Raw genomic sequence first — 110,699 nt, 5'->3', positions numbered from 1 at the left:
TTGCTGCCGCTCATGAAGGGCGAGAGCCGCGCCCGGGCCTCGGGCGTCGTCAGGAAGATGAAGCGCGCAGGGGTCGAGTTCACCGCCGTCGGGCCGAACTTGGTCAGATCATAGAGTTTGCGCAGCAGGGCCTCGGGCACCGGCCGATCGGAAAAATCGTTGCGGGTGCGGGCCTCGGTGAACAACTGGGCCAGGGCGGTCTCGTCGAGGGCGACGTCGCGAGTGGAGGGATCATAGGCCATGGGGAGTTCCGGTGAATTGGAAACAGATGCGGTTGCTAAATAGTCCTGTGACGCGCCGGCGCAAGACCAATCCCGGCAATGCAGCGTTTCCGGTCGGGGGATCAAGTCCGCCGACGTCGCCCCCTGTTGCAGCGCACCACTTCGGCCTATCTAAAGGCCATGAAAGACCTCAACTCCCTCATGCAACAGGCCCAGGCGATGCAGCAGAAGCTGCAGGACGCCCAGGCCAGGATGGCCGAATCTTCCGCGTCCGGCACCTCGGGCGGCGGGCTGGTGACCGTGGCGCTGAAAGGCCCCGGCGAGATGACCGGCGTGACCATCGACGACAGTCTGCTGGTGCCCGGCGAGGGCGAGATCCTGGCCGACCTGATCGTCGCCGCCCATGCCGACGCCAAGCGAAAGCTGGACGAGATCAACAACGGCCTGATGCGCGACGCCGCCGGGCCGCTGGCCGGGATGAACATCCCCGGCATGCCGAAACTGTTCTGACGTCTTGGCCGCCTCCGCCGGACCCGAGATCGAGCGGTTGATTTCGCTTCTGGCCAAACTGCCGGGGCTTGGGCCCCGGTCGGCCCGGCGGGCGGCGCTGCAACTGCTGAAGAAGCGCGAGCAACTGCTGGTCCCGCTCGCCGCCGCCATGGCCGAGACGGCGGAGAAGGTCTCGTCCTGTTCGGTCTGCGGCGCGCCCGACACCCGCAACCCCTGCTCGATCTGTTCGGACCCCAACCGCGACAACGGCCTGATCTGCGTGGTCGAGGAGGCCGGCGCCCTGTGGGCTATGGAGCGGTCGGGCGCGTTTCGCGGCAAGTATCATGTCATGGGCGGGCTCCTGTCCGCGCTGGACGGCGTGGGGCCCGACGACCTGCGGGTCGCCGAACTGGTCGGCCGGGCGCGGAGCGGCGTAGGAACCGACGGCGCCGTTCGTGAGGTGGTCCTGGCCCTGCCGGCCACCGTCGATGGCCAGACCACGGCCCATTATCTGGCCGAACGGCTGGCGGGCTCGGGGGTCGAGGTGACCTCCCTGGCGCGCGGCGTTCCGGTCGGCGGCGACCTCGACTGGCTCGATGACGGCACTATCGTCCAGGCCCTTCGAGCCCGGCGTCCGGCGTGATACAGTCGGACTATGGCCGACGATCTGCACAAGCTTGAAGCCGCCTCACAGACCGACCTGTACGAGCGCGACTATCTCGCCTGGACCGAGGTTCAGGCGCGTGCGTTGCGTGCCCGAACGGGCGGCGAGAATGCTCTCGACTACGACAATCTCGCCGAGGAGATCGAGGATTTGGGCAAGTCGGAATACCGCGCCTGCGAAAGCCAGATCGAGAACATCCTCGAGCACCTTCTGAAGATTGAATTCGTCGGGCCGATGCAGACGATCCCGCACTGGCGCAAGGAACTTCGCCAGTTTCGCCGTGATCTGAACAGGCGATTGACGCTCACGATCGAAAATCGCTTGCGGCCAGATACTGCGGAGGCGTTCGAAGACGTCCTCAAGGGTCTCGTGACCGGCGGGATGATCAAATCCGTCGATGACGTAACAGGCATCCGCGCAGGATATGATTGGGCCGAGATCATCGACCGTGACTGGTATCCCGAACCTCGGTATGGCGAAGCCTGAACCGATGCGCCTTTCCCGGAGGGCCGACTCCGTCTAGGAACGGAGCATGAACACGCTGGTCCCTGTCCTTGCCGCCATCGCCGCCGCCCTCGGCGCGGCGTTTCTGTGGGCCTTCATGGGGTGGCAGAAGGCGAAGGCGGGCCTTGAGGCGGCCGGTCATCGCATCCAGCTGATCGAGGAAAGCCGCGTGACCATGGGCGATCTGCTCAGGGCCCAGGCGGCGCAGTCGGCACAGGCCATCGCCGACCAGATGGTGACCCGCGCCACCGAGACCTTCCAGGCGCAGGACCGCGTCGCGCAGCAGCGGATGGAGGCCCAGCTCAAGCCCGTCGCCGACACGCTGAAGGCGTTCCAGGAACATGTTTCGGCTTTGGAAAAGGTCCGCGTCGAGGAGACCGGTGGCCTCAAGGAGCAGTTGAGCCTGCTGATGACGGCGTCGTCGGCGACCCGCGACGAGGCCCGCAGACTGACCGAGGCCCTGCGCGGCAATACCGGGCGACGCGGACGCTGGGGCGAGCAGACCTGTCGCAATGTGCTTGAGGCGGCGGGCATGGCCGGGCGTTTCGACTTCACCGAACAGACGTCGGAGCTCAATGACGAAGGCCGACAATCGCGGCCCGACTTCATCGTCAAGCTTCCCGGGGGCGGCATGTTCGTGATCGACGCCAAGGTGTCGCTGGCCTTCGCCGACGCGACCGATGGCGACGAGGACGCCCAGGCCCGCGCCGCCTCCCTGCGCACCGCCGCCAGCATGAAGACCCACGTGCGCCAGCTGTCGTCCAAGGCCTATCAGGACCAGTTCAAGCCCAGTCCCGACTTCGTGGTGATGTTCGTGCCCGGTGACGCCTTCCTGTCGGCCGCTCTGGACCATGAGCCCGACCTGATGACCCAGGCGATGGATTCGCGTGTCGTCATCGTCACCCCCACCACCCTGTTCGCCCTGTGCAAGGCCGTCGCCTATGGCTGGCGGGCCGAGGAACAGTCGAGAAACGCCGACGAGGTCGCCCGGCTCGGCCAGGAGCTCTACAAGCGTCTGGCCGCCATGGGGGGACACGCCGCCGCCGTGGGCCGGTCGCTGGACGGTGCGGTCGCCCACTACAACAAGCTGGTGGGGTCGCTGGAGAGCCAGGTCATGGTTCAGGCCCGTCGGTTCGAGGATCTTCAGGTCAACCATGAGGGCCGTTCCCTGCCGGAACTGACCGCGATCGATCAGTCCCCTCGCGTCCTGACCCGGCCCGAGCTTGTGGCGTCGGATGAAATCCGCAAACTCGTCTGACAAGGCTGCTTGACAGTCCGATGGCGTGATGTAAAACACCCTTGTCCAAACGACAGGGGAGTTTGTCATGGCCAAGGGGCTTTGGGGTGTGATCGGCAAGAGCGTGCTGGGGCTGCTCGGCCTGCTGGTTCTGCTGTTCGTGACCGGTGTCGCTTTCGGCTACATGTCCGCTCACGGCGTGATGACCTCGGACGACGCCGTGGTATGGATCATGACCATTTTCGCCGTGCTGGTGATGATCGGGTCGCTGTGGGTCGGTGTGGCCTGGATGCGTTCGATCGACGAGGCGGCGCGCGAGGCGCACAAGTCGGCCTGGTACTGGGGTGGCACGGCTGGAATGGCGGTCGGCGGGGTCGGCGTCATCCTGTCGGGCCTGGACCAGGCCGAGGCGCTGCGTTTCGTCGTCTCGGGCCGAACGGACCCCGCCGCCTATATGGCCGCCGGAGCCATGCTGATGCTGCTGCTCATGCTGGCCGGCTACACCATCGTCTGGGCGTGGTGGTGGCTGGCGCGGCGGTGATGTCATGAACAACCGCCTCAAGGTCCTTCGCGCCGAACGCGACTGGAGCCAGGCCATGCTGGCCGAACAGCTCGGCGTGTCGCGCCAGACCGTCAACGCTCTGGAGACGGGCCGTTACGACCCCTCATTGCCCCTGGCCTTCAGGATCGCCCGCGTCTTCGGCCAGCCCATCGAAGCCATTTTCTCGGAATAGGGAGGAACCGTTCATGCACACCGAAACAACCGCCCGTCGGCCCGTCTGGCAAAGAGTGCTGGGCATCGTCGCCCTCGCCGGAATGGGCGCGCTCAGTGGATACGCCCTGGCCGGGCTTGGCCGCGACGTCATTGGCGGCTGGGAGGACGAGGTGGCCATGTTGATGGCCGTCAGCCTGACCGCCATGGCGGTGGTCAGTGCCGGCGTGATGGCGACCCGACCCCGGGACGTGCCCAGGGGATGCGGCCTGCTCCAGATCGTCGTCCTGCTGCTGGCGGGCGTGATGTTCGCCCTGCCGGTTTTCGGGACCAGAATGCTCGACCCGAACCTTGTGTTCGCGATCATCCTCGGTCTGCTGGCCGTCCAGACCGTCGCCAATCTGATGCTGTGGCGTGCCGCCGACGAGATGCTGCGCCGGGTCATGTCCGAGACCAGCGCCATGGCCTTCTGGGCGCTTCAGACGGCCCTGTTCGTCTATGCCGCCGCCGAACGGCTTGGCCTGATCGACGGCCTGACCGCCTGGGGCATGACCGGCATCCTGATGGGGGTCTATCTGGCCGCCTCGATCGTCGCCTCGGTCCGGCGGGGCATGACCTGAACGGCCGTCCGGCCCGCCCCTTTCTTTTTCGCCTCTTCCATCCTTCACGCTGACCACAAGGATTTCAGCCATGACCACGCTTGCTCGCCTCAAGACTTCCGTCGCCGATCTGGGCCGCTTCGCCGGAGGGTCGATCCTCGGCCTGGCTCTGGCCGCCGCCCTCGTGGCCGCCCCCGCAAAGGCTTTGGCCCAGGCCGCGCCGGCGACCGCCGCTGCCGCCCCGGCCGCCGTCCTGCCCGCCACGGGATCGGGCCCGGCCCTGTGGGTGATCAAGGACGCGGATTCGACCCTCTATCTGTTCGGCACGGTCCATGTGCTGCGCCCCACCACGGCCTGGGGCTCGGCCAAGGTCGACGCCGCCTTCGCCGCGGCCTCGGATGTCTATTTCGAGATCTCCAACCCCGACGATCAGGCCGCGATCCTGCCCCTGATCCAGCAGTACGGCATCTCGCCCCAGACGCCCCTGTCCAGCCTGCTGACCCCCGCCGAGATCGCCGACCTGGACGCCGCCGCAAAGACCATGGGCGCTTCGGCGGCCCAGCTCGATCCCCTGCGTCCCTGGATGGCCGGACTGACCCTGTCAGTCGCCCCCCTGATCAAGGCCGGCTACGATCCAGCCTCGGGCGTCGAGGCGATCCTCAAGGCTCGCGCCCAGGCCGGCGGCAAGCCCGTCCACGGATTCGAGACCCTCGATGAACAGGTCCGCGTTCTGGCCACCCTGTCCGAAGACGCCCAGCTGCAGTTCCTGCGCAGCACGCTGGAGTCCTTCGACGAAGCGACGACCGAACTGGACGGCCTCGTCACGGCCTGGGCCACCGGCGACGTCGCCCAGATCCAGGCCCTGGGCGTGGACGAGATGAAGACCACCGCGCCGGCCATCTATGACGCCCTGCTGACGCGCCGCAACGCCGGCTTCGCCGACGATATCCAGGGCCTTCTGGCCGGATCGGGCACCGCCTTCATCGCGGTCGGCGCCGCCCACCTCGCCGGACCCGACAGCGTCCAGGCCATGCTGGAAACGCGCGGCGTCACCGTCGAGCAGCAGTAGGCCGCGCGAAAACAGAAGGGGAACATCTGGCGCTGCCGGATGGTCCCCTCTATCGTGGCGGGGATGAACCTTCCGCCCCTGTTCGCCGACTGGTTCGCCACGCGCGGCTGGTCTCTGCGACGCCACCAGGCCGAGATGATCGCGGCGGGACAGGCGGGACGTCACGCCCTGCTGGTCGCCCCGACCGGCGGTGGCAAGACCTTGGCCGGTTTCCTGCCGTCGCTGATCGAACTGGCCGAGCGGGGGCCGCGTCCGACCTTCGGGCCGGGCTCGGGTGTGCATACCCTGTACGTCTCCCCGCTGAAGGCCCTGACCACCGACGTCGAGCGCAACCTGATGACCCCGATCCGCGAGATCGGTCTGAACATCCACGTCGAGAGCCGCACCGGCGACACCAAGCAATCCAAGAAGCAGCGCCAGCGCGAGTTCCCGCCCGACATCCTGCTGACCACCCCCGAACAACTGGCGCTGTTCTGCGCCTGGGACGGGGCGCGGGCCTACTTTTCCGACCTGAAATGCATCGTCCTGGACGAGGTCCACGCCATCTGGAGCGGCAAGCGCGGCGACTTGCTGAACCTGGCGCTGGGGCGATTGCAGAGTTTTTCGCCGACGATGCGACGGGTCGCGCTGAGTGCGACGATCGACGATCCGCAACTGATCGCCGACTGGCTGAGTCCTTCTCCCCTTGCGGGTGGAGGAGGAGCGCACTGCGATCCGACGACGGGTGGCTCGCGGAGCGAGACGGATGAGGGGTCACGCGATGTTGAAGATCATCTTGCTGATGGGCCCCGTGTGTCAGACTCTGCACGACCCCTCATCCGGCCCTCCGGGCCCCCTTCTCCCGCAAGGGGAGAAGGGGTTCTGATCGTCCGGGGTGACCCCGGCGCGCCACCGGTCGTCGACGTTCTGGTCAGCGAAGGCCATGTCCCCTGGGCTGGGCATACCGGCCAGCACGCCATTCCCGAGGTCTATGACGCCATCAAGCGGTCCGGCATGACCCTGATCTTCGTCAACACCCGCTGGCAGTCCGAGTTCGTGTTTCAGCGCCTGTGGGAGATCAATGACGAGAACCTGCCCATCGGCCTGCATCATGGCTCTCTGGCCGCCGAACAGCGGCGCAAGGTCGAGGCGGCGATGGCGCGGGGCGATCTGCGGGCCGTGGTCTGCACCTCGACGCTGGATCTCGGCATCGACTGGGGCGACGTTGACCTGGTGATCCAGCTGGCCGCGCCCAAGGGGGCCAGCCGTCTGGTCCAGCGCATCGGCCGCGCCAACCACCGGCTGGACGAGCCGTCGCGGGCCTTGATGGTCCCCGCCAGCCGGTTCGAGATGCTGGAGTGCCAGGCCGCCCGCGAGGCCGTCGCCGAGAACGCCTTCGACTGGGAGCCGCATCACATCGGCACCCTCGACACCCTGGCGCAGCACGTCATGGGCGTGGCCTGTTCCGAGCCGTTCCGCATGGACGATCTGTATACGGAGATCGTCGGCTGCGGACCCTACGCCGCCATGACCTACGAGCAGTTCGAGGAGGTGGTCGATTTCGTCGCGACCGGCGGATACGCGCTGCGCACCTACGACCGGTTCGCCCGGATCGTCAGGGACCGCGAGGGCCGCTGGAAGGTCCGCAACGCCCAGACCGCCCAGCGCCACCGCATGAACGTCGGGGCCATCGTCGCGGCGGGCACGCTGAACGTCCGTGTCGCCTCCCGGCGCGGCGGGGCGACCAAACAGCTGATCGGCGGGCGCAAGGTCGGCGAGGCGGAGGAGTGGTATTTCGAGCAGCTGACGCCGGGCGACACCTTCATCTTCGCCGGCCAGACCTGGGCCTTTCAGGGCATCAACGGCACCGACGCCCTGGTCACCCACGCCCAAGACAAGGACCCCAAGATCCCGTCCTGGGGCGGGTCGAAATTCCCGATGTCGACGTCTCTGGCCGTCCGGGTCCGCGACATCATCCAGGACCGTGACCGCTGGCGCGTCCTGCCGCCCGACGTGCAGGAGTGGCTGGAGTTGCAGGAGGCGCGGTCGACGATTCCGCGCGCGGATTCCATGCTGATCGAGACCTTCGCCCGGGGCAGCCGCCACTATATGGTGGCCTATCCGTTCGAGGGCGGGCTGGCGCACAATACGCTGTGCATGCTGCTGACGCGGCGGCTGGACCGGCTGGGCGTCGGGCCTCTGGGCTTCGTCTGCACCGACTATTCGCTGGCCATCTGGTCGATCAAGCCGATGGACGACCTGGATTTCGACGCCCTGTTCCAGCCCGACATGCTGGGCGACGACCTCGAATCGTGGCTGGAGGAGTCGTTCATGATGAAGCGCACCTTCCGCAACTGCGCCCTGATCTCGGGGCTGATCGAGCGTCGCCAGCCGGGGGCGGAGAAGACGGGGCGTCAGGTGACGTTTTCGACCGACCTGATCTACGACGTGCTGCGCCGGCATCAGCCGGATCACCTGCTGCTCAAGACGGCGCGGGCCGATGCAGCGTCGGGGCTGCTGGACGTGGCGCGGCTTGGGGCCCTGCTCAGCCGGATCGCGGGCCATATCGAGCTGCGCGCCCTGACCCGCGCCTCGCCGTTCAGCGTGCCGGTGCTGGTCCAGATCGGGCGCGAGCGGGTCGGGGGCGACGCCTCGGACATGATCCTGGAGGGCGCGGCCGAGGACCTGATCGCCGAGGTCATGGCCGATGCCGAACCGGAACCGCAAGCCGCATGACCGCCCTCAGACGCACGGAGACCTGGCGCATGACCCTGTCGCCGAGCCGCAGCCGCTGCGGCGGACTGCACGTCACGATCGCGGGCGAGCGGTGCGTGATGCGCTGTTCGGGCGCCCTGCACGTGCTGGACCACGACGTCCTGATCGCCGCCGACCTGCACCTGGAAAAGGGCTCGGCCTATGCGGCGCGGGGCCAGATGCTGCCCCCCTATGACAGCGCCGCCACCCTGTCCCGGCTCGAGGACGAGATCGCCGAGCTCAACCCCGCCCGCGTCGTCCTGCTGGGCGACAGCTTCCACGACCGGCGGTCCATCCCCCGCATGGCCGAGGCCGATCTGCGCAGCCTGGAGCGGATGGCCTTCGGCCGCGACTGGCTGTGGCTGGAGGGCAACCACGACCGCGACGCGCTGGGCGCCGACCTCGACCGCCTGCCCGGATCGGTGGTCGAGACCCTGAGCCTCGGTGCCCTCCGCCTCGTCCACGAGCCGCAAGCGGGCGACCAGCCGGGCGAGGTCGCGGGCCATCTGCACCCCTCGGCCACCGTCGTCGCCCATGCGCGACGCGTCCGCCGCCCCTGTTTCATCACCGACGGCCGGCGCGTGATCCTGCCCGCCTTCGGGGCCTTCACCGGCGGCCTGAACGTCCGCGACCCCGCCATCGCCGCCCTGTTCGCCAGCCCCCCGCTGGCGGCCGCGCTCGGCCGGGACCGGGTGCATCCGATCGCGTGGGGGGCGCTGGTCTAGGGGCGTCCGGCAGTGCGGGTGCTAGTGCCAGTGCTAGTGAGCAAGGAATGAGCGTCACCCCAAGCACGGTGGCAACAGTCCGAAGCACGGCCGCGGCCAACCCCTCACGCCTGGCTCACTAGCACTGGCACTAGCACTCAACCGCGCACACCTCTTCGCCCTCACGCGCCTCCCCGGATCGGCCTCGGCTTGCGCCTCGTTGTCCGGGGATGACGTGATTCAACGGGCTCCCGCCGCGAAGCGTCGGGAGGTGGGAAGGGCCGGCGGAGCGTCCGGGCCTTCGCCCGGAATAGGGATAGTGATTACCGTTTCGGCGAAAGACGAACGCTCCGCGTATGTGGTTTTCCGGGAGCTGTACGGCTCGGTCTCCCGAACCAGCGGGGGTGTTAACCCCTTGCCGCTACCGCGCCCCCGGCGGGAAGGTGGCCCCCTTGCAGAGCCATCCCCTGAACGATCCGACTCTCTGCGCCAGATCCTTTGCACGACCGGCGACACCGCCCCCGATCCCCCGGGCGCCGCGCCCGGTCGAAACCGGACCTCGGAGCTCGCCAAGGCTGACCAGGGACGAGGCCTCGACCGCCCCGCTCCACACACCCCCGCCGCAACAAGATCGCAAGGCCTTGCGCCCTTCCCCGCGACGGGACGGAAAGCATCATAGAGGGCTTTTGACCCTGGGCGCGTCGGAGGGGGTGTTTCTCGGGGCAATCCCTTGCAGGGCAAGGGATTGGAGGCGCGAAGTTCGCAAGTTCGAGGCGCTGGACAAGCCGGGATTCCTTCTCCCCTTGCGGGAGAAGGTGGCTGAGCGAAGCGAAGTCGGATGAGGGGTCACGCCGATCTTTGAACTCGCAGTCTCGGTCGCCACCGTCGAGGCCGTGCGACCCCTCATCCGTCAGCCTTCGGCTGCCACCTTCTCCCGCAAGGGGAGAAGGGAAGGGGGAGGTCGGCCTCACGTCCGCCGATACGTCCCCCGCCCGTTGAACGCCAGCCACCCCATGTCCCGCAGCACCTGCAACTGCTGCCTGATCTTGGGCCGCACATTGTTGTTGCCCGGATAGATCGCCGCCAGCCGCGCCTCGAACCCATAGACCTCGGCCAGGGTGAACTCCGGCCTGTCCTGCTCCCCTCTCCCGGCGGGAGAGGGCTTGAGCGCACGAGCGCGAAGCGGTCGTTCTTGCGCGAAAGGGTGAGGGGCTACCGTCGAAATCGGCGTCAGCCGTATCCCCGCCCGTGCAACGGCTTACGCCGACTGAGAAACCCGACCCTCACCCTTTCGGCTGGCGGCTCGCTACGCTCTCCGAGCCTCAAGCCCTCCACCCAACGGGAGATGGGCCAGGTCAGTCCGTGCGGCCCATGGTGGCCTTGAGCTCGTATTCCTCGGCGCAGACGCCGCAGTGGAAGTCGGCCACGGGCGAGTTGGCCGCGAAGGCGGTCAGGGGCGTCGAGCCGCAGCTGGGACAGAAGGCGTTGGCGGCGACCCAGCCCTCGCTCAGGACGCGCGCGTTCTGGGTCGGCCCCCTGAAGACCGCCGCCTCTTCGGCGAAGCCGAGCGTGCTCCAGGGGGCGTCATCTTCGGCCATCCACCCACCTTATTGAGTGACGAGCTATTGAGTCCCTTTGAAAACTATAGAGCGGATACTCTAGGCGCAGCGGTCTCTGCAGCCAATTCCGCGACAAACGGAGCGAAACTGTGTGGGCATTTTTTCACTACGGTCGTGATCGTCACCGCTGCGGCTAGCCGATTTCGAGTGTCAACTGAGTCATCTAGTCCTGCTTCGATTGCGGCCCGATGGAAGCAGTTTTTGGGATGGTCTCCGGCGGGGTCATTGCGACAACCCCAAATCAGTTCCGGGTTTTTGGGTAGGCTGGGTGTAACACCAGCAACTTCAAGCCAACTATTCGCGTCTGCTAAGAGCCAGCTTTCCGACGTTGACATAGTCACACAGGCTATTCCCTTAATGGCAATCCCCGCTTCATTTGCCGCGTCGAACCCAGCCTGAATCTCGTCTCGTATCTGCCTGGTTCGGGCAGGATCGCTACTGTCGGCATCGGCCATAAAAACAGATATGCTGGCACCGACCGACTGCGCGAGTAGGGCAGAGGCTAGAGCTTTCGCACCATGCCCCGCTGGAAGTGGCTTAAATCGGCGTTCCTCTCGGGGAAGTATGGCCAGATCGCGGCGAAGCTTTCCGTCGAGCTCAAGAGGCTGCTCGGAGATAAGGTCAACGACCTCTTGCATCCAGCCACGCGAGGCTACCCATTCGTAGGTCTTGGGAGCCCATTGACGCTGGCCAATCTCGTGGGGCCCTTCACCGCACAAAAGCGCCTTCATTGAGCGAGCGCGCCCTGCCTGAGAAACTGACGCGCACCGATCGCGGTATCGAGCTCTGAAATCGACGCATCTTCGGCATCGCGAGGGCTGAGCGCTTCCCGCTTGATAGTGTCGGCGTCCATCATGGCCCAAATCTCGCCCCCGCCAAAATATTCACTTCCGGCTTTTATAGTTGGTAAGTCTTCCAGCACGGTGGTCACGGTTGACCCTTCAGTGTTCCTAGCGACAAGCGTGACTTCATCCGTATTGAAAAAGTTCACCAGTAATGGTGAGTGTGAAGTCATGATGAGTTGCATACCGGAATCGCGCGAAACCGATTTTATGATGTCTGGCAGGATGTGAGGTTCAATTCCGTCTTCTACTTCGTCCAGAAGCACCACTCCAGTCTTGTCTTGGAACTCTGGGATCGCCGCCAAGGCTAAGAGCCTTAAGAAGCCATCACTGATGTGCGCGGTTGAAACTTCGCCCATGTCGTACCGCTCGGCGATACGCATGTCGACCCAACCCGCGCGCTTGCGGGTAGTGTTGATATCTCGGAGCGGATAGAATGGAGAAAGGCGCTCTACAATCCGCGCCTTCTGATTCGCATCAAGGCTGGCCAAGAAACCAGACAGTCTCTCGCCTTTGTTGCCAATGTTAACAGGCGAACCACGGTCACCTTGACGCATGGCGGATGGATTAAGCAGCTCCAATGAATTGATGCCCTCAGACCACTCTTTGAGTGGAACAAGAGCCTCATTTCCTCTATCCAAGCGCTTAAGTTCAAGAATCGACAATATAGACCCGGGTAGTTTCAGTCCCGTGAAGTTTACTTCATCCGATTCAGGCGAAGAAAGGCTATGGTCTCGATAAGTAAGAACAAGCTCAGGTCCAATCTTTTTTCGGTCCCAATACCAAATCGATTCTTTCTGGAGCGTTCCATTTCCCAAACTCCAAGTGAACTGCCACAAAATCTCCCCGGAACCCGTTTCAAATGCCAAGTCGAATCTGAGCGACGCAGATCGGCCGAACTGGGACCGGACCTGTCGCGGCGACCAATGACGATCATTGAAGAACTGGGCTGGTGTTCCCGCTGCAAAATACCTCACGAACGATAGAGCTTGGAGGATCGAACTCTTGCCGGCTCCGTTCACTCCAATCAAAATCAAGAGGTCTCGAGGGATGTCGATGGTGACATCGGCCAATGCTTTGTAGCCTGAAATTCGGATCCGGCGCAGTTTCATGAGCGGAGTCTTAGCGCCAGAGAACCTTGGACCGCAACGCTAACGCCACAGGATAGGCGAACTCCACGCCTTCCTGATCTGACTAACTGCCTACACCCCTACTCCCTACAACCTCCCCTTCCTGAACGCCTCCTGCTTCTCCGCCTGCGCCTCCTTCCGCCACCGCTTCGGTGCGGATGAATCCACCTCTTCCCCCGCCCCGGTCAGCACCTCGTTGGCGAACTCCAGGTCGAGGAGTTTCAGCTTCTTGATCTCGTCGCGGATGCGGCCGGCCTCCTCGAACTCGAGGTTGGAGGCTGCCTCGCGCATCTTGGATTCCATGTCGCGCAGGGTGGCCTGGAAATTGTTGCCGATGAAGGGTTTGGCGTCCTCGCGCACCCCGGTCGTGGGGATCAGGACGCGGTCCTTCTCGTAGGGGCTGTTCAGGATTTCCTTGATGTCGCGCTTGACGCTCTCGGGCGTGATGCCGTGTTCTGCGTTGTAGGCCTCCTGGCGCTCGCGGCGGCGGTTCGTCTCGGCTATGGCGCGCTCCATCGAGCCGGTGACGCGGTCGGCATAGAGGATGACGCGGCCGTCGACGTTGCGGGCCGCGCGGCCGATCGTCTGGATCAGGGAGGTCTCGGAGCGCAGGAAGCCCTCCTTGTCCGCGTCGAGGATGGCGACCAGGCCGCACTCGGGGATGTCGAGCCCCTCGCGCAGCAGGTTGATGCCGATCAGGACGTCGAAGGTGCCCAGGCGCAGGTCGCGGATGATCTCGATCCGCTCCATCGTGTCGACGTCACTGTGCATGTAGCGGACGCGGACGCCCTGTTCGTGCATGTATTCGGTCAGGTCCTCGGCCATCTTCTTGGTCAGGACCGTGACCAGGGAGCGGTAGCCGGCGCGGGCGACCGCCTTGACCTCGTCGATGACGTCGTCGACCTGGTTGCGGGTGGTGCCCGAGACCGGGCGGATCTCCACCGGGGGGTCGATCAGGCCGGTGGGGCGGATGACCTGTTCGACGAAGACGCCGCCGGTCTGTTCCATCTCCCACGGGCCGGGGGTGGCGCTGACGTGCACCGTCTGGGGCCGCATCGCCTCCCATTCGTCGAACTTGAGCGGGCGGTTGTCGATGCAGGAGGGCAGGCGGAAGCCGTATTCGGCCAGCGTCGACTTGCGGCGGTAGTCGCCCCGGAACATGCCGTTGATCTGGCCCACGGTGACGTGGCTCTCGTCCACGAACAGGAGGGCGTTGTCGGGGATGTATTCGAAGAAGGTCGGCGGCGGCTCGCCCGGCGCGCGGCCGGTCAGCCAGCGGGAATAGTTCTCGATGCCGGCGCAGGAGCCGGTGGCCTCCATCATCTCCAGGTCGAAGCGGACGCGTTGCTCCAGCCGCTGGGCCTCCAGCAGCTTGCCGTTCTCGATCATCCAGTCGAGCGTCTCCTTCAGCTCGGCCTTGATGCCGCCGAGCGCCTGGTTCAGCGTCGGGCGCGGGGTGACGTAGTGAGAGGCGGCGTAGACGGTGACTTCCTCCAACTCGGCGGTCTTCTTGCCGGTCAGGGGGTCGAACTCGGCGATGGATTCGATCTCGTCGCCGAACAGGGAGACGCGCCAGGCGCGATCCTCCTGGTGGACCGGGAAGATCTCGATCGTGTCGCCGCGTTTCCTGAACATGCCCCGCTCGAAGGCGACGTCGTTCCTCTTGTACTGAAGCGCGATCAGATCGGCCCGCAGCTTGGCCTCGTCGATCTGGTCCCCGACCTTCAGCCCGAAGGTCATGGCCGTATAGGTCTCCACCGATCCGATGCCGTAGATGCAGGACACCGACGCCACCACGATGACGTCGTCTCTTTCGAGTATAGACCGGGTTGCGGAATGCCGCATTCGGTCTATCTGTTCATTGATGCTTGAGTCTTTCTCGATATATGTATCAGTTCGAGGTACATATGCTTCGGGCTGGTAATAGTCGTAGTAGCTTACAAAGTATTCAACTGCATTGTCCGGAAAGAAAGACTTGAACTCCGAGTATAGCTGTGCCGCGAGGGTTTTGTTGGGGGCGAGGATCAGGGCCGGCCGCTGGGTCTGTTCGATGACCTTGGCCATGGTGAAGGTCTTGCCCGAGCCGGTGACGCCGAGCAGGACCTGATCCCGGTCGCCGGCCTCTGCCTGGGCGACCAGTTCGGCGATGGCGGAGGGCTGGTCGCCGGCGGGGGTGTAGGAGGTCTCAAGCCGGAAGCGGTTGTTCTTGCGGCCGACGGCGGACTTGGCGGGCCGGTCGGGACGATGGGGCACCCAGTCGCCGGGGCCGGTCGGAGCCTCCTCCGGCGTCAGGCGCGGGCCGGTGACGGGCGCGAACATCGGCATGTTCGCCATCGCCTTGGGCAGGGGCCCCTTGAGGGCGTCGCCATCGCGGATGAAGGCGGCGGGGGCCTCCGACACGCCCCGGTTCGGGATGTGCACCGGCTTCTGGGTCACGGGGGCGGACCCCTTGGGCGTCGAGGAACGGTTCATGAACAGAACTTAGGGGCCGGGGTCCGTCTCGGCTAGGGGGTCAGGCCCCGCGCAGCAGGACACCGAGCGTCAGGATGCCGAAGGCCATGGCCAGGGTGTCGAAGGCGTGGGCGCTGATGAAGGGAATGGAGACGCCCCCGTACTGGGCGAGGGCGGCGAGGACCGCGAGGATCACCGCGATGGCGAACAGGGGCACGGACGGGGCCGTGAGGGGCAGGCCGGCGCGGCGAGAGGCCATGGTGTGGTGTCCTGGATGCCGGTCGGCGAGAACGCCGCGGACCTAGCTTGGCCGTAACGCGGCCCCGGTCCGCCTGTTCCGTTCCCGGGCGACGGCCGAATCCGTGTAGCGAGTCGCATGCTCTCTGGACGACCGAGATTTCCCGCCCTGATGTTTGCCGTAGTCCTCGCCGTGGCGGGGTGCGGGCGGTTGATCCCTGATGCGCCGGGGCAGGCGACGGGGCCGCGACCCTATCTGCCCGGGCGGACGCCGGCGCCGTCGGGCAAGGGGCTGATCGACCGGCCGATCGATGCGGGGACGTTCGGGCGGCTGACGCGGGCGACGGCGACCCTGGCGACCTGCAAGGCCGAGCTGGATCAGGCGCGGGTGACCTTTTCGCCCACACCGGACAGGGTGAACTCGGCGACCTGCGGGCTGACGGACGCAGGCGTGCTGGGCCCGGACTACGGGACGGTCGCGCGGATGGCACCCAGCGACGTGACCATGACCTGCGCCCTCGCGGCGGCGGTCAGTGTCTGGCGCAGGCAGTCGGTGGAGCCGGCGGCGCGGGAGATCCTGGGGTCCGACGTGGTCCAGATCGAGCATATGGGGGTCTATGCCTGTCGGGGGGTGCGGACCGACGCGGGCTACACGGCACGGCCCAGCGCCCACTCGCGGGCGGCGGCGCTGGACTTCAGCGGCGTGCGGCTGAGGGACGGGCGACGGATCACCGTGGCGGGCGACTGGGCCGACAACAGCCCGGAGGCGCGGTTCCTGCGCCGCATCCGGGACGACGGGTGCCAGGTGTTCGGGACCGTCCTGAGCCCCGACTACAACGCGGCCCATCGCGACCACCTCCACCTCGAGGCGGAGAGTGGCCGCCTGTGCCGCTAGGGGTCAGCGCCGAACGTTGACCCGGGCGCGGACCTCCAGCTCGCCGAGGCGGCGGGCCAGGTAGTCGGTGTCGTCGCGGCTCGGCGAGGTGCGGGCGTAGGCGGCTTCCAGACGGGTCAGGTCGCCGAGCTCGACACGGATATCGGCGGCCTCGGTGCGGTTGATCTGGCCCGAGCGTTCGCCGGTGCTCAGGGCGGCGTCGATGTTGGACAGGCGGGTGCGGGGGTCGGCAACGGGCTGATAGCCGCCGTTGCCGTAGCCACCGCCCGGAGCGACGTCGCCGATGCGGGCGTCGAGGGCATCCAGCTGGGCATCGAGGTCATCCTGTTCGCGGGCGCTGATCGAGCCGTCGCGGCGATAGGAGGCCTCGGTCTGGACCAGGGTCTGGTAGTCGGCCCGCAGGCGGGTGGCGGCGGTGCGGGTCAGGCGGCGCGAGGCCACGCCGGCATCGACGCGGGCATTGAAGTCGGCCTGGCCCTCGGCGACCGAGGGGCCGCTCGATCCGCCATAGTCGCCCCCGGCATCGACCCGGGCGGTCAGGTCGTTGTAGCGCTGGTTCAGGTCGGCGCGTTCCTGGGTCGAGAAGCCGCCGGGGGCATAGGCCGACTCCTGCTGGACCAGGGCGTCATAGTCGGCACGCAGACGGGCGGCCGAAGAGGTGTTCAGCGCGCCGGAGCGGACGTCGGCCGACAGCCGGGTCTCGAACTGGGCGCGACCCGTGTTCAGCGGACGCTGGCCACGCAGCCATTGCCCGTCCAGCGAGGATCCATTGCCGAACAGGGCCCCGAGGATGGCGCCGAAGGCCTCCTGCTGGCTGCCGGGCTGGGTCTGGGTCTGGCCATAGGGCGTCGAGCCATAGGGGGTCTGCGCGGCGGCCATGCCGGCGGTCGAGAACGCGATGACGCCTGCGGCGAGCGCAGTGAGGGTCTTTGTCGATGTCATGGGGAGATGTCTTTCCGGCTATGGGCCTTGAGCCGGTAGAACGGGGGGCGGCGGGGAAGGTTGCGGCCAGGCTCGGTCGCGGCTTTTGTCGCCGTCCGAAAGCCGCGAGACGTGAGCCCGCCGGGCTGGCAGTCTGGGCGGCGAAGAGGAGACCCCGATGAGCGTTTTTCGCGACCTGCACCGCACCGGCCTGCTGATCCTGCCCAATGCCTGGGATGCGGCCTCGGCCGTGGTCAGCGTACGGGCAGGGGCGAAGGCCGTGGCGACCACCAGCGCGGGGATCGCCTGGGCCCTGGGCTGGCCGGACGGGGCGGACGGCGACGCCGCACCGCCGCAGCGCGAACTGCTGGGGGCCGTGGCGCGGATCGTCCGGGCGGCGGGGTCGGTCCCGGTCAGCGCCGACGTCGAGGGCGGCTTTTCCGAGGATGCGGGCACTGCGGCGGCCTTCGTGCGTCGGGCGGTCGAGACCGGGATCGCCGGCATCAACATCGAGGACGGGGCCGGGTCGGCCGAGGTCCTGGCCGACAAGATCGCCGCGATCCGGGCCCAGGTCGGGGGCGAGCTGTTCATCAATGCCCGATGCGACCTGTGGCTGAGGGGGATCGGGCCGGTCGAGGGGCGGCTGGAGGCGGCGGCGCGCCGGGCGGCCCTGTACCGGGCGGCCGGGGCCGACGGGCTGTTCATGCCGGGGGTGACGGAGGCGGCGACGATCACGGCCCTGGTCGCCATGGGCCTGCCGCTGAACCTGCTGGCGCGGCCGGGGCTGGCCGACGCGGCGGGGCTGGAGGCCCTGGGGGTACGCAGGCTCAGCGCCGGGTCGAACCTTGCGGCGGCGGCCTATCGGACGGCCGAGACCCTGACGCGCGGCTTCCTGGCCGATGGGCGGTCGGAGGCCCAGATCGCGGCGGCCATGGACTATGGCCTGCTCAACGGGCTGATGGCCGGGGCGCGCGGCTGAATGAGCGCGCCCGACCGGCTGATCCTGTCGTCGGTCGACAGCCCGATCGGGCCGCTGGCCTTCGCCTGTGACGCGGCCGGGGCGGTCCGGGGGGTGTCGTTCGGGGAGGGGCTGACCCGGATCATGGCGCGGGAGTATCCGGGCGCGGCGACCGTACGGGGCGAGGCTCCGGTGGCGGTGACCGAGGCCCTGTCGGCCTATTTCGGGGGCGACCGAGAGGCCATGACGCGGATCGCCTGGTCGCTGGACGGGGCGGCCGGAGAGGCGGAGTTCCAGGCCCGGGTCTGGCGCGCCCTGGCCCGGGTGCCGGTCGGGACGACGATCTCCTATGGCGAGATGGCGCGGCGGGCCGGAGAACCCGGCGCCGCCCAGGCGGCGGGCGTGGCCCTGAACCGCAACCCGATCCCCCTGGTCCTGGCCTGCCACCGGGTGGTCGGGGCCGACGGGGCGATGGTCGGCTTCGGCGGCGGGCTGGAGCGCAAGACCTGGCTGCTGCGGCACGAGGGGGCCCTGCTGATCTGACCGCCTTGTGGATTTCAGACCTTGCCGGGTGTCAAAAACAGGGTCTGAATGGTCTGAATGGTCTGAATGGTCTGAAATCCGTCGCGGCGGGTGTCAGCGGCTCCGTTTTCTTCGATGTCAAAGACCGCCGGGAAAAATGGGGAAGCGCGGGCGTCCTGGCAAGGCGCAAGAAGGAATGAAATCCTATATATGCTGATGTGAAACTGAGGAGGCGTCCAAGGGTCCTGTCAGTGTGACCATGGGCCAGGTGTACGAAGGTTTGCGGGGAAGGAGAGACGGGATGCCTGTTCGACCACACGACCTCAGCCTCGGGCGGGAGGAACTCCTTCACCTGGTTGCCGACCGCTATCCTGTGATCGCTCGGGGCCTTCTTCGACCATTGCTTCACCTACTCGGCATTTCACGCGAAGCTTGTGGCGGGGATGTCGACAAATTTCTGATCATGCTTGTGATCGCGATCCGGACGACCGAGCATGAGGGCTTCGCAACCTACAGTCAGGCGCAACTTCTCAGCGGCGAGGTACCCATTTTTCCGACACTCGGCACCAACGTGCGGTCTGTCGCGGAATCGACTGGGACACCCAAGGAAACTGTTCGCCGGAAGGTCAGCGAACTCGTCGAGGCAGGTTGGATATCCCGCCAGGGCAATGAGCTTCGTTTCACAGCGTTGGCCTATCAAGACCTGGCCGGCGTCCGTGTCGCGATCGAGGAACTTGCGGTGACCAACTTTCAGATTGTTGCCAATCTGGTCCGCCGCCGCGATTGAACTCCGACGAAAGGACAGGCCTCTACGGGGCAGCCGTGCCGAGCAGACGCTTGATTGTAGCGATGAGCGTCTCGACCTGAACAGGCTTGTTCAGAACGGCGTTGGCACCGAGCTTGCTGGCGAGATTAAGCAAATCGAGATCACCGAGAAAGCGGCGGTTCGAAACCGCGATGATGCGCATTTCCGGGTAGTTTGTTCGAGCCGCCGAGATCAACTCAATCCCGTCTCCATCCGGCATGAGGATTTCGGTGATCAGTAGGTTCGGTGGGTCGGCCATGATTCGCTGAAGTGCCCGTCGGCCGTTCGGTGCCTCCCGAACTGCGTAATCTTCGCCGCTCAACACTGCCCGGACGGACGCCAGGGCATCGATATCGCCGTCCACCACCAAAACCGCCAAAGCCATAGGCACCTCCAAACGGAGGACTGCTAGGCGGCGAGAGGCGGCCAGGGTACTCGATGGAGGCCCAAAATGGGTTCCCTGATCGCCACGACACGGGCGATCCATGACCATACCCGTCCCACCAGCGGCGACCGCGGCTGCATTTGGTGGCGAGACATGTCGCAAGTAGATCTGGATACCAACTCACACGATAGCGCGAGGATGACCTCGGTGGACCTGTCCACCGCCGTCGGTCCGTTCAGCGAGCCCTGCCTGTTGATAGAAGGCAAGGTCAATCTTATCGCATTGGACGCCATCGTCGAACGTCTGGGTACCCGATGGGGCCCTCGGCGAGATCAGATTCACGACCACGTAGATCGCAGGATTCAGCGCCGCCTCGGCTCTCAAGGGTATCACCTTCGGGTTTCCGATACGGACATCCTCATCTGCCAGCCGGACCTTGGGCGATATGCGGGTCAGGCGGCATGTCTGCAAATCCTGCGCGAGATTCTCACCCATTTCATCGGCGAGGCCACTCAGGCCGACGATTGCGTACATCAGGTCACGAAGGTCACCACCTCCGAGATTCAGGCGCGCAGGGTGGAATCTAGCGAAGTGGAACGGGGAGCGCTGTTGGAGCATGAGGCGAGCAAGCGTGCGCATCCGTCCCCGACCCTGAATCGTTGGACGCCATTCGTCTCTTCTGACGGCCGCCAACTGGAAGTGATCGGCAAACTGGAACCCGTCTTCGAGCTAAAATCATTCGGCCGGATCGGCCATCGCCTGACGCGGCAGGTGGTCGTCACGGGCGCTGATGACACCCTGACCACCGCGATGGTGCGTAGATTATCCAGCTCGGACATCCTGCGGATTGATCTGGCGACGGCGGCGATCGGAATGAGCAGCCTGCGGGCCCTGCCAGACGGCGAACGCCAGCCTAGTCTTATCATGCCCGTCTCATACACCAGTCTCTCAAGTCAGCGTGGACGGGCCGAGATCGCCCGGCTCCTGGTGGAGGCCAAGGGATTGGTTAGTAGAGGCGTGATTTGTCAGATCGGCGACATCGAAGGGGTGCCGCAGGGCGCGCTCCTTCAGGCCGTTTCGCTGATCCAGCCCTACTGTCTTTTCGTCGTGGCGAAACTCGAGCACAACCCCCCGACCTCCGACACCTTGAGCCAACTCAAACGCTCCGGCGTGCAGGCTCTGTCCATCGAGTGCCCGGCCAGGGTGGGCGACACCGCGTGCCCTATCTGGATGAAAAGGACGATCGAAGCCGCGCGTCGGCTCGTCAGATCAACCCTGCTGTACGGCCTTCCCTCACCTGTTCATGCTGCGGTCGCGGCCGACCTTGGTGCGACCCACGCAAGCCTCAGAGAATAGAGTGCGCAAGGCACGCTCGGTCTGCGTCGCCTGTATAGTGAGAGATACCGGAATCGCCTCGACCGACTAAGTGAGGCGTTGACGCCGATCAGTCACGAACCCCTCACCACGCCGATGAACTGTGCGCCGGTCCCCGGAACACTGCGTTGGCGAAGATGGCCTCCAGGCCGTCCCTGTAGCCCCGGCAGGCGGGGTGCCGGGGAAGGCGGTGGTGACGCGGGCGGTGTGAGGTGACCCGCCTCTAGGCGGCTTCGCCGACCGTTTCGAGCGGGAGCAGGGATCCGACGACCAGCCGCGACAGCATGCGGCCTTCCAGCGGGATGATGGCGTCGACGAACTGTTCGCTGGCGTCCGAGCCCATGGCGGGCGGGGTCTGGAGCAGAGAGGCCGCCAGCTGGAAGGTTTCCTGCACCCCGTCGACCAGGATCCCGGCCAGGCGACTGCCGTGCTGGATGACCACGATGACATGGCGGCTGGAGGGCTCGGTCCGGCCCAGGCCCAGGCGGCAGCGCAGGTCCAGGACCGGCATCACCGCCCCGCGCAGGTTGATCACGCCCAGGATATAGTCCGGGGTCTGGGGCATGGGGGTCGCCGGGGTCCAGCCCCGGATCTCGCGCACCGAACGGACGTCGATACAGTATTCCTGACCCCCGATCTCGAAGGAGATCAGCTCCAGCATGACGCCGGTTGCGGACGCGGCCTCGGTTTCAAACGGCGTCATGGTCAGAACTCCTCCCACTCGGCGGCCTTGAGCGCCGTGTTGCCGACCGAGCGGGGCGCCGGGCGGGATGGCCGGGGCCGCGCGAGGGTCTCGATCCGGGATTGGGCCGCATGCACCGGGTTCGGCCTTCTGGCGGTCAGGGCGGCGCCGACCTTGAACCGGGACACCAGCCCGTCCAGTTCCTCTGCCTCGCTCTTCAGCGACATGGAGGCGGCGGTGGATTCCTCGACCATGGCGGCGTTCTGCTGGGTCATCTGGTCCATCTGGTTGACGGCGATATTGACCTCGCTGAGGCTGGCCGCCTGTTCCTGGGCCGAGGCGCTGATCTCGGACACCAGACCGTCGATGGTGGCGACCTGTTCCACGATCCGGGTCAGGCTCTCGCCCGTCTCGCCGACCAGGGCCACGCCCCGGCTGACCTGCTGGCCCGAGGTGGAGATCAGGCCCTTGATCTCCCTGGCGGCCTCGGCCGACCGCTGTGCCAGGGCCCGGACTTCCTGGGCCACCACCGCAAAGCCGCGACCGGCATCGCCCGCCCGCGCCGCCTCGACCCCGGCGTTCAGGGCCAGCAGATTGGTCTGGAAGGCGATCTCGTCGATGACCCCGATGATCTGGTTGATCTCGGACGCCGATTTCTCGATCTGGCCCATGGCGGCGATGGCGCGATCGACGACCTCGCCCGAGGCCTGGGCGTCGCCCTTGGCCGTCGCCACGACCTGGGCCGCCTGCTGCGAGCCGGAAGCCGTGCGCTTCACCGTCACCGTGATCTGTTCCAGGGCCGCAGCGGTCTGTTCCAGCGAGGCGGCCTGCTGCTCCGTGCGCTTGGACAACTCCTCGGAGGCCGAGGCGATCTCTTCGGAACCATTGAGGACGGCGGTGGCGGATCCGGAGATGGACTGCATCGTCGCCGCCAGGGTTTCCACGGTCTTGTTGAAGTCGTCCTTGAGGCCCTGGAACCGGGGCTCGACCTCGATATCCATGCGGGTGGTCAGATCACCGGCCGCCATGTCCTTGAGGCCCTCGGCGAGCGCGGCGACGACCCGGTTCTGCTGGTCCTCGGCCTCCTGACGCTCCGTCTCGGCGATTTTCCGGCGGGTCTCCAGGGCCTCCAGATAGACCGACACCGCCAGGTCCATATCCAGCAGCGTCGCCTTGACCAGGGCTCCCAGCTCGGCCGCCGTCGATCCTGCCGTCACGCCACGGACGTTCAGGGCATGTCTGGGCCAGCGCGCCTCGACGACCTTGGCCACCATGGCCTCCAGCACCAGGGCATAGCCGCCGATGTACCAGCGAGGTTCCAGGCCGATGCGGGCATGGACCTCGCCCACCTTGTTGACGCCCTCGGCATAGCGTTCGTCGTAGAGCCCGCTCGAGATGATGTCCCAGTGCGCCAGCTGCTTCTTGTGCGCGGCGTCGATATGGCCATCGTCCTTGAAGAAGACCCTGGTCTCGGGCGTGGCCCGGACCTGTTCGTAGAACCCGTCCAGAGCCGCCGGCATCTCCTTCATGATCAGCGGCTTGATGGACTTGATGCGCGAACGCGCCGCCTCATCAAGCTTCATGAACTTGATGCGGCTCTCGACGGCTTGATTGGACACGGCTTTGCTCTCTTTCCCGAGAAGGGCGGCCCTCGGTCGTCCTTGTCCTAAAACCTTTCGAACAATGTGGATAAGGGGGACTTAAGGTTGCACTACGTAATTGCCCTTAGGGAAGCTGACCTGCCAGCGCGGGCCGGGGGTCACCACGCCGGTGAACTGTGGGCCGGCCCCCTGAACACCGCGTTGGCGAAGATGACTTCCAGGCCGTCCATATAGCCCCGGAAGGTCGGGTCGCTGGGGAAGGCGATGAGCCAGCCTTCGCCCTGGGGGGCGGCCATGACGGCGGGCTTGAAGGCGAGCTGGCGACGGTTCTCGGCCCAGAGCTGGCCTGAGGCCAGCAGGGTGTCGGCGGAGGTGAAACGAGCGACGTTGGTGCCCTCGCCGCGCTTCAGTGGGGTATAGATGTCGGCGCCCCTGACGAGGAAGTTCAGGGTCGGGGCGACGCCGGCCGAGAGCCAGTGTTCGGGATCGACCTCGGCGGTGGCCAGGACGCCGGCGACGCTGTCGGGGCCGCGCTCTCCGCCGTGGATCAGGCTGTCATACGCGGCGCTGGAGGCGATGGCCGTGCCGGGGACGCGGGGCTTGTCGGAGGGGGCGTCGGACTTGGCGTCATCGGAGGCGACGGCGGTCTCGCGCCGGGCGGCCAGCATCTTCGACTCCGGCGCGGTCAGCAGGCGGGTCGCGTTGCCGAGGCCGATCAATGTGCCGCCCTGTTCGACCCATTCGCGCAGATGGGCGACGCCGCCCTCGCCGAGCATTCCGGCATAGTCGCGGCCGTCGGGCAGGATCACGACCTGGAAGCCGTCGAGGTCGGCGGAGGCCAGGTTGGAGGTCCGCACCACGGTGACGGGATAGCCCAGCGACCGCTCCAGCACATAGCGGGTGGCGCCGACGGCCGAGGGGTCGGTCGGGTCGTCCCAGGCCAGGGCGATGCGCGGGGCCCGGATCGCGACCGCATCGGCCGAGCCGAAGCCGGGGCCGTCGGAGACCCAGGAGTCGTCGATGCCGACGACCTCGGCCCCCTTCGACGTGGCCAGTTCGCCCATGAGTTGGGGCAGGTCGGCCGAATTGCCGGCGAGGGGTATGACCAGGGTGCCGGCGGGCCAGCGGCGGCCGGCGTGGGTGAAGGGCTTGTCCAGACTGCGCAACTGCACGCCGTCCTTGAGTGCCTCGACCATCAGGCCGGTGCCGGCCAGACCGGGGGCGACGAGGAAGCCGTAGGCGGCGTCGGGGTTGTCCACGCCGCGCGGGATGACCTGATCCTCGGTGGCGGCCGTGACGGCGACGGCGGGAGCCGAGGCGCATTTGTCCGACGGGACGTTGAACATCAGGGGCAGGGACCAGGCGGTGACGTCATAGATCTCGTCGCCCAGGCCGCGCGCGCGACGGCGCTCCTGTTCGGCCAGGAAGTCGGCGGGGACGGGGACGTCGCGGGTCAGCAGGACCTCGGCCATGCGGCTGTTGGGCTGGCTGAGGTTCACGACATAGGACCCGGCGGGATAGGATTTGCCGCAGGCCGTGAAGCCGGCGTCGGCGCGCCCGACCTCGATGCCCGACGAGACCAGCAGCCCGGCCAGACGGTCTGCGGCCATGGGGTCGTAGGCGGGCGGGGTCAGGACATAGGCCCCGCGTCCGCGCATCCCCTCGACATGGAAGGCGTAGAAGGCGTTCAGCAGCCGGTCGTGGTTGGCCGAGGAGGCCTCGATCGTGGACAGGCTGGCCACCAGATGGTTCCGCACCGTCTCGCGATAGGTCAGGATCTCGCCCGACGAGCGCCGCGCCGCCAGACCCCGCGCCGACCCCTGTTCATAGGTCATCGACACCGCGCCCAGATAGCCGGGCCAGCCGTCGCCATAGCCCGGATAGAAGGCGTCGAAGACCTGGCGGTTGAAATAGGGGATGCCCTGCTGGTCGAAGCGGCGGGCGGTGTTGCGGCCGATGATCTCGCGGCTTTCCAGGGTCGAGGGGGCGATCAGCGGGTTCAGCGGCTGGGCCTCGGGCGGGAAGAAGAAGGTATCGTCGGTGCCCATCTCGTGGGCGTCGACCAGAACCTGGGGCCGCCAGTCGCGGACCTGGGCGGCGTGGCCGCGCGTCTCGGGCTGGGTCTGGATGAACCAGTCGCGGTTCAGGTCGAACATGTCGTGGTTGAAGCGGCCCGACGGCCAGGGCTCGTCGCGCTCGGCCGACAGGGGATCGGGGTTGGCGACCGTGCCGAACCCGGCGGCATTGCCGTTCAGGAAACGCTCGCGACCGTCCGGGTTCTGGGTCGGGACGAAGACGACCAGGGTGTTGGCGAGCCACCCCTGCACCGCCGGATCGCGCGAGGCCAGCAGGTGGCGGGCGGCGGACATGGCGGCGTCGGCGGGGCTGATCTCATTGCCATGCACCGAATAGGCCAGCCAGACGATCACCGGCTGATCGGCGATGATGCGGGCGGCGTCGGCGGGGCTGGTAAGGCGGGGGTCGGCCAGGGCCCGGGAGTTGGCCTTGATCCGGTCCAGGCGGGCGATGTTGGCGGGAGAGCCCACGGCGGCCCAGAACACCGGCCGGCCCTCATGGGTGCGGGCCTGCTCGCCGATGACGACGCGGTCGGGCGCGGCGGCACGCAGGGCCTCGAAATAGCGCAGCACGTCTGCGGAGCGGGTGATCTTCTCACCGCTGTCGTAGCCGAGGACGGATGTCACCGTCGGGACGGACGTGTCGTAGGCCGCCCCGGGGATCAGGGACTGGGCGGCGGCGGCTCCACACAGGGACATCCCCGACAGAGCGAGCGCGGCGGCGAAGGGCAGCAGACGGCGAAGCGACATGGAAATCCCCGAAGGTGGTTCGTCCGGTTTAGCGGCTGGCGGCCAAATGGAAACCGGGTGGAGGCCTGCGAATGTGACGAATCGTCTTTTCACTTGAAGCGGCCACCTTCCCGTAACACTGTGAGTTGTGGGGAATTCTGGTATGTCGGCTAGTGGACCTTCCATCGCGGATGACTTCTCGGCGCTCCTGGCCGAGACGGATGCCAACGGGCGTTGGGACGTGATGACGCGCGGCCTGGCCCGGATTGGTCTGGACCAGATCAACTACGCGTTTCTCGACATCGAGACCCACGACCGGATGCAGGCGCGGGGATCGCCCGCCATGTCGACCATGCGCAGCGACTGGATCGATCACTATGTGGAGCACCAGTACGACCTGGATGACCCGCTGGTCGATCACGTTCGGGCCTCGGGACCGGGGCCGGTGCTGTTCGAGACGGCGTCGCATTTCGGACCCTCCAAGGTGCTGGGCGAGGCCAGTGAGGCGGGGCTGAACGCCGGGGTGCTGATCTCCCTGCCGGGTGCCATCGGCATGAGCAGGCCGGGCGCGGGGATCGTGTTCGGATCCTCAATGGCCGCCAACGACACCTTCCGTCTCATCCGCGAGAACGGCCCCAGCCTGGTGGCCCTGGCCAATCTGTTCCACGCCGGGGCCGTCGGGGAACTGATGCGGCGACGCTATGGCGCGGCCGAGCTGTCGGCGCGCGAACGGGACTGTCTGCAACATGTCGCGCGGGGCAGCCGCATCAGCGCCATCGCCCACGACCTGATGCTCGCCGAGGTGACGGTCGGGATGCACTTGAAGAATGCCCGCAAGAAGCTGGGTGCCCGAAGCCTGCCCGAGGCGGTGGCGCGGGGCCTGCTGTTCCAGCAAATCGAGCCGATCTGACCCTACCTATGGAAATCCGCAGGTTTCGCGGGGCGTGGGAAATCGGCAGTGTGGATCTGCCCGGCCGGGCGATCGCGAAAGCGCCCCGGCTGCGGTCCGCATCACCCTCCGCCTGACCGTAGGGGGTTGTCGGCCCCGGCGTCCCGACCTCGCCCCACGAGGTCGGGACGCCCACTTTTCCTCGTTCTCCGAGAGGACGCTGAGGCGCAGCCCTCGGGCGGGTCAGCACTTACTCAGGGCCTTCCAAAGTTCGAACGGTGTTTGACGCAATGTAACCTATAGGTGATTTGTAACCCCAAGGTGACATGATGTTGGGGGGGGAATGGCGATGAACGGAGCGCGAATGGCTGATTGGCGCACGACGTCTCGAAGGATTGGTGGGCTACTGACCTTCGCCGGAACGGGTTTGACCATCGTGGGCGTGGTCGCCCGAGACGAAGGGCTAGAGCCGGGGCTGAAGGCGGGTATTGATGGTCAGTGGACCAATGGGGCCATTCTCGTCGGCCTGGCGCTTGTGACGTTGGCCGTCCTGCTTCTTGCCGCCACCTACCAGACCCGGGCTTCGCGGCTGAGATCCCCAACGGACCCGCACCAAGAGGCGAGGGCCCAAAGGCGGAGAGCCGGAATGCTGGTGCTCTATTCGATCGTCCTGATGGCGGCCTCGTTCGGGGCCTCGCTGGAAATCCATCGATCCATGGCCGGGGTGGAGCGGGATGGAGATGGGCGGTTGCTGGGTGTTGTGATCGCCTATGCCTGGCTGGTGCCGATCATCCTGATGGGGTGGGACTGGCAATTGATACGGGATCGCCGATGGCTGAACGACGAACTGTCGCGCCAGATGCGGACGCGCGCGGTGATGGTTTCGTTCTTCGTGCTACTCTTGGGCGTGACGACGGCGCTTGTCCTGACGATACTCCAGCCCGTGTGGGGTCTGATGGCGCTGCCGCCGACCCTGGGCCTGGCCGTTTCGGCCGCCGGGCTGTCGTTCGTCTGGCTCGACTGGAAGGCCGGTCGGGGTGGGTGATCCCCGGCTGGGCTCACGGCTGAAGAAAATCCGCACCGCCGCCGGTCTGACCCAAGCCGAACTGGCCGAACGCGCCAGCGTATCGCGAAAAACGATCAACACGGTCGAAAACGGTGTGTTCGTGCCATCGACCCTGCTGGCGCTCAGCCTGGCCCAGGCTTTGGACACGACGGTGGAGCGACTGTTTTATCTGACGAAGTAGACCTCGGCACCTCGGCCATCGGGTCGCGATGGCCGGGTAATACCCGAAGCGGTTGACTCGGTCGCACAGTATGCGGCATACACTGTATGTCACACACTATGTGACGAGCGGGATCAGCCATGACGATCGATGCCGAACTTTTTGAATCCATGCGGCTGGAGCTGCGGCGCGGGTCGCTGGTGCTGGCGGTGCTCGCCTGCCTGAGGACCGAACGCTACGGCTACACGCTGCGCCAGGCCCTGGCCGCCGATGGGCTGGAGATGGAGGAATCGACCCTCTATCCGCTGCTGCGCCGGCTGGAGAGCCAGGGGCTGCTGGCCAGCGAATGGCGCGAGGAAGAGAAGCGGAAAAAGCGCTTCTACGTCCTGTCGCCGATGGGCGAGGCGATGCTGGCGGCCCTGACCGACGAATGGCGGGGCATCAACGCCTCGCTCGACCGAATTCTCTGAACAATCCCGACCTTGGAGCAACCAGGATGACCCTGACAGACCGATATCTGAAGGCCGTGGCGGCGCAACTGCCCCGGGCCACGCGCGACGACATCATCGCCGAGCTGCGCGACGCCATCCAGACCCGGATGGAGGACCGCGAGGAGAGCCTCGGCCGACCCCTGACCGAGGCGGAAAAGGAGGCTGTGCTGCGCGAGGTGGGCCACCCCCTGACCGTCGCCGCCCGCTACGGCTCCGGTCCCCAGCATGTGGTCGGGCCGGAGCTCTATCCCTGGTGGATGTTCGGGGTGAAGGTGGCGCTGGTCGCCATGGCCGCGATCACGGTCATCGGCCTGGTGGTGCGTGTGTTCGCGGGGGACATGATGGCGGGCCAGGCGATCGGCCATGCCTTTGCCAACGTCTTCAACGGCGCGATCACCATCGTGGGTCTGGCCACCCTGGCCGCCTTCATCATCGAGCGCCAGAAGGAGAAGCCGGCCTTCATCCGCGACTGGCGGGTCAAGGACCTGGGCCTTTTCGAAATCGCGGCCTTTGACGCCGACAGCGTATCACGGGCCCTGTCCGAGAACGGTCCGACCCAAAGCGGCGCGGCCGATCGGGCCAGGGGGCGGGTGCGGGGCGTGAGCGGCCAGATGTCGCCGGCCGCGCGCGGCGTGGCCAGCGCCATCGCCTGGGCCGTCTTCCTGCTGTGGTGGACGGGGCTGCTGACGACGCGCGACCTGCGGCCCATCGACCTGGCCGTGACCATCGACGGGGTCAGCTATTCGCAACTGGTGATCCAGACCCTGGGCCTGATCTACTGGCCCGTCATCGCCTATGCCGTGGCGCGGATCGTGTTCGGGCTGGCGCGGGCGGCCATGCCGGGATCGGTGCGGCTGACCGGGCTCGGCGACCTGGCTCTCAGCGTGACGCGGGCCTGCTTCTACGGCTGGCTGTGGATGGCCTCGCCCCTGTCGCCGCTGATCCGCGCCGACAGTCTCCAGACCCTTATCGAGCGGGTGGCGACCATGGTGCAGACCCACGACTGGGCCCTGGCGACGATCATCATGCTGGTGGTGGCCATCGGCTTCGTGACCAGCGTGTTCGAGGCCTCCGGTGCCCTGTGGCGGCTGGTGACAGGCAAGCCGTCGCCCGGTGCGGATCGGCTCAAGCCCAGCCTCGTCTGACTCGTCATGTCCGAAAACCGCGAGACATGGGGGCGATCAGCCCCCATGTTGGCGTCATGGAAACGGCGCGCGACACATTGGATCAGGAGGCCTGCTACCGGGCCGTGCTGACCCGCGATGCGCGGTTCGACGGACGGTTCTTCGGCGGGGTGACCTCGACCGGCATCTATTGTCGGCCGGTCTGTCCGGCGCGGACGCCCAAACGCGAGAACATGATCTTCTACCCGACCGCTGCGGCGGCGGAGGAGGCGGGGTTCCGGGCCTGTCTGCGCTGCCGGCCCGAGACGGCGCCCGATATGGGGGCCTGGCGGGGCACGTCCAACACCGTCAGCCGGGCGCTGGCCCTGATCGAGGCGGGGGCGCTGGATGAGGCCGACGTCGATGCCCTCGCCGGCCGGCTGGGGGTAGGGGAGCGACAACTTCGCAGACTTTTTCGGCAGCATCTGGGGGCCGCCCCGGTCAGCGTAGCCCAGACCCGGCGCGTGCTGCTGGCCAAACAGCTGATCCACGAGACCGATCTGTCGATGGCCGAGGTGGCGCTGGCGTCCGGCTTCGGCAGTGTGCGGCGGTTCAACGAGACCTTTCAATCCTTGTACGGACGACCGCCCTCGGCGCTGCGGCGGCGCAAGGAGCGGGCGGCCGAGGTGGGGGTCCGGTTGGGGCTGACCTACCGCGAGCCGTACGACCGTCAGGCCATGCTGGCGGCGCTGGCGTCGCGCGGTGACGCGGTGGACGACGGCCGCTGGTTGCGGGCCCTGACCGTCGCGATCGACGGTACGGACGGCCGGATCGTGGTGGCCTTCGGGCGACCCGGGCGGGTCGAGGTCACGGTCGAGGCCTCGGACCTCAGGGCCCTGCCGGGGGTGCTGGCGCGGGTACGGCGCGTGTTTGACCTGTCGGCCGATCCCGACGCGATCGCGCGGGATCTGTCGGCCGACCCGGGACTGAAGGCTTTGATCGAGGCGCGGCCGGGGCTGCGTCTGCCCGGCGCCTGGATCGATGTCGGACAGACGGCGCCGAGCGATCGGTTGCCCGAGGATTTCGAGGTGCGGGCCATGGCGCGCGCCGAGCGATGGCGGCCCTGGCGGGCTTACGGTGCCCTGCACCTGCGGACGGCAGGAGTGTCGGCGCGAGACCTGGAGAACGACGATGAAAAGCGCGCAGCCTGAGACCTTCATCCTGGACCGGATCGCGACCCCGGTCGGGGAAGTGCTGCTGGTCGTCGATGCCGACGGCGCCGTCGTGGCGCTGGATTTCGAGGACTATGAGGCGCGGATGATGCGGCTTCTGACGCGGCATCACGGGGCGTTCGTGCTCGAGCCGGGCGCGGCGCCGGAGACGACGCGGGCGGCGGTGACGGCCTATTTCGCGGGCGATCGGCGGGCGTTGGACGGGCTGGTCGTGCGCACCAACGGGACGCCATTCCAGCATGAGGTCTGGGCCGCCCTGCGCGCCATTCCGGCGGGCGAGACGCGGACCTATGGCCAGTTGGCGGCGGCGATCGGGCGGCCGAAGGCGGTGCGGGCCGCGGGGCTCGCCAACGGCCAGAACCCCGTCGCCCTGATCGTGCCCTGCCACCGGGTGATCGGGGCCAACGGCACCCTGACCGGCTATGCCGGCGGGCTGGAACGCAAGCGGTGGCTGCTGGCGCACGAGGCCCGGTGACGAGGCGGTGTGAGCCGGGGCTCGACCCCATTCGGTGACGGGTTTAGACTGATCTGACGGCCGGGGTACGCCCGGCCGACGAGGATGCCGCCATGCTGATCGCCGCGCTCGCCGCCCTGGCCTTGTCCGCACAGCCTGTCCCGGCCGCTGCGCCGCCGCAGGTCGATCCGGACACCCCGTTCCAGCTCAATGACCTCGAGGTCACCGGACGCCGGCTCGAAAACCTGGTGCATGATTTCGTGGTCGATGTCGGGGCCCCGGTGCGCAACCGCGACCTGGCCCGCTGGAGCCGCAGCGTCTGTCCGGGCACGGTCAATCTGAGGACCGCAGAGGCGCAATACTTCATCGACCGGATCGCGCAGACCGCGATGAGCGTGGGCCTGAATCCCGCAGGGCCAGGCTGCGACCCCAATGTCATCATCATCTTCGCGGTGGACGCCGACCCCGTGACCCAGGCCTTCGTCGCCCAGGCGCCGCGCCGGTTCGTCAGCGGCGGATCGGGCACCGATCGCGGCCGCACCCAGCTTGCGAAGTTCCAGACCACTGACGCCCCCGTCCGCTGGTGGCATTCCAGCATGCCGGTCTTTTCCGACACCGGCGAGCGCGCCACCCGCCTGCCCGGCGATATCATCGGCAATGGTGCGGGCGTCGGCGGCCAGGACACGACCTTTGCCTATGCCCCCTCGGTGCGGACCACGGTGTCGTCGCGGCTCCGCAGCGAGATCGTCGACAACCTGTCCAAGGTCTACATCGTCGTCGATGCGGGCAAGCTTGAGGGCACCACGCCGGATCAGCTGGCGGATTATCTGAGCTTCCTGGCCTTGGCCCAGGTCGATCCTGAGGCGGAGACGCGGGGCTATGCCACCATCCTGAACCTGTTCGACGATCCGCAGGGCACGCCGGGCCTGACTGACCTGGACAGGGCCTATCTGAACGGGCTCTACAAGTCCGAGCGGAACCTGGGCAATGCGGGCAGCCAGACCCAGGAAGTCGCGAACTCCATCGTTCGCGCCCACCACGCGATCAGGGCGGCCCAGGGCGAATAGGCTCCTTCAGCCGAAGACGATCTTCCACATCAGCCGGCCGGGCGCGAAGGTGAACAGGCCGGCGATCAGCAGGCCGCCGACGAACAGGCCGGTCATGCCGCGCCGGTGCGACTTGATGTCGTGACGTCTGGCGGCGAACACGGCCATGGGCAGGGCGATCACGGTCCAGCCGCTGAGCAGGTGGATCCAGGAAAAGGTCCCGCTGGTCCGGATGAAGAAGGAGCTGATCGCCACGGTCGCCATGGCGATCACCCAGGACCAGCCGAGCGTCCGGTGCAGGGTGTTGCCCTTGACGCCGAGCAACAGGACGGTGCCGATCAGAAGGGCCGACAGGGCGGCGCCGACATGCAACTGGATCACCACCGGCTGGGCGGCCAGCAGGGCCAGGTCCGGGGCATGGGGATGCGACCACAGAGGCAGCAACCCGGCCTGTGCCAGCGCGACCCAGGCCGCCACGACGAGGATCAGACCGATGCCGGCGAGCGGCCAGGGACGGAGCAGGGGACGGGTGATCGAGGACATGGCGAGCTCCGGATGAGGGGATGCCCCGGTGTAGGGCCGCGGGGCGCGTCGTCATCCGCGATTGCGCGATCGGTCGGCCCGGATGCGCCGATGGCAGGGCGGTGCTGCTGGCGATGCGTGAACGAACAGGTGCGGCTCGCAATGGCGGGCGTCTCGCATTAGCGTGCGGGAAGGACAGGGTCGTGGGGAGGTCTCCGATGGGTGGTTTCGGATCTGGACGCGGCGGGGTCGCGATGTTGGTGGCGGCGGCGATCTGCGCGCCGACGCTGGCCTTCGCCCAGGACGATGACTGGGAGTTCGGCGAGGATGCGGCCCGGCAACTGACTGTCGCGACGGTCCGGTACGATGGCGGCAAGGCGGTGGTGGCGCAGTGTCAGGCGGGAGCTCTGAAAGTCGTCCTCGTCGGCCTGCCGGCCTCGACCGAGGTGATCCGTACGCTGTCGGCATCGCGTGCCGACGGAAGGACCGACGTTCAGACCTGGGCGGCCCAGCCCGGCGCGACCGTGTTCACCAGTCTGGTTTCCGGACGTGACGCGCGGTTTCTCAGAGGCGGCGGCCTGTTCGAGGTTCGCACCGCACCGGGAGCGCCGGCACCGATGCGGGCCAGATTTGACCTCCCGACCGAGAATGCCAATCTCGACCGCGTCCTTGTGGCCTGTGGCTATGGGGTCAGCGATGAGCGGGACCAACTCGTGCGCGCCGGCCCCGATCTGAAGACGGAGTGGGAGGCGGAGCACGCCGATGACCGTCCCAATCAGCGCCAGCGGAGCCGCAGCATCAGCGGTACAGCCCGACGCCAGGAGCGGCCCGAGACCCCGCCTGCCCCGCGCGTACCGACGCCCGTGGACATCAGCTGTATCGTGCGTGACGCCGCCTATGCCGATTGTCGGGCCGAACACGCCCCGACAGCTGTCTCGGCGCGAATGGATGAGCGGATTCGCATGATCACCGGGGTCAAGCTGGAACGGACGAGCGCAGCGGCCAACGAAGGTCGGGTTGTCTATCCCGGGTCCGATGGCGTCGCCCCGCTCATTCAGGTCATTCGAGAAGAGCTCATCGGCTAGACCCCGTCCAGGAACAGCCGGCTGGCCGGGTTGTCGGTTTCGTCGACGTACGGGTAGCCGAGGTCGTTCAGGGCTTCGGTGAGGGCGTTCAGTTCCGAAGGCGGGACCTGGATTCCGGCCAGGACGCGGCCGACATCGTCGCCATGGTTGCGATAGTGGAACAGGGTCAGGGCCCAGGCGGGCTGGAGCGCATTCAGGAAGCGCAGGAAGGCGCCGGGGCGTTCGGGGAACTGGAAGCGCAGGATGCGTTCGCCCTCCAGTCCCGCCGCACGGCCGCCGACCATGTAGCGGACGTGCAGTTTGGCGGTCTCGTTGTCGCTCATGTCCTCGACGCGGTAGCCCGAGGTCTGGAGGGTGGCGATCAGGTCTTCCTTCTCGTGCGGGCCGCTGCGCAGGGCGACGCCGACGAAGAAATGGGCCGCGCCGTCCGGGGCCCAGCGATAGTTGAACTCGGTCACCGACCGGCCGTCCAGCAGGCGCAGGAACCGGGCATAGGCACCGCGTTCGTCGGGCAGGGCGACGGCCAGCAGGGCCTCGGCCCCCTCGCCGATCTCGGCCCGCTCGGCGATGTGGCGCAACCGGTCGAAATTGACGTTGGCCCCCGAGTTGATGGCGATCAGGGCGGCGTCATTGTCCGTGCACGGATTCAGCGCGGCCCAGGCCTTGAGCCCAGCCAGGGCCAGGGCCCCGGAGGGCTCGGCGACGGCGCGGCTGTCGTCGAAGATGTCCTTGATCGCGGCGCAGATCGCGTCGGTGTCGACCAGGATGATATCGTCCAGCAGGTCCTTGCACAGGCGGAAGGTCTCGTCGCCCGCGCGCAGCACCGCCACCCCGTCGGCGAAGACGCCGACGCTGTTGAGGGTGACCACCCGGCCGGCGTCGATGGCGGTCTTCATGGTGGCGGCATCGACCGGCTCGACCCCGATGACCCTGGTCTCGGGCCTCAGGAATTTGACGATGGCGGCGACGCCCGACGCCAGGCCCCCGCCGCCGATCGGCACGAAGACGGCCTCGATCGGACCGGAGTGCTGGCGCATGATCTCCAGCCCCACCGTGCCCTGGCCGGCGATGACCTCCGGGTCGTCGAAGGGGTGGACGAAGACGGCGCCGGTTTCAGCCTCGATCGCGCGGGCGTGGGCATAGGCCTCGTCGAAGGTTTCGCCATGCAGGACGACATTGCCGCCGCGCGCCCTGACCGCCGCCACCTTGATGGCCGGGGTGGTCACAGGCATGACGATGGTCGAGACCGCGCCGCGCCGGGTCGCCGCCAGGGCCAGGCCCTGCGCGTGATTGCCGGCCGAGGCGCAGATCACGCCGCGCGCCAGGGAAGCCGCGTCCAGCCCGGCGACCTTGTTGTAGGCCCCCCGGATCTTGAACGAGAACACCGGCTGCAGGTCCTCGCGCTTCTGCAACACCGGCCGACCCAGGCGTGCGCTCAGGCGCGGCAGGGGATCGAGCGGGCTCTCGATCGCCACGTCATAGACGCGGGCGGTCAGGATGCGGCGGACGGTGTCTTGCATGGGTCGTGTTCTGGAAGGCGGTGCGGCGGCGTGTGCGCGTGATTTCTGACCGGTCTTCTAGCGGTTCGCGCAAGAAATGCTGCATCAAAGTGGTGCGTAGAGATCAGAGAGGGAGGGTGAATCGAGAATCTTCTTCTCCCGCGCAGCGGGGGAAGTGTCGCGTCGATCGCGAAGCGATCCAGCGACGATGGGGGCAGTGTCATGCAGGGCGAAGAAGTAAGACTTCCCCCATCGGTCCTGGTCTCGCTTCGCTCGACGACGGACCGCTTTCCCCCGCATGCGGGGGAAGAACATCGCCATCTGAATACCGCTACTGGAGCCAGCGTCCCGGATCGATGGGGCGGTCCTCGCGGCGGAGTTCGAAATAGACCTCGCCGTCGGTGGCGGCCTTGCCCAGGCCCTGGCCGTCGGAGACGCGGGCACCGGTCTCGACCGAGACGCTGTCCAATCCCGCCAGGACGACGCGCCAGCCGGGGCCGAGATCCAGGATCACCACCTGGCCCCAGCCGTTGAGGGGGCCGGCGTAGTCGACGACGGCGGAGGCGGGGGCGGAGACGGTGCGGCCGTCGCCCTTCCAGCGCAGGCCGGTCGATCCGTCGCCGAAACCGCCGCTGGGCAGGCCGGGCAGGGGCGAGGTCAGGCGGGCGCGACCGCCGGGCAGGCGGGTTGCGACGGGCTCCGCGTCCATGTCGGGCGCTGATCCGACGGTGCCGCCCAGAGCCCGGATGCGGGCTTCCAGCACGGCGGCGGCGCGCTCGCTGCGCTGGGCGTCGGCGCGCAGCACGGCCAGCAGGGCGGTCTTGCGTGTGCTCAGGGCCTCGATCTCGCCGCGCCGGTCGCCCTGGGCGCTCTCGACGGTCAGCAACCGTTCGCTGGACAGGACGGCGAGGCGGCGGATGCGGGTAATCTCGGCCTGACGATCCGCCAGAACCCGGGCGCGGCGGGCGAGCTCCGGCGTCATGGCGCGCATCAATATGGCGGCGCGGACCGTGTCCACGGCCTTGTCGGACGGGATCAGCAGGGGTGGCGGCGGGCGCCGGCTCATCATCTGCAGGGCCGACAGCAGCCGGCCCTGCACGGCGCGCTCCCCCGACAGGTCCGCGACAAGCGCCGTCTCCTGGCGCGCCAGTTCGGACAGGCGGGCGCGCTGGGCGTTCAACTGGGCGTCGTCGGTATCTCGGGCCTGGCGCAGGGCGGACAGCTGGCGCTCCAGTGCCGCCAGTTCTGTCTGTGCGTCCACGGCGTCGGCGCGCAGCCGGCGGGCGCGAACCTGTTCGTCACGATACTCGGCCTGGAGCGAGCGCAGGTCGGTGGGTTGGGTGTCTCCGGTCTCGAGGGCCTGATCCTGGGCACGCAGGCTCGCGGCCGGACCGACGGCGAGCAGGATCAACAGGGTGGTGGCGACCAGCTTTCTCATCGTTGTCTGGCCCATGACCTGTTCCGAAAACCGCAGACACTTTTCGGGGTCATGGGCTAATCGCGATGATAGGGTGATCCGGCCAGGATCGTCACGGCCCGATAGATCTGTTCGGCCAGCATGGCGCGGGCCAGGGCGTGGGGCCATGTCTGGGGCCCGAAGGCCAGTGTCGATCCGGCCGCCGCCAGCACACTGGCGTCCAGCCCGTCGGCACCGCCGATGGCGAAGACCAGCCGCCGCTCGCCGCGATCTCTGAGCAGGGCGATGTGGTCGGCGAAGGCGCGGCTGGAATACGCCTTGCCCCGCTCGTCGCAGGCGATCAGGTGTGCGCCCTCGGCGGCGGCGAGGATCAGTTCGGCCTCGGGGGCCTTGCCGGGCTTGCGGGGGTCAAGGTCGATCAGGTCCAGCGGGCCGAGGCCGAGTGCGCGGCCCGACAGGCCGGCGCGCTGGGCGTAGTCGGCGGCGAGGGTGGCCTCGGGGCCCCGACCCGGCTTGCCGATGGCGAGGATGGAGATTTTCATCGGTTATCCTTCTCCCCTTGCGGGAGAAGGTGGCCGAGCGGAGCGAGGTCGGATGAGGGGTCGCACTGTCGCGACAGCTCAGGCGCCGGCTCTCGACCCCAATGTTCAGTGTGACCCCTCATCCGTCAGCCTTCGGCTGCCACCTTCTCCCGCAAGGGGAGAAGGAAACCTAGACCGCCGTGGGTGTGCGGTGGGCGCTGTCGACGGCCCAGATCTTTTCGATGTTGTAGAACATCCGCACCTCGGGCCGGAACAGGTGGATGATGACATCCTCGGCGTCGATCAGAACCCAGTCGCAGTGCGGCAGGCCCTCGACCTTGGCCTTGCCCAGGCCGTGTTCCTTGAGGGTGCGCAGCAGGTGGTCGGCCAGGGCGCCGACGTGGCGGTGCGACCGACCCGAGGCCACGATCATGGTGTCGGCCATGGGCGACTTGCCCTTGAGGTCGATCAGGACGATGTCCTGGGCCTTGTCGTCGTCGAGCTTGGCGAGGATGGCGGTTTCCAGGGCATTGCTGCCCGTCGGAAGCACGCCGCGGTGCTCACCGGATTGGGGACCGTCGAAACCCGAAGCCTCTTCCCCGTCTTCGGCGTGGATGGGCTCGAAATCGTCCATCTCGTGGGCCGTGTTGGAAACGGCGTCGTCTTGCGTATCGTACGCGGGCGAGGGGGTCAGCGGAGGGCTCCGGGGTGGTGACTAAAGCGGGTGTCTAGCACAGATGGGGCCCGGGGTCACGTGACTCAAGCGGAGCCGGTCCGGGCGGCCCTGCGGATGGCGGTCGAGGAGCTGAGATTCAGCGGCGCCGTCAGATAGGTCCAGGCCGGGGCGGACATGTCGGCCAGCACCCTGGCCTCGTCCGAGGAGACCCGAAAACCGGCGAACCGGCGCGCCGCCGGGGCCGCGCGGCTCTCCAGCATAGAGCCCGGCCGGGCGACCACCGCGACGGGCATCATCCGCATGATGTCGGTCCAGCCGCGCCAGCGATGGAAGCTTTCGAGATTGTCCGAGCCCATCAGCCAGACGAAATGCACATTGGGATACCGGGCCTTGAGCGTGCGCAGGGTGTCGATGGTCCAGGTGGTGCCGGCGCGGGTCTCGAAGTCCGAGACGACCATCGCCGGGCCGTGGGCGTGGGCCCGGGCCGAGGCCATGCGATCGGTCAGGGGCGCGGTCTCATGCCGGCCCTTCAGCGGGTTCTGGGGCGAGACCAGCCAGACGACGCGATCGAGTTGCAGCCGGCTCATGGCCGTTTCGGCGACATGGGCGTGGCCGTCGTGGGCGGGGTTGAACGACCCGCCGAACAGGCCGACCCGCATTCCGGGCGCGAGGTTCAGCCCGTCGCGCAGGGCACCGGCGCGGGGGCCGGACGTCTGTGGCGCGGGACCGGCGTGGAAGAAGGACAAGGCGGTCGGCGCTCGGCGTTACGAGAAGGGCGGCTTATGCTCAGTCTTGCGCTAACACGCCGGGAACGGACTGTCGCGTCAGATTCCTTGACGCGGTGCAGCAGAGACGGACGCGTTCAGGGGGCCCAGCCCGCGGCGGTCGAAGGGATCACGTCGCCCTCTTCGTCGATCTCGCCACGGTTCTTGCGCACCTCGGCCCAGGCGGCACGCAGCAGTTCGGACACGCCTTCGCCCGAGACGCCCGAGACCAGCATCGGCCGCTTGCCGGATGCGGCCTCGAGCTCGGCGGCCTTGGCCTCGCGTTCGTCGGGGGACAGGGCGTCGATCTTGTTCAGCGCCAGGATCTCGGTCTTGTCGGCCAGGCCCTCGCCATAGGCGTCGAGCTCGCCGCGAATGATGCGATAGGCGCCCGCGACATCGTCCTGGGTCCCGTCCACCAGATGGATCAGGGAGGCCGAGCGTTCGACGTGGCCCAGGAACCGGACGCCCAGCCCGGCACCCTCGGACGCGCCCTCGATCAGGCCGGGGATGTCGGCGATGACGAACCGTTCGCCCGGCGACAGATCGACCATGCCGAGGTTGGGTGCCAGGGTGGTGAACGGATAGTCGGCGATCTTGGGCCGGGCCGCCGAGGACGCCGCCAGGAAGGTCGACTTGCCCGCGTTGGGCAGGCCCGCCAGACCGATGTCGGCGATCAGCTTCAACCGCAGCCAGATCCACATCTCCTGGCCTTCCTGGCCCGGATTGGCGTGGCGGGGCGCCTGGTTGCCCGGCCCCTTGAAGCGGACATTGCCCCAGCCGCCGTTGCCGCCGCGCAGCAGACATTCGCTCTGGCCGATCTCGACCATGTCCAGCACGACCGTCTCCTTGTCCTCGCCCAGCACCTGGGTGCCGACCGGGACCTTGAGCACCACGTCCTCGCCCTTGGCGCCGTGCATCTGGCGGCCCTGGCCGTGGTGGCCGGTGTCGGCCTTGAAATGCTGGCGATAGCGATAGTCGATCAGGGTGTTCAGCCCCTCGACCGCCTCGATCCAGACCGAGCCGCCGTTGCCGCCGTCGCCGCCATCCGGGCCGCCGTTGGGGATGAATTTCTCGCGCCGGAACGAGACGGAGCCTGCCCCGCCGTTACCGGAACGGATGTAGATCTTGGCCTGGTCGAGGAATTTCATCGGGGAGACTTTTCAGGGCGCTAACGCTCGCGACGCGGTCGCTCGCTGCTTGAGCGCAGGCCCTATAGCCGAAGAGAGCGGCGATTTACAGGCGGACGGGTTTCCTTCTCCCCTTGCGGGAGAAGGTGGCAGCCGAAGGCTGACGGATGAGGGGTAGTTCGGTGTCGACCGTGAGTGCTTTCGACGCCCACATCAAAGATCGGCGCGACCCCTCATCCGACCTCGCTTCGCTCGGCCACCTTCTCCCGCAAGGGGAGAAGGAACTATGCTTTCCGGACGAACTCGGTCCGGAGGACAAGGCCGCGCACCTTGTCGACATTGGCCTCGATCTCGGCTTCGTCGTCGGTCAGGCGGATGTTCTTGACCAGGGTGCCGCGCTTCAGCGTCACCCCGCCCGATCCCTTGACCTTGAGGTCCTTGATCAGGGTCACGCTGTCGCCGTCGGCGAGAAGGTTGCCGTTGGAATCCTTGGTCGGGGTGTCGGTCATCCGCGCCCCTTACGCCTCCGGAACATTCGCGTCGAGTTCATCCAGCCAGACCCGCGCATTGCCGTCCGACGGCGCGCGCCAGTCGCCGCGGGGGCTTAAAGATCCGCCGGTGACGACCTTGGGGCCGTTGGGCAGGGCCGAGCGTTTGAACTGGCTGGTCTGGAAGAAGCGGATCAGGAATTTGCGCAGCCAGGACTTGATGGTGGCCAGGTCGTACTCGACCTTCTCCGCATCCGGCGTGTTGATCGGCCAGGCCCCGCGCGCGGCGTCGCCCCAGGCCTGATGGGCCAGATACGCGACCTTCGACGGCTTCAGCCCAAACCGGGTGATGTAGAACAGGAAGAAGTCGTTCAGGGCATAGGGGCCGACGGTGGCCTCGGTGGACTGGATCTTCCCGTCCGCGCCGGCGGGGACCAGTTCGGGCGAGATTTCGGTGTCGAGGATGGCGTTCAGGGTGTCGGCGGCGCTGGCCATGTCGTCGCGGCCCGCGACCCAGCGGATCAGGTGCCGGATCAACGTCTTCGCCACCCCGCCGTTGACGTTGTAGTGGCTCATGTGGTCGCCGACGCCATAGGTGGCCCAGCCCAAAGCCAGTTCCGACAGGTCGCCGGTGCCGAGCACGAAGCCCTGGTTCTGGTTCGCCAGCCGGAACAGATAGTCGGTCCTCAGACCCGCCTGCACGTTCTCGAAGGTGATGTCGTGAACGGGCTGGCCGTCCGCGAACGGATGGCCGATGTCCTTCAGCATCTGTTCGGCGGCGGGACGGATGTCGAGTTCGGCCCCGGTGACGCCCAGCGCCGTCATCAGGCTCCAGGCATTGGATTTCGTGCCGTCCGAGGTCGCGAAGCCCGGCATTGTGTAGGCCAGGATGTCCGTCCTCGGCATCTGGAGCCGGTCGAAGGCGCGACAGGCGACCAGCAGGGCCTGGGTCGAATCCAGCCCGCCCGAGACGCCGATGACGATCTTTTTCGAGCCCGTCGATTTCAGGCGCCGCATCAACCCCTGCACCTGGATGTTGAACGCCTCGTAGCAGTCCTGATCCAGCCGCGCGGGATCGTCGGGGACGAAGGGGAAGCGGTCGAGGGGGCGGAGGAGAGGGAAATCCGCGGCTTCAGAAGAGCCGTCGAAGCCCAGCGGCATGAAAACATCCTGTTCCAACTCCATGCGGGAGCAGTCGGCAAACGTGCCCGTGCGAAGACGCTCAAGGCCGATGCGGTCCACATCGACGTCGGCGATCGTCAGGTGGGATTCCATCGAGAAGCGCGGACCCTCTGCGAGTTTCGCACCCAACTCATGAATGGTGGCTTGACCGTCCCACGCCAAATCGGTGGTGCTTTCACCCCAGCCCGAGGCCGTGAAGACATAGGCGGCCATCGCCCTCGCCGACTGGCTGGAGCAGAGCAGGGCCCGGTCATCTGACTTGCCGATGACGATGTTGGACGCCGACAGGTTCAGCAGTATTCGGGCCCCTGACAGCGCCTGGCGCGTCGACGGCGGAAGGGGGGCCCAAAAGTCCTCACAAATTTCGACGCCGAAGATGAATCCGGGTCGGTTCTCCGCCGCGAAAATTGTGTCGAGCCCAAAGCCGGCCCAACCATCGCCAATGGAAACCGTTGAAACGAGCGGGTCGCGTCGGGTCGCCGGGCTGAACCACCGCTTCTCGTAGTACTCCCGGTAGTTCGGAAGATAGGTTTTCGGAACGACTGACAGAACCTTGCCGTTCGCCAACACGACGGCGCAGTTGTAGAGCCGATCCCCGTTCTTGATCGGCGCTCCAATCACGGCGACCACGCCGGTTTCTGCCGTGACCTTCGCCAGTTCAAGGATCTGCCGCTCCACCTCCTCCAGCAGGGCCCCCTGCATGTGAAGGTCGTCGATGGCGTAGGCGCTGAGGCTCAGTTCGGGGAAGACGATCAGATCGACGCCCTGCTCGCCCGCCTGACGGATCAGGGCCTCGTGTTCGGCGGCGTTGGCTTTCGGGTCGGCGATGTGGACCACCGGGGTCGCGGCGGCGACGCGGACGAAGCCGTGGGTACGGGCGGAGTAAAAAGGATGGGTCTCGGGCATAATCAGTTCCGCTCATCCCGGCGAAAGCCGGGAGCCAGTGCTTTTGTAGGGCACGGCGTGTGGGATCGCCACTGCGTGCAACTTGATCGTCTCATCGCCCAAAGACCTGGGTCCCGGCTTCCGCCGGGATGAGCGGATATTTCACGGATGGTCTGATTGTCACTCCGAACGTGACCTTTGATCCGGTGATGTCTAAAGCCCTGCCTATGAACGATACCCCCAAGAAGGGCTGGTTCCAGCGTCTGTCGGACGGTCTGGCCCGGTCCTCCAAACAGATCACCGAGACGGTCGTCGGCGGCATGACGAAGGAGCCGCTCGACGAGGCGGCGCTGGAGCGGCTGGAGGAGCATCTGCTCGAGAGCGATCTGGGCCCCGCCGCCACCGACCGGATCGTCGAACGCTTCCGTGCCCTGCGCTTCGGCAAGGTGTCGGACGAGCGCGAGGTCAAGGAGGCGCTGGCGGAAGCCGTCGCGGCCGAACTGTTGCCGCGTCAGGCGACGTTCGATCCCCTGGGACCCGACGGCGTGGCGGGCGGCATCAAGCCCTATGTGGTGCTTTTCGTCGGCGTCAACGGCTCGGGCAAGACCACGACTCTGGGCAAGATCGCCGCCGACCTGACGGGCAAGGGCGCCAAGGTGATGATCGTCGCCGGCGACACCTTCCGCGCCGCCGCCCGCGAACAGCTGAAGGTCTGGGCCGAACGTGCCGGCGCCGATTTCGAGAGCCGCCGCGACGGCGCCGACCCCGCCGGCCTGGCTTTCGACGCCTATACCAAGGCGCGGGCCGAGAACTATGACGTGGTCCTGATCGACACCGCCGGGCGGCTGCAGAACAAGTCGGCCCTGATGGACGAACTGCTCAAGATCGTGCGGGTGCTGAAGAAGATCGAGCCGGAGGCGCCTCACGAGACCCTGCTGGTGCTCGACGCCACGGTGGGGCGCAACGCCCTGGCCCAGGAGCAGATCTTCGGGCGCACCGCCTTCGTCTCGGGCATCGTGATGACCAAGCTGGACGGTACGGCACGGGGCGGGGTCCTGGTGCCCGTCGCCCAGGCGTCGGATGCGCCGCTGAAGCTGATCGGGGTCGGCGAGGGGATCGAGGATCTGCAACCCTTCGACGCTCGTGCGTTCTCTCGTTCACTGGTCGGGCTGGAGGACTGAATGAGCGAGACCCATGCAACGGCCAAACATCCCACCTGGGTGCGCCAGGTGGTGGATTTCGGGGCGCTGGCGGCGTTCGCGGCGGTGTTCCTGTTCTTCCGGCTGAGGGGGATGCCGGGCTCCGAGGCCCTGGTCCAGGCGACCTGGGGGCTGGTGGCGGGATCAGCGGTGGCCATCGCGGTCGGGCTGCTGGTCGAAAAGCGCCTGGCCCTGATGCCGCTGCTTGTCGGCGGATTCGCCCTGGTGTTCGGGGTGCTGACCCTGGTGTTCCAGGACGACCTGTTCGTGAAGCTGAAGGTGACGGTTCTGAATGCGTCCCTGGCCGTGGCCCTGCTGGGCGGGGTCTGGCTGAAAAAGGAGCCGTTGAAGGCGCTTCTGGGGTCGGTCATTCCGGTCAACGACCGGGCATGGCGCATCCTGACGATCCGGTACGGATTCTTTTTCGCGGCGGTCGCCATTGTGAACGAACTTGTCCGATCCGAGGCCCTGGTGGGCTGGGCGACCGGGCGGCTGGGCATGACCGATGTCGATCCCGCCGATGTCTGGGTCAGCTTCCGCGGCGTGCTGTGGATCGCCTCGTCCGCCTTCGGACTGGCCAATGTGCCGCTGATCATGAAGAACTTGGTGTCGGACGCCCCGGTCGACGCGACCGCGCCGATCGAGCCAGAGGTGATGCCCTAGAGGGCGGCAGCGCGCTCAAGCAGCGAGGCTCCGTGAGCCGAGCGTAGCGCGGCGCGAAGCGCCACAGGCAAAGCTGTCGCGAAACCGTAAAGCCTCGCTGATAACCCTCCGTCCACGGTAGAGGCATAGTTTGTCTCAGGGGAAATCGACCATGGTGAAGTCCGGCAAGTCGAAGCGCAGCGGGGCCTTGGCCGAATCGCCCAGCCACCTGATGCATCGGGTGCTGCAACTGGCGCTCGACATCTATTCCGAGGAAGCCGGCCCCGACGGCCCGACCCAGCGCCAGTTCGCGGTGATGGAGGCGGTGTCGGCGAAGTCGGGCCTGACCCAGACCGATCTGGTGCGCGCCACCGGCATCGACCGCTCGACCCTGGCCGACCTGGTGGCCCGGATGACCACCAAGGGGCTGCTGGAGCGTGAGAAGTCGACGATCGACGCACGCGCCAAGGCCGTGAAACTGTCAGACGCCGGAACGGCCCTGCTGGAGGCCGCGCGGCCCCGGGTCGAGGCGGCCGACCGGCGCATCCTGGCCCTGCTGCCCAAGGGCAAGCGCGATGGGTTCATCGAACTTCTGTCGGATCTGGCCAATGCAGCCGACGCCGCCCCTGATCTGGCCAAGGCCGAGGCCAAGGCAGCCAAGAAGGCCCGCAAGGCTGAGAAGCTGGCGCGCAAGGCGGACGGCATCGACAAGGCTGCGGCCGGTGCCACTGAGGTCCGGCCCGTCAAGAAGGACAAGAAGCCCAAGAAGGCGAAGGCGCCGGTCGTCGCCGTCGAGCCCGTTTCCTGACGTCAGGCCCCGAACGGCTCAGGCTTTACAGTCGGGCGCGATGGGTACAGATTTCCTTTCAGGCCGCCGAAGAGCGGTCGGGAGGTTACGATGGCTGTGCTCGACTGGATCGTCGATTTCGTGTCGCCTGGAGTCTGTCGGTCGCGACCGGGTGAGCCCCGGATCCTGGCGGTCGATATGTGCCCGGTGACCTATGGCTACTGGTTCGTCGAGGAAGACGCCGAGCCGGCGGTGACCGAGGCCGAGGCCGCGCCCGTCAACTGACGCCGGCCTTGTCGGCGCGGACGTTCAGACCCTGATATCGAGAAGACTGCCGGGCCGGGCGGGGCGATCGCCCTGCGCGGCTTTTGGCGTTTCGGCGGCCGGGACGGGAGCGGCCGGCGTCTGTGCATAGCCGCCGACCTGGGCCATGGCGGCGCGGAAGAAGTCGGCCTGGGCCGCGCGGACGGCCGGGGCGGCACCCTGTGACGGGGCCGGAATCGCGGGCAGGTCGGGACGGATCGTGCTCATGCGCTATGGTTAACGTGCGCCGGGCGGAAAAGGGTTAACGGAAAGGCCGGCCTATTCCGCCGGCCGCGACCGCTCGGTCGCCGTGGGCGGCAGGCGGGGCGGGGCCACGAGAGCCGCGACAAGGCGGTCGACGTCGGCGTCGGTCAGCAGCGGTCCCGACGACTTCGCCACGACCCGCCCCATGGCGTCCACCGCGAAGCTTTCCGGCACGCCGGAGACGCCGAGATCGAGACCGGCCCGGCCCTCGCGATCGACCAGGACCATCGAATAGGGATCGCCCAGTTCGTCGAGGAAGGCCTGGGTCGCTTCGGGCTCGTCCTTGTAGGCGACGCCGACGACGGCGATGCCGCGCGCCTTCAGCGCCAGCAGCCGGGGATGCTCGATCCGGCACGGCGCGCACCAGGACGCGAACAGGTTGACGATCATCGGCCGTCCGACCCCGGCGGTGCGGATGTCCACGTTCTGAGGCCCCGCCACGCCGTCGGCGAGAATCGGCAGGACGGTCTCGGGCACCGTCTGGCCGACGGCGGCGTCGGGCTTGTAGGCGGGATCGCGCTTCAGCGACCAGCCGATGAACAGGGCGGTCAGGGCGACCAGCACGACCAGCGGAACGATGGCAAGCCAGCGGTTCACGACTCACTGTCCTCTTTGTCGAGCGTGCGAAGTTCGGCCTTCCAGCGCCGCGCGGCGACGGCGACGCGGGCGACCAGGCCGGCGAGAACCAGGGCGCTGATGCCCCAGGCGGGCCAGACAAAGGCGGCGTAGGGGGTCATGTCGAGATCGGGCATGGCTTCAGGCTCCTGCGGCAGCGCGGGCGCGCAGGGTCAGGACACGGCGGCGGGTCACCTCGGTACGAATCGCCGTCAGCCAGATGGCCAGGAACAGGGCACCGTAAGCGGCCATCATGGTCAGGAGCGGAGTTAGGAAGACCGGATCGAGGCTGGAGCCTCCCGCGCGCAGCAGCGACGCCGGCTGATGCAATGTGTTCCACCAATCGACCGAGAACTTCACGATCGGCAGGTTGATCAGCCCGACCAGACCCAGCACGGCGGCCGCGCGCCCGGCCTTGGTCTCGTCGTCGATCGACGAACGCAGCGCCATATAGCCGAGGTAGAACAGGAACAGCACAAGCACGCTCGTCAGCCGCGCATCCCAGACCCACCACGTCCCCCACATCGGCTGGCCCCAGAGCGAACCGGTAATCAGGGCCAGGGCCGTGAAGGCGGCACCCGGCAGGGCGGCGGCGCGCGCGGCGGCGTCGGCCAGCGGATGGCGAAACACCAGGGCGAAGAAGCTGGACACGCCCAACGCCGCATAGACCATCGTGCCCAGAGACGCCGCCGGAACGTGGACGAACATGATCCGCACGGTGTCGCCCTGCTGATAGTCCCCCGGCGCGGTGAAGCTGAGCCAGGTTCCGACGGCCAGCAGCACGGCGGCGACCGCCCACAGCCACGGGACCAGCGGGCCGGTGAAGCGCATAAAGCGGGCGGGGTTGGCGAGGCCGAACATGGCGGTTCGCTTACGCGCCACGCCCCTCAGCGGCAAGCGCGCCGGTGGTCGCGGCGGTCGCCCCCGAAGTGCCGAGCACAGACTCGATGATCCTTCGATAAGTGCCGGTCAGGGCCACGATCTCTTCCACCGGAACCCGTTCGTCGAACTGGTGCATGGTCTGGCCGACCAGGCCCAGCTCCAGAACCGGGCACATGGCGCGGATGAAGCGGGCGTCGGAGGTGCCGCCGGTGGTCGAGGCCTCGGGCCGGCGACCCAGCTCGGTCTCGACCGCGTCCTGGACCGCCGTGACGAAGGGTCCGTGCGGGGTCAGGAAGGCCTCGCCGGAACACATGTGCTCGAGCGTGATCTCCAGCCCGCTCTCGGCCGCGACCCTGGCCGCCTCGGCATCCAGATGCGCGATCAGGCCGTCGCCGGTCTGGGCCGGGTTGAAGCGGATGTTCAGCCGGGCCTTCGCCTGGGCCGGGATTACATTGGTCGCGCCGTTGCCGATGTCGATGGTGGTGATCTCCAGATTCGACGGCTGGAAGGCCTCATAGCCCTCGTCGACGACCCAGGCGTCCAGCCGGGCCAGCAGCCGGACCAGCACGGGTGCCGGATTGGCCGCCCGGTGGGGATAGGCGACGTGCCCCTGCCTGCCATGGACGGTGATCCAGGTGTTCAGCGAGCCCCGCCGGCCGATCTTGATCATGTCGCCCAGCAGGTTCTGGGACGACGGCTCGCCGACCACGCAGGCGTCGATGACCTCACCCTCGGCGATCAGGGTCTCGACCACCCGCTTGGTGCCGTGCAGGGCCGGGCCCTCCTCGTCGCCGGTGATGAGGAAGGACAGCGACCCCCCCGGTTCACCGTCGGCCAGCACGGCGGAGACCGCCGCGACCCAGGCCGCGATGCCGCCCTTCATGTCCGCTGCGCCCCGCCCGTACAGGATCCCGTCGCGGATCTCGGCCTCGAACGGATCGGCGGACCAGCCGGCCTCGGCACCCGTGGGCACCACATCGGTATGGCCGGCGAAACACAGGTTGGGCGAGGCTGTCCCGCGCCGGGCATAAAGGTTCTCGATCCGGGCGTGGACGCCTTCGCCCCCCGGGCCCTCGAACGGCATCCGGCGGCAGGTGAAGCCCAGCCCTTCCAGCACTCGCTGCAAGACGTCCATGGCCCCGGCGTCGGCGGGGGTCACCGACGGGCGGCGGATCAGGACCTGCGTCAGTTCGACAGGATCAATGACAGGAGTTGATGCGGCGCTCATGGACCTATGCTTTAGGGACCTTACGCGACTGCGAGAAGGCCCTGACGGCCGGGAAGGGGACGCCGATGCCGAAGATCGATCTGGATGCGGCCCCGACCGGGCACGGAACCTCCTATCCCGACGCCTTCGCCGGGCCATGTCTGCCGCGCCGTCGCTGGCGGCTGGGCGATGCGGCGGGGCTGGACCAGTTCGGGGTCAATCTGTTGCGCCTGCCGGCCGGGGCCTGGTCGAGCCAGCGGCACTGGCATCTGACCGAGGACGAGTTCGTCTGGGTGGTGTCAGGCGAGGTGGTGCTGGTCGAGGGCCTGGAGGACGAGCCCATGACCGAGACGGTGCTGGTCGCCGGCGACTGCGCCGGGTTCAAGGCGGGCGTGCCGAACGGCCACCGGATCGAGAACCGATCGTGTGCCGAGGCGGTTCTGCTGGAGGTCGGGACGCGCAACCCGACCGGCGACGGGGCCGACTACCCCGGTATCGACATGGTCCTGCCGCTCGGCGCGGACCGCTATTTCCACCGGGACGGGACGCCGTACCCCAAGCATGATCGGCGCACGTGAGTACCGAGACACTCGAGACCGGCTCTGCCGTCCCACCCCTTCCGCCTGCACCGCCCGAGGGCCCCGCAAGCCCGTGGGGCATTCGCGATTTCCGTCTGTTGTGGTTCGGGCGGGTGGTCGCCGTGCTGGCGATCCAGATCCAGTCCTCGGCCCTGTTGTGGCAGGTCTATGAGATCGCGCGCCGGGATCATCCGGTCGAGCAGGCCAGCCTGTATCTGGGCCTGGTCGGCCTTTGCCAGTTCCTGCCTCTGCTGGCCTTCACCCTGCCCGCCGGGGCCATGGCCGATCGGCGCGATCGCAAGATGACGGTGTGGATCTCGGTCCTGGTCGAGGCCAGTTGCGCCCTGAGTTTCCTTCTGATGGCGCTGCACGGCGATCCTCCGCTGTGGGGCCTGCTTGCCGTTGCGGCCCTGTTCGGGGCGGCACGGGCCTTTCTTGCCCCGGCCAGCCAGGCCTTCCTGTCCATGGTGGTCGGACGTCGCGCCCTGCCGCCGGCCATCGCGGCCCAGGCCATCGCCTTTCAGGTCGGGGCCATCGCCGGTCCGGCCCTGGGCGGGGTGATCGTCGGGGTCAATGTGCCCCTGGCCTATGCGGTGTCGCTGAGCCTGTTCCTGATGGGGGTGGCGGCCTTCATCATGATCCGCACCGGCGGCAAGCCCGCCCCCCAGACCAACCCCCTGTCACCGCTCGAATCGGTCAAGGAGGGGCTGGCCTATGTGTGGCAGACCAAGGTGGTGTTCGGGGCGATCTCGCTGGACCTGATCGTGGTGCTGATGGCCGGTGTAGCCCTGCTGACCCCGATCTTCGCGCGAGACATCCTGCATGTGGGCCCCGAAGGGTTCGGCCTGCTGCGGGCCTCGTTCGGCGTCGGGGCCATGGTCGTGGCCATCTATCTTAGCCGCTTCCCGATCGTCAGGCATGGCGGGATCTGGATGTTCGCGGCCGTGGCCGTATTCGGCCTGGCCACCCTGACGTTCGGCCTGTCGCGGATCGTCTGGCTGTCGGCGGCGGCCCTGTTCGTCGGCGGGGCGGCCGACATGATCAGCGTCAACATCCGCCAGACCCTGATCCAGCTGGCCACGCCCGATCATATGCGCGGCCGGGTGTCGTCGGTCTCGATGCTGTTCATCGGGGCGTCCAACGAACTGGGCGAGGCCTATTCGGGGGTCATGGTCCGCATCCTGGGCGCCGTCGGGGCGGCGGTGGTCGGAGGGATCGGCGCCCTGGCCGCCACGGGAATCTGGTCCGCGATGTTCCCGGGTTTGCGGAAGGCGGACAGGCTGGAGTGATTCTCTCCCTCCCCGTTGTGGGGAGGGAGCGCGAGCATCAGCGAGCGCGGGTGGGGAAGTGCAGGGATCGCACTCCGCACGTTCGGACCCCACCCTGGCTACGCTTCGCTACGCCGTCCCTCCCCATGAAGGGGAGGGAGAATGCGCTCGAGCAGCGAGGCTCCGCGAGCCGAGCGACAGCGTCTCACGATGAGTCCAAACAAGCGTCCAGGCGCGAAAAAGCCCGCTGCGGGGGATACATCGCAGCGGGCTTTCACGCTCTCTGTGGAGCGGACGTTTCCTCCCCGAAACGCCTCCATTCAGCGTTTGTGCGCTTCCGCGCCTCGCCGTCCGGTGTGAGGGGAAATGACCCCAACGGCCGTGTGGGGTCAATCTAGGCCCAAGCGAAATCAGGCGCTTTTGTGAGTAATCGTCGATAACTCATCCGTGAGACGAGGTATTTATCGAAGGTTCGTCGATAATCGTGCGAATGGTTCTCACGAGGTCGGTGCGGGCCACTGTCGACTGTCCGGGACGCGCCGCTTTCCACGCCTCGTTGTCGGCCACACCCGCCGCCAGGATGCGTCCGGCATCCAGATCCTTGATGGTCACCTGACCGGCCGCGATCTCGTCGCCGCCCAGCATGACGGCCGCTGGCGCGTTCCTGCGATCGGCATATTTCATCTGGGCCTTCATGCCCGCGCGACCGAGATAGAGCTCGGCGGCGATGCCGGCGTTGCGCAGTTCCGCCACCGCATCGAGGTAGTGGGCCATGTCGTCCTGCGAGAAGACGATGACCACCACGGGCCCGCGCCGCGCCGCATCCGTGCGCCCCGCTGCGCGCAGGGCCGAGGCCAGGCGCGAGACCCCGAACGAGAACCCGGTCGCCGGGACCGACTGGCCGGTAAAGCGCGCGACCAGGTCGTCATAGCGCCCGCCGCCGCCGATCGAGCCGAACCGCACGGGACGGCCCTTGTCATCCGTGGTGTCGAGCAGCAGTTCGGCCTCGAAGACGGCCCCCGTATAGTATTCCAGACCCCGCACGATGGTCGGGTCGAAGCGGACCTGATCCTGGGCCACGCCCATGGACGTCAGGGCGGTGTCGATGCCGGACAGTTCGGCCAGCGCCGCCTCTCCGGCCTCACCAAGGCCTCCGGTCGCCGCCACGGCGCCCAGCGTCTGGGCCCGCGTCAGGGTCGGGTCGCCGGCGCAGGCCAGAAAAGCCTGAATGGTCGAGGCGACCGAGGCCGGCAGCCGGGCCCCCTTGGTATAGTCGCCGCTCTCGTCCAGTCGCCCTTCGCCGAGCAGGGCCGAGACCCCCTCCCAGCCCAGCCGGTCGAACTTGTCCACGGCGCGCAGGGCCGTCAGCCGCTGGACCGGATCGGTGACGCCGCCCGCGTCGAACAGGCCGTCGAACAGTTTGCGGTTCGAGACGCGGACCACGGCCTGACCATCCTCGAGACCCGCTGCCTTCAGGCCCGCACAGGCCATGGCGATGATCTCGGCGTCAGCCTCGGGGCGGTCGGAGCCGACGGTGTCGGCGTCGCACTGCCAGAACTCGCGGAACCGGCCGGGGCCGGGCTTTTCGTTGCGCCAGACGGGACCGAAGGCATAGCGGCGGAACGGCTTGGGCAGGGTCTCCCACTGCTCGGCGGCGAACCGGGCGAGCGGCGCGGTCAGGTCGTAGCGGAGGGCCATCCACTGATCGTCATCGTCCTGAAGCGCGAAGACGCCCTCATTCGGACGGTCGGCGTCGGGCAGGAATTTGCCGAGCGCATCGGCGTATTCGAACGCGCCGGTCTCCAGTGGTTCGAAGCCCCAACGCTCGTAGACCTCCGACACTCGGGCCACGATCCGGCGCTGGGCGACCAGGTCGGTGCCGCGGCGGTCTGCGAACCCTCTGGGGGCGCGGGCTTCGGGGCGTGGGGCGGCGGGGGTGGGGGCGTCGGTCATGGCCGCGCTTTTAGAGTGGCGAGTGACGAGTGGCGAGTGGCGAGTAAGGCTCTGTGTGATTGGTGGTTAGTGGTTCGTGATTTGTGGCTCGGTGCGGCGCTGCCGTCGACGCAACTGCTCGCCACTAGCCACTAGCCACTAGCCACTAGCCACTAATCACAAACCACCGACCGCCTTACCGCTTCAGCAGCGGCACCATCCGCCCATAGGTCAGGCAGCGCCAGATCCACTCCAGCGGGCCCATCTCGAACCGCGACAGCCAGAGCGGCGACCAGATCAGCTGCAGGATCCAGATGCCGCCGACGGCGCTCCAGATCATGGCCGGGCCCCACTGGCCGTAGAGCAGCGGGCCCCAGGGCATGTAGAACAGGCTGGCCATCAGGATCGACTGGGTCAGGTAGTTGGTGAAGGCCATCCGCCCGACCGGTGCCAGCCGGCCGGTGATGATCCGAAGGCCGCCCTTGGTCAGCAGGATCAGCAGGGCCGCATAGCCCAAGGTGATGACGAAGCCGAACTGGGCCATGGCCGCCGACAGGCCGCCGGTCGGATCGTCCTCGACGCCCAGGGTCTGCCAGCGGTACCAGCCGAGCCCCGCCAGGATCGCGGCCCCCGCAGCGATGGCCAGCAGATAGGTCCAGATCGCCCCCTTGCCGGCCAGCCAGCCGCTCTTGAACAGGCCCAGACCCAGCATCATCAGGGGCAGGGTGACGGGGATCAGGGCCAGGCTGAAGCCCTGGACGAAGGCCCAGGCCCTGAGGTTCTCGGTCATGGCGGCGATCCAGCCGCCGGTGCGCACCGCCTCGATGGTGGCGGCGATCTTCTCGGGGCTGATCTCGGGCCCACCCATCCCGTCACGAACCTCGGGCGGCAGATTCGCCATCAGGATCGCCATCCCGGCCCCGACCACGCCCCAGAACAGGCTGACCCCGCCGCCGATCCACAACAGCTTGCCCGCCGACATCGACCGCATCAGCAGCATCAGCAGGCCGGTGTAGGCGTAGTGCATCAGGATATCGCCGTACCAGATGCCCAGGCCGTGGATCAGGCCGATCACGAACAGCCAGAACAGTCGGCTGCGCAGCAGCTTGCCGCGCACCTTGTCCGACCGCTCGCCCCCGACCAGGAAGATCGAGACCCCGAACAGCATGGAGAACAGGCTGCGGAACTTGTCGTGGAAGAAGACGTCGGTGACCCAGGTGCCGATCTTGTTGGCCCCGGCCATGGCGAAGGGCGCGGACTCGGGATCGCCATAGACCTCGAACGGCCAGGCGAAGGACAGGGCGTTGACCGCCAGAATCCCCAGCACGGCCAGGCCGCGCAGCATGTCCAGGTTGAAGATCCGGTCGCCACCCGTGACGGGATGCGGGCGCGCAGGCCCAGTCGGCGCAGGTGCCGTGTCGGTCGTGGTCATCGCGAGCCCCCTCGTGCGAAGGGACAGGATGCGGCACCCACCGGCCGGCGCAAGCTTAATTCGGCGTAATGTTCTCGTTCAGCAGGCCCAGCCGGTCCTTGACCTCGGGCTGGGGCTCGAAGGCCAGGAAGGCGACGCAAAGTCCGGCCCAGAGCGCATAGCTGACGCCCAGCAGGATCGCGACCGGCAGGCCGCCGACGCCGTAGATCAGCAGGATGGTCTCGGTATAGCCCAGCGCCTCCAGGAAGCTGCCCGACTGGACCCAGCCCCAGGCCATGCTGATCAGGGCGAACAGCACCATCAGCCCCGCCGCCAGCAGGCCGCCGTACAGCATGTAGCGCCACACGATGCCGAGTCGCGATCCGGGGCGACCGGTCCGCTCACGCTCGCGTTCGAGCAGCCACAGGCTGACCGGCACGACGATGGCTCCAAGGATCAGCACGATCAGCCGCCAGTCCATCTCGCGACCCGGCAGCCAGTTCGACGGCGGCAACAGCGGCAGGGTCAGGATCAGGGGCGGCCAGGCCGCGGCAGCGATCCCGGCGATGATTTTCGCACCCGGCGTCCGGCGCCAGACGACGCGTGTCTGGCCGGGGATGTCCTCGGGCTTGTCGAAGGAGAGGTTCATCGGGCCCCTTACCGCGTCGGCACCGGGGTGGGACCGGAATAGTCATAGAAGCCGCGGCCGCTCTTCTTGCCCAGCCAGCCGGCCTCGACATATTTCACCAGCAGGGGGCAGGGCCGGTATTTGCTGTCGGCCAGGCCGTCGTACAGCACGTTCATGATGGCCAGGACGACGTCCAGCCCCATGAAGTCGGCCAGCTCCAGCGGCCCCATCGGATGGTTGGCCCCCAGCTTCAGCGCCTTGTCGATCGAGGCCACGTCGCCGACGCCTTCGTACAGGGTGAAGATCGCCTCGTTCATCATCGGCACCAGGATGCGGTTGACGATGAAGGCGGGGAAGTCCTCGGCATTGGTGGTGGTCTTTCCGAGGCTCTCGGCGAAGGCGACGGCGGCTTCATAGGTGGCGGCCGAGGTGGCGATGCCGCGCACGATCTCGACCAGACCCATGACGGGGGCCGGTTTCATGAAATGCAGGCCGATGAACCGCTCGGGCCGATCGGTGGCCGAGGCCAGCCGGGTGATGGAGATCGACGAGGTGTTGGACGCCACCAGGGTGTCGGGGCCCAAGTGGGGCACCAGTTGGGCGTACAGGGCCTTCTTGACCGCCTCGTCCTCGACCGCGACCTCGATGACCAAATCGGCCTTGCCGGCCTCGGCCAGGGTTTCGACGGTGGTGATGCGGGCCAGGGCGGCGTCGGCCTGATCCTGCGTCGTGCGGCCCTTGCCGACCTGATGCGCCAGATTGGTCGCGATCTCGCCCAAGGCCAGCGGCAGGCGGGCGGGGTCGATGTCGTACAGGCTGACCGAATATCCGCCCAGCGCGACCGCATGGGCGATGCCGACGCCCATCTGTCCGGCGCCGATGATGGCGACTGTTGCGATCGTGGTCATGCGGCGCAGGTCATCAAGTCAGGGTCGGCAGCGGCGTTTTCGCCAGAGGCCGGCACCTTAAGAGGGTCGGCGAACGGCGCAAGGCTGGAATCGTGCGGCGCAGCATCCTTGCACCATCCCGCGCGGCCCGAAGGCCACACCCTGTCTCAGCCCAGCAGGGTGATCAGCGAGGGCGCGGCCATGCCGTTGAACAGCCGGCGCGCGAACTCCAGCAGCAGCAGCACGACGATCGGCGAGATGTCGATGCCGCCCAGATTGGGGATGATCCGGCGGAAGGGCTCCAGCAGCGGGCGGGTGACGGCGTCCAGAAACTGGGACAGCTGGTTCACGAACCGGTTGCGGTGGTTGATGACGTCGAAGGCGAACAGCCAGCTCAGGATGGCGGTTCCGATGATGGCCCAGACCATCAGGCTGATGACCGCGTTGACCAGCCAGACGATGGCACCGCCCATGCGAAGACTCCGAAAGAAATGCGAGGAGACGAGGAGGCGTCCCTGAGCGCCGCTTCTAGCCGACCTGTGCCGTTCCGCCAAACGCCCAGTCGCCGCAGATTCGCCGGGGCCGGTTGGCCGTTGACACCCCCCGGTCCCCCCGCCTATGTCCCGCGCTCGCCTGTACCCTCTGAGAGGGGCCGTAGCTCAGTTGGTAGAGCGCGTCGTTCGCAATGACGAGGTCAGGGGTTCGACTCCCCTCGGCTCCACCAGGCGTCAAATAGCAATAACTTCGACTCACCGGCGGCGCTACGACACGCGACGGCTACCCGAGTGAATGTCTCTGGCCTTCAGCGTCTTCCGGCGCGGTGGTTCCGATGACGTCCGGGCGAGTTCCGAAGCGGCTTAGGATCCTGAGAGGCCCTATCCTTACGGCATGGGCCAGGAGCCATCGGCGGCCGTTTCGGCACCGTGATTTCTCAAACACCGTACCCGGATCAAGCGTAGCCGTTACGCCACGCTGCGTGTCAAACACCCGCAGATGCCGTCCCGTCATGGAACTGAAGCCTTGCCGTTGCGGGGGCGTCTCGGACCCTCCCTAAGCCGCCGCTGCGTTTCATGACGCAGAACGAATTTCGGGGCAAACATGACCAATCATCGTCTTCTGACGGGCGTTTCCAAGCTCGCACTCGTACTGACCAGTGCGATCCTCGCCGCCTGTCCGGCCGTCGCACAGTCGATCGTGTCCGAGCCCGGAGCGGATTCACAGCTGGAAGAGATCGTCGTCTTCGGCCGTGGCCAGACCCGCCAGCAGGCTTCGATCACCGCCGCCGCCATCGCCGTCGAAGCCCCCGGCACCAGCCCGCTGAAGGCGATCGAACGCCTGCCCGGCGTCAGCTTCCAGTCGGCCGACGCCTTCGGCAACTATGAATGGTCGGCACGCATCGTGCTGCGCAGCTTCAACCAGAACCAGCTCGGCTTCACCCTGGACGGCGTGCCGCTGGGCGACATGAGCTACGGCAACCACAACGGCCTGCACATCTCGCGCGCCATCATCTCCGAGAACGTCGGCCGCGTGGACGTGGCCCAGGGCTCGGGCGCGCTGGGCACCGCCTCGACCAGCAACCTGGGGGGCACGGTCCAGTTCAACACCCGCCGCCCGGCCAGCGAGTTTGGTCTGGACGTGGCCGGCACCTATGGCAGCGAAGAGACCCTGCGCGGCTTCATCCGCCTGGACTCGGGCGCGTTCGGTCCGGCCGATACGGCCCTGTCGCTGTCCTATGTCGATCACTCGATGGACAAGTGGAAGGGCGTGGGCGAGCAGAACCAGAAGCAGATCAACTTCAACCTGGTCCAGCCGATCGGCGCAGGCGAGATCACCGGCTTCATCAACCATTCCGAACGGCGCGAGAACGACTATCAGGACATGTCCCTGGCCCAGATCGCGCGCCTGGGCCGCGACTTCGACAACATTTCGGGCGACTATGTCCTGGCCGTCCGTATCGCCGACATCGCCAACAACCGCGGCGACACCGGCGCGGCCGTGACCAACCCCGGTGCCGGAACCGTCTATCCGACCCCGATCCAGACCGTCGACGATGCCTATTTCGACGCCGCGGGCCTGCGCGACGACACGATCGGTGCCCTGACGATTGCCTATCCGTTCACGGAGGCCTTCTCCGTTTCGCTGACCGGCTATGGCCACACCAACAAGGGTCAGGGTCTGTGGTGGACCCCCTATGTCGGCACGCCGGTCGGTGCCCCCGATCAGAACGGCGCGGCGATCGCGATCCCCAGCCCGATCTCGGTGCGCACCACCGAATACGACATGGACCGCAAGGGTGCGTTCGGTTCGGCCAATCTGGACCTCGGCACCCACGCGATCGAGGCCGGGTTCTGGCTGGAGCAGAACGACTTCAACCATGCCCGTCGCTTCTACGGCCTGGGCCGCGCCGCCAATACGCGCGACTCGCTGGAGTTCCTGGAAAACCCCTTCTTCACCCAGTGGCAGTACGAGTTCGAGACCGAAACCCGTCTGTTCTACGTCCAGGACACCTGGGCGGTCACCGACGCCCTGACGGTGTTCGGCGGCTTCAAGTCGCTGTCGGTCGAGAACACGGCCCGCACCCTGGTCGGCCCCAACAAGACCGGCTCGATCAAGGCCGAGGACAACTTCCTGCCCCAGGTCGGCGCGACCTATGACGTGAGTGAAGACCAGCAGCTGTTCGTGTCGTACTCGGAGAACATCCGGGCGTTCGAATCGTCCAACACGGGCGGGCCCTTCTCGGCGTCGGCGGCGGGCTTTGCGGCACTGCGCACGACCCTTCAGCCGGAAAGCTCCAGGACCATCGAGGCCGGCTGGCGCTTCCGCTTCGACCAGCTTCAGGGATCGCTCGCGGTCTATAACGTCGAGTTCGAGGATCGCCTGCTGAGCGTCGCCCTGGGTGCTCCGATCCAGGGTCTGGGCAACGGCATCCAGAACGTGGGCTCGGTCCAGTCGCGCGGCTTCGAAGCGGCGGCGGTCTGGAGCTTCAACGAAGACTGGTCGGCCTTCGGCTCGTTCAGCTACAACGACTCGACCTATGAGGACGATGTCCGCAACGGCGTGGGGGCCCTGGTGGCGGCGACGGCGGGCAAGACCGTGGTCAACACACCCGAGACCCTGTTCCGCGCCGAACTGGCCTATGACGACGGTTCGCTGTTCGGCACCCTGGCGGCGGCCTACACAGGCGAGCGGTTCTCGAGCTATCTCAACGACGAGAGCGTGGACGGCTATACGCTGGTGGAACTGACCGCAGGCTATCGGGTCGTCGATACGGGCAGCCTGCTGGACGGGACGGAGATCCAGTTCAACGTCACCAACCTGCTGGACGAGGATCATATCTCGACGGTCGGTTCGGGCGGGTTCTCGAACGGGGCAGGCGGTCAGACCTTCCTGCCGGGCGCTCCGCGCCAGGCGTTCGTGACGCTGCGTCGCCACTTCTAGAGCGCGACGACGGCTTCGATACGGTGGGGCGCGTCTCTCGGGGACGCGCCCCTCTTTCGGTTTTGAATCAGGATACGATGATGGCCCAGATTTCGAGACGCGGCTTGATGAGCGGGACGGTCGGTGTCGGGCTGGCGGCCGGTGCAGCAACCGCAAAGGCTGACTCCCATGCCGAGTCGGCGCGGACACTGACCCGGATCGCCTTCGGCTCCTGCGCCAAGAGCCAGAAGCCCCAGCCGATCTGGGATGCCGTGCTGGCGACCGAGCCGGACCTGTTCATCTTCCTGGGCGACAACGTCTATCTGGATACGCGTGACCCCGAGGTGATGCGCCAACGCTATGCCGAACTGGCGGCCCAGCCGGGCTATCAGAAGCTGAAGGCGACGACGCCGATCCTCGCGATCTGGGACGATCACGACTTCGGCGAGAACGATGCCGGAGCCGACTATCCGATGAAGGAGGAAAGCCGACGCCAGTTCCTGGATTTCTTCGGCGAGGCCGCCGACAGCCCCCGACGGACCCGCGACGGCATCTACACGGCCCATGTCTTTGGTCCCGAGGGGCGGCGGGTCCAGGTGATCCTGCCCGGCCTGCGCTGGAACCGGACGCCGCTCAAGTCCCTGGAGCTGGGCGGTCAGGACTATGAGACCTGGGTCAGGGCGCGTGCGGCCGTCGGCGAGACGACCCCGGGCCCTTATGATCGTAATCCTGATCTGGCCGCGACACAGTTGGGCGAAACCCAGTGGCGCTGGCTGGAGGAGCAGCTCTCGGTTCCGGCCGACATCCGGATTTTCGGCTCGAGCCTTCAGGTCGTGGCGGACTTTGCTGGCTGGGAAGGGTGGATCAACTTTGCCCACGATCACCAGCGGCTGATCGGGGCGATCCGCGACACACGTGCCAACGGACTGATCTGTCTGTCCGGCGACACCCATTACGGCGAGATTTCGAAACTGGACGTCAACGTCCCCTATCCACTGTGGGATATTACCTCATCGGGCCTGACCGAGGTCTGGCCGGTGACGCCGCCCAACGCGCTGCGTGTCGGAGGGGTGTTCCGCGACCAGAATTTCGGCCTGCTGACCATCGGCTGGAATGGCGACAGCCCGACCATTCTGGCCGAGGTTCGCGACGTCAACGGTGTCGTGCGTCTGGAACAGGCGATCCGGGTTGCCGATCTGACGGTATGACGGTGGGGGCGTCGGGTGCGGCTGCTTCCCGATGCAGTTGCCGGTCGTGGACTGACGCATCCTGACGCCACGGGGGCGGCGGCTTGACGGGTCGGGGGCGGCGGCCGCATGATTTTCGCATACCACGGTGCGATGTCGCGCCATGGAGTGGGGGACACGACCATGAAATCCTTGAAGCTGGCCGCCGCCATCGGCGCCGTTCTCGTCGCCGGGGCTGTGACGACCATCGCCGATACGGCCTCGGCCCAGAACTCGGGCCTGCGCCCGAACTTCGGCAGCGTGCGCCTGCGGGCCGGGTTCACGCCCGATCCCTATACGGTCAGCGTCTATGCCGGGGGCTCGATCGACGCCTATACCGACACCGACCTGCCGGGGGCCTGTGTGGGCAACATCTCCGACGCGCCGGACTATAGCGTGACCTATACGGCGGGGCGGCTGCCGCTGGTGTTCCGCGCGGTGTCAAACTCGGACACGACCCTGATCGTCAATGGCCCGGACGGTCGCTGGTCGTGCGACGACGACAGCTTCGGCGACGGCGACCCCCAAGTGGTCTATCGCCGCCCCCGCAGCGGAAAGTACGACATCTGGATCGGCGTGCTGGGCGGTTCGGGGGCCCAGGCCGTGCTGGGGATCACCGAAACGCCAAGGTGACTTTTTGGGGGCGCTTCGCGCCGCGCTAACGCTCGGCTCGCGGAGCCTCGCTGCTTGAGCGCAACGGCGAAGCAACAAAAAAGGCCGCTCCGTGAGGAGCGGCCTTTTCTCATTCAGGGCAGGGTCGGGCTCAAGCAGCGAGCCGCCGATCGGCGAGCGGTAGCCCGCAAGCCGTAAGGCTTACTCGGGACGCGCGCGCTTCTTGCGGAACGACGGGTTCAGGATCTGTTTGCGCAGGCGGATCGACTTGGGCGTTACCTCGACCAGTTCGTCCTCGCCGATATAGGCGATGGCCTGTTCCAGTGACATGATGCGCGGCGGGGTCAGGCGCACAGCCTCGTCCTTGCCCGAGGCGCGGACGTTGGTCAGTTGCTTGCCCTTGATCGGGTTGACGTCGAGGTCGTCCCAGCGCGCGTTCTCGCCGATGATCATGCCTTCGTAGGTCTTTTCGCCGGCGCCGACGAACATCGTGCCGCGGTCTTCCAGGTTCCACAGCGCGAAGGCGGCGGTGTCGCCGTCCGAGTTGGAGATCAGCACGCCCTTCAGGCGGCCTTCGATGGCCCCCTTGAACGGCTCGTAGTGGCTGAACACCCTGTTCAGGACGCCCGAACCGCGCGTGTCGGTCAGGAACTCGCCCTGATAGCCGATCAGCGAGCGCGACGGGCACAGCAGGCTGATGCGGGTCTTGCCGGCGCCGGAGGGGCCCATGTCCTTGAGTTCGGCCTTGCGGGCCGACAGCTTCTCGATGACCACGCCGGTGTATTCGTCGTCGACGTCGATCATGACGTCCTCGATCGGCTCCAGCTTCTCGCCGTTCTCGCCTTCCTGATAGACCACGCGCGGACGCGAGATCGAGACCTCGAAGCCTTCGCGGCGCATGTTCTCGATCAGCACGCCGAGCTGCAGTTCGCCACGGCCCGCGACCTCATAGGCGTCGCCGCCTTCGGTCGTGGTCACACGGATGGCGACGTTGGCCTCGGCTTCTTTCAGCAAACGGTCACGGATGACGCGCGACTGGACCTTGTCGCCTTCGCGACCGGCCAGGGGGCTGTCGTTGACCGAGACGGTCATGGAGATGGTCGGCGGATCGATCGGCTGGGCGGGAAGCGCGTCGGTCACTTCCATGGCGCACAGGGTGTCGGCCACGGTCGCCTTGGACATGCCGGCGATGGCGACGATGTCGCCCGCTTCCGAACCCTCGTCCAGGGCCTGACGCTTCAGGCCACGGAAGGCCAGGACCTTGGTGATCCGGCCGCGCTCGATTTCCTTGCCGTCGCGGTCCAGGGCGTGGATCGCCATGCCGGGGACGGCCTTGCCGCTCTCGATACGGCCGGTCAGCAGGCGGCCCAGGAAGGGGTCGCTCTCGATCAGCACGTTCAGGATCTGGAACGGCTTGTCCTTGTTCGCCTGCACCTTGGGCGGCGGCACGTGGCTGACGATCAGGTCGAACAGGGGGGCCAGGGTGTCGTTGGGCTTGTTCAGGTCCATCGTGGCCCAGCCGGCGCGGCCCGAGGCGTAGATGTGGGGGAAGTCCAGCTGCTCGTCCGTCGCGCCGATGGCGGCGAACAGGTCGAAGGCCTCGTTGTGGACGCGGTCCGGATCGGCGTGGGCGCGGTCGACCTTGTTGATGCACAGGATGGGGCGCAGGCCCATCTTAAGGGCCTTGGTCAGCACGAATTTGGTCTGGGGCATGACGCCCTCTTCGGCGTCGACCAGGATGACGCAGCCGTCCACCATGCCCAGGATCCGCTCGACCTCACCGCCGAAGTCGGCGTGGCCTGGGGTGTCGATGATGTTGATCCGGGTCTCGCCCGCCTCGCCGTTCCAGAGCACGGAGGTGCATTTGGCCAGGATGGTGATGCCGCGTTCCTTCTCCTGATCGTTGGAGTCCATGGCCCGTTCGGTCTGGGCCTCATTGGCTCGGAAGACGCCGGACTGGGCGAGCAGCTGGTCCACCAGGGTGGTCTTGCCATGGTCGACGTGGGCGATGATGGCGACGTTGCGAAGGTTCATATCGGTCGTTCAATGCGAAAAGGCGGCCGCCCAAGTCAGGAATGGGTGCGGGGGCCGCTAGGGGAATGTGCGTCATGCGGGGAGGCGCGCGCCTCTTACAGGGGTGCGGACCAAAACGCCAGTGGGGGACTTAAGTGTCGCTGCGAGACAGTCCGGCCCGGTTCCGCTATTCCGGTCGAAGGGCCTTGGAAAAACCGAACCTCTATAAGGAAGACAGCGCGTGACCTTGACCTTCGAGCCGGCACCCGGCGTGATGGCTCCCACCACGACGGGCGGCAGCTTTCCCGTCCGGCGGCTGTTCTGCATCGGCCGGAACTATGCAGCCCACGCGCGCGAGATGGGCAAGGACCCGGACCGCGAGCCACCCTTCTTCTTCACCGGCTGGGCCGAGACGGTCGTGCCCGACGGCAGTGTCATCGCCTATCCGCAAGCGACGGCGGACTATCAGCACGAGATCGAGCTGGTCATCGCCATCGGCAAGTCGGGACGTGACGTGTCCGAGGATGAGGCACTGGGCCTCGTCTACGGCTACGCCATCGGTCTCGACATGACGCGCCGGGATCTCCAGACCGTCGCCAAGGACGCGGGCCGGCCCTGGGACACCGGCAAGAATGTCGAACAGTCGAAACCGCTAGGTCCGATCCAGCCCGCCGCCGGGTTCGATGCCTCGAAGGGGGCCATCACCCTGAGCATCAACGGCCAGTTGAAGCAGAAGGGTGATCTGGCGGACATGATCTGGTCGGTCCCCGAGGTCGTCGCCCACATTTCGCGCTACTATCGGCTGGAGCCCGGCGACCTGATCTACACCGGCACGCCGGCCGGTGTCGGGCCTGTGCTGATGGGTGACGTTCTGGTGGGCGCGATAGACGGTCTGGGCGAACTGACCGTCACCATCGGCACGGAGGCGAACTGATCATGATCCTGCATGGCTATTTCCGGTCCTCGGCGGCGTGGCGCGTCAGGATCGTGCTGGGCTTGAAAGGGCTGACGACCGACAGCCGCTACCAGCATCTGCGCAAGGGCGAACAGCTGTCGCAGGAGTATCTGGCGGTCAATCCGCAGGGGTTGTTGCCCAGTCTGGTGCTGGACGACGGCACGGTGCTGACCCAGTCACTGGCGATCTGCGAGTACCTGAACGAAGTCCAGCCCGACCCGCCTCTGTTGCCCTCCGATCCGGCCGCGCGGGCCCAGATTCGTGGCTTTGCCCAGGCCATCGCCTGCGACATCCATCCGCTTCAGAACCTGCGGGTGCTGAAGGCGCTGGCGGGGCTGGGCCAGACGCCGGATCAGACCCAGGACTGGGCACGGACGGTCATTTCCAACGGTTTCGATGCGCTGGAACGGCTGGTCGTGGACCGGCCAGGGCCGTTCGCGTTCGGGGACAGTCCCACCCTGGCCGATGTCTGTCTGATCCCCCAGATGGGCAATGCGCGACGGTTCGGGGTCGAGTTGCGCTGGCCGCGGCTGGAGGCGATCGACGCCGCCTGCTCCGCCCTGCCGGCCTTCGCCGCCGCCAGACCGGACGTGCAGCCGGACGCCGAATAGACGCCGGGGCAAAAGCCCCGGCGGTCCTCTCGATCAGGCGGCCAGGTCGAGCTTTTCGATGTCGATGACGAAGCGATAGCGGACGTCGGATTTCTCCAGCCGCGCGTAGGCCTCGTTGATCTGGTCGGGCGCGATGACCTCGATGTCCGAGGCGATGCCGTGTTCGGCACAGAAGTCGAGCATCTCCTGGGTCTCGCGGATACCGCCGATCAGGGAGCCGGCGACGCTGCGACGGCGCCACAGCAGAGGCACGGCGAACACGGGCAGACCCTCGGTCGTCAGGCCCAGCATGACCATCGTTCCGTCTCGCGCCAGCAGTTGCAGGTGGCTGGCGATTTCATGCGTCGCCGAGACGGTGTTGATGATCAGGTCGAAGCTCTCGGCCGCCGCCTTCATCGCCGCCTTGTCGGAGTTGATCAGGAAATGCTTGGCGCCCATCCGTTCGGCGTCGGCCTTCTTGCGGTCCGAGGTGGACATGACGGTGACCTCGGCACCCATGGCCACAGCCTGTTTGACCGCCATGTGACCAAGCCCGCCCAGGCCGACGACCGCGACCTTGGAGCCCGGCCCCACGCCCCAGTGGCGCAGGGGCGAATAGGTGGTGATGCCGGCGCAGAGCAGGGGGGCGGCGACATCGAGCGGGATGGAGTCGGGGATATTCAGCACGAAGGCCTGGTCGACGACAATCTTGTCCGAATAGCCGCCCTGGGTGATCGGCTGGCCCGATTCGGCGCTGTGCTTGTCCGGGTTGCCGTAGGTGCCGGTGAAGCCGGGGATGCAGTACTGTTCCTCGCCCTCGACGCAGGAGGCGCAGGTGCGGCAGCTGTCGACCATGCAGCCGACGCCGACCCGGTCGCCGACCTTGAACTTCGTCACATTGGCCCCGACGGCGGTGACCAGGCCCGCGATCTCATGGCCCGGCACCAGCGGATAGGTCGAGCCGCCCATGTCGTTGTGGACCATGTGCAGGTCCGAGTGACAGATGCCCGCGAACTTGATGTCGATGGCGACGTCGTCCGGGCCGGGATCGCGACGGTTGAAGCTGAACGGCGTCAGCGGGGCCTCGGCGGAGGTCGCGGCGAAGGCGCGGGTGGCGATGGGCATGGCGATGTCCTTGGAAACGGTCGAGCCGGGCACAGATGTGGGCTGGACCTTCCCGCCGCAACCCGCGCGGCCGGTTCGGCGGTCTATTTCAGCCGGTCGATCAGCGCCTGGGCCGCCGCCGGGTTCCGGACCTTGGCCCCCGAGATGAAGTAGGCGAACACCGGCCCGCGTTCGGCCCAACCCCGGGTCTGGGCCGCGATGGCGTCGAGTTCTGTCGAGGTCATGCCGGTGGGTTCGTCTTCCCGGCTCGACATCAGCCGGGCATAGGTGAAGTCGGCGGTATCTGCATCGATCCGGGGCCATTCCGGCGCCTCGTCATCGACGGCATAGACGATGGCCGCGCCGTATTTGCGGGCCAGGTCCCGGAACTGTTCGGTGTCGAAGCTGGGATTGCGGACCTCGAGCGCATGCCGCAGCCGTACGCCGTCCTTTTCGGGCGGCAGCAGTTTGAGAAAGCCCTCGAAATCGACGGGATCGAATTTCTTGGTCCCCATGAACTGCCAGTTGATGGGCCCCAGCTTGTCGCCCAGCTGGGTCATTCCCTGATCCAGAAATTTGGCGAAGCTCTCACCGCCCTCGGACAGGACCTTGCGGTTGGTGCAGAAGCGGCTGGCCTTGACCGAGAATTTGAACCCATCCGGCGTTTCGTCTCGCCACTTCATCCAGCTGTCGGGCTTGAAGGTCGAATAATAGGTGCCGTTGATCTCGATCGAGGTCAGGGCGCGCGAGGCGAACTCCAGCTCGCGTTTTTGCGTCAGGCCCTCGGGATAGAAGACTCCGCGCCACGGCTCGAAGGTCCAGCCGCCGATGCCGATGTGGATGGGGTGGGTCATTGTTCCATGTCTCCTGACAAGCCTTGCCAGTCTTCCAGGGCATGACGAATCCGAACGATCAATACGATCTCGTCCGCCAGCAAATCATAGACGATGACGTGACGACGATGTCCATGGACGCAGGCAGGAGGGTTCAGCGAGTCTCGAACCCGGGCCATCTCGGGAAAATCAGCTATGAGGTCGAGGGTTTCGAGAAGCCCGTCGATGTAGCGGTCGGCCTGTCGTTGACCAAAGGCTTCCACGCCATGCCGATAGATCGTCGACAAGTCTTGCCTGGCTGCCAAACTCATCCGGAGAACCGCCACCTCAGGCGCGTTGGCGGAGTTCGGCGCGAATCTCGTCGATGATCTGTCGCGGAGACTGGTCGGACACGCCGCTCGCACGGCCTTCATCAACCAGTCGCTGCATGTTGGCGATCTTCTCCGCCCTGATCTGCTCGCGGCGGATCAGGTCGCGGACATAGTCGCTGGAGTTCGAATAGCGGCCGTCGGCCGACTGGGCCTCGACCCAGGCCTTCATCTGATCGGGGAGGGAGATGTTCATCGTGGCCATGGGGTGATGCTCCGCTCTATGGCAAGGTTTGTCAAACTCCACGCGTGATGACGCGTCGCGATCCGGTCGGTAGGATGTCGTCATGCCCGCCGACTCCGCATCCATCCCGACCACCACCCCCGAGGCCAAGGCCCCGCCGAGTGCGTTCGGCAAGGGGTTCGTGCTGGACGCCTGGTATTTCGTGGCCCTGTCGCGCGATGTGACGCCGGGGTCGCTGAAGCGGCATGAGCTGATGGGCGAGCCGGTGCTTGTGGGCCGGACGAAGGCCGGTGCCGTTTATGGGATGCGCGACATCTGTCCCCACCGGGCCGCGCCCCTCTCGGCCGGGCGGCTGGTCGAGCATCCGGGCGAGGGCGAGACGGTCGAGTGCTGCTATCACGGCTGGCGGTTCCGGCCGGACGGCGTCTGCGCGGCCATTCCGTCCCTGGTCGAGGATCAGGCCTATGAGGCGGGGCGGATCCGGGTGCGGTCCTATCCGGTGGTCGAGAGCCAGGGGATGGTGTTCGTCTGGATGCGCTCGGACCCGCGCTCGGACGCCGCGCCCGACCATGAGCCGCCTGTGTTTCCCGGGGTCGTCGGCGGCGAGGCCAAACTGGTCGAGTGGATGGATTTCGACAGCCATATCGACCACGCCGTCGTCGGCCTGATGGACCCCGCCCACGGCCCCTATGTCCATCAGCAATGGTGGTGGCGGTCGGCCCATTCGATGCACGAGAAGGCCAAGGCCTTCGAGCCGCGGCCTGAGGGCTTCGCCATGGTGCGCCACGCACCGTCGTCGAACAGCAGGGCCTATCGCATCCTGGGCGGGGCGCCGGCGACGGAGATCACCTTCCGCCTGCCCGGCTATCGCTGGGAGCATATCCAGGTGGGGGAGAAACAGGTCCTCGCCCTGACCTGCCTGACGCCCGTGACGGAGACGAAGACGCGGATCACCCAGATCTTCTGGTCCGACCACTGGGTCTTCGGCGTCGCCAAGCCCTTCCTGCGGATGGGGGTGCGGGCCTTCCTGAAACAGGACGGCGGGATGGTGAACCTGCAGAACGAGGGCCTGCGCTACGACCCGGCCCTGATCTGGATCGATGACGCCGACCGACAGGCGAAATGGTACCAGCAGCTCAAGCGCGAATGGATCCGAAGCCGCGCCGAGGGACGGGCGTTCCAGAATCCGGTCGAACCGGCGGTACTAAGGTGGAAGAGCTGACCGGTCTGTGCCGCGCACGAAAAAGGGGCTGCCGGTCGGCAGCCCCTTTGATGTCAGGGCCGGGGCCTACTTCCGGGTCAGCGCACCGGCCAGGATGACCGCGACCTGTTTGGCGACGTGGTCGGTCAGCTGGGCGGCGCTCCAGCCGTCGTAGGCGGCGCGGCGGTAGTTGGACAGATAGGCGTCCCAGACCAGTTCGGTCAGCAGCGGCACATCGGCGTCCTGGCTCAGCTCGCCCTTGGACACACCGTCGCGCAGGATGTCGGTGATCACGACCAGCAGCTGTCTGGTCACGGCGCGGGCGCGGGTTTCGGCGGCCAGGGGCTGGAACCAGGAACGGGCGACGATGGCCTGGAACAGGGGCAGCTGATCCAGCGAGCCGTGATAGCCGGCGGCCAGGGCGGCGTTCAGGCGGGCCTGGGCCGAACCTTCACCGGCACCGGTCTTCACCGTGTCGGCCAGGCGGGTCATGTCCTCGGTCAGGACGGCTTCGAACAGTTCGGCCTTGTCCTGGAAATTGGCGAAGACGGCACCGGTCGACATGCCGGCGCCCTTGGCGATGTCGCGGATGGTGGCGGGTTCATAACCGCGCTCGGCGAACAGGTTGCGAGCGGCGTCGAGAACCTTCTGGCGCGTCCGGACCTTGGCGGCCTGGCGGCGGTTGAGGCGCGGCGCGGCCTCCGCATCGTCGGCGTGAAGAGCGGTCGCGAGGGATTGGGACATGAGGGGGAACTCTGACTCTGGACCGGCTGACAGCGACCGGTGGAAGAACGAACGTGAGACGATTTCGAGGTCGCCGTCTCGGCGAAGAACAGGGCAGGAGCCGACCCGAATTGTCCGGCTGCTGCTGGGGGGAGGTGGGGTTCATCACGAAACGATGACGAAAATGGGGTCCATTCATGAATGAGCGGTTGATGTGACACAGGGTCACCGAGCGACGTGACGTCAGCGTCGGTTACAGGGGTTTGCAACGCGGCACGCCGTCGATTCCGTCGCGATGCCTGCCCTGAATCAGCTGCCCGGAGTGGATCCGCGCAGGGCCCGGGTCGGACGGTTCCGGCGATCGGCGGGCGTCGCGGCCTGGAACACGGCGCGGAACTGGTCGCGCTTTTCGTGGATGGAGGCGAGCACCAGCCCCATGGGCACCCCGATGTCGACCAGGGTGTTTTCAGCCAGTTGCAGACTGGCCTCGGTCGTCTCCGGGACGGCATCTGTGACCCCCAGGCCGTACAGACGGGCGGCGTGGCGATCGTCGCGGGCCCGCGCGATCAGGGTCATTTCCGAGCGCAGGGCGCGGGCGGCGATGACGACCTCATCCACCTTTCCGGGGGCGTCCATGGTGACGACCAGGGCTCGGGCGGTGCCGATCCCGCACAGTTCCAGCATCTCCGCGCGACCCGCGTCTCCGTAATAGATGTCCACGCCCGCCTTGCGCGCCGCGGTGACGGCGGCGGGATCGGTGTCGAGTGCGATGAAGGGGACGTTGTGCTCGGCCAGCATGTCGCCGACCAGCCGTCCGACCCGGCCATAGCCCACGATCATCACCGCGCCGTCACGAACCACCGGAGGTGGGGTGTCCTCCGCAAGTCCGGTCGCGGTCTCCGGCCGACGGGACAGTCGCTGGCCGAGGGCGGCCATCAGGGGCACGGTGAACATGCTCAGGGTCGCCGACAGCATGACGCCCTGGGTGAAGGCGGGCGGGGCCACGCCCTCGGCCATGCCGGTGGCCAGGATGACGAAGGCGAACTCCCCGGCCGGGCCGAGAACCAGGGCCGTCTCGATGGCGGTGCGGGCGCCGATGCCCCACAACCGGGCCAGACCGAAGATCAGGCCCGCCTTGACCACGGTGATCAGCGCGGCGAGACCGAAGATAAACAGCGGATCGGCGGCGACGGCCCGGACGTCCAGGCCGATGCCGACGCCGACGAAGAAGACGCCCAGCAGCAGGCCCTTGAAGGGTTCGATGTTGATCTCGACCTCGCGGCGGTATTCGGTCTCGGCGATCATGACCCCGGCGATCAGCGCGCCGATGCTCATCGACAGGCCCGCCGCCTGGGCCGCGACGCCGGCACCGACCACGATCAACAGGCACAGGGCGACGAACAGCTCCTGGCCCGAGTTGGTGCGCTTGCGGCTGCGCGCCACCGATCGGAACAGGGGCCGCAGCACCAGCCGGCCGATGACGACGACCAGGGCCAGGCCGATGGCGGCGGGGGCCAGGGCGAACAGGGTGCGGCCGATCAGCTGCGGCTCCAGCAAGCCGCCGGGTGCGGCGGCGGCGACCAGCAGGGAGACGGTGATCAGAATCGGCGCCACGGCCAGATCCTGGGCCAGCAGGACGGCGAAGGTGGATCGGCCCACCGCCCCCTTCAGTCGCCCGCGCTCGGCCATGACGGGCATGACGACCGCTGTCGAGGACAGGGCCAGGCCCATGCCCAGCACGGCCGCCCCTGCCAGCGACTGGCCCAGCAGGGCGAAACCGGCCCCGAGCACCACCGAACAGATCACGACCTGCATCAGCCCCAGGCCGAAGACGAGGCGACGCATGGACTTCAGCCGTTCCCACGACAGCTCCAGGCCGATCATGAACAGCAGGAAGGCCACGCCGAGTTCGCTCAGCTGGGCGATCTGGGTCGGGTCGGAGATGGTGAACCACGACAGCCAGGGCGCGCTTTCGGCCAGGCTGCCCAGACCGTGCGGGCCCAGCAGGACGCCGGCGGCGAGGAAGCCGAGCACGGGGCTGATCTTCAACCGGCTGAACAGGGGCACTACGACGCCCGCTGCCGCGAGGAAGACGACCAGGTCCTTGTATTCGCCGCCGCCGCCGTGCCCGATCGCCATTCTCTCTCCCGTCAGGTCGCCCGACGCGCGAGATTGCGCCCGTGGGGGCGAACGGTGGCGAGATGGGGTTCGGGGCCACTATAGCCGCACCGGCGTGGCCAAGGGAATGCGCGGCAGGGCGAATGCACGCGATCGGTCTTCACCAGCCCATTCGGCATTCAACGGTGGCCCAGCGCAAAACCGTCGCCGAAGATTCATGAATCTTTTTTAAGGCGACGGGCCGGTCCTGAGGCGTAGTTTCCCCGCCGAACGGCGTCCACGCCGAGGTCTGACCCCCTTTTCTCGCGTTCCAGGATATCCCCCATGAAGACGTTGCTTCTCGGTGCCGCGATCGGCGCATTGCTGCTGCCCGCCGCCCTTCCCGCCATGGCCCAGGACTTCTCCGCCCAATCCGACGACCATGAATGCGTCGACGAGGCCTGCACGATCGTCTCGCTGTTCCAGACCACGGCCCCCGCGTCGGGCTATCAGGGCACCACGGCGCCGAAATACGGCACTTGGGGCTTCGACCTGGCCGGTCGCGACACCTCGGTGAACCCGGGCGACAGCTTCATGGAGTACGCCAACGGCACGGCGTTGCAGTCGCTGCAGATCCCGTCGGACCGCACGTCGTACGGCTCGTTCGCCCTGCTGCGCGAACTGTCGGACAACCGGATGAAGGAGCTGGTCACGGGGCTGGCCGCCCGTACCGACCTGACCGCCGGTTCGGACGAGCAGAAGATCGCCGACGCCTATCGCTCGTACGCCAACGAGGCTCGGGTCGAACAGCTGGATGCCCAGCCGCTGCAGCCCTATCTGACCGCCATCCGCGCCGCCGACAGCCATCAGAAAATGGCCGCCTATATGGGCAACTCCATCGGCAAGCTGGGCTCGTCCTTTTTCCGCACCGGCATCACGATCGACGCCAAGGCCCCGAACCGCTACGTCGTCGCCGCGGGCCAGGGCGGCATCGGCCTGCCCAACCGCGACTACTATCTGTCGCCGCTCTATGCCGACAAGAAGGTCAAGTATCAGGCCTATGTCGAGCGGATGCTGACCATGATCGGCTGGGACAAGCCCGCCGAGAACGCCGCCGCCATCGTGGCGCTCGAGACCCGGATCGCCGAGGCCCACTGGACCCCGATCGAGAACCGCAACCGCGACAAGACCTACAACGAATATACCATCGCCCAGCTGGTCTCCGAAGCGCCGGGCTTCGACTGGCAGGCCTATTTCGACGCCGCGCAACTGGGTGATACGCCCCGCCTGATCGTGGCCCAGAACACCGCCGTACCCAAGATCGCGGCCATCTATGCCGAGACGCCGGTCGCGCTGTTGCAGGCCTGGCAGGCGTTCCAGACGGCCGACGGTGCCGCGCCCCTGCTGTCCAAGCGGTTCTCGGACGCCCAGTGGGAGTTCCGCTCGCGCGACCTGTCGGGTCAGCCCGAGCAGCGCAGCCGCGAAAAGCGTTCGATCTCGTTCGCCGAGGGGATGCTGGGCGAGGCGGCGGGTCGTCTTTACGTCGCCGAATATTTCCCCGCCGAGTCCAAGGCCAAGATGGAGACCCTGGTCGCCAACCTGCGCACCGCCCTGTCGCACCGCATCGAGGGCCTGACCTGGATGGGCACGGAGACCAAGGCGGCAGCCCAGGAGAAGCTGCGCAAATTCACCGTCAAGATCGGCTATCCCGACAAGTGGCGTGACTATTCCGCGCTTCAGGTTCGCGCCGACGACCTGTTCGGCAACGCCCGGCGGGCCAGCCAATTCCAGTGGGATTACCAGCGCAACCGCCTGAACGAGCCGGTCAACAAGCAGGAGTGGGGCATGACGCCCCAGACCGTGAACGCCTATTACAACTCGGCGAACAACGAGATCGTCTTCCCGGCGGCGATCCTGCAACCGCCCTTCTTCGATCCGGACGCGGACCCGGCCGTCAACTACGGCGGCATCGGCGGCGTCATCGGCCACGAGATCGGCCACGGCTTCGACGATCAGGGTTCCAAGTCCGACGGCGACGGCGTGCTGCGCAACTGGTGGACCGACGCCGACAAGACCAATTTCCTGTCTCTGACCACGCGTCTGGGTGCCCAGTACGACCAGTACGAGCCCCTGCCGGGCTACAAGGTGCAGGGCGGTCTGACGATGGGCGAGAACATCGGCGACGCCTCGGGCGTGGCGGTGGGTCTTGAGGCCTATCACCTGTCGCTGAACGGCCAGCCGGCCCCCGTGCTGGACGGCACGACCGGCGACCAGCGCTTCTTCTACGGCTGGGCCCAGGTCTGGCAGTCCAAGATGCGCGACGAGGCCGCCAAACAGCAGGTCGCCACCGATCCGCACTCGCCGGCGATGTTCCGCGTCATCGGCCCTGTGCGGAACCACGACGCCTGGTACGAGGCGTTCAACGTCCAGCCGGGCACGAAATACTACCTGCCGCCGGAAGAACGCGTCCGCATCTGGTAGGTCAGAGAGCGGGGGAGGGTACGAACCTCCCCCATTCCTCGATCACTACGGGGTCGGTCTCGGTTTCGCGCCGCCCGTTCCTCAGCAGGGCGAAACGGCCGGGCTCGACCAGCCGCCCGACCGCCCACACAGCGGCCCCCCGTACCAGCGGCGAGGGGTCATCGAGCAAGGAAACGGCGGCCTGGATCAGGTCGCCGTTTTCGCTGTTGGCGATGGCGTACAGCACGTTGCGAATGAAGCGGTCGCGGCCAATCCGCTTGATCGGGCTCTTGGAAAACAGGGCGCGGAAGGCTGCGTCGTCCAGCGCGGCGAGGTCCGACAGGCGGGGGCTGACCAGGTTGTCGCGCGCCTTCAGCCGGGCCTCGCTGGAGGCCGAGGCGAACTTGTTCCAGGGGCAGACGGCCAGGCAGTCGTCGCAGCCGTAGATGCGGCTGCCGGTCGCCGTGCGGAACTCCACCGGCCAGGGGCCAGCGAACTCGATGGTCAGATAGGACAGGCACCGCCGGGCATCGAGCTGGAACGGGGCCGGAAAGGCCTTGGTGGGGCAGGCATCGAGGCAGGCGTTGCAGGATCCGCAGTGTTCGCCCTCGGCCGCGTCCGGCTCGATCTCGGCGGCCGACAGGATGACGCCGAGGAACAGCCAGTTGCCGTGCTCGCGGCTGAGCAGATTGGTGTGCTTGCCCTGCCAGCCGAGGCCGGCCCGCTGGGCTAGGGGCTTTTCCATCAGGGGGGCGGTGTCGACGAAGACCTTCACTTCGGCCCCGGTGCGGGCGGCGACCTGGCCGGCCAGCTGTTTCAGCCGGCCCTTGATCAGTTCGTGATAGTCGTCGCCGCGCGCATAGACCGAAACATAGCCTGCCGAGGCATCGGCCATCTCGGGCAGGGGGTCGTGGTCGGGGCCGTAGTTGACGCCCAGCACAATGGCGGTGCGCGCATCGGTCCACATCGCCGTGGGGTGGGCGCGGCGCTCGAGCGTCGTCTCCATCCAGCCCATGTCGCCGTGCCGACCGGCCTCGACGAAATGGGCCAGCCGCTCGCCGGCGCTCCAAGGCTCGGCGGCCGAGGCGAAGCGGCAGGCGGAAAAGCCGAGTTCCTGCGCGCGCTCGCGAATGAAGGGACGGATGTCGGCGGCCATCCGCGCGCCTTGCCGCGCGCGGAAGCCTGAGTCCAGTGTCGCCTATCCGGCGATCCGCGCGCGCCAGGCCGGATAGTCGCGGGCGATCAGGTTGGCGGCGGCACCGTCCCAGTAGTTGTAGCCCGCCCGACGCTCCTGCTCGATCTCGGCCAGCGAGCCCTTGGCGACCGAGTCCCGGCCCATGAAGATCGGGCGGTTGGTGCCGAGCTCGTAGAAACGGGCCCACAGGGTCTGGCCGGGGGCGGGGATCACCCTGCGGTCGGGATGGCCGTTGGCATCGGTGAAGCGCTCGACGGCGATGTCGGCAATACCGTGGGCGCGGAACCAGGCAATGGAGCCCTCGACGGCGGCGATGATCTGGGGCGAGGGGCGGTCGAGGGACATCAGGAAGCGGGTGATCCCGACGCTCTCATAGCCCGACAGGGACGGCGGCTCGAACTTGCGGGCCCAGGCGGGGGCCAGGGTCACTTCGTCATGCTGGGCGCACCAGACGGTCAACTTCCCGTCCTGAACGATCTGGGTCTTGAGGATCACATCGATGCCGCGCGCCAGGGCGTCGGCCGCGCGGGCCTTGCGCGCCGCATCGACGAAGCCGTAGGGCGCACCCCCCGCCGCGATGTCCTTGACCAGGGTCAGGAGTCGGACCTGGGCGTCGTCGTTGTAGGTGATGTGGGTGTAATAGCCCCGGCGCAGCGGGAAGAACTGAGGCCAGCCGCCGTTGGCGTACTGGGCGGCCAGGACGTAATCCACACCCCTGTCGAAGGCCGCGCGCCGGGCGGGGGTCTCGCCTCCGGCCGCGATGACCTTGGCCAGAAACGTCAGCGGCAGGCTGGTGCCGTTGTTGTCGAAACTGTTGGCCAGATCGGGATCCAGCGGCCCGGTCGGCGCGACCAGCAGGTCGGTGTTCTTGGGCCAGCCGCCTTCGGCCGATTGATACAGGATGATGGTGTCGGCGATCCGGCGCGCGTCGGGCGTGGCGTACCAGGCGGCGTCCTGCTTCGCGAGGCTCGTTCCCCAGGTCAAGGGCTGGGTCTCGGCGCGGACGGGGGCGGTGGCACAGGCCCCCAGCGACAGGGCGACGGCGGCGGCGATCCAGGCGGTGCGGATGGACATGAAGGCTCCCGGGGTGGTCCGCTCTGACGGCGGGTTCGCGATGTATATGACACCGGTAGACATCTGGAAACCCGCCTCGCCCTCTGGCGTGGCGGACGACGCCCCGCTAGCGTCCGTGGGCAGTCCATGGAGCGTCTTGATGTCCCTGTCCCTCTCGCGTCGTCAGGCTGTGTCGTCGGTCGCTGGTCTCGGCGCGATCTCGGCACCGCGTCTGGTCTGGAGCCAGTCGGCGGCTGCGGACAGTGAGGCCCTCGCCGGAGCGGTGGACGCCTATGTCAGCCAGGCCATGGCGGCCTTCCCGGATCAGCCGGCCCTGTCGATCGCCCTGGTCAAGGACGGCCGGACCCTGCTTGCCAAAGGCTACGGCGTGCGCCGGATGGATGCGCCGGGTCGGGTGGATGAGCACACCCTGTTCGCCATCGCCTCGAACACCAAGAACGTCACCGCCGCCGCCCTGGCCATCCTGGTCGACGATGGCAAGGTGAAATGGGACGAACCGGTGCGGACCTATCTGCCCGGCTTTACCCTTTCGGATCCGGTGATCGGCGAGCGGATCACTGTGCGCGATACGCTGAGCCACCGGGCGGGATTCGGCCTGGGCGCCGGCGATCTGCTGTTCTGGCCCAACTCGGACCGGACCCGCGAGGAGGTGCTGCGTCAGGCCGTCTTCGTCCCGATCGAGGACGGATTCCGGGCCAACTACCACTACTGCAACCTGATGTTCGTGGTCGCCGGGGCGGTGATCGAAAAGGTCTCCGGCATGACGTGGGAGCAGTTCATCCAGACCCGCATCCTCGACCGGGTCGGCATGACCGAGACCGTGCCGATGACCACGATGGCCGATCCGGCGAAATCGGCCCTGCCGCACGCGCGGGTCGGGCCGCCGCTGCGGACCCACGGGCCGATGGTCCGGATCGCGGACTCGATCGCCGAGGTCTGGAACTGGGATTCTGCGGCGGCGGCGGGCGGCTTCTGCACCAACCCGGTCGACTGGGCCAAATGGATCAAGCTGCGTCTGGCGATGGGGGCGTTGCCGGACGGGTCGCGACTGTTCTCGGAGGCCGCGGCGCGCGAGATGTGGCGGCCCAACATCATCGTCGGCTCGTCGCCGGGCCCGACCGCCGAGCTGCCCAACCGCGCCATCGCCTCGACCTATGCCATGGGCTTCCAGGTCCAGGACTATCGCGGCGAACGGCTGATCAGCCACGGCGGCGGGTCGCCGGGCGGGATTTCGGCGACGGTGTTGATCCCGGGCCGCAATACCGGCTTCTCGATCTTCTCCAATGCGGAAGAGAGCTTCCTGCTGCGGGCCCTGCGCAGCGGTATCGCCGACATCGTCATGGAAAAGGCGGGCTTCGACTGGATCGCGGATTCCCGGAAACTGGCGGCGGACGCAACGGCCAGGGCGATTGCCGCAGCCGCCGGGATCGATGCGAAGCAACAGGCGGGCGCCCCGCTGTCGCAGCCCCTGGCGTCCTATGCCGGAACCTGGAGAGACCCCTGGTACGGCGACATCGTCATCGAGACGCGGGGTCAGGGGCTGTGGCTGTCGTTCAGCCGGACGCCCGCGCTCAAGGGCCCACTTGAGCCGTATGAGGGCGAGACGATGCGGACGCGGTTTCCGGACAAGCGAGAGGAAGACCTGCTGATCACGTTCGCCGTAGAAGGTCGAACCGCCACGATGAAGGCCTTGAGCCCCGACGCCGATTTCTCATACGACTACCAGGACCTGAGGTTGACGAAGGTTTAGGCGCGCGAAAGCCGCCGCGTCCTAGACGCGGCGGCTTCGCTTGGCCAAACAGGCCTAGTTCAGATTGATGTCGGACACGCCGCCGACATCGGGGATGCTCTTGGTCAGATTGGCCTTGAGCACCTGATAGCCGAAACCCAGCGCGCCCTTGTCCGAGACCCAGACCCGGCCGTCGTCGCCGTCGAAGCGGATCAGGGTCAGGTGGGCGTCGTCCTTGCCGTCGGGGTACCAGGCGGCGACGACGGGGTTCCAGTATTTCTCGATCCGCTCGCGGTCGTTGTCGATCGAGAGTTCGCCGTGGATGCAGGCCTGAACCTTCTGGTCCTTGGCCTGATAGGTGAACATGCCCGATTGGCCGCCGCCTCCAACCCCGCCGGCCGCCACGTCGCGGGCGAAGTCGGTGTCGTCACGGGTGAAGAACCAGATCGTTCCGGTCTCGGGCTCGGCATAGCCGGTCATCGGCTGGCTGTGATAGCCGGGCTGGTCGAGGCCCAGCATGCCGGTGTTGGATTCCTTCAGGCTCTTCCAGAATTCCTTTTCCGCCTCGGCGGGGGTCAGGTCGTCGGCCATGTCATGCTCCTGTGCGTGGGGTCGGCAAGGAGAACCGGCTGGAAACGCTGAGGTTCCCGATCAGGTCGGCGGGCCGAACCCGGCCAGGGCCCCCAGGTGGATCACCAGCAGGAAGGCGACGGCGCCCGACAGCAGCATCAGGAACCGCCAGGGCGCCATCCGGGGGCCGCGCACGACGTCGGGCGGCTGGGCCCCGCGCCAGCCAGCGAAGACCATCAGCCCCAGGGTGGCGGCGAGCAGCAACAGTGTCGGGATCAGGGGCACCGCGCGCATGTGGCGGCGCATCCCTTGGGCCGCAAGCCGAAATCCTTGCCGGGTCGTTAATCTTTACGGCCCATTAACCATGCCGGCCCGAGAAACGGGTCGGGCCCGGGGGCTGTCCACAGGAAGATACCCAGACCTCTATATCTTGGGGTTAACCATGCGTTTACACCCCGGATATCGACGATTAGCGTGCCGCGTATGGGTCGAGGAGCGAATCAGTGAGCGCAGCTGCGCCGTGGAGCGTAAAGGGCATCGACCCCAAGGCGCGTGAAGTCGCCAAGGACCTCGCCCGTCGCTCCGGCATGACGCTGGGCGAGTGGCTCAACACCATGATCATGGACGACGGCGAGGACGACGAGTCCTACACGCCGCTGCCCCGCCGACCGCACGCCGCCGAGGCCATCGACCGGCGCGGGCGCTCGCGTCGGCTGGACGACGCCTATGACCGGCCGGGCCGGTCGTCCTATGACGCATCGGACGACGTGCTGCACCGCGTCGCCGCCTCGGTCGATGCCATCGCCGCCCGCCTCGAAGCGGCCGAGCGGCGCTCTACCGTCGCCATCCAGGGGGTCGATCAGGCTGTCTCGGGTCTGGTCCGTCGTCTCGACGGCCAGGACGCGACGGCCAAGACGCAGGGTCGGCGTCTGGACGACATCTCCGAGGAACTGCGCGAGGGCCACCGTCGCCTGCGCACCTTCGAGCAACAGCTCGGGCCCGAAACCAAGGCGACCTTCGGCAAGGTCGAGACCGGCCTCGGGGCCTTGGCCTCGCGCCTGTACGACATCGAGGAACGCCAGCGCAGCGGGACCAACGAACTGCGCGCCCGCATGGATGCGGTCGAGAAGACAGCGGGGCCGGGGATCGGTTCGGACCTGCTGGCCCAGGTCGGTGCCCGCCTCGACGATGCCCAGGCGCGGACCACCGAGGCCCTGCGCGGCCTGGAACGCTCCTTCGCCGGGCTGGATCAGCGGCTGCGCGCCGCCGAGGGCCGGGTCGAGCCCGAGGGCTCGCGCGAGGCCGCCCGCTTCGAGAAACTGGCCGAGACCCTGGGTCGCCAGGTCGAGGCCAACCGTGCCGACATGATGCGCCGGCTGGACACCGCCGAGCACGAAGGCCGGATGAGCCGGCTCGAAAGCGCCGTCCTGGCCATCGGCGACACGCTCAAGACCTCCGAACAACGCTCGGCCCAGGGCATCGAAGCCATGGGCCGCGAGGTCCTGCGCATCGCCCAGAACCTGAACGGCCGCGTCCAGAAGGTCGAGACCGACGGTGCCGGGCGCGACGATCGTCTGGCCGACACCCTGGCCCGCAAGGTCGACGGCGTCGCCTCGGCCCTGTCCGACAAACTGTCGGAAAAGATGGATCGCGACATGGGCCGCTATGCCCAGGCGGTCGAACAGCGGCTGACGCGGTCCGAGGATCAGCACGCCATCGCCCTGGAAAAACTGGGCGGCGAGATCACGCGGATTTCGGACCGGCTCGCCGACCGTATCGCCCAGTCGGAACGCAAGTCGGCCCAGGCCCTGGAAGAGATCGGCCGCAAACTGTCCGACAGCTCGGAGCGGATCGAGCAGCGCTACGACCGCGCGTCCGGCGAACTGGCCGAAAGGATGCGGCTGTCGGAAGAACGCACGGCCCAGTTGCTGGCCGACGCCCGTGACGCCATGGCGAGCCGGGTCGAGCGGACATCGCTGCGCGAGCCCGTCAGCGAACCGTCGCGGTTCGAGACCGATGATCTGCGTCAGCCCGACTGGCGCGCCGCCGCCTTCGGAAACGGCTATGAGGACGCGCCCGACAGCGGCTGGTCGGCCGATCCCCTGTCGGTCGGACCCGAACCGGCCCCCTTTCCGGGCGCGGTGAGCCCCACGCCGCCCCGGATGGATTTCGGCGCGGCCCTGGCCGAGCGGGTGCTGACACAATCGGCTGTCATGCCGGAGCCCGCGCCTGCACCGACGCCCGCGCTGGCTCCTGTCGAAGCCGCATTCGCCGCCCAGCCGTTCGCGACCCAGCCCCTTGCCCCGCAAGCCCTGTCGGAGCCTGCGCCGGTCTACGTCGAGCCCCAGCCCCAGCCGGCGGCGTTCGGCGGCTATGGCGGGGCCGATGTCGAGGATGCGCTGGAGGCCACGGCACCGACCCGGCCGCAGGCCTTCGGTCACGCGACGGCACCTTCGCCCGCAGACGCGTTCGACGCCGGCGGCGACGAGTTCTCGGCCGAGACCGATTTCGTCAATCCGCGCCAGATGCGGGCCGGGCTGGCGTCCGGTGCGGCGACCGCGCGCGCCGCCTCGACCCGCAGCGCCATCGACGCCGCACGCGCCGCCATGATGTCGGCCCCGGTTGTGACCGACGAGCCCAAATCCGCCTTCGGCCTGAAGCGCGGCGGCAAGTCGCGACTGCAGGAACGGCTGGACAAACAGGCCAACCGGGACGGCTCGGTGGTGCGCAAGGCCTTCCTGGCCTCGGTGACCGGTGTCGCCGTGGTCGGCGGCGTCTTCGCCATGCAGCGTCTGACGGGTGCCGAAGCCTTCAACATTCCGGGCATGGAAACGGTCGGCCAGGCCCTGGGCCTGGGGCCCGCTCAGCGCGCCCCGGCTCCGGAAGGCGAGACCACGCCCCTGCTGGCCTCGGCCCTGACGCCGACCGACGCGGTGTCGCTGGACCAGACCGAAGCCCAGGGCCTGTTCGACCAGGCCGTCGAACAGATCGACACCGGCCAGCCCGGCGGGATCGCGACCCTGACCCGTGCGGCCAACCTCGGTCTGCCGGCGGCCCAGCTGAAGCTGGCGGACCTGTACGAGCGCGGCGGCGAGGCTGGCGTGACCCGCAACGTCACCGAGGCGCGTCTGTGGGCCCGGCGCGCGGCCGAGGGCGGCGATCCGCGCGGCATGCACGCCTTCGGCATGTATCTGTTCGACGGTGTCGGCGGTGCGAAGAACCGGCCCGAGGCCCTGAACTGGCTGCTCAAGGCGGCGGATCGCGGTCTGGTCGACAGCCAGTACAATGTGGCCCGCATCTATGAGAACGGCGACGAGGGCATTGCGCCCAACCCGACCGAGGCCTTCAAATGGTATCTGATCGCTGCCCGGACCGGCGATACCGACGCCCAGACTGCCGTGACCCGTATCACGCCCCAGGTGCCGACCGCCGGACGGCGCACGGCACGGGCGGCCGCCGAAGCCTTCCAGACCGAACCGCTCGCCTGATCGAGGGACGCGGACCGCCCGAGTTCGCGTCGTCCATGCAACGGGTGGTGAAGCGGCGACGTCGAGTCTAGACCCATTTTCCACGCCTCTCCCGGCGTCCATCAACCCGTCAGCCGAAGGCCCGCCCTTTGGATATCTATCTGCCGATCGCCGAGATTTCGGTGAGCTGGCCGATCCTGGTTCTGCTGGGGACGGCGGTCGGATTCGTGTCCGGTCTGTTCGGCATCGGCGGCGGCTTCCTGATGGCCCCGATCCTGATTTTCCTGGGCATTCCGCCGACCGTGGCGGTGGCCAGCCAGGCCAGCCACGTCGTGGCCTCCTCGACCTCGGGCGTGATCCGCTATTCCGGTCAGAAGGCCGTGGATTTCCGCATGGGTGGGATAATGGCGGCGGGCGGGGCGGTCGGCGCCCTGCTCGGGGTCGAGGTGTTTCGCTACCTGCGCCTGCTGGGTCAGGCCGACCTGGTGGTGGCCCTGTCCTATCTGGTCTTCCTGGGCGTCATCGGCATGCTGATGCTCAACGAGAGCCTGACCGAAATCATCCGCAGGCGACGCGGCGAGGTCGCTCCGCACAAGGAGCGTCGTCGGCCGATCTTCCTGTACGGCCTGCCGTTCAAGATGAAATTCCCGCGCTCGGGCCTGGTGATCAGCGTGATCCCGCCGGTGGCGCTGGGCGTGTTCGCGGGGATCCTGTCGGCCATCATGGGGGTGGGGGGCGGCTTCATCCTTGTGCCGGCCATGCTCTATGTGCTGCGGATGCGGGCGGGGGTGGTGGTCGGGACCAGCCTGTTCCAGATCATCATCACCACCGGCATCACGACCGTGCTGCAGGCCGGTCGGAACCAGACGGTGGACATCGTCCTGTCCACCATCCTGCTGGTCGGGGGCGTGGTTGGGGCCCAGCTGGGAGCCAGGGCCGCGGGACGGTTTCGGGGCGAGGAACTGCGCGCGGCGCTCGGCTTCATCGTCCTGGGGGTCGGCGTCTATATGGGGCTGGAGCTGTTCGTGCGGCCGCATGACATCTTCCTGATCGCGCCGGGGATCGCTGACAAATGATCCAGGCCCCGCCACCCCCGGACCTCGTGACCAGTCCCCCCGCCGTGGTGGAGCCGTTCGTTCCGCCGTCGGAGCAGTCGCAGGCCACCAGCGGTCAGGTCCGGGTCGCCGCTGCCCTGACCGACGCCCAGGTCAAGGTCGATACCGGGTTCCAGGGGGCCTCGATCGTTCTCTACGGAGCCGTGTTCAACCCGACCGACACCCCCGCCGATGTCGTGGTGGTCGTGCGGGGGCCGGACGCGCCCGTTCGCCTGGTCAAGAAGACCCGCAACATGGGCGTCTGGCTCAACAGCCGGCCTGTGCTGTTCGAGGGGGCACCCGGCTTCTACATGACCGCCTCGACCCGGCCGCTGAGCGAGATCGCCGGCTTTGGTCAGCTGCGTCGTCTGGGCGTCGGTGTCGATCACCTGCGCATCGGGGCCCCGGACGAGGCGCGGACGGTGACCCGATACGGCGTGCGTGACGTGGTCATCTCGCGGCTCGGCGACGACTACCTGGACTGGCGCCGGGCCGTGATCCGGCTGAAGGAGGCGGCGGCCCTCTACAACACCGATCCCGACGGCGTCACCTTCGTGGACCGGGGTCTGTTCCGCGCCGAGGTCGAACTGCCGACCACCGCACCAACCGGCGAATACCACGCCGAGGTCTGGCTGTTTCAGGAGGGCAGGCCAGCGTCGGTCTCGAACCTGACCCTGACGGTCGAAAAGGTCGGGTTCGAGCGAGACATCTATGAGTTCGCTCACCGCAGGCCCTGGTCCTATGGCCTGCTCAGCGTGCTGCTGGCCGCGGGGATGGGGTATCTGGCGTCGCGGATCTTCCGCCGCGGCTGAGCCTATCGGGTCGCCAGCCGCACCAGCTTGCCGTTCGCCTCGTCGGTGATGGCCCACACGGCGCCGTCCGGACCCACGGCCACGTCACGGATACGTTCACCCAGATCGGTCAGCAGGCGCTCTTCGCCCACAACGCGGTCGTTCTGGATCACCAGCCGCGCGATGTGTTTTTCCTTGAGGCCTGCGATGAGCAGATTGCCCTGCCAGCCCGGGAACATGGCCCCCGAATAGAGGGTCGCGCCGCCCGGGGCGATCACGGGATCCCAGTAGTAGACGGGCTGTTCGGTGCCTTCCTTCTGGGTCGTTCCGGCGTTGATTGCACCGCCCGCGTATTCGACGCCGTAGGCCGCGTCGGGCCAGCCGTAGTTGAGGCCGCGCTGGTCCAGATTGACCTCGTCGCCGCCGCGTGTGCCGTGCTCGACGGTCCAGACCTTGCCGTCCGCACCGATGGCGATGCCCTGGACGTTGCGGTGCCCCAGGCTCCAGATCTCGGGCAGGGCTCCCGCCTGGCCGACGAAGGGATTGTCGGACGGGACCGTGCCGTCGGCATTGATGCGGATCGTCTTGCCCATGTGCGAGCCGAGGTCCTGGGCCTGGGGCCGCATGGGTCTGTCCGACCGCTCGCCCAGGGTGACGAACAGCTTGCCGTCGGGCGCGAAGGCCAGTGACGATCCGAAATGCTTGTCGCCGTCATAGATGGGCAGGGCGCGGAAGATGACCTGGACATTGTCGACCCGGCTGCCGTCCGCCGACAGGGCTCCGCGCGCGACCGAGGTGGCGTTGCCGCCCTCCCGCGGCTCGGCATAGCTCCAGTAGATCATGCGGTCGGAGGCGAAGGTCGGGCCGACCACCACGTCCAGCAGCCCGCCCTGGCCGCGCGCATCGACGGCAGGCAGGCCGGCGATGGCGGGGCTCTTGGTCCCGTCCGGCCCGATGATCGACAGCTTTCCCGAACGCTCGGTGACCAACCAGCGCCCGTCGGGCAGCAATGCCATGCCCCACGGGTGGTCGAGGCCGGAAGCGACCACAGTGTGGGCCATGGCGACGGAGGTGGTGACGGCGGGTGCGCGAGTCTGGCCGGGGAAGGCGGGGGTCTGGCCTGTGCCGTTTGCCGGGCGGGTCTCCAGGGGCGCCCCGGCCTGGGGGGCGGGGGCGTTCTGACCGCTGGCTCCGCAGGCGGCGGCCAGGGCGGCGAAGGCGACGGTGGTGGCGAGGGGGATCATGCGCATGGCGAGTCTCGACAGGCTGAGGGTCGACGGATCAACGGCAGGCTAGAGGCTGCGTTCCCGCTGAACAGCGTCGCTTGCTGCGACCGATCGTCCACGGCACGGGCCACGAAAAAGCCGGCCGGGGCGGACCCCGGCCGGCTCTGAAGTTCATCCTCTTGGCGGGATGATCAATACTTGACCTTGAAGGTGATTCCGTAGGTGCGCGGGGCACCCAGGAACGCGTCATAGGTCGCGGTGTCGGCGGCCGCATTGTAGAAGGTGCCGGGGTTCGAGCCGGCGGTCTGAAGCGTCGACTGGAAGGCGGTGCCCTGCAGCGGCGCGGCGTAACCGACCTGGATGTATTCCTTGTCGGTCAGGTTCTGACCCCAGAGTTCGACGGTCCAGCGATCGTCAGCCGTTCCGAGCGTGATGCGGCCGTTGACGAGGGTGTAGGCGTCCTGGCCCTTGTACGGCAGCAGGTCGGAGCCGGTGTTGTATTCGCTGGAATATTTGGCCGACAGGCTGGCGCCGAACAGCAGGTTGCCGACGGTGCGCTCGAAGTTGACCGAGTTGGTGCTGGACCATTCCGGCGCGAAGGCCGGGGTGCCGCCCGGCAGCAGCGACAGCTGCGGGAAGTTGGACGGCTGGGTCAGCTGGGCGGCGGTGAACACGCCGTATTCGGCATCCGTGTAGGTCAGGCCGGACGAGACCGACAGGCCTTCGATCGGAGTGAACCACAGGAAGTCGGCGTCGAAGCCCTGGCTGTTCAGCTCGGGGATCGCTTCCACCGTGAAGGCGGTGCCGAGGAAGGTGTTGAGCTGGAAATTCTCGACCTTCTGGTTGAAGTAGGTCGCGTTGAACAGCACCTTGCGATCGAACAGGGTGGCCTTGAACCCGGCCTCATAGCTGTCGACCGTTTCCGAGGGGAAGAAGGTCGAGGCGTTGGGCGTCACGCCGGTCTGGGTCCGGTCCAGGTTATAGCCGAACGACTTGTAGCCGCGGGCGTAGGACACATAGGTCAGGAGCTGGTCGTTCAGGCGATAGGCGGCCTTGATCGTGCCCGAGACCTCGCTGTCGTCGAATTCTTGGTGGGCGACGCGGTCCTGGAAGGCGCTGTTGACCCAGGGCAGGCAGATGGTGCCGACGATGGATCCGGCCGTCGCCGCGCCCAGCAGGCCGCCGATGGCTCCGGCGTTCGCCAAAGCCGCATTACAGGTGCTGGAGTTGTTGTTCAGGTTGGTCTGCAGCGAGTCGACCGACTTGGTGTCGCTCGTGTAGCGCAGGCCGACGGTGATATCGAACTGGTCCGTCAGGTGGAAGGTGTTGTTCGTGAACAGCGCGAACGACTCGGACGTCTGGTTGTAGCGGTCGCGGAAGCCCTGGCCGACGATGAAGCCCGGGCCCGTGGCCTGAGCCGTTGGGATGGTGACGATCGCACCGCCGGGGCCGACAGGCAGTTGACCCGTGCCGCCTGAGGCCAGGCAGCCTTGCAGACCCGTACCGCCCGAGGTCTGACCCGGACGCGTGAAGCAGCCGATGATGCCGGGGCTGACCGGGAACTGCGGAACCGCGCGGTTCAGGTTGGCGCTGAGCAGGAAGGACAGGAAGGGGGTGTAGTCCGCGCCGTTGTAGAAGCTGTCCGTGCGCGAGACCTGCTCACGGGTCGCGAAGGCACCGACCAGCCAGTCGAGGCGGTCCGTGGCCCCGGCCAGACGGACTTCCTGGGTCCAGTTCTCGACGCCGTAGCCATAGTCGCCGTCGTTGACGCGGTAGTTGATGTCCGCGCCCGTGTAGTCGATGTCCTGGCCCAGCGAGGACTTCCAGCGCCGCCACGACGAGACGGTCGTCAGGGTGGCGTCACCCCAGCGGTTCAGGTCGATGTTGGCCTCGGCCGACAGGCCCTTGTCCTCGATGGTCTGGCCGTCTTCGCGGTTGGCATAGCCGAGGCGCGAGAAGGGCAGGCCGCTGAAGGTCGCGTTGGGCGGAGCCTGGCCGGTGCCGGTCGAGAGGCCGTCGATGAAGGGATAGGTCTGGCCCGTGCGGACCTGAACGCCGACGCAGCAGTATTCGTCGCGCTTGGAGTAGTCGGCGATGATGCGGATCGAGGTGTTGTCGTTGGGCAGGACCAGCAGCTGGCCGCGCGCGGTCCAGAAGTCCTGGTTGCCGTCGTCGGTGTCGGTGCGAGGACCGTCGCCGAGGTTGATGTCGGTGAAGCCGTCGCGAACGCGGCGACCGGCGTACAGGCGGAAGGCGACCTGGTCGTTGATCGGGCCGGTGACCGAACCCGACGCGCCGAAGGCACCGTAGTTGCCCGCCGTCAACTCGGCATTGTAGCCGGGCGTGAACGAGGGGGCCTGGGTGATGATGTTGATGACGCCGGCCGAGGTGTTCTTGCCGAACAGGGTGCCTTGCGGGCCCTTCAGGACTTCGATCCGTTGCAGTTCACCCAGGTCGCCGAAGCCGACCGAGTTGCGCGAGCGATAGACGCCGTCGATCACGACGCCGACCGAGCTCTCCAGACCGGGGTTGTCACCCACGGTGCCGACGCCGCGGATACGGACGGTGGTCGAGGCTTCCGACGAGGTCGAGGTGACCGTCATGCCGGGGGTCAGGATCTGCAGATCCTTGATGTCCTTGACGCCCGCGTTGTCGAGCGCCTCGGCCGACAGGGAGGTGACCACGATCGGCACGTCCTGAAGGCTCTGCTCGCGCTTCTGGGCGGTGACGATGATGTCGTCGACGCTGGTCGACGGGCCTTCCTGGTCCTGGGCCGAGGCGGCGCCGACGAGACCGAAGGCGACCGCGCCGACGACGGCGGCGGACACGGAATAGCGAAGTGATTGAGTAAGACGCATGGACGGCTCCCGGCTCATGGCCCGACCGCCTGGACGGCGATCGCGGCGTTTCCTGTTTCCCTGCCCTCGCTCTCTTGCCGGAGCTGCGGGTAATCGAACCCCTGCCGTAATCCAAGCCGAGTAGAGCGACAAGCAGCGGCAGGGGGTTGGCGCGCGTTTTGCCCGCCGGTGGGCGCCGGTGTGACGCAAAAGCGACAAAAATCGCTGACCCAAGGTCAATATTGGGCGTGAACTGCCCAGTAACCTTTCAGGTTTCGGCCAAATCCTTGCCTGGCGTGCGCCTGGCGATTGCGAGCGCCGCGACCCCGCAAAGACCCGACAGGATCGAGCCGGCCAGCACCCCCAGCTTGACCTCGACCTGTTCGGGTGAATCGACGGCGCCGGGGAAGGCGAGGGCCCCGATGAACAGGCTCATGGTGAAGCCGACCCCGCACAGCAGGCTGACGCCGTAGACCTGAAGCCAGGTGGCGTCGGTGGGACGGGTGCCGAGCCCCAGCTTCGTCGCCAGCCAGGCCGCGCCGAACACCCCGATCTGCTTGCCGACGAACAGGCCGCCCGCGATGCCGAAGACCAGCGGCGCGAAGGCCTGATCGAGCGACAGGCCTGCGAACGACACGCCGGCCTTGGCGAAGGCGAACAGCGGCAGGATCAGCCAGGCGACATAGGGGTGCAGGTCGTGCATCGCTTCCTTCAGTGGCGACTGCCTGTCCTCGGCGCGCGGCGCGATCGGCACGATCAGGGCGAAGGCCACGGCGGTCAGGGAGGTGCTCAGCCCCGCCTGAACCGTCAGCCACCAGACGGCGGCGAAGCCTGCAACCCAGAAGGGCGCAGGGATACGCATCGACCGGCCCCAGATCGCGCCGCCGACCAGCAGGGCCGCGACACCCAGCAGGGGCATCCACTGCACTCCTTGGCTGAACAGTATGGCGATCATGGCGATGGCCCCCAGGTCGTCGACGATGGCCAGGGTCAGCAGGAAGACCCGCAATGACGCGGGCAGTCCCTTGCCGACCAGGGCGAAGACCGCGAGGGCAAAGGCGATGTCGGTGGCCAGAGGTATGGGCCAGCCGCCGTGGGGACCACCCGTCATCCCGGTGATCGCCAGGTAAACCAGCGCCGGCGCGACCATGCCGCCCAGGGCCGCGAATACTGGCGTCGCCAGCTTCCTGGGGTCGCTGAGCTCGCCGCGGACGATCTCGTATTTGATCTCCAGGCCCACCACGAGGAAGAAGACGGCCATCAGGCCTTCCTTGATCCACTCGGACACGGTCTCGCGCAGGATGAGCGGCCCGATCTGGAGCGTGTGCTCGCTCTTCAGCCAGGCGAAATAGTCGGCCGACAGCGGCGAGTTGGCCACGACCAGGGCGGCGACGGTGGCCAGGGCCAGGGCCGCACCGGAGGCGGTCTCTGTCTTGAGAAAATCGAGGGTCAGTTTGCGTGCCACGGGGCCTCCGAGAATGGATGTCTGCCGTGGCGCCGGTTATCGACGACGCCGGACCGGATTCGCCGGGAATGCCCGCGCCAGCCTGACCCCGATGGGGCCTGATGTCTGCGGCTGTTCTAGCGCATCTGGACGGTTGCTGTGAAGCCGGAACAGGCGTTGCGGCGGGGCCTGCGAAGGGGCATCTGCACCCCATGCCCGTTACCCCAGCCTATACGCCCGAGCCCCGCTTCTTCGATCTGGGGGATGAGTACGCCGACGCCGTCCGGCCCGCCGACTTTCCGACCACCATCCTGCGCTACCGCAACGACCGGGCGGCGGCGAGCGTGGGGCTGGAGGGTCTGGACGAAGCCGAGTGGATCGCCGCCTTCGGCCGGTTCCAGCCGTTGCCGGGCCAGCCTGGGCCGATCGCCATGCGGTATCACGGGCATCAGTTTCGGCACTACAACCCCGGCCTCGGCGACGGGCGCGGGTTTCTTGCGGGGCAGGTTCGCGACGATCGTGGCCGTTTGCTCGATCTCGGCACCAAGGGCTCGGGCACGACGCCCTGGTCGCGCGGTGGTGACGGACGGCTGACGCTCAAGGGCGGGATGCGCGAGGTGCTGGCCGCGACCATGCTGGAAAGCCTGGGTGTTCCGACCAGCCGGGCCCTGAGCCTGATCGAGACGGGGGAGGCGCTGGAGCGCGGCGACGAGCCGTCGCCGACGCGGTCGGCGGTGCTGGTCCGGCTTCAGCACAGCCACGTCCGGTTCGGCACCTTCCAGCGCGCCGCCTATCACCAGCGCGCCGACATGATCGAGGCGCTCGTCGAACATGTGCGGGCCCTCTATCATCCCGATGTCGCGGCGGGAGATACGCCCGGCCTGCTGGCCGCGATCGTCGAGGCCTCGGCCAGGCTGACCGCGCGGTGGATCGCGGCGGGGTTCGTTCACGGGGTGCTCAATACCGACAATCTGAACGTCACGGGCGAGAGCTTCGACTATGGGCCGTGGCGGTTCCTGCCCGCCTATGAGCCCGGGTTCACAGCCGCCTATTTCGACCAGACGGGCCTCTATGCCTTCGCGCGCCAGCCGGAGGCGGTGTTCTGGAACCTGACCCAGTTGGCAGGGTGCCTCAAGCTGGTCGCCGATGTCGAGCCCCTGACCGAGGCCCTGAACGGCTTCGGCCCGGCCTATATCCGCCATCTGCGCGCGGCCTTCCTGATGCGGCTGGGGGTTCAGTCACTCGGCGAGGCGGCGGATCAGCGGCTGGTCGACACCACCCTGGCGCTGTTGCGTGAGGGCGGCGCGGCCCTGCGGTGGGAGCCGCTGTTCTTCGACTGGTTCGCGGGTTTCAGCTCGTCGGCGCGGGCGCTGGGCGGCCCCCGTGCGACGCTTTATCAGGGCGAGACCTTCGACGCCTTCCGCTTTGCGCTGTTCGAGCATGAGCCGGACCTGCCCGAACGGCTGGAGCATCCGATGTTTGCGCAAAGCGAGCCCGAAGAGATGCTCATCGACGAGGTCGAGGCGCTCTGGGCCCCCGTTGCCACCGACGATGACTGGTCGCCGTTTCAGGCGAAGTTGGCGCGCCTCGAACAGGCCCGCGAGGCCTGGGGCTTCGAGGGCTGACAGGTCCCGCTCAGGATTACGAAACCGTATGCATACGGCCTCGCTTCGGCCTCGTAGCTGCGTAGATTTCGCGGCCTGAAACACGCGTTGATCGGCTAAGTCATCAATTGATGTCTACGGCTGATGACATGTGCGAAAAGCTGTGCCATTACCCCTCGCAGACGGCGGCAGGCGATCCGATATCGCGACTGTTGCAGTTTCCTCCCCGATGACTTTCATCCCAGAGCCCCGCCATGGCTGCCACCTTCACGCCCGCCTCGGTCACCCCCGTTTCCAGCGCCGCCGCGCGCCTGCGCGCCACCTATCGCAACATGGCGCTGTGGACGCTCCAGGGCTGGATCGCGATGTTCTTCCTCGCGGCCGGCTATGCCAAGCTGACGGAATCCATGGCCAATCTGATTACCCTGATGACCTGGCCGGCCATGGTGTCGGAACAGTTCGTCCGGGGTCTGGGCATCGCCGAGATCGTGCTGGCTGTGGGCGTGCTGACGCCGCTGGTGTCCTGGAAGGTCGGCCGACCCCTGGTCGTCGTTTCCGCCGCCGGTCTGATCGTGCTGGAGGCCGTGATGCTGGGCGTGCATGCCCTGGGCGGCGACATCGGCCTGTCGATCGTCAACGTCCTGTTGCTGGCGATCACGATCCCCGTGCTGCTGGGCCGCCGGGCCTGACTTCGCCGACCGACCGGCAACGGTCGGAGCAGAACTTCACCTGATCCCAGTCCCGCGCCCACTTGCGGCGCCATGCGAACGGCTTGCCGCAGGAGACGCACGTCTTCTGCGGCAAATCGCGTTTGGCGGTTCCGGCGTCGTTGACGTGTTTGCGTGGCATTGTTCGTCCTGCTCTTCCCCCATCCTTCATGGGGGAAAGCGGCCTGTCGATCGCGTAGCGATCCAGGGCCGATGGGGGAAGTCTTGTCTTGCTTCGTCGAAGAGTGAAGTTCCCCCATCGGTCGTTCTTGCTGTGAGCGATCGCAAAAGCTTCCCTTTACGTGCGCGTCAAGTTCGGGCTATGTAGCCTTCATGGCGACCGCAGACGACCATCGCACCTATTCCATCCGCCAGCTGTGCCGCGAGTTCGGGGCCACGGCCAGGGCGCTGCGCTTCTATGAGGACAAGGGTCTGCTGACCCCGGCGCGCAAGGGCCAGACCCGGGTCTATGACGCCCGCGACCGCGCCCGGCTCAAGCTGATCCTGCGCGGCCGACGCATCGGTTTTACCCTGCACGAGATCCAGGACATGCTGGATCTGTACGACCGCAACGACGGCAATACGCACCAGATGGCGATCGCCCTGCGCCGCCACCGCGCCCAGATCGAGGCCCTGAAGCAGCAGCGCGAAGACCTCGACGCCGCCATCGAGACGGCCGAGGAGGCCTGCGCCGCGATGGAGGAGCGCCTGTCCCAGATGCGGCCCGACCTGCTGCCCGGCGCCGAGGACTATGAGTCGGTCCTGAGTGCCCGCCTGAACCCCGACAACCACGACCACCACCCGGTGCGCCATCCCTTCAAAGCGAGAGCCTGAGCCTCATGGCCTATAAAGCCCCCGTCCGCGACCTCACCTTCATCCTGAACGAGGTCCTAGAGATCGACCGCTATTCCAATCAGGCCGGGTTCGAGGACATCTCGTCCGATCTGGTGCAGCAGATCCTCGAAGAGGGCGCCAAGTTCGCGGAAGAGGTCATCGCCCCGATCAACCATTCGGGCGACAAGGAAGGCTGTCACTGGGCCGAGGGCGGCGTCGTCACCGGGCCCAAGGGCTGGAAGGAAGCCTATCAGGCCATGGTCGCGGCCGGCTGGCCCGCCCTGTCGGCCGATCCGGCCTACGGCGGCCAGGGGATGCCCGCCGTGGTCGGGATGGCGTTCGGCCAGTTCACCGCCGGCGCCTCGGCGGCCTTCTCGATGTATCCAGGCCTGACGGCGGGGGCCTATGCGGGCATCCACGCCAATGCCTCGGATGAGCTGAAGACCAAATACCTTCCGAAGATGGCCACCGGCGAGTGGGGCGGGACCATGAACCTGACCGAGCCCCAGTGCGGCACCGACCTGGGCATGGTGCGCACCAAGGCCGTGCCCCAGGGCGACGGCACCTACAAGATCAGTGGCCAGAAGATCTGGATCTCGGCCGGCGAACACGACTTCACCGACAACATCATCCACACGGTTCTCGCCCGCGTCGAAGGCGCGCCGGCCGGGATCAAGGGATTGTCGCTCTTCCTGGTGCCCAAATTCCTCGTCAATGACGACGGGTCGATCGGCGAGCGGAATTCGCTGATGTGCGCCGGGCTCGAGCACAAGATGGGCATCAACGGCAACGCGACCGCCGTGATGCAGTATGACGAGGCCACCGGCTGGCTGATCGGCGAGGAAGGCCGTGGCATGAACAATATGTTCGTGGTCATGAACGAGGCCCGCCTGGGCACCGGCCTTCAGGGGCTGGCCATCGGCTCGGCCGCCTATCAGGCCGCGCTGGAGTTCGCCAAGGACCGCATTCAGGGTCGATCGCTGACGGGTCCCAAGAGCCCGGACGCCGCCGCCGACTCCATCATGGTCCACCCCGACGTTCGCCGGATGCTGCTGGAAGCCAAGGCCTTCGTCGAAGGCGGTCAGGCCTTCATCCTGTGGACCGCGCTCCAGGCCGATCTTCAGAAATCCGCCGACGCCGCGACCGCGCAGAAAGCCCACGACTACATGGGTCTGCTGACCCCGGTGCTGAAAGCCTATCTGACCGACAAGGGCTTCCACGTCGCGTCCCTGGGGATGCAGGTCCACGGCGGCAGTGGCTACACCGAGCATTTCCAGGCGTCGCAGTATCTGCGCGATGCGCGGATCACCATGATCTATGAAGGTACCAACGGCATCCAGGCGCTGGATCTGGTGGGCCGCAAGCTGCCGTCGCAGGGCGGGCGGGCGATCATGACCTGGTTCGCCGACATCGATGCCTTCGTCGCCGAGAACGCCGGCAACGAGTCCATCAAGACCTATGTCGACGGCCTGGCCGACGCCAAGGCCAAGCTGCAGGAGGGCACGATGTGGCTGATGCAGAACGGCATGGCCAACCCCGACAACGCCGGCGCCGCCTCGACGGACTATCTCAACCTGTTCGGCATCACGGCCCTGGCCTTCCTCTGGGCCCAGATGGCCAAGGCGGCGCAGGCCAAGGTCGATGCGGGTTCGGACGATCCCTTCTATGCGACCAAGCTGCAGACCGGCCGTTATTTTGTCGAGCGTATCCTGCCGGACGCCGGTGCGCATCTGGCCAAGATGAAGACCGGTGCGGACGTGCTGATGGCGATGCCGGCGGAGGCGTTCTGATCAATCTCCTCCCTGTTCGCCTCTTGGCGAATGGGGAGGTGGCGCGGCCCGACTTCGGGCCGTGACGGAGGGGGCGACCGGGTTTGGCCGGTGAAGGCTCCCACCACAACACCATCCTCGATCGCCAGCCCTCACCTCCACCACCGTGTCGCCCCCTCCGTCTCGGCGCGAAGATGCGCCGATCCACCTCCCCATCGCTGCGCGACAGGGAGGAGAAAGGTAAGACCATGAACGTCATCACCACCCCGTCGCCCGACTTCATGCTGGAAGAGGACATCGTCATGTTCTCCGACAGCGTCGGCAAATGGATCGACGAGCACGCGCCGCCCGAGAAGGTCCAGGAATGGATCGCCAACTCCTCCGTCCCGCGCGAGCTCTGGACCCAGGCCGGTCAGGACGGGCTGATGGGCCTGTCGATGCCCGAAGAGGACGGCGGAATGGGCGGCGACTATCGCCACGAGGTGGTGTTGATGCGCCAGCTGGGCTGGAAGGGCGCGGACCATTTTGGCATCTCGCTGCACAACGCCATCGTCGCCCCCTACATCTGGCACTACGGCACCGAGGAGCAGAAGGCGCGCTGGCTGCCACGTCTGGCTTCGGGCGAACTGGTCGGGGCCATCGCCATGACTGAGCCGGGCGCGGGCAGTGACCTCCAAGGGGTGAAGACCTCGGCGATCAAGTCCGGCAACGGCTATGTCGTCAACGGCTCCAAGACCTTCATCACCAACGGCCAGTTGGCCAACTTCATCATCGTCGTGGCCAAGACCGATCCGACGGCGGGTGCCAAGGGCACGTCCCTGATTGTCGTCGAAACCGATGGTGCTGAGGGCTTCGAGCGCGGCCGCAACCTCCACAAGATCGGCATGGAGGGCAATGACACCTCCGAGCTGTTCTTCAACGACGTGAAGGTGCCGGGCGACAACATCATCGGCGGCGTCGAGGGCCAGGGCTTCATTCAGCTGATGCAGCAACTGCCTCAGGAACGGCTGAACATCGCCGTCCAGGGCGTGGCGGCGGCCGAACGGGGCCTCGAACAGACGATCGAATACGTCAAACAGCGCAAGGCCTTCGGCAAGGCGGTCATCGACTTCCAGAACACCCAGTTCAAGCTGGCCGAGGTCAAGACCAAGCTGACCGTCGCCCGCGTCTTCGTCGATCATTGCATCGGTTTGCACCTCAAGGGCCAGCTCGACGCCGTCACCGCCTCCATGGCCAAATACTGGGTCACCGACATCCAGGGCGAGGTCATCGACGAGATGCTCCAGCTCCACGGCGGCTATGGCTACATGAACGAATACCCGATCGCCCAGCTCTACAAGGACGCCCGCGTCCAGCGCATCTACGGCGGGACGAACGAGATCATGAAGGTGCTGATCGCGCGCTCACTGTAGGTTAGGCTGGCGGCATGATCCGCCTCTACGTCACCACCGAACTGTCCCCCGGCACTGCCGTCGCCCCGACGCTTGATCAGTCGCGCTATCTGACCCAGGTCATGCGGCTGAAGCTCGCCGACGACCTGCTGGTGTTCAACGGGCGGGACGGGGAGTGGCGCTGTTCGATCGCCGAGGTGCTCAAGAAGGGTGTCCTGCTGCGCGCCGAGGAACAGGTCAGGCCCCAGACGACCGTGCCTGACGTCCATCTGCTGATCGCCGTGGTCAAGAAGTCGGCGCTGGAGTTCGCAGTGGAGAAGGCGACCGAACTGGGTTCCGCGCGCATCGGTCTGGTCCAGACCGACCGGACCCAGGTCCAGCACGTCCGCCTCGATCGACTTGACGCCATCGCCATGGAAAGCGCCGAACAGACGGGGCGGATGGACGTGCCCGTCATCGATGCAACCCGTCGCCTGACCGAGGTCCTGGACGGCTGGGACGCGACGCGAAAGCTGATGTTCTGTAACGAGACCGGGGGACAGCCCGCCATCGCGGCGGTCCAGGCGGCGGGGGCGGGGCCCTGGACCATCCTGATTGGTCCCGAGGGTGGCTTCTCGCCGGACGAACGCGAGAGACTGAGGGCTCTGCCGTTCACGACGGCGGTGTCGCTGGGGCCGCGCGTGCTGCGTGCCGACACGGCCGCGACCACGGCCTTGACGCTGTGGCAGGCGGCCGTGGGCGACTGGGCGCGATGAAGACCGATCAGTTGGGCGTGGCGTTGCCCTGGTTGTCCCGGGCCGTCTCGGCCTTCTGCTCGTCGGCCTTGCGGGCGAGGGCGTCGGTAGTCTCATCGACCTCCTGAGCGGCTTCCTTGGCCCCGGCGGCCACCGCCGAGCCCAGCTGGGACGCTTCCTCGGCGAGGGCGGAGCCGGCCTTCTCGGCCGCTTGGCCTGTCTCGGCCGCGGCCTGGTTGGCGTCGGCCTGGGCGTCGTCCTGTTCAGCCGGGGTGCAGGCGGCGATGCCCATGGCGAAGACGGCAGCGGCGATCAGGGCGGGGATGCGGACGGTCATGGGAAAATCTCCAGCGGTATGAACCTTGGGCTGAAAACGCAAAGCTGTGCCGCAGGTTGCCGAGGGCAGACCGGCTGCGGCGACATGACATTGGGTGGTGGCTGGAGGCGGGCTCGAACCGCCGACCTGTGGGTTATGAACGGTCCGATCAGGCCTTCTTAGCGGACTGATCCTGCGCGGGATTTTCGGTGTCGCCGGTCGGCAGTTCGGGACTATTCCGGGAAAGTGCAGCAAGGCCGGCGCGGACGTCGTCCTCGATCGCGTGGGCGTAGACCATGGTCGACTTGATGTCGGCGTGGCCCAGGAGGCGCTGGGCGACGCGTAGGTTTCCGGTCGCGCGCAGGATCTGCATGGCCGCGTGGTGACGGGTGGCGTGGATCCCGCGCATGCCCTTGGCGGCGCGCAGGCCCGAGGCGGTCATGGCGCGGCGCACGGCGATCTCGAGCCCTGCCTGGCTGAGGGGTTTGAGGATGACCTGGCCGCCCGGGCCCGGCATGCGCTTCTCGCGAAACCACACCGTCTCGAGCTCGGCGGCCCGGGCCCGGCCGAGGCGGGCGGCGATCATCGCGGCGTCCGCCGGCAGCAGGGGGATCATGTGGTCGTCGCCGCCCTTGCGATCGCGCAGCTTGATGCGGGCGGCACCGGGATCATTGACGTCGATGTCGTCCAAGGCGAACCAGAGCTCGCTGACCCGGCAGCCGTAGGTCGCGGCGAAGCGGATCACGTCGTGCCAGTGCGGCCGGACCTTGGCGAGGACCAGGTCCAGCTCGTCGCCGGCGAACTCCTTCGGCTTGGGCTTGGGCTCGTCCATGCGGACCTCGGCCCAGTCGATCTGCGGCAGGGTCGCCCCCCAGGCTTTCCTCGCCCGGTTCAGGATCGGCCGTAGGGTGTCGATCATGTCGCGGTTCACCGTCGAGCCGGTCGGGAGGTATTCGCGAGGCTTGTCGCCCTTGGCGTGGGTGCGGGTCTGGCCTCGACGCTTCTCGATCGCGCGCGAGACGACCTGGGTCGTGATCTCACGAATGGGACGGGCCGGACCGACCAGGGCGACGGCACGCTCGATACGGGCCTCGAGGCGATCGCCGCCCTTGAGCAGGGCGCCGCGCTCATCCCACCATCGGGCGGCGGCAGCGGTCAGGGTCATCGCGCCGGCGTCGCCGCCTTCATCGAGGGCGGCCTCGCGGCGCTTGCGGCGCTCTACTTCTTCGGCCGCGCGGCGCGTTTCAACGCCCGTCGAGCCATGAAATCGGCGACCCCGGATCTGGAAGTCATATTGGAAGTAGGGGCTCTTGGCGGGTTTGTAGACGGACATGGGGCGGCACTCTGGGTCAGGTAGGCGCGGATGTCACCCTCGGTATAGGCGCGGGTCTCGCGCCGCCCCCGGCGAACCGCGCGGATGAGGCCGTCGTCATTGAGGGCGCGCAGGGATCTTACATCGATGCCGAGAAGTCGGGCTGTCGCCTCGGCCGACAGCAGGCAGGTGTCCTTGAAGGCGGCGAGGATCCGCGCCTCGGTCGCGGCACCGATCGGCGCGGCCGTGATGGGCGTATGGATGGTCAAGCGCCCGCTCCGCCCTGCAGCGCGAGAATCCGATCGACCTTGGCCAGCGACGGGGCCGTCCAGGGTTCGCCGCCGGAGCCCGGGCAGGCGTCGTGATAGGCCCAGGCCTCGGGGTCGATGATGCGGGCGAGATCCTCGCGGGATGCGCCTTTCATGGCGGCAAACTTTCGCGCGATGATCCCCGCGAGGACTCGGCATGTTGCCTCGCTTAGGCCAGGCGCTCCGGTACGGATGGTCTCGAAAGCGGCATCGACAAGAGAGCTTGTCATTCCGGAAATCCGTCGTGCAGCCTGCCGTCCAGCTTACGGCCGGCGGCTCTCTTTCCGTCCAGGACAAAGCGTTGCCCGCCGACGTCTTGTGGTACGGCGTCGTCCGCGACGGGGCTTCCGTCGAGCATGATCGCCCGCTGCGTCGCGCGCCCAGGACGCCAGGTCTCGACTGGCGACCAGGCCCCCCACTGTTTGAAGAGAAACTGGACATCGGCCGCCGCGCACTGGTCCCGGATCTGGCGCACCCAGTCGGGATGCATGGGGCGTGCGCCCGGCCCGCTCTCGCCGCCGACGACGACCCAGTCGAGGCCCGAGCGTCCGCGTACGGAATCCGCCTCGGATTGCTTTCCACGCTGGCAGTTGTGGAGGGGGCGGTGACCCTTTTCGCACCAGGCGCAGTCGCCCCAGCATTCGCTGTCCAGAGCGTTCTCGCCATGCCACGCGGCCTCGAGATCGATCGGTCCGAGCAGCGGCTCCGCCGAAATCCAGCGGACGGCGGCTGGGGTGTCGAGAAGGATCGGGATCCGCTCGTCCGCCCGGCACTGGTCTTCAACGCTGACCCCGAGCCAGAGGTTCGGAAAGACATCCTCCCAGCGCGACATCCCGTTGGCCCAGTCGAAGGCGGGATAGGCGCACCCGGGGGGCGGTTGGCCCATGGCCTCGAGCATGTCGGCGAACAGCTGGCCCCGGCCGCTGGGGTGCGCTGCCCGGACTTCCTCGGGCCCGCGCGCATTCCTGAAGCCCCAGTCGTTCTCTTCGTCGACGTTGGCCCAGCGCCGAAAGAATTCACGCGCGCGATCGGGCCGCTTGGTCAGCACCTGGTAGGTGTGGTGCGGCGTCATCGCGATGACCATCAGGATCCGCATGACCCATCCGAAGGGCACGTCCGGATGGAACAGGTCGCCATGGGCGCAGACGAAGATCCGGCGCGGCTTGGTCCAGCGTGCGGGCTGGTCGAGCCACTGCTCATTGAACCGCACCTGGCCGTTCCAGACCGGCCCCGCCTTGGTGTCGATCGTCAGGCCCTGGCGGCTGGGGTGATGCCGGAGCCGGGTGCCGGCGAGGCGCATGGCGTAGCAGTTCGTGCATCCGGGCGAGACGACGCTGCAGCCGGTGATGATGTTCCAGGTGGCGTCGGTCCACTCGATGTGGGTCTGGTCAGCCATCAGGCGTGTCCTTCGGTCTGGGCCTGACCCTCGAACCGGGCCTGCATCTCGCGGAGAAGGACCCGGACGTCGAGACGGTCGGCGTTCGAGATGTAGTTGAAGCGGCCGCCTTCGCCGTTCGTGTTGAAGTCGAACACGGCGAGGAAGAACCCGACCTTTCGCTCGCCACGGCGGGGAAGGCCGGGAAGCGGCGGCGGGTTGAAACGATCGTCCAGCTCGTGGGCGAGGTCGTTCAGCGTCGCGCGGTACTTGGGCTCGATCGGATCCGCCATCAGTCGAAACCCCACGTCGAGGCAATGTCACAAAAGCGGTCATAGCCCGGGTGACCCGGTCGGCCCGAAAGCTCGGAAAGCGGCGTCCCGATCGCGGGCGGCTCCGGCTGAGTGGTGGTTGTGGCGGTGCCCGCGCCGAGGTCATAGATCAGCGACGTCGGGTGGCACGGCGAAGCGTGTTTCGTCCCGTCAAAGGTGACCCAGATGTGGTTATCGTAGGACCGGCGTCGGGCGATGACGCCTTCGCGGTCGGTGTTTTCCAGGCGAACCCGGGCACCGATGATGGGGTTCACGCCATAGGTCCGCGTGACGTAGTCGTAGGGCGGTTGGGCGGGGCGTCTCATGACCTTGCTCCTTCCGCCGCGTCGGCGACGGTGCGAAGCGCCTTCGCGGCCTCGGCCTGGCTGGCCGGCGGCGCGCTCAGGGCGACCGATTTCGGATTGTCGGCCTGGCCGGGGACCCAGAGGACCAGGGCGAAGGTGATCTTCGCGCCCTGCAGGCGCCGATCGATGTCGGCGCAGATCTCGTCGATGAGCAAGCTCATGGCTCCATCTCCGGGCGACGGCTTTCCGCCACGGCCTGCTGCTCGAAGGCGGCGGCGTGTTCTGGGGAGATGCCGAAAGTTTCCAGGACAGCGGCACGGTCGGCGGGGTTCTGGCGGAAGGCGTCGCCGGCGCGGCGGAGCTGTTCGCGGGACCAGGCGGGGTGGTCGGCTGGGGCGGCGCTCATGGCTCGACTCCCGCCTCGATCAGGGCACCGCGGTCGATCTCGAACAGGGCGGAGATCTGGCGCAGCGGCCATCCGGCGCGGCGGAAGGCGCGGGCCCAGGCGGGCAGCCGGGGGTGGCGATCGGGGATGACGGGGAAGGGGTTGGCGGCGTCGGTCAAAGCAGGCGTTCCTTTCGGACGAAGATCAGGATCAGCAGGTGAAGGGCGAGCAGGATCATGCGGCGACCTGCAGGCCGGTTGCGGCCTCGGTCGGGTGGGCGATTCCGGCCTGACCGTCCTCGCGCATGGCCAGGGTGAAGAGGCGCAGGCGGACGGATGTCCGGGGTCGTTTCATCTCGATCGCGATGTCGCGCAGCGGCATGTTGGCGAGGCTGAGCTTCAGCAGCAGATCATCCTCGGCCTCGGTGAACCGGCGCTGCAGGCGACCGTCGCGGCCGACCATGGTCATCGGTCCCCGGCTGCGGTTGGCGCGGGTGCGCGGAGAGACGGCCCCGAGCTTGAGGCAGTGGTACTGGATCGCGCCGGTCGAGACGCCGAACCGGGTCGCGATCCGGCGGTGCGACCAGCCCCGTTCCTCCCGCAGGCGGGCGATCTCGGCCGTCTGGCCGTCGGAGAGTTTGGGCGCGCTCATCGTGCGGACCCTTCCACCGGGGCGCACGGCGTGCGCGTGGCCAGGGCGATCGCGGTGTCGGCGGCGCGCCAGGCGGCGACCTGGTCTGGATCCTCGTCGTCGTCCCAGTTCGCAGGTCGGATCGCGATCAGGCCGCGCAGGGCGGACAGCATGGGCAGGGCGGCGCGGATCGGGCCGTCGCCGGTGTCGATCGGCGGATCGCACTCCATCGCCGCCTTCCAGAGATCGGCCTTGTCGGTGAAGTTGGCGAAGATCGAACCGGTAGACTTTCCGATCGCCTTCGCGATCGAGCGGATCGTCACCGCGCCGTAGCCCTTGGACCGGAACTGGCGGCGGGCCTCATCGAGGACGGCGAGCCGGGTCCGCACCTTGGCGGCGACGCGGCGGTTGGGCCTGGCCTCGGCAGGGGCGGCATGGGTCGTGTCGATCATCACGCGGCCTCGGACTGGATGACCAGGCGGTTGCGGCGCAGGGCGGCCTGCAGGGTCTCGAGGCCCCGGCCGTCCAGCCAGGCGGTGCCGAGATTGCGGTCGCGGTTGTCGCCGGCGTCGGTCGTGTAGACGTGGACGGCGAGGCGGCCGCCCAGGTCGTTCTCGAGCTCGAGGTCCTCGGTCTCGACCAGGTCGAGGCCCTGTTCGCCGCGCTCGCGCTGGATCCAGCGGGCCAGAGCATTGAGGTCGTCGAACACGATCGGCTTGGCGGCGGCGGTCGGTCGGATGATGGCGAAGCGGGCCTGTTCGGGCATTCGGTATCTCCAGGGGTTGTGGCGGCGGGGTGAGTGTTCGGCCGCGACGGGGAAGCCGTGGGCGGCGAGGAAGGCGGTGGCCTCGATCCAGGGGCGAGCGGGCATCAGGCTGCCTCCATCTCGCGGGCCTCGACGCGTGCGGCGCGCCGGGACAGGGTCATCAGGCGGCCCTGGATCGAGTTTGGCTGACGGGGCGGGTCGAAGCTCCGGCCGATCTGGCCGTAGTTCAGGCCCTGGGCCTCGAGCGCCAGCAGCAGGTCGTCGTCGGCCTGGGTGAAACGCCGCACCAAAGCCCCGTTGCGAACGCAGGCGACCGGCGCTGTCGGCACGGGCGGCAGCGGCCGATCCGGCCGGGGGTCGGCTCCGATCCGAAGCTGGGCCCAGGTAACGGATCCAAGGCTGCAGCCGATCCTGCGTGCGATCTTCCACGCCGGCAGCTTCTGCACCTCGGTCATCTCGGCGATCCGGTCGAGTTCGGCGGCAGTGAGGTTGGGGCGTTTGGGCATCACGCCTCTCCCGCACGCTGGCGGCGCTCGATCTCGGCGAGGATCAGGGCTCCGGCCTTGACCAGGTCGCGGATCCGTCCGCTCGGCTTGAAGCCTTCGGGGTCCCATTCGCGGGGCCAGAACAGGGCGGCATCGGGGTCGTCAGCAGCGGCGGCGGCGTAGGCGGCGGCCGCATTGGCCAACTGGCCGTCGGCGTTCTCCTCGTCGTCGTGATCGGGCAGGCGCTTCTCGACCTCGACCTGACGGGCGCGCTCGATCGCGAGCAGCTGCAGGGCGGCGTTGGTGGGGTGGGTCTGCGGGCCGGCGGCGGCGATCGGATGGGAAACGGTCGAGGGCGACGCCAGCGTGGAGGCGTCGTGCTCGGCGCGTTCCGCCTGCAGCCTGGCGATTGCCTCTGCCGCCGTCGTCGGCGCTTCCGACGTCCGGGCGGACGCGCCGTAGTTGGCCTGGCTCTTTTCGAGGCCGATCGCCCGTCTGGCCTCCCCCGCCCGGCTGGCGTTGTAGTGATCCACACCCGCGACGACGAACGGTCCCATCTGCTGGTCCAACCAGGACAAGGCCCAGTCGGGTGCGTTGGGATCGTGCGCGAGGACGCGAAGCCGCGCCGCCTGCAGGGCGGCGAACAGGGTCGGGTGACCCGGATTGCGATCGCCGATGGCTGCGCTCTCACCCACGCCATGAACGCCGAACAGGATGTCGAGGGTGACGACCCAGCGTGTGCGATCGGGAGCGGCGTAGATCTTCAGTTTCAGATAGCCGGGCCCCTGCTGTACGGCACGGTCGGGATGGCGTTCCCAGGGATCGTCACAGGCCCATCGGGGCAGCTCGGCGGGGGCCGTCGTCACGGCCTCGATGCCGGAGAGCGTCTTCACTACGGGATCAGCAAGCGGTGTCGCCTCTGCCTTCGCGGGCGTGTTGAGCCATTCGGTGCGGAAGGTCGTGACGCCGTACCCCGCCGGGAAGCTCAACCGCTCGCGGGCACTGGCGACGTCGCTGGTGTCCAGGTCCCAGTGCTTGAGCGCCGCCGCGCCCGTGCCGGTCACGAAGCCGGTGTCGCCCCTGTCGTTGCGATGGAGCTTGACCAGGTCGTACTGGGCGAGCCGTCCGCCCTCGGCGGCGAAGGCCGCCGGCAGGACGCCGACCGAGAGGCCGACGGTCCGCTCGGCCTTGGCGAACATCTCGGCCAGGGCCAGCTTGTGCAGGCGGGTGATCGGCAGATCGTCGAAGTTTGGGCCCCGGGGTTTGGAGACCGACTCCCGCAGCGTCTCCCAGGCGCCCGGGGCCGACGGGTCGGCCTCGTAGGCCGCGATGGCCTCGGGCGTCGCTTCGCGTGCGACCTTGAGCTTGGACTGGATGTCGCGCAGGCCGCCCCGGCCGCCCTCGCGGGTCCGACCGATGCGGCGGCCCAGCTCGGGCGCGGACAGGTTCAGGGCATCGGCGGCGACGCGGAGCTGTTTGGCGTCTTCCCAGGGCGACTGATCCTTGCGCGCCGTGTTCTCGATACAGGCGATGATGGCGACCTCGCCGGCGGCGACCTCGCGCTCGATGAAGGGCAGGCCGCCCTGCAGGGCCTTGGGCAGGCGGTCCTGTCGGGCCAGCAGCTTCGCCGCCTCCCAGCGGTGCTCCCCGGCCAGGATCATGCGCACGCCGTGCGCGTCGGCCTCACCGGCGACGACGGGCAGCAGGATGTCGCCGACGCCGTCGTCGGAGGCGGTGTCGGCGATCGCCTCGACGTGGGCGGGGTCGATCGGCCGGTTGTCCGGATTGCGGCGGAACCTGTCGAGGGGCCAGCGGCCGCGCGGGCGGCGGGCCTCCCCGCCGTGCTTGGCGCGCTTGTAGGCGGCTAACTGATCGCGGCCGGCCTGGGTCAGGCCGGACAGCGGCGAGGGCAGCAGAAGACCTTCAGCGGAGAGGCGTTTGAGCGTCTTGCCGAGGTTGCTCTCGTCGCGACCGATCTGGTTCGCCAGTGCGCGTGGGCCCCACAGGCCGTCCGTCTTGCTGTCGATCGCCTCGAGGACGTCGGCGTTCTGGAAGGCCAGGACATTGGGTTCAATCATCGTAAGGGTCCGGTCAGCAGGGGATGTCGCCGAATGCGAAGGCGCAGACGGCGGCGACGATGAGGATGATGACGCCCACGACGACGTCGCGGCCGTGGGGCGAAAGGACGGGGCCGCGCTTCACAGCAGTCGCTCCTGGGCGAGTGGGGTGCGCTGTCCAGGCATGAGGTCGGCGACCGTGCGGGTCGGCGCGGTGACGATCTCGCGGTCGCCCGGAACCCAGCCGGAGATGGAGACCGACAGCAGGGCGGAGTTGGCCTGGTCCGGGGTCAGGCCGCTGACCCGGCACAGGCGGACCCCGTGGACGTCCGCGATGTAGGCGCATCGTGCGTCGGCAGGATCGGGGTCGCAGACCAGGTCGAGCGGCCCGCACCGCAGGCTGCGGCAGACGCTCTTGATCACGTCGTCCGGATGGGGGCCCTGACCGGCGCGTTCGGGCCCGCCGAAGATGTCGGAGGCCTGATAGGCGCAGGCCCCCGGCGCGAACTCGACATAGACGGCCGGGTCACTCAGCTGCTCGGCGATCGTGCGATGGGCGGCGGCACCGACTGTGGCGGGACCGGCGGAAACGGCGGCGGCGTTCACAGCGGCACCCCTTCGCGCGGCGACAGGGCAGTGACGGCCGGCGTCGCGCCCTCACGCTTGGTCAGGTGCCAGCCCCGGCAATGGGTGCAGGCGTAGGGCCAGAGGCGGGAGACAGGGGCCTCGGTCTTGCGCAGGAAGCCCTGGCCGTTGCCGCGCGCCGCCTGTTCGGAGGTGTAGCGGACCTTGCCGATGCAGCGGTCGCGTCCGCCGGCATAGATTCGCTGCAGCTGGGTGGCCCAGTCCGGGAGCGCCCGGTTCGAGGCCCTGGCCGGTGTGATGGGGGCGGCGGTCACTCGCCGTCCTCGATGCGCGGGGCCAGACCCTCAGGAAATGGGCTGTGCAGCCGGTCCATCCGGCCCTCGGCCTCGACGATCGCCCGGTTGAAGGCGTCGGCCAGGAGATCAGCGGCGCGGAACGCGGCGATCCGGATGCGCAGGGCGACGGTCGCCGCCTCGATCGTCGTCAGGGTCCAGGTACGGCCGTCGGCCCGGACCCAGACGCGGGGCTCAGCCATCCGCCCGGCGATCACGACGGCCGACCCCATGTCGAACCCGGCGATCGGGCGGCCGTGGCCCAGGGCTGCGATCAGCTCGGCGGCAACGTCGCGGGCCTCGACGACAGGGCGGGGGCGGCCGGACGGGGTGAGGCTCCACATCGCGTCGCGGATGGAGCGGGCGAGGGATGGGGCGGCAGGATCGGCAGGCGGCGACATCGGTGACCTCCGTTATGGAAGTCACAGGTTCATCACAGGTGAACCAAAGCCGTCAAGACAAAAGTTCATCACAAGTGAACGTACGTCCGGAACTGACGTACCAGCTCTCGACTCTAGTTCACGGTGAAGGAATCAGTGGGCCGTTAACGATTGGGAGGCTCGAAATGGCAAAGGCCGCTAGCTACGTTGTAGAGGGATACCGTCGCCGGGCTGGGTGTCTGGCGGTGTCGGAGCGGTATCCGGGGCCAAGCGAGGCCGCTATCGCCCGTCGCGGTCGCGCAATGACCGGTCGGGTCGACGGTATGGTTTTCTATAGGATCGAGACCAGCGCGGCCGGCGATGTGTGGACTGAGATTGAAGTCCTGGCGACCGAAGGTGACGTGCCTGAGGGTATCGAGCCCTAAGGAGCGGCTGGCGTCGGAACATTGAACTCGACCCGTGTCGTAAAGGTCGGGTCGGCGATCGTTCCAGAACTCCTCGGCGAGAGCTGCGCGCGCTGAACTACACGAACGGCGGCTTGTCCGAACCCCAATCCGGCCGGGGATTCAGAAACGACCCGGCAGTTGGCCGGCCTGCCGGTGGCGGCTGCCGTGCAGCTCACCGTGGCAAACCCGCCGACGCCCCGGTCCAGAGCCCGAGAAGGAAAATCATCGGCCGTCACTCTCGGCGGCCGACTCCAGGTCACGTTCGTGAGGACGGCGGGTGTCGTGGAAGCTACTGCCGGTGTTTCCGGTGCCGGCGGCGCGCTGACTATCTCCGCCAAGAGCTCGATAGGCTCTTTGGGATAGTCGGCGTCATTATTGTAGCGCCGCGAGGCGGTCCATGTGTCGCAAGATTGGGAAAGGCTTCGACCGGACCTGCACATACTCCAATAGCCGCTGTAGAAGTCGGACAGGGCCTGATAAAGCCCCACCGGGCGAGTACGGCCGGGCGATCCATCATAAAGATCGGAGGCCGCGAGAAAGCCAGAAACGAGTTCAATGGTGTCGCGATCGGCAGCGTCGATCGCCTCGACTGCCCGGCGCCAGATCGGTCCATCGGGCCTATAGATTTCGCTTCGCGGGACGCCGCAGCCATCCAGAACCCGGCCGATCGGCCCGCTCGATCCGGCAAGAGAGACGGCGATCTGGTCGGGAGACCCGTATTCACCCGTCACCTCAAAAACCAGGCGACTGGAGGTCATCAGGCTCCTGGCAAACTCGCCTGGCCCAGGAGCGAACACGCCGGATCCGTCAGTTGAGGTGTCCCAGGTATTGGTGCGGACTTCGCCGTTGTCGAAGCGATAGCGCACGTCCGCAGCGTCGCCGAGATAGCCGACGATCACCAGATACACCTCGAGGCGATCATCCTTGCATCGGACGTTCATGGAGTGTCGCCGTGAGGTCTGGCTCGCTCGATAGGTGGGTTTGTCCGTGAACGGATCCCGGGCCGACGAGAATGTCCACGACTGGGCCTGGGCCGAGTTAGCGGCAGTCAGCAAGGCGAGAGACAGGGCGGATACTCGGATCATCCCAGGGTGCCGGTCCGCCGAACGGATGGCGAGGTGACGTCTATCGCCGCTTCAGGTTCACCCGAGCGTGCCGCTTCCGCCAGAACAGATCTCATACGTCGGATGCGCATGGCCTCCTCTGGATGCATGAACAGTTCGTATGGTGCGATGTGCAACAAGCCGACGACGTCGTCCACGTTGTCGCGTCGATAGGGCTGGACGCCGTGCCACAGCTTGAAGGCGGTGCCTTTCTGGTAGCCTAGCTTGTTGACTAGATCGGCTTGGCGAAGCCCTGCCGTGGCGAACCACTCCTGCAAAAACCAGTCATGGGTGGGGTTCGCGCTCATGTTCATATTGTGCGAACTGGAGCGCGAGTTGTCGTTGACCCTAGAATGAACTGTGGCACTTGACTGCGCGTTCATTCTGAGTGAACCAACGGCACCATGGAACTCTCCGCCTATCGAATCGAAAAAGGGCTCTCTCTCGAGCAATGCGCCGAGGCGCTTGGCTTGAGCCGATCGAGCAAGGGCTGGCTGTCCGACATCGAGAACGGGAAACGGGAGGCGTCCCTGCGGCTCGCCCTTCGCATCCAGGCTTGGAGTGGCGGAAAGGTGAGTGCGGCGAGCGTATGCCGTGAACTTGGCGGCGATGATGTCCAAGGCTCTGCCCCTGCGGCGGTTGATGACCCCGCACCAATGGCGCCCGCCGACGCCGCTGGCGCCGGGATTCCCGACGTGAACGTCTCGCGAACGGAGGCGGCGTCGTGAGGTGTCTTCAGGTCATCGGCGCGGCGGGACCCGAGATGGTTGAGTTGCCGGGCCTTGTAAAACCCGTTCACGGATTTTCTCGGCGAGCCGTTTTACGTCAGCGTTCAGCAGGGCCGCTCGTGTCGGCTGTACTTCTCGCGGCCCTTCTTCTGTGTGTCGCCAAACGGGTGTTTCGTGGTCGCTGATCCCGTCCAAAAACGCCAAGGCTTCGTCGGCGGGGAACTGCAGCAGCACGTTGGCGGTGAGTTGTTCGAGCAGCCATTCGTGGGCGCTCACCCTTATGGCCAAAAAGTCCTGGCCGGCGCGCAGGTCGCTGATCGCCTGGCGGACGTCTTCGTCTGGATCCATCGCATTCTCTCCAAAGGCTGTTTGTGCATTGCAGGGGATGCCGAGTCGGGGACGGATGCGAATCCGTCCCCCGCGAAGCAGCGGGGAGCGGCGTCGTGAACCCGCTTCTGCTCAAGGCCAAGTTCAAGGCGCTGGTCCAGGCCTGCGGCGGTCTCGATGAAGCCGTCGCAGCCTGTCGCGCCGCCGAAGAGTCGGGCCAGGGGCGGGCCTATTCCAAGGCCCAGCTGAGCCGGTGCTGCGTCCCGACCGCGCCGGACTTCGCGCCGATCGACATCGTCGCCGTGCTCGAGGACTTCTGCGGGGAGCCGATCGTGTCGCGCGCCCTGGTCGAGGCCCGGCCCGCCGTCGCCGGCGTCGGGGACATCCGCGACGAAGCGTCGGAGGCGACCGAGGCGGCCGCCAGCCTGCAGGGCGCGGTGCGTCGGGCCCTGGCGGGCGACAATCGCATCGAGGCCCATGAGGCGCGCGAGATCCTCGACCTGGTCGAAAAGGGAATGGCCGAGTTCCGCGACGTCGCATCGAGCCTGGGCGACATCCTGAAAGGGCGGTCATGAAACCCCATCCCTTCACGCCCGAGGATGCCGCCGTCTGGACCCTGCTCGCCGATCGCGCGGCCATCGCGGCGCGGGCCCCGGCCGACAAGGCCCAGACCGGGCTGGCCGGTGTCACCGGCAAGGCCAAGCGCACGCCGGTCGCCGGGGTGCTGAACAAGGAAAATCCCTGCGTCGTCCTGGTCGGCCTGTGCCGGCGCTATCTGAATGAGACGACGCGGGGCCGGGTCGCCCTGCAGGCCGAGCTGGCCGAGGCGGCCGAGGCTGTGCGCGCCGCCTTGGCGGCGGCCTCGGGGCGGTTCCGCCGGGATATCGACGGATGAGCCGCCTGAGCGAACATCAGATCGGGGCCCTGTCGTCTTCGATGAGCGACGCCAGCGTCGGCCTGATGCTGGGCCGATCGGTCGGGTGGGTGGCGCGGATGCGTCGCGATCTGGGCGCTCAGGGGCTGACGGTCGCAGAGCCGCCTGTCGCAGTACCGGCCGTCGCGACCCTGCCGGATGTCGAGGCTCCAGAGGCCGTGCGCCGCTCCGCCTCGATCCTGACCCAGGGCCAGCTGACGGCTGCGATCGCAGCGGCTGCGCGGTTGCGCGGGGTGGAGCCGTCCGATGCCTATCGTCGTGGTCCTGCCGCCCGCAGGGTCCGGTTCCTGGCCGGGGCGGCGCTCAGGGCCCGGTTCGGCCAGACCACCTTCGTGCTCGCCGATCTGCTGGCCATCTCGCCCCAGGAACTGGCCCCCTCGATGCTGGCCAAGGCCGGGGTCACGACCGACGACCTGATGACGATCGCCGAGGCCCTGCCTGTCGCCTCCCCGGATGATCTGGCGGCCGCCCGCATCGTGATCCAGGATCGGCCCTCCTCCGCAAAGGCGGTCGCGGTGCCAATCGCCGCCGCCGTCGTCAAACCCCGCTCTGCGGTCCAGGCCGACACCCTGCCGGTTCCGGTCAGGGCTCCCGCGATGCCGCGTAAGACGCGGGCGCGACCCGAACCGCGCGTCCCGTCATTGCCCTCGGGGCCAGGCATCATTCGGGTCAGGCCGGTGTCGCCGCGCGTGACGCGCTGGGCCTCCTGGTTCATGGCGGCAGCCTGGGGCGTCGAAGAGGTGGCGGACCTGTTCGATGTGCATCCCGACGCCCTGACGGATGCCCTGCGGGGCAATCTGGTGGCGGCATGAGCCCCACGATCACGGGCGCGCGCGGGCCTCGCCATAGCCCTCTCCCATCAGCCCCCGCCCTGCCCTTTGGCATGGAAAGCTCGGCCGGCTCTGTCATCGACGGCGATGACGCCCACACGGCTCTGATGCGCGAGCTGAACTTCTTTCCGACACCGCCCTGGGCGGCGCGGGCGGGAGCAGAGCTGATTTGGGCGCTCGATCCCAAAGCATCGACGGTCTGGGAGCCGGCGTGCGGCGCAGGCCATATGGCTGAACCTCTTCACCAGGAGGGGTTCGCGGTCTGGGCCAGCGATATTCATCCGCATGGCTATGGCGACTGGACAGGTGACTTCCTGCGTTCGGACAGGCCACGTCCACCTTGGGCCATCGACTGGATCGTGACCAATCCACCTTTCGCCAAGGCAGAGGCCTTCGTGCAGCGCGGGCTCGAGATCGCCACGCGCGGCGTCGCGGTCCTGTGTCGGCTGGCCTTCACCGAGAGCGTCGGCCGCTATCCCCTGATGCGGCGCAAGGCCGTGACCGCCCCTTTCGCCGAACGGGTGCCCATACAGCTGGGGTCGTGGGATCCGGACCTGTCGTCGGCGACGGCCTATGCCTGGTTCGTCTGGCTGCAGCCCGAGGCTCTGGCCGACAGTCCATTCCGCACCGCCATCGAGGCCGCCTGGGCCATGGACGCGTCGCTGGAGCGGATCATCCCGCCTGGGACCTGTTCGCGGCTGACCCTGGCCGACGATCGGGTGAAGTTCGCCGGCGAGGCACCGTCGCCGCAGCTCGATCTGCTGGGGGCCGCATGATGACGAAACTGCCGCTCAAGATCGGGCCCGGCCAGGTGCTAACCGAAACCAAGGTCCAGGTGCTGGATATCCTCGGTCGCGCCGGGGAGGCGGGTCTGTGCGCCGGCCCCATGACGCCCGGCGGGACGCTGGGGATGCTGCGCCAGTGGGGCCTGGCCGAACACATGCCCCTGCCGGCGAACGACTGCCTGGGCGGAACGCGGACGCGGATCAACGAGGCCGGTCGCGAGATGCTCAAGCGGCTGGGGCGCGGGTGATGGTGGCCTATTCCTTCAAGACGCGGTTCGGGCCGCTGATCCAGTCCAGGGCAAAGACTCAGACCGTCCGTGCGGATCGGAAGCGTCACGCCCGCCCGGGAGAAACCCTGCAGCTCTATACCGGGATGCGG

At 67.5% G+C, this 110,699-nt stretch carries 118 protein-coding genes and 1 tRNA gene (2 of these 119 running past the window's edge); 54 read left to right on the top strand and 65 right to left on the bottom strand.

The window, feature by feature from the left end:
* A protein-coding gene (locus O5K39_RS01150; RefSeq protein ID WP_271145480.1) for a malonic semialdehyde reductase crosses the window boundary here: on the bottom strand, positions 1-242 show its 5' portion. It extends 370 nt beyond the left edge of the window; only the first 242 of its 612 coding nucleotides appear in the window; its start codon is at positions 240-242; its stop codon lies beyond the left edge, outside the window.
* Between the two features lie 159 nt (positions 243-401).
* Between O5K39_RS01150 and O5K39_RS01145 the strand changes: the two genes are divergently transcribed.
* The 10 genes from O5K39_RS01145 to pdeM all read left to right on the top strand — a co-directional run bounded on the left by O5K39_RS01145 (position 402) and on the right by pdeM (position 8,953).
* Positions 402-731, top strand: a complete 330-nt coding sequence (locus O5K39_RS01145) for a YbaB/EbfC family nucleoid-associated protein (protein ID WP_271145479.1) — start codon at positions 402-404, stop codon at positions 729-731.
* Positions 732-735: 4 nt separating this feature from the next.
* Complete coding sequence (gene recR / locus O5K39_RS01140; RefSeq protein ID WP_271145478.1) at positions 736-1,353, top strand: recombination mediator RecR; 618 nt, start codon at positions 736-738, stop codon at positions 1,351-1,353.
* A 12-nt stretch (positions 1,354-1,365) separates the two neighbouring features.
* On the top strand, positions 1,366-1,860 hold the full coding sequence (locus tag O5K39_RS01135; RefSeq protein ID WP_271145477.1) for a DUF29 domain-containing protein: 495 nt from the start codon (positions 1,366-1,368) through the stop codon (positions 1,858-1,860).
* Between the two features lie 46 nt (positions 1,861-1,906).
* On the top strand, positions 1,907-3,136 hold the full coding sequence (locus O5K39_RS01130; protein ID WP_271145476.1) for a DNA recombination protein RmuC: 1,230 nt from the start codon (positions 1,907-1,909) through the stop codon (positions 3,134-3,136).
* A gap of 67 nt (positions 3,137-3,203) precedes the next feature.
* On the top strand, positions 3,204-3,656 hold the full coding sequence (locus O5K39_RS01125) for a hypothetical protein (RefSeq protein WP_271145475.1): 453 nt from the start codon (positions 3,204-3,206) through the stop codon (positions 3,654-3,656).
* 4 nt (positions 3,657-3,660) lie between these two features.
* Entirely contained in the window at positions 3,661-3,849 is a 189-nt protein-coding gene (locus O5K39_RS01120; protein ID WP_271145474.1) for a helix-turn-helix transcriptional regulator, read from the top strand.
* Positions 3,850-3,862: 13 nt separating this feature from the next.
* Positions 3,863-4,447, top strand: coding sequence for a hypothetical protein (locus tag O5K39_RS01115; protein ID WP_271145473.1), 585 nt, complete (start codon positions 3,863-3,865; stop codon positions 4,445-4,447).
* 70 nt (positions 4,448-4,517) lie between these two features.
* A complete protein-coding gene (locus O5K39_RS01110) occupies positions 4,518-5,495 on the top strand; it encodes a TraB/GumN family protein (RefSeq protein WP_271145472.1) in 978 nt (325 codons plus the stop codon).
* Between the two features lie 39 nt (positions 5,496-5,534).
* Positions 5,535-8,210, top strand: a complete 2,676-nt coding sequence (locus O5K39_RS01105; RefSeq protein WP_271145471.1) for a ligase-associated DNA damage response DEXH box helicase — start codon at positions 5,535-5,537, stop codon at positions 8,208-8,210.
* Entirely contained in the window at positions 8,207-8,953 is a 747-nt protein-coding gene (gene pdeM, locus O5K39_RS01100; RefSeq protein ID WP_271145470.1) for a ligase-associated DNA damage response endonuclease PdeM, read from the top strand. Before O5K39_RS01105 ends, pdeM begins: the two co-directional genes overlap by 4 nt.
* Before the next feature lie 1,334 nt (positions 8,954-10,287).
* Here pdeM and O5K39_RS01095 read toward each other — a convergent pair.
* The 4 genes from O5K39_RS01095 to O5K39_RS01080 all read right to left on the bottom strand — a co-directional run bounded on the left by O5K39_RS01095 (position 10,288) and on the right by O5K39_RS01080 (position 15,233).
* Positions 10,288-10,530 carry a DpnI domain-containing protein gene (locus O5K39_RS01095; RefSeq protein WP_271145469.1) on the bottom strand — a complete coding sequence of 81 codons (243 nt, stop codon included), beginning with the start codon at positions 10,528-10,530 and terminating at the stop codon, positions 10,288-10,290.
* Positions 10,531-11,278: 748 nt separating this feature from the next.
* Positions 11,279-12,505, bottom strand: a complete 1,227-nt coding sequence (locus tag O5K39_RS01090) for an ATP-binding protein (RefSeq protein WP_271145468.1) — start codon at positions 12,503-12,505, stop codon at positions 11,279-11,281.
* A gap of 105 nt (positions 12,506-12,610) precedes the next feature.
* Positions 12,611-14,995 carry an excinuclease ABC subunit UvrB gene (gene uvrB / locus O5K39_RS01085; protein WP_271145467.1) on the bottom strand — a complete coding sequence of 795 codons (2,385 nt, stop codon included), beginning with the start codon at positions 14,993-14,995 and terminating at the stop codon, positions 12,611-12,613.
* 40 nt (positions 14,996-15,035) lie between these two features.
* Complete coding sequence (locus O5K39_RS01080; RefSeq protein WP_271145466.1) at positions 15,036-15,233, bottom strand: hypothetical protein; 198 nt, start codon at positions 15,231-15,233, stop codon at positions 15,036-15,038.
* 150 nt (positions 15,234-15,383) lie between these two features.
* Here O5K39_RS01080 and O5K39_RS01075 point away from each other — a divergent pair, with 150 nt between their 5' ends.
* On the top strand, positions 15,384-16,106 hold the full coding sequence (locus tag O5K39_RS01075; protein ID WP_271145465.1) for an extensin family protein: 723 nt from the start codon (positions 15,384-15,386) through the stop codon (positions 16,104-16,106).
* Positions 16,107-16,109: 3 nt separating this feature from the next.
* Here the strand turns inward: O5K39_RS01075 and O5K39_RS01070 are convergent, their stop codons facing one another.
* Positions 16,110-17,048, bottom strand: a complete 939-nt coding sequence (locus O5K39_RS01070; protein WP_271145464.1) for a hypothetical protein — start codon at positions 17,046-17,048, stop codon at positions 16,110-16,112.
* A gap of 157 nt (positions 17,049-17,205) precedes the next feature.
* Here O5K39_RS01070 and O5K39_RS01065 point away from each other — a divergent pair, with 157 nt between their 5' ends.
* The 3 genes from O5K39_RS01065 to O5K39_RS01055 all read left to right on the top strand — a co-directional run bounded on the left by O5K39_RS01065 (position 17,206) and on the right by O5K39_RS01055 (position 19,294).
* Positions 17,206-18,006 carry an isocitrate lyase/phosphoenolpyruvate mutase family protein gene (locus tag O5K39_RS01065; protein ID WP_271145463.1) on the top strand — a complete coding sequence of 267 codons (801 nt, stop codon included), beginning with the start codon at positions 17,206-17,208 and terminating at the stop codon, positions 18,004-18,006.
* On the top strand, positions 18,007-18,528 hold the full coding sequence (locus tag O5K39_RS01060) for a methylated-DNA--[protein]-cysteine S-methyltransferase (RefSeq protein ID WP_271145462.1): 522 nt from the start codon (positions 18,007-18,009) through the stop codon (positions 18,526-18,528).
* 280 nt (positions 18,529-18,808) lie between these two features.
* On the top strand, positions 18,809-19,294 hold the full coding sequence (locus tag O5K39_RS01055; RefSeq protein WP_271145461.1) for a hypothetical protein: 486 nt from the start codon (positions 18,809-18,811) through the stop codon (positions 19,292-19,294).
* 22 nt (positions 19,295-19,316) lie between these two features.
* Here O5K39_RS01055 and O5K39_RS01050 read toward each other — a convergent pair whose 3' ends face one another.
* The gene (locus O5K39_RS01050) at positions 19,317-19,697 is read right to left on the bottom strand and encodes a response regulator (RefSeq protein ID WP_271145460.1); all 381 of its coding nucleotides are present in this window, start codon (positions 19,695-19,697) and stop codon (positions 19,317-19,319) included.
* A gap of 66 nt (positions 19,698-19,763) precedes the next feature.
* Here O5K39_RS01050 and O5K39_RS01045 point away from each other — a divergent pair, with 66 nt between their 5' ends.
* Positions 19,764-21,053: a hypothetical protein gene (locus O5K39_RS01045; protein ID WP_271145459.1), complete on the top strand. Its 1,290-nt coding sequence runs from the start codon at positions 19,764-19,766 to the stop codon at positions 21,051-21,053.
* A 241-nt stretch (positions 21,054-21,294) separates the two neighbouring features.
* On the opposite strand, the gene O5K39_RS01040 is transcribed toward O5K39_RS01045, so the two are convergent.
* The 3 genes from O5K39_RS01040 to O5K39_RS01030 form a co-directional block, all read right to left on the bottom strand.
* Entirely contained in the window at positions 21,295-21,774 is a 480-nt protein-coding gene (locus O5K39_RS01040; protein WP_271145458.1) for a chemotaxis protein CheW, read from the bottom strand.
* Between the two features lie 2 nt (positions 21,775-21,776).
* Positions 21,777-23,372, bottom strand: a complete 1,596-nt coding sequence (locus O5K39_RS01035; RefSeq protein WP_271145457.1) for a globin-coupled sensor protein — start codon at positions 23,370-23,372, stop codon at positions 21,777-21,779.
* Between the two features lie 140 nt (positions 23,373-23,512).
* Positions 23,513-26,179, bottom strand: coding sequence for a M14 family metallopeptidase (locus O5K39_RS01030; protein ID WP_271145456.1), 2,667 nt, complete (start codon positions 26,177-26,179; stop codon positions 23,513-23,515).
* A gap of 142 nt (positions 26,180-26,321) precedes the next feature.
* Between O5K39_RS01030 and O5K39_RS01025 the strand changes: the two genes are divergently transcribed.
* The 8 genes from O5K39_RS01025 to O5K39_RS00990 all read left to right on the top strand — a co-directional run bounded on the left by O5K39_RS01025 (position 26,322) and on the right by O5K39_RS00990 (position 32,620).
* Positions 26,322-27,068 carry a LuxR family transcriptional regulator gene (locus O5K39_RS01025; RefSeq protein WP_271145455.1) on the top strand — a complete coding sequence of 249 codons (747 nt, stop codon included), beginning with the start codon at positions 26,322-26,324 and terminating at the stop codon, positions 27,066-27,068.
* Positions 27,069-27,411: 343 nt separating this feature from the next.
* Positions 27,412-28,092 carry a hypothetical protein gene (locus O5K39_RS01020; RefSeq protein WP_271145454.1) on the top strand — a complete coding sequence of 227 codons (681 nt, stop codon included), beginning with the start codon at positions 27,412-27,414 and terminating at the stop codon, positions 28,090-28,092.
* Positions 28,085-28,294, top strand: a complete 210-nt coding sequence (locus O5K39_RS01015; RefSeq protein ID WP_271145453.1) for a helix-turn-helix domain-containing protein — start codon at positions 28,085-28,087, stop codon at positions 28,292-28,294. The genes O5K39_RS01020 and O5K39_RS01015 overlap by 8 nt, the downstream gene beginning before the upstream one ends.
* Positions 28,295-28,413: 119 nt before the next feature.
* Positions 28,414-28,743, top strand: a complete 330-nt coding sequence (locus O5K39_RS01010; RefSeq protein ID WP_271145452.1) for a helix-turn-helix transcriptional regulator — start codon at positions 28,414-28,416, stop codon at positions 28,741-28,743.
* A 26-nt stretch (positions 28,744-28,769) separates the two neighbouring features.
* A complete protein-coding gene (locus O5K39_RS01005; RefSeq protein WP_271145451.1) occupies positions 28,770-29,909 on the top strand; it encodes a hypothetical protein in 1,140 nt (379 codons plus the stop codon).
* Between the two features lie 26 nt (positions 29,910-29,935).
* Complete coding sequence (locus O5K39_RS01000) at positions 29,936-31,078, top strand: Ada metal-binding domain-containing protein (RefSeq protein ID WP_271145450.1); 1,143 nt, start codon at positions 29,936-29,938, stop codon at positions 31,076-31,078.
* Entirely contained in the window at positions 31,059-31,574 is a 516-nt protein-coding gene (locus O5K39_RS00995; protein ID WP_271145449.1) for a methylated-DNA--[protein]-cysteine S-methyltransferase, read from the top strand. The genes O5K39_RS01000 and O5K39_RS00995 overlap by 20 nt, the downstream gene beginning before the upstream one ends.
* A 92-nt stretch (positions 31,575-31,666) precedes the next feature.
* Positions 31,667-32,620 carry a hypothetical protein gene (locus O5K39_RS00990; protein ID WP_271145448.1) on the top strand — a complete coding sequence of 318 codons (954 nt, stop codon included), beginning with the start codon at positions 31,667-31,669 and terminating at the stop codon, positions 32,618-32,620.
* A gap of 6 nt (positions 32,621-32,626) precedes the next feature.
* Here O5K39_RS00990 and O5K39_RS00985 read toward each other — a convergent pair whose 3' ends face one another.
* Complete coding sequence (locus O5K39_RS00985) at positions 32,627-33,142, bottom strand: DUF2306 domain-containing protein (protein ID WP_271145447.1); 516 nt, start codon at positions 33,140-33,142, stop codon at positions 32,627-32,629.
* Positions 33,143-33,339: 197 nt separating this feature from the next.
* Here O5K39_RS00985 and O5K39_RS00980 point away from each other — a divergent pair, with 197 nt between their 5' ends.
* Entirely contained in the window at positions 33,340-34,206 is an 867-nt protein-coding gene (locus tag O5K39_RS00980; protein ID WP_271145446.1) for a hypothetical protein, read from the top strand.
* On the opposite strand, the gene ilvA is transcribed toward O5K39_RS00980, so the two are convergent.
* The 8 genes from ilvA to O5K39_RS00940 form a co-directional block, all read right to left on the bottom strand.
* Positions 34,203-35,726: a threonine ammonia-lyase, biosynthetic gene (gene ilvA / locus O5K39_RS00975; RefSeq protein ID WP_271145445.1), complete on the bottom strand. Its 1,524-nt coding sequence runs from the start codon at positions 35,724-35,726 to the stop codon at positions 34,203-34,205. The two genes, O5K39_RS00980 and ilvA, sit on opposite strands and share 4 nt — an antisense overlap.
* 310 nt (positions 35,727-36,036) lie before the next feature.
* Positions 36,037-37,158 carry a peptidoglycan DD-metalloendopeptidase family protein gene (locus tag O5K39_RS00970; protein WP_271145444.1) on the bottom strand — a complete coding sequence of 374 codons (1,122 nt, stop codon included), beginning with the start codon at positions 37,156-37,158 and terminating at the stop codon, positions 36,037-36,039.
* A gap of 41 nt (positions 37,159-37,199) precedes the next feature.
* On the bottom strand, positions 37,200-37,664 hold the full coding sequence (gene rlmH / locus O5K39_RS00965) for a 23S rRNA (pseudouridine(1915)-N(3))-methyltransferase RlmH (protein WP_271145443.1): 465 nt from the start codon (positions 37,662-37,664) through the stop codon (positions 37,200-37,202).
* Positions 37,665-37,833: 169 nt separating this feature from the next.
* A complete protein-coding gene (gene rsfS / locus O5K39_RS00960; protein ID WP_271145442.1) occupies positions 37,834-38,277 on the bottom strand; it encodes a ribosome silencing factor in 444 nt (147 codons plus the stop codon).
* A gap of 125 nt (positions 38,278-38,402) precedes the next feature.
* The gene (locus O5K39_RS00955; protein WP_271145441.1) at positions 38,403-39,065 is read right to left on the bottom strand and encodes a nicotinate-nucleotide adenylyltransferase; all 663 of its coding nucleotides are present in this window, start codon (positions 39,063-39,065) and stop codon (positions 38,403-38,405) included.
* Between the two features lie 116 nt (positions 39,066-39,181).
* Entirely contained in the window at positions 39,182-40,234 is a 1,053-nt protein-coding gene (gene obgE, locus O5K39_RS00950; RefSeq protein ID WP_271145440.1) for a GTPase ObgE, read from the bottom strand.
* Between the two features lie 263 nt (positions 40,235-40,497).
* Positions 40,498-40,722: an alkylphosphonate utilization protein gene (locus O5K39_RS00945; RefSeq protein ID WP_271145439.1), complete on the bottom strand. Its 225-nt coding sequence runs from the start codon at positions 40,720-40,722 to the stop codon at positions 40,498-40,500.
* 9 nt (positions 40,723-40,731) lie between these two features.
* Positions 40,732-42,789 (bottom strand): NAD(+) synthase, encoded by a 2,058-nt coding sequence (locus O5K39_RS00940; protein WP_271145438.1) that lies wholly within the window; start codon positions 42,787-42,789, stop codon positions 40,732-40,734.
* Positions 42,790-42,995: 206 nt separating this feature from the next.
* Between O5K39_RS00940 and ftsY the strand changes: the two genes are divergently transcribed.
* From ftsY to O5K39_RS00920, 4 genes are all read left to right on the top strand, one after another.
* Positions 42,996-43,949: a signal recognition particle-docking protein FtsY gene (gene ftsY, locus O5K39_RS00935; protein WP_271145437.1), complete on the top strand. Its 954-nt coding sequence runs from the start codon at positions 42,996-42,998 to the stop codon at positions 43,947-43,949.
* On the top strand, positions 43,950-44,630 hold the full coding sequence (locus tag O5K39_RS00930) for a septation protein IspZ (protein ID WP_271145436.1): 681 nt from the start codon (positions 43,950-43,952) through the stop codon (positions 44,628-44,630).
* Positions 44,631-44,781: 151 nt separating this feature from the next.
* Positions 44,782-45,417, top strand: a complete 636-nt coding sequence (locus O5K39_RS00925) for a MarR family transcriptional regulator (protein WP_271145435.1) — start codon at positions 44,782-44,784, stop codon at positions 45,415-45,417.
* Positions 45,418-45,507: 90 nt separating this feature from the next.
* Positions 45,508-45,681, top strand: coding sequence for a hypothetical protein (locus O5K39_RS00920; protein WP_271145434.1), 174 nt, complete (start codon positions 45,508-45,510; stop codon positions 45,679-45,681).
* 24 nt (positions 45,682-45,705) lie between these two features.
* On the opposite strand, the gene O5K39_RS00915 is transcribed toward O5K39_RS00920, so the two are convergent.
* From O5K39_RS00915 to dapE, 5 genes are read right to left on the bottom strand one after another with little or no spacing between them, the layout of a single operon-like run.
* Positions 45,706-45,927, bottom strand: coding sequence for a hypothetical protein (locus O5K39_RS00915; protein ID WP_271145433.1), 222 nt, complete (start codon positions 45,925-45,927; stop codon positions 45,706-45,708).
* Positions 45,928-45,978: 51 nt separating this feature from the next.
* A complete protein-coding gene (locus tag O5K39_RS00910) occupies positions 45,979-46,560 on the bottom strand; it encodes a DsbE family thiol:disulfide interchange protein (RefSeq protein WP_271145432.1) in 582 nt (193 codons plus the stop codon).
* Positions 46,557-46,715, bottom strand: coding sequence for a heme exporter protein CcmD (gene ccmD / locus O5K39_RS00905; protein ID WP_271145431.1), 159 nt, complete (start codon positions 46,713-46,715; stop codon positions 46,557-46,559). Before ccmD ends, O5K39_RS00910 begins: the two co-directional genes overlap by 4 nt.
* Before the next feature lie 4 nt (positions 46,716-46,719).
* Positions 46,720-47,439, bottom strand: a complete 720-nt coding sequence (locus tag O5K39_RS00900) for a heme ABC transporter permease (RefSeq protein ID WP_271145430.1) — start codon at positions 47,437-47,439, stop codon at positions 46,720-46,722.
* A gap of 10 nt (positions 47,440-47,449) precedes the next feature.
* Positions 47,450-48,688, bottom strand: coding sequence for a succinyl-diaminopimelate desuccinylase (dapE, locus tag O5K39_RS00895; RefSeq protein WP_271145429.1), 1,239 nt, complete (start codon positions 48,686-48,688; stop codon positions 47,450-47,452).
* Positions 48,689-48,753: 65 nt separating this feature from the next.
* Between dapE and O5K39_RS00890 the strand changes: the two genes are divergently transcribed.
* Positions 48,754-49,245: a cupin domain-containing protein gene (locus O5K39_RS00890; protein WP_271145428.1), complete on the top strand. Its 492-nt coding sequence runs from the start codon at positions 48,754-48,756 to the stop codon at positions 49,243-49,245.
* Positions 49,242-50,534 carry an MFS transporter gene (locus O5K39_RS00885; protein ID WP_271145427.1) on the top strand — a complete coding sequence of 431 codons (1,293 nt, stop codon included), beginning with the start codon at positions 49,242-49,244 and terminating at the stop codon, positions 50,532-50,534. Before O5K39_RS00890 ends, O5K39_RS00885 begins: the two co-directional genes overlap by 4 nt.
* A gap of 420 nt (positions 50,535-50,954) precedes the next feature.
* Here O5K39_RS00885 and hisS read toward each other — a convergent pair whose 3' ends face one another.
* From hisS to O5K39_RS00860, 5 genes are all read right to left on the bottom strand, one after another.
* Positions 50,955-52,466, bottom strand: coding sequence for a histidine--tRNA ligase (hisS, locus tag O5K39_RS00880; RefSeq protein ID WP_271145426.1), 1,512 nt, complete (start codon positions 52,464-52,466; stop codon positions 50,955-50,957).
* Positions 52,467-52,641: 175 nt separating this feature from the next.
* On the bottom strand, positions 52,642-53,877 hold the full coding sequence (locus tag O5K39_RS00875; RefSeq protein ID WP_271145425.1) for a DUF418 domain-containing protein: 1,236 nt from the start codon (positions 53,875-53,877) through the stop codon (positions 52,642-52,644).
* A 55-nt stretch (positions 53,878-53,932) separates the two neighbouring features.
* Positions 53,933-54,505: a phthalate transporter gene (locus O5K39_RS00870; RefSeq protein WP_271145424.1), complete on the bottom strand. Its 573-nt coding sequence runs from the start codon at positions 54,503-54,505 to the stop codon at positions 53,933-53,935.
* An 8-nt stretch (positions 54,506-54,513) separates the two neighbouring features.
* Complete coding sequence (locus O5K39_RS00865; RefSeq protein ID WP_271145423.1) at positions 54,514-55,392, bottom strand: 3-hydroxybutyryl-CoA dehydrogenase; 879 nt, start codon at positions 55,390-55,392, stop codon at positions 54,514-54,516.
* Positions 55,393-55,538: 146 nt separating this feature from the next.
* Complete coding sequence (locus O5K39_RS00860; RefSeq protein ID WP_271145422.1) at positions 55,539-55,844, bottom strand: YggT family protein; 306 nt, start codon at positions 55,842-55,844, stop codon at positions 55,539-55,541.
* Between the two features lie 175 nt (positions 55,845-56,019).
* Here O5K39_RS00860 and O5K39_RS00855 point away from each other — a divergent pair.
* The 4 genes from O5K39_RS00855 to O5K39_RS00840 all read left to right on the top strand — a co-directional run bounded on the left by O5K39_RS00855 (position 56,020) and on the right by O5K39_RS00840 (position 60,647).
* Positions 56,020-56,095, top strand: a tRNA-Ala gene (locus tag O5K39_RS00855).
* A gap of 374 nt (positions 56,096-56,469) precedes the next feature.
* The gene (locus O5K39_RS00850; RefSeq protein WP_271145421.1) at positions 56,470-58,809 is read left to right on the top strand and encodes a TonB-dependent receptor; all 2,340 of its coding nucleotides are present in this window, start codon (positions 56,470-56,472) and stop codon (positions 58,807-58,809) included.
* 80 nt (positions 58,810-58,889) lie between these two features.
* Positions 58,890-59,996, top strand: a complete 1,107-nt coding sequence (locus tag O5K39_RS00845; RefSeq protein ID WP_271145420.1) for an alkaline phosphatase D family protein — start codon at positions 58,890-58,892, stop codon at positions 59,994-59,996.
* Positions 59,997-60,158: 162 nt separating this feature from the next.
* Positions 60,159-60,647: a peptidase S1 gene (locus tag O5K39_RS00840; RefSeq protein ID WP_271145419.1), complete on the top strand. Its 489-nt coding sequence runs from the start codon at positions 60,159-60,161 to the stop codon at positions 60,645-60,647.
* A gap of 180 nt (positions 60,648-60,827) precedes the next feature.
* On the opposite strand, the gene typA is transcribed toward O5K39_RS00840, so the two are convergent.
* Positions 60,828-62,660 carry a translational GTPase TypA gene (typA, locus tag O5K39_RS00835; RefSeq protein ID WP_271145418.1) on the bottom strand — a complete coding sequence of 611 codons (1,833 nt, stop codon included), beginning with the start codon at positions 62,658-62,660 and terminating at the stop codon, positions 60,828-60,830.
* A 220-nt stretch (positions 62,661-62,880) separates the two neighbouring features.
* On the opposite strand from typA, the gene O5K39_RS00830 reads away from it, so the two are divergent.
* Both O5K39_RS00830 and maiA read left to right on the top strand, forming a co-directional pair.
* Positions 62,881-63,573, top strand: coding sequence for a fumarylacetoacetate hydrolase family protein (locus O5K39_RS00830; RefSeq protein ID WP_271145417.1), 693 nt, complete (start codon positions 62,881-62,883; stop codon positions 63,571-63,573).
* 2 nt (positions 63,574-63,575) lie between these two features.
* Positions 63,576-64,205 (top strand): maleylacetoacetate isomerase, encoded by a 630-nt coding sequence (gene maiA, locus O5K39_RS00825; protein WP_271145416.1) that lies wholly within the window; start codon positions 63,576-63,578, stop codon positions 64,203-64,205.
* A gap of 33 nt (positions 64,206-64,238) precedes the next feature.
* Here maiA and O5K39_RS00820 read toward each other — a convergent pair whose 3' ends face one another.
* The 4 genes from O5K39_RS00820 to O5K39_RS00805 all read right to left on the bottom strand — a co-directional run bounded on the left by O5K39_RS00820 (position 64,239) and on the right by O5K39_RS00805 (position 66,694).
* Positions 64,239-65,309, bottom strand: coding sequence for an NAD(P)-dependent alcohol dehydrogenase (locus O5K39_RS00820; RefSeq protein WP_271145415.1), 1,071 nt, complete (start codon positions 65,307-65,309; stop codon positions 64,239-64,241).
* An 83-nt stretch (positions 65,310-65,392) separates the two neighbouring features.
* Entirely contained in the window at positions 65,393-66,142 is a 750-nt protein-coding gene (locus O5K39_RS00815) for a DUF72 domain-containing protein (RefSeq protein WP_271145414.1), read from the bottom strand.
* Complete coding sequence (locus O5K39_RS00810; protein ID WP_271145413.1) at positions 66,139-66,432, bottom strand: type II toxin-antitoxin system RelE/ParE family toxin; 294 nt, start codon at positions 66,430-66,432, stop codon at positions 66,139-66,141. Before O5K39_RS00810 ends, O5K39_RS00815 begins: the two co-directional genes overlap by 4 nt.
* Positions 66,433-66,448: 16 nt before the next feature.
* Complete coding sequence (locus O5K39_RS00805; protein WP_271145412.1) at positions 66,449-66,694, bottom strand: type II toxin-antitoxin system ParD family antitoxin; 246 nt, start codon at positions 66,692-66,694, stop codon at positions 66,449-66,451.
* Positions 66,695-66,776: 82 nt separating this feature from the next.
* Here O5K39_RS00805 and O5K39_RS00800 point away from each other — a divergent pair, with 82 nt between their 5' ends.
* Positions 66,777-67,895, top strand: a complete 1,119-nt coding sequence (locus O5K39_RS00800) for an aromatic ring-hydroxylating dioxygenase subunit alpha (protein WP_271145411.1) — start codon at positions 66,777-66,779, stop codon at positions 67,893-67,895.
* Positions 67,896-67,961: 66 nt separating this feature from the next.
* On the opposite strand, the gene O5K39_RS00795 is transcribed toward O5K39_RS00800, so the two are convergent.
* Both O5K39_RS00795 and O5K39_RS00790 read right to left on the bottom strand, forming a co-directional pair.
* Positions 67,962-68,618, bottom strand: a complete 657-nt coding sequence (locus O5K39_RS00795) for a TetR/AcrR family transcriptional regulator (RefSeq protein ID WP_271145410.1) — start codon at positions 68,616-68,618, stop codon at positions 67,962-67,964.
* Positions 68,619-68,906: 288 nt separating this feature from the next.
* The gene (locus tag O5K39_RS00790) at positions 68,907-70,736 is read right to left on the bottom strand and encodes a cation:proton antiporter (RefSeq protein WP_271145409.1); all 1,830 of its coding nucleotides are present in this window, start codon (positions 70,734-70,736) and stop codon (positions 68,907-68,909) included.
* 303 nt (positions 70,737-71,039) lie between these two features.
* Here O5K39_RS00790 and O5K39_RS00785 point away from each other — a divergent pair, with 303 nt between their 5' ends.
* Positions 71,040-73,175: a M13-type metalloendopeptidase gene (locus O5K39_RS00785; protein WP_271145408.1), complete on the top strand. Its 2,136-nt coding sequence runs from the start codon at positions 71,040-71,042 to the stop codon at positions 73,173-73,175.
* A 1-nt stretch (position 73,176) separates the two neighbouring features.
* On the opposite strand, the gene queG is transcribed toward O5K39_RS00785, so the two are convergent.
* Together queG and pelA are read right to left on the bottom strand one after the other, a co-directional pair.
* Entirely contained in the window at positions 73,177-74,310 is a 1,134-nt protein-coding gene (queG, locus tag O5K39_RS00780; protein WP_271145407.1) for a tRNA epoxyqueuosine(34) reductase QueG, read from the bottom strand.
* A 42-nt stretch (positions 74,311-74,352) separates the two neighbouring features.
* On the bottom strand, positions 74,353-75,423 hold the full coding sequence (gene pelA, locus O5K39_RS00775; protein ID WP_271145406.1) for a pectate lyase: 1,071 nt from the start codon (positions 75,421-75,423) through the stop codon (positions 74,353-74,355).
* Positions 75,424-75,562: 139 nt separating this feature from the next.
* Here pelA and O5K39_RS00770 point away from each other — a divergent pair, with 139 nt between their 5' ends.
* Positions 75,563-77,173 carry a serine hydrolase gene (locus O5K39_RS00770; RefSeq protein ID WP_271145405.1) on the top strand — a complete coding sequence of 537 codons (1,611 nt, stop codon included), beginning with the start codon at positions 75,563-75,565 and terminating at the stop codon, positions 77,171-77,173.
* A gap of 54 nt (positions 77,174-77,227) precedes the next feature.
* Here O5K39_RS00770 and O5K39_RS00765 read toward each other — a convergent pair whose 3' ends face one another.
* Positions 77,228-77,743, bottom strand: a complete 516-nt coding sequence (locus O5K39_RS00765) for a pyridoxamine 5'-phosphate oxidase family protein (protein ID WP_271145404.1) — start codon at positions 77,741-77,743, stop codon at positions 77,228-77,230.
* Between the two features lie 60 nt (positions 77,744-77,803).
* A complete protein-coding gene (locus tag O5K39_RS00760) occupies positions 77,804-78,028 on the bottom strand; it encodes a hypothetical protein (protein ID WP_271145403.1) in 225 nt (74 codons plus the stop codon).
* Between the two features lie 197 nt (positions 78,029-78,225).
* Between O5K39_RS00760 and O5K39_RS00755 the strand changes: the two genes are divergently transcribed.
* The 3 genes from O5K39_RS00755 (at position 78,226) to O5K39_RS00745 (ending at position 83,095) form a co-directional block, all read left to right on the top strand.
* Positions 78,226-81,210, top strand: coding sequence for a hypothetical protein (locus O5K39_RS00755; RefSeq protein WP_271145402.1), 2,985 nt, complete (start codon positions 78,226-78,228; stop codon positions 81,208-81,210).
* Positions 81,211-81,338: 128 nt separating this feature from the next.
* Positions 81,339-82,265 (top strand): sulfite exporter TauE/SafE family protein, encoded by a 927-nt coding sequence (locus O5K39_RS00750; protein WP_271145401.1) that lies wholly within the window; start codon positions 81,339-81,341, stop codon positions 82,263-82,265.
* A gap of 26 nt (positions 82,266-82,291) precedes the next feature.
* Positions 82,292-83,095, top strand: coding sequence for a TIGR02186 family protein (locus O5K39_RS00745; RefSeq protein WP_271145400.1), 804 nt, complete (start codon positions 82,292-82,294; stop codon positions 83,093-83,095).
* Between the two features lie 2 nt (positions 83,096-83,097).
* On the opposite strand, the gene O5K39_RS00740 is transcribed toward O5K39_RS00745, so the two are convergent.
* The 3 genes from O5K39_RS00740 to nhaA form a co-directional block, all read right to left on the bottom strand.
* Positions 83,098-84,324, bottom strand: coding sequence for a PQQ-dependent sugar dehydrogenase (locus tag O5K39_RS00740; RefSeq protein WP_271145399.1), 1,227 nt, complete (start codon positions 84,322-84,324; stop codon positions 83,098-83,100).
* A gap of 167 nt (positions 84,325-84,491) precedes the next feature.
* Entirely contained in the window at positions 84,492-87,158 is a 2,667-nt protein-coding gene (locus O5K39_RS00735; RefSeq protein WP_271145398.1) for a TonB-dependent receptor, read from the bottom strand.
* Positions 87,159-87,405: 247 nt separating this feature from the next.
* Complete coding sequence (gene nhaA / locus O5K39_RS00730; RefSeq protein WP_271145397.1) at positions 87,406-88,602, bottom strand: Na+/H+ antiporter NhaA; 1,197 nt, start codon at positions 88,600-88,602, stop codon at positions 87,406-87,408.
* Positions 88,603-88,793: 191 nt separating this feature from the next.
* On the opposite strand from nhaA, the gene O5K39_RS00725 reads away from it, so the two are divergent.
* Complete coding sequence (locus tag O5K39_RS00725) at positions 88,794-90,206, top strand: protein adenylyltransferase SelO (RefSeq protein WP_271145396.1); 1,413 nt, start codon at positions 88,794-88,796, stop codon at positions 90,204-90,206.
* Between the two features lie 233 nt (positions 90,207-90,439).
* Complete coding sequence (locus tag O5K39_RS00720) at positions 90,440-90,874, top strand: DoxX family protein (protein WP_271145395.1); 435 nt, start codon at positions 90,440-90,442, stop codon at positions 90,872-90,874.
* Here O5K39_RS00720 and O5K39_RS00715 read toward each other — a convergent pair.
* On the bottom strand, positions 90,840-91,034 hold the full coding sequence (locus O5K39_RS00715; RefSeq protein ID WP_271145394.1) for a DUF2256 domain-containing protein: 195 nt from the start codon (positions 91,032-91,034) through the stop codon (positions 90,840-90,842). The genes O5K39_RS00720 and O5K39_RS00715 overlap by 35 nt on opposite strands.
* Positions 91,035-91,225: 191 nt before the next feature.
* Here O5K39_RS00715 and O5K39_RS00710 point away from each other — a divergent pair, with 191 nt between their 5' ends.
* The 4 genes from O5K39_RS00710 (at position 91,226) to O5K39_RS00695 (ending at position 95,641) form a co-directional block, all read left to right on the top strand.
* Entirely contained in the window at positions 91,226-91,726 is a 501-nt protein-coding gene (locus O5K39_RS00710) for a MerR family DNA-binding transcriptional regulator (protein WP_271145393.1), read from the top strand.
* A 5-nt stretch (positions 91,727-91,731) separates the two neighbouring features.
* Complete coding sequence (locus O5K39_RS00705; RefSeq protein ID WP_271145392.1) at positions 91,732-93,516, top strand: acyl-CoA dehydrogenase C-terminal domain-containing protein; 1,785 nt, start codon at positions 91,732-91,734, stop codon at positions 93,514-93,516.
* Positions 93,517-93,743: 227 nt separating this feature from the next.
* Positions 93,744-94,907 carry an acyl-CoA dehydrogenase family protein gene (locus O5K39_RS00700; RefSeq protein WP_271145391.1) on the top strand — a complete coding sequence of 388 codons (1,164 nt, stop codon included), beginning with the start codon at positions 93,744-93,746 and terminating at the stop codon, positions 94,905-94,907.
* A gap of 14 nt (positions 94,908-94,921) precedes the next feature.
* On the top strand, positions 94,922-95,641 hold the full coding sequence (locus O5K39_RS00695) for a 16S rRNA (uracil(1498)-N(3))-methyltransferase (protein WP_271145390.1): 720 nt from the start codon (positions 94,922-94,924) through the stop codon (positions 95,639-95,641).
* Positions 95,642-95,648: 7 nt separating this feature from the next.
* On the opposite strand, the gene O5K39_RS00690 is transcribed toward O5K39_RS00695, so the two are convergent.
* From O5K39_RS00690 to O5K39_RS00590, 21 genes are all read right to left on the bottom strand, one after another.
* Positions 95,649-95,957 (bottom strand): hypothetical protein, encoded by a 309-nt coding sequence (locus tag O5K39_RS00690; RefSeq protein WP_271145389.1) that lies wholly within the window; start codon positions 95,955-95,957, stop codon positions 95,649-95,651.
* Positions 95,958-96,105: 148 nt separating this feature from the next.
* Entirely contained in the window at positions 96,106-97,101 is a 996-nt protein-coding gene (locus O5K39_RS00685) for a tyrosine-type recombinase/integrase (RefSeq protein ID WP_271145388.1), read from the bottom strand.
* Between the two features lie 53 nt (positions 97,102-97,154).
* Positions 97,155-97,517, bottom strand: a complete 363-nt coding sequence (locus O5K39_RS00680; protein WP_271145387.1) for a helix-turn-helix domain-containing protein — start codon at positions 97,515-97,517, stop codon at positions 97,155-97,157.
* Positions 97,514-97,672 (bottom strand): hypothetical protein, encoded by a 159-nt coding sequence (locus O5K39_RS00675; RefSeq protein WP_271145386.1) that lies wholly within the window; start codon positions 97,670-97,672, stop codon positions 97,514-97,516. The genes O5K39_RS00680 and O5K39_RS00675 overlap by 4 nt, the downstream gene beginning before the upstream one ends.
* Before the next feature lie 110 nt (positions 97,673-97,782).
* Positions 97,783-98,952, bottom strand: coding sequence for a phage Gp37/Gp68 family protein (locus O5K39_RS00670; RefSeq protein WP_271145385.1), 1,170 nt, complete (start codon positions 98,950-98,952; stop codon positions 97,783-97,785).
* Positions 98,952-99,224, bottom strand: a complete 273-nt coding sequence (locus O5K39_RS00665; protein ID WP_271145384.1) for a hypothetical protein — start codon at positions 99,222-99,224, stop codon at positions 98,952-98,954. Before O5K39_RS00665 ends, O5K39_RS00670 begins: the two co-directional genes overlap by 1 nt.
* Positions 99,224-99,568, bottom strand: coding sequence for a hypothetical protein (locus O5K39_RS00660; protein WP_271145383.1), 345 nt, complete (start codon positions 99,566-99,568; stop codon positions 99,224-99,226). Before O5K39_RS00660 ends, O5K39_RS00665 begins: the two co-directional genes overlap by 1 nt.
* Positions 99,565-99,762: a hypothetical protein gene (locus O5K39_RS00655; protein ID WP_271145382.1), complete on the bottom strand. Its 198-nt coding sequence runs from the start codon at positions 99,760-99,762 to the stop codon at positions 99,565-99,567. Before O5K39_RS00655 ends, O5K39_RS00660 begins: the two co-directional genes overlap by 4 nt.
* Before the next feature lie 2 nt (positions 99,763-99,764).
* Complete coding sequence (locus tag O5K39_RS00650) at positions 99,765-99,953, bottom strand: hypothetical protein (protein WP_271145381.1); 189 nt, start codon at positions 99,951-99,953, stop codon at positions 99,765-99,767.
* Complete coding sequence (locus tag O5K39_RS00645; RefSeq protein ID WP_271145380.1) at positions 99,950-100,111, bottom strand: hypothetical protein; 162 nt, start codon at positions 100,109-100,111, stop codon at positions 99,950-99,952. Before O5K39_RS00645 ends, O5K39_RS00650 begins: the two co-directional genes overlap by 4 nt.
* 55 nt (positions 100,112-100,166) lie before the next feature.
* Positions 100,167-100,583, bottom strand: a complete 417-nt coding sequence (locus O5K39_RS00640; protein ID WP_271145379.1) for a hypothetical protein — start codon at positions 100,581-100,583, stop codon at positions 100,167-100,169.
* Positions 100,580-101,014 carry a helix-turn-helix domain-containing protein gene (locus tag O5K39_RS00635; protein ID WP_271145378.1) on the bottom strand — a complete coding sequence of 145 codons (435 nt, stop codon included), beginning with the start codon at positions 101,012-101,014 and terminating at the stop codon, positions 100,580-100,582. The genes O5K39_RS00640 and O5K39_RS00635 overlap by 4 nt, the downstream gene beginning before the upstream one ends.
* Positions 101,014-101,433 (bottom strand): hypothetical protein, encoded by a 420-nt coding sequence (locus O5K39_RS00630; protein ID WP_271145377.1) that lies wholly within the window; start codon positions 101,431-101,433, stop codon positions 101,014-101,016. Before O5K39_RS00630 ends, O5K39_RS00635 begins: the two co-directional genes overlap by 1 nt.
* Positions 101,433-101,834, bottom strand: coding sequence for a hypothetical protein (locus tag O5K39_RS00625; RefSeq protein WP_271145376.1), 402 nt, complete (start codon positions 101,832-101,834; stop codon positions 101,433-101,435). Before O5K39_RS00625 ends, O5K39_RS00630 begins: the two co-directional genes overlap by 1 nt.
* Positions 101,834-103,891 carry a hypothetical protein gene (locus tag O5K39_RS00620; protein WP_271145375.1) on the bottom strand — a complete coding sequence of 686 codons (2,058 nt, stop codon included), beginning with the start codon at positions 103,889-103,891 and terminating at the stop codon, positions 101,834-101,836. Before O5K39_RS00620 ends, O5K39_RS00625 begins: the two co-directional genes overlap by 1 nt.
* Before the next feature lie 120 nt (positions 103,892-104,011).
* The gene (locus O5K39_RS00615) at positions 104,012-104,476 is read right to left on the bottom strand and encodes a hypothetical protein (RefSeq protein ID WP_271145374.1); all 465 of its coding nucleotides are present in this window, start codon (positions 104,474-104,476) and stop codon (positions 104,012-104,014) included.
* The gene (locus O5K39_RS00610) at positions 104,473-104,769 is read right to left on the bottom strand and encodes a hypothetical protein (RefSeq protein WP_271145373.1); all 297 of its coding nucleotides are present in this window, start codon (positions 104,767-104,769) and stop codon (positions 104,473-104,475) included. The genes O5K39_RS00615 and O5K39_RS00610 overlap by 4 nt, the downstream gene beginning before the upstream one ends.
* Positions 104,766-105,188, bottom strand: a complete 423-nt coding sequence (locus O5K39_RS00605) for a hypothetical protein (RefSeq protein WP_271145372.1) — start codon at positions 105,186-105,188, stop codon at positions 104,766-104,768. Before O5K39_RS00605 ends, O5K39_RS00610 begins: the two co-directional genes overlap by 4 nt.
* Before the next feature lie 400 nt (positions 105,189-105,588).
* Entirely contained in the window at positions 105,589-106,554 is a 966-nt protein-coding gene (locus O5K39_RS00600; protein ID WP_271145371.1) for an energy transducer TonB, read from the bottom strand.
* 140 nt (positions 106,555-106,694) lie between these two features.
* Positions 106,695-107,336, bottom strand: a complete 642-nt coding sequence (locus O5K39_RS00595) for a hypothetical protein (RefSeq protein WP_271145370.1) — start codon at positions 107,334-107,336, stop codon at positions 106,695-106,697.
* A 120-nt stretch (positions 107,337-107,456) separates the two neighbouring features.
* Positions 107,457-107,792: a hypothetical protein gene (locus O5K39_RS00590; RefSeq protein WP_271145369.1), complete on the bottom strand. Its 336-nt coding sequence runs from the start codon at positions 107,790-107,792 to the stop codon at positions 107,457-107,459.
* A gap of 95 nt (positions 107,793-107,887) precedes the next feature.
* On the opposite strand from O5K39_RS00590, the gene O5K39_RS00585 reads away from it, so the two are divergent.
* The 6 genes from O5K39_RS00585 to O5K39_RS00560 all read left to right on the top strand — a co-directional run.
* The gene (locus tag O5K39_RS00585) at positions 107,888-108,346 is read left to right on the top strand and encodes a hypothetical protein (RefSeq protein ID WP_271145368.1); all 459 of its coding nucleotides are present in this window, start codon (positions 107,888-107,890) and stop codon (positions 108,344-108,346) included.
* Positions 108,343-108,666 carry a hypothetical protein gene (locus O5K39_RS00580; protein WP_271145367.1) on the top strand — a complete coding sequence of 108 codons (324 nt, stop codon included), beginning with the start codon at positions 108,343-108,345 and terminating at the stop codon, positions 108,664-108,666. The genes O5K39_RS00585 and O5K39_RS00580 overlap by 4 nt, the downstream gene beginning before the upstream one ends.
* Positions 108,663-109,517, top strand: coding sequence for a hypothetical protein (locus O5K39_RS00575; RefSeq protein ID WP_271145366.1), 855 nt, complete (start codon positions 108,663-108,665; stop codon positions 109,515-109,517). The genes O5K39_RS00580 and O5K39_RS00575 overlap by 4 nt, the downstream gene beginning before the upstream one ends.
* Before the next feature lie 71 nt (positions 109,518-109,588).
* A complete protein-coding gene (locus tag O5K39_RS00570) occupies positions 109,589-110,311 on the top strand; it encodes a hypothetical protein (RefSeq protein WP_271145365.1) in 723 nt (240 codons plus the stop codon).
* Positions 110,308-110,568, top strand: coding sequence for a hypothetical protein (locus O5K39_RS00565; RefSeq protein ID WP_271145364.1), 261 nt, complete (start codon positions 110,308-110,310; stop codon positions 110,566-110,568). Before O5K39_RS00570 ends, O5K39_RS00565 begins: the two co-directional genes overlap by 4 nt.
* Positions 110,568-110,699: the 5' end (the start) of a hypothetical protein gene (locus O5K39_RS00560; protein ID WP_271145363.1), read on the top strand. It continues 264 nt past the right edge of the window; the window shows 132 of its 396 coding nt (coding positions 1-132); its start codon is at positions 110,568-110,570; its stop codon lies beyond the right edge, outside the window. The genes O5K39_RS00565 and O5K39_RS00560 overlap by 1 nt, the downstream gene beginning before the upstream one ends.

It is taken from the genome of Brevundimonas sp. NIBR10 (assembly GCF_027912515.1).
Classification (GTDB): Bacteria; Pseudomonadota; Alphaproteobacteria; order Caulobacterales; family Caulobacteraceae; genus Brevundimonas.
This window is presented reverse-complemented; position numbering and strand designations above follow the sequence as displayed.

Bases quoted from the DNA above. Each gene is read 5' to 3' on its own strand.
- O5K39_RS00660 (WP_271145383.1), bottom strand. From the start codon at position 99,568: ATGAGACGCCCCGCCCAACCGCCCTACGACTACGTCACGCGGACCTAT.
- O5K39_RS00870 (WP_271145424.1), bottom strand. From the start codon at position 54,505: ATGAACCTCTCCTTCGACAAGCCCGAGGACATCCCCGGCCAGACACGC.
- O5K39_RS01020 (WP_271145454.1), top strand. From the start codon at position 27,412: ATGGCTGATTGGCGCACGACGTCTCGAAGGATTGGTGGGCTACTGACC.
- O5K39_RS00760 (WP_271145403.1), bottom strand. From the start codon at position 78,028: ATGCGCCGCCACATGCGCGCGGTGCCCCTGATCCCGACACTGTTGCTG.
- O5K39_RS00790 (WP_271145409.1), bottom strand. From the start codon at position 70,736: ATGGCGATCGGGCACGGCGGCGGCGGCGAATACAAGGACCTGGTCGTC.
- O5K39_RS00900 (WP_271145430.1), bottom strand. From the start codon at position 47,439: ATGTTCGGCCTCGCCAACCCCGCCCGCTTTATGCGCTTCACCGGCCCG.
- O5K39_RS00710 (WP_271145393.1), top strand. From the start codon at position 91,226: ATGGCGACCGCAGACGACCATCGCACCTATTCCATCCGCCAGCTGTGC.
- O5K39_RS00625 (WP_271145376.1), bottom strand. From the start codon at position 101,834: ATGCCCAAACGCCCCAACCTCACTGCCGCCGAACTCGACCGGATCGCC.
- O5K39_RS00820 (WP_271145415.1), bottom strand. From the start codon at position 65,309: ATGCCCATCGCCACCCGCGCCTTCGCCGCGACCTCCGCCGAGGCCCCG.
- pdeM (WP_271145470.1), top strand. From the start codon at position 8,207: ATGACCGCCCTCAGACGCACGGAGACCTGGCGCATGACCCTGTCGCCG.
- O5K39_RS00620 (WP_271145375.1), bottom strand. From the start codon at position 103,891: ATGATTGAACCCAATGTCCTGGCCTTCCAGAACGCCGACGTCCTCGAG.
- O5K39_RS00940 (WP_271145438.1), bottom strand. From the start codon at position 42,789: ATGCCCGAGACCCATCCTTTTTACTCCGCCCGTACCCACGGCTTCGTC.
- O5K39_RS00740 (WP_271145399.1), bottom strand. From the start codon at position 84,324: ATGCGCATGATCCCCCTCGCCACCACCGTCGCCTTCGCCGCCCTGGCC.
- O5K39_RS00600 (WP_271145371.1), bottom strand. From the start codon at position 106,554: ATGAACGTCCGATGCAAGGATGATCGCCTCGAGGTGTATCTGGTGATC.
- hisS (WP_271145426.1), bottom strand. From the start codon at position 52,466: ATGACCGACGCCCCCACCCCCGCCGCCCCACGCCCCGAAGCCCGCGCC.
- rsfS (WP_271145442.1), bottom strand. From the start codon at position 38,277: ATGGACGATTTCGAGCCCATCCACGCCGAAGACGGGGAAGAGGCTTCG.
- O5K39_RS00845 (WP_271145420.1), top strand. From the start codon at position 58,890: ATGGCCCAGATTTCGAGACGCGGCTTGATGAGCGGGACGGTCGGTGTC.
- O5K39_RS00705 (WP_271145392.1), top strand. From the start codon at position 91,732: ATGGCCTATAAAGCCCCCGTCCGCGACCTCACCTTCATCCTGAACGAG.
- O5K39_RS01110 (WP_271145472.1), top strand. From the start codon at position 4,518: ATGACCACGCTTGCTCGCCTCAAGACTTCCGTCGCCGATCTGGGCCGC.
- O5K39_RS00690 (WP_271145389.1), bottom strand. From the start codon at position 95,957: ATGACCGTCCGCATCCCCGCCCTGATCGCCGCTGCCGTCTTCGCCATG.
- O5K39_RS01060 (WP_271145462.1), top strand. From the start codon at position 18,007: ATGAGCGCGCCCGACCGGCTGATCCTGTCGTCGGTCGACAGCCCGATC.
- O5K39_RS00985 (WP_271145447.1), bottom strand. From the start codon at position 33,142: ATGTCCTCGATCACCCGTCCCCTGCTCCGTCCCTGGCCGCTCGCCGGC.
- O5K39_RS01030 (WP_271145456.1), bottom strand. From the start codon at position 26,179: ATGTCGCTTCGCCGTCTGCTGCCCTTCGCCGCCGCGCTCGCTCTGTCG.
- O5K39_RS01045 (WP_271145459.1), top strand. From the start codon at position 19,764: ATGGGTTCCCTGATCGCCACGACACGGGCGATCCATGACCATACCCGT.
- O5K39_RS00670 (WP_271145385.1), bottom strand. From the start codon at position 98,952: ATGGCTGACCAGACCCACATCGAGTGGACCGACGCCACCTGGAACATC.
- obgE (WP_271145440.1), bottom strand. From the start codon at position 40,234: ATGAAATTCCTCGACCAGGCCAAGATCTACATCCGTTCCGGTAACGGC.
- O5K39_RS00785 (WP_271145408.1), top strand. From the start codon at position 71,040: ATGAAGACGTTGCTTCTCGGTGCCGCGATCGGCGCATTGCTGCTGCCC.
- O5K39_RS00805 (WP_271145412.1), bottom strand. From the start codon at position 66,694: ATGGCCACGATGAACATCTCCCTCCCCGATCAGATGAAGGCCTGGGTC.
- O5K39_RS01055 (WP_271145461.1), top strand. From the start codon at position 18,809: ATGCCTGTTCGACCACACGACCTCAGCCTCGGGCGGGAGGAACTCCTT.
- O5K39_RS00840 (WP_271145419.1), top strand. From the start codon at position 60,159: ATGAAATCCTTGAAGCTGGCCGCCGCCATCGGCGCCGTTCTCGTCGCC.
- O5K39_RS01095 (WP_271145469.1), bottom strand. From the start codon at position 10,530: ATGGCCGAAGATGACGCCCCCTGGAGCACGCTCGGCTTCGCCGAAGAG.
- O5K39_RS01050 (WP_271145460.1), bottom strand. From the start codon at position 19,697: ATGGCTTTGGCGGTTTTGGTGGTGGACGGCGATATCGATGCCCTGGCG.
- O5K39_RS00770 (WP_271145405.1), top strand. From the start codon at position 75,563: ATGTCCCTGTCCCTCTCGCGTCGTCAGGCTGTGTCGTCGGTCGCTGGT.
- O5K39_RS00995 (WP_271145449.1), top strand. From the start codon at position 31,059: ATGAAAAGCGCGCAGCCTGAGACCTTCATCCTGGACCGGATCGCGACC.
- O5K39_RS00970 (WP_271145444.1), bottom strand. From the start codon at position 37,158: ATGGGCCAGACAACGATGAGAAAGCTGGTCGCCACCACCCTGTTGATC.
- O5K39_RS00810 (WP_271145413.1), bottom strand. From the start codon at position 66,432: ATGAGTTTGGCAGCCAGGCAAGACTTGTCGACGATCTATCGGCATGGC.
- O5K39_RS01025 (WP_271145455.1), top strand. From the start codon at position 26,322: ATGTCGGCTAGTGGACCTTCCATCGCGGATGACTTCTCGGCGCTCCTG.
- O5K39_RS00915 (WP_271145433.1), bottom strand. From the start codon at position 45,927: ATGAGCACGATCCGTCCCGACCTGCCCGCGATTCCGGCCCCGTCACAG.
- O5K39_RS00980 (WP_271145446.1), top strand. From the start codon at position 33,340: ATGGGTGGTTTCGGATCTGGACGCGGCGGGGTCGCGATGTTGGTGGCG.
- O5K39_RS00815 (WP_271145414.1), bottom strand. From the start codon at position 66,142: ATGACCCACCCCATCCACATCGGCATCGGCGGCTGGACCTTCGAGCCG.
- O5K39_RS01005 (WP_271145451.1), top strand. From the start codon at position 28,770: ATGACCCTGACAGACCGATATCTGAAGGCCGTGGCGGCGCAACTGCCC.
- O5K39_RS01000 (WP_271145450.1), top strand. From the start codon at position 29,936: ATGGGGGCGATCAGCCCCCATGTTGGCGTCATGGAAACGGCGCGCGAC.
- O5K39_RS00580 (WP_271145367.1), top strand. From the start codon at position 108,343: ATGAAACCCCATCCCTTCACGCCCGAGGATGCCGCCGTCTGGACCCTG.
- O5K39_RS00720 (WP_271145395.1), top strand. From the start codon at position 90,440: ATGGCTGCCACCTTCACGCCCGCCTCGGTCACCCCCGTTTCCAGCGCC.
- O5K39_RS01040 (WP_271145458.1), bottom strand. From the start codon at position 21,774: ATGACGCCGTTTGAAACCGAGGCCGCGTCCGCAACCGGCGTCATGCTG.
- O5K39_RS00590 (WP_271145369.1), bottom strand. From the start codon at position 107,792: ATGGATCCAGACGAAGACGTCCGCCAGGCGATCAGCGACCTGCGCGCC.
- O5K39_RS00675 (WP_271145386.1), bottom strand. From the start codon at position 97,672: ATGAAAGGCGCATCCCGCGAGGATCTCGCCCGCATCATCGACCCCGAG.
- pelA (WP_271145406.1), bottom strand. From the start codon at position 75,423: ATGTCCATCCGCACCGCCTGGATCGCCGCCGCCGTCGCCCTGTCGCTG.
- O5K39_RS00925 (WP_271145435.1), top strand. From the start codon at position 44,782: ATGGTGAAGTCCGGCAAGTCGAAGCGCAGCGGGGCCTTGGCCGAATCG.
- O5K39_RS00695 (WP_271145390.1), top strand. From the start codon at position 94,922: ATGATCCGCCTCTACGTCACCACCGAACTGTCCCCCGGCACTGCCGTC.
- maiA (WP_271145416.1), top strand. From the start codon at position 63,576: ATGATCCTGCATGGCTATTTCCGGTCCTCGGCGGCGTGGCGCGTCAGG.
- O5K39_RS00990 (WP_271145448.1), top strand. From the start codon at position 31,667: ATGCTGATCGCCGCGCTCGCCGCCCTGGCCTTGTCCGCACAGCCTGTC.
- ilvA (WP_271145445.1), bottom strand. From the start codon at position 35,726: ATGCAAGACACCGTCCGCCGCATCCTGACCGCCCGCGTCTATGACGTG.
- O5K39_RS00605 (WP_271145372.1), bottom strand. From the start codon at position 105,188: ATGTCGCCGCCTGCCGATCCTGCCGCCCCATCCCTCGCCCGCTCCATC.
- O5K39_RS00700 (WP_271145391.1), top strand. From the start codon at position 93,744: ATGAACGTCATCACCACCCCGTCGCCCGACTTCATGCTGGAAGAGGAC.
- O5K39_RS01080 (WP_271145466.1), bottom strand. From the start codon at position 15,233: ATGGCCTCTCGCCGCGCCGGCCTGCCCCTCACGGCCCCGTCCGTGCCC.
- queG (WP_271145407.1), bottom strand. From the start codon at position 74,310: ATGGCCGCCGACATCCGTCCCTTCATTCGCGAGCGCGCGCAGGAACTC.
- O5K39_RS00865 (WP_271145423.1), bottom strand. From the start codon at position 55,392: ATGACCACGATCGCAACAGTCGCCATCATCGGCGCCGGACAGATGGGC.
- O5K39_RS00945 (WP_271145439.1), bottom strand. From the start codon at position 40,722: ATGACCGACACCCCGACCAAGGATTCCAACGGCAACCTTCTCGCCGAC.
- O5K39_RS01090 (WP_271145468.1), bottom strand. From the start codon at position 12,505: ATGAAACTGCGCCGGATCCGAATTTCAGGCTACAAAGCATTGGCCGAT.
- O5K39_RS00850 (WP_271145421.1), top strand. From the start codon at position 56,470: ATGACCAATCATCGTCTTCTGACGGGCGTTTCCAAGCTCGCACTCGTA.
- O5K39_RS01070 (WP_271145464.1), bottom strand. From the start codon at position 17,048: ATGACATCGACAAAGACCCTCACTGCGCTCGCCGCAGGCGTCATCGCG.
- O5K39_RS01065 (WP_271145463.1), top strand. From the start codon at position 17,206: ATGAGCGTTTTTCGCGACCTGCACCGCACCGGCCTGCTGATCCTGCCC.
- O5K39_RS00575 (WP_271145366.1), top strand. From the start codon at position 108,663: ATGAGCCGCCTGAGCGAACATCAGATCGGGGCCCTGTCGTCTTCGATG.
- O5K39_RS00765 (WP_271145404.1), bottom strand. From the start codon at position 77,743: ATGGCCGACGACCTGACCCCCGCCGAGGCGGAAAAGGAATTCTGGAAG.
- O5K39_RS01125 (WP_271145475.1), top strand. From the start codon at position 3,204: ATGGCCAAGGGGCTTTGGGGTGTGATCGGCAAGAGCGTGCTGGGGCTG.
- ccmD (WP_271145431.1), bottom strand. From the start codon at position 46,715: ATGCCCGATCTCGACATGACCCCCTACGCCGCCTTTGTCTGGCCCGCC.
- O5K39_RS00725 (WP_271145396.1), top strand. From the start codon at position 88,794: ATGCCCGTTACCCCAGCCTATACGCCCGAGCCCCGCTTCTTCGATCTG.
- O5K39_RS01105 (WP_271145471.1), top strand. From the start codon at position 5,535: ATGGTCCCCTCTATCGTGGCGGGGATGAACCTTCCGCCCCTGTTCGCC.
- O5K39_RS00565 (WP_271145364.1), top strand. From the start codon at position 110,308: ATGATGACGAAACTGCCGCTCAAGATCGGGCCCGGCCAGGTGCTAACC.
- O5K39_RS00665 (WP_271145384.1), bottom strand. From the start codon at position 99,224: ATGGCGGATCCGATCGAGCCCAAGTACCGCGCGACGCTGAACGACCTC.
- O5K39_RS01075 (WP_271145465.1), top strand. From the start codon at position 15,384: ATGTTTGCCGTAGTCCTCGCCGTGGCGGGGTGCGGGCGGTTGATCCCT.
- O5K39_RS00890 (WP_271145428.1), top strand. From the start codon at position 48,754: ATGCCGAAGATCGATCTGGATGCGGCCCCGACCGGGCACGGAACCTCC.
- O5K39_RS01130 (WP_271145476.1), top strand. From the start codon at position 1,907: ATGAACACGCTGGTCCCTGTCCTTGCCGCCATCGCCGCCGCCCTCGGC.
- rlmH (WP_271145443.1), bottom strand. From the start codon at position 37,664: ATGAAAATCTCCATCCTCGCCATCGGCAAGCCGGGTCGGGGCCCCGAG.
- O5K39_RS00800 (WP_271145411.1), top strand. From the start codon at position 66,777: ATGCCCGCCGACTCCGCATCCATCCCGACCACCACCCCCGAGGCCAAG.
- ftsY (WP_271145437.1), top strand. From the start codon at position 42,996: ATGAACGATACCCCCAAGAAGGGCTGGTTCCAGCGTCTGTCGGACGGT.
- O5K39_RS00875 (WP_271145425.1), bottom strand. From the start codon at position 53,877: ATGACCACGACCGACACGGCACCTGCGCCGACTGGGCCTGCGCGCCCG.
- O5K39_RS01145 (WP_271145479.1), top strand. From the start codon at position 402: ATGAAAGACCTCAACTCCCTCATGCAACAGGCCCAGGCGATGCAGCAG.
- O5K39_RS00920 (WP_271145434.1), top strand. From the start codon at position 45,508: ATGGCTGTGCTCGACTGGATCGTCGATTTCGTGTCGCCTGGAGTCTGT.
- O5K39_RS01010 (WP_271145452.1), top strand. From the start codon at position 28,414: ATGACGATCGATGCCGAACTTTTTGAATCCATGCGGCTGGAGCTGCGG.
- O5K39_RS00640 (WP_271145379.1), bottom strand. From the start codon at position 100,583: ATGAGCGCGCCCAAACTCTCCGACGGCCAGACGGCCGAGATCGCCCGC.
- O5K39_RS01135 (WP_271145477.1), top strand. From the start codon at position 1,366: ATGGCCGACGATCTGCACAAGCTTGAAGCCGCCTCACAGACCGACCTG.
- O5K39_RS00685 (WP_271145388.1), bottom strand. From the start codon at position 97,101: ATGACCCTGACCGCTGCCGCCGCCCGATGGTGGGATGAGCGCGGCGCC.
- O5K39_RS01120 (WP_271145474.1), top strand. From the start codon at position 3,661: ATGAACAACCGCCTCAAGGTCCTTCGCGCCGAACGCGACTGGAGCCAG.
- O5K39_RS00650 (WP_271145381.1), bottom strand. From the start codon at position 99,953: ATGAGCGCCGCCCCAGCCGACCACCCCGCCTGGTCCCGCGAACAGCTC.
- uvrB (WP_271145467.1), bottom strand. From the start codon at position 14,995: ATGAACCGTTCCTCGACGCCCAAGGGGTCCGCCCCCGTGACCCAGAAG.
- O5K39_RS00795 (WP_271145410.1), bottom strand. From the start codon at position 68,618: ATGTCCCAATCCCTCGCGACCGCTCTTCACGCCGACGATGCGGAGGCC.
- dapE (WP_271145429.1), bottom strand. From the start codon at position 48,688: ATGAGCGCCGCATCAACTCCTGTCATTGATCCTGTCGAACTGACGCAG.
- typA (WP_271145418.1), bottom strand. From the start codon at position 62,660: ATGAACCTTCGCAACGTCGCCATCATCGCCCACGTCGACCATGGCAAG.
- O5K39_RS00715 (WP_271145394.1), bottom strand. From the start codon at position 91,034: ATGCCACGCAAACACGTCAACGACGCCGGAACCGCCAAACGCGATTTG.
- O5K39_RS00635 (WP_271145378.1), bottom strand. From the start codon at position 101,014: ATGATCGACACGACCCATGCCGCCCCTGCCGAGGCCAGGCCCAACCGC.
- O5K39_RS00630 (WP_271145377.1), bottom strand. From the start codon at position 101,433: ATGCCCGCTCGCCCCTGGATCGAGGCCACCGCCTTCCTCGCCGCCCAC.
- O5K39_RS00735 (WP_271145398.1), bottom strand. From the start codon at position 87,158: ATGCGTCTTACTCAATCACTTCGCTATTCCGTGTCCGCCGCCGTCGTC.
- O5K39_RS00570 (WP_271145365.1), top strand. From the start codon at position 109,589: ATGGAAAGCTCGGCCGGCTCTGTCATCGACGGCGATGACGCCCACACG.
- O5K39_RS01115 (WP_271145473.1), top strand. From the start codon at position 3,863: ATGCACACCGAAACAACCGCCCGTCGGCCCGTCTGGCAAAGAGTGCTG.
- O5K39_RS00930 (WP_271145436.1), top strand. From the start codon at position 43,950: ATGAGCGAGACCCATGCAACGGCCAAACATCCCACCTGGGTGCGCCAG.
- O5K39_RS00860 (WP_271145422.1), bottom strand. From the start codon at position 55,844: ATGGGCGGTGCCATCGTCTGGCTGGTCAACGCGGTCATCAGCCTGATG.